Origin of the sequence: Niveispirillum irakense DSM 11586, assembly GCF_000429645.1 — a bacterium.
In the GTDB taxonomy this organism is placed as follows: Bacteria; Pseudomonadota; Alphaproteobacteria; order Azospirillales; family Azospirillaceae; genus Niveispirillum; species Niveispirillum irakense.
This window is the reverse complement of sequence record NZ_AUCG01000004.1, coordinates 1-97794: the sequence shown is the minus strand read 5'-3', so window position 1 is coordinate 97794 and position 97794 is coordinate 1. Positions and strand designations below refer to the sequence as shown.

At 64.0% G+C, this 97794-nt stretch carries 81 protein-coding genes and 6 pseudogenes; 33 read left to right on the top strand and 54 right to left on the bottom strand.

Annotation, left to right across the window (positions count from 1 at the left end):
* The 6 genes from tssI to G473_RS0102410 all read left to right on the top strand — a co-directional run.
* On the top strand, positions 1-1602 hold a 1602-nt coding region (gene tssI / locus G473_RS28895; RefSeq protein WP_154667225.1), incomplete at its 5' end, for a type VI secretion system tip protein TssI/VgrG.
* Positions 1599-3083 carry a hypothetical protein gene (locus tag G473_RS0102430; RefSeq protein WP_029011795.1) on the top strand — a complete coding sequence of 495 codons (1485 nt, stop codon included), beginning with the start codon at positions 1599-1601 and terminating at the stop codon, positions 3081-3083. The genes tssI and G473_RS0102430, both read left to right, overlap by 4 nt.
* A gap of 184 nt (positions 3084-3267) precedes the next feature.
* The gene (locus G473_RS0102425; protein WP_029011794.1) at positions 3268-3942 is read left to right on the top strand and encodes a hypothetical protein; all 675 of its coding nucleotides are present in this window, start codon (positions 3268-3270) and stop codon (positions 3940-3942) included.
* Between the two features lie 31 nt (positions 3943-3973).
* On the top strand, positions 3974-4423 hold the full coding sequence (locus G473_RS0102420) for a DcrB-related protein (RefSeq protein ID WP_029011793.1): 450 nt from the start codon (positions 3974-3976) through the stop codon (positions 4421-4423).
* 43 nt (positions 4424-4466) lie between these two features.
* The gene (locus G473_RS28890) at positions 4467-8810 is read left to right on the top strand and encodes an RHS repeat-associated core domain-containing protein (protein ID WP_029011792.1); all 4344 of its coding nucleotides are present in this window, start codon (positions 4467-4469) and stop codon (positions 8808-8810) included.
* A complete protein-coding gene (locus G473_RS0102410; protein WP_154667224.1) occupies positions 8811-9305 on the top strand; it encodes a hypothetical protein in 495 nt (164 codons plus the stop codon). It abuts the gene before it with no gap.
* Here the strand turns inward: G473_RS0102410 and G473_RS30160 are convergent.
* Positions 9286-9735, bottom strand: a complete 450-nt coding sequence (locus G473_RS30160) for a hypothetical protein (RefSeq protein ID WP_154667223.1) — start codon at positions 9733-9735, stop codon at positions 9286-9288. The genes G473_RS0102410 and G473_RS30160 overlap by 20 nt on opposite strands.
* 444 nt (positions 9736-10179) lie before the next feature.
* Between G473_RS30160 and G473_RS31075 the strand changes: the two genes are divergently transcribed.
* The 6 genes from G473_RS31075 (at position 10180) to G473_RS0102380 (ending at position 31312) form a co-directional block, all read left to right on the top strand.
* A complete protein-coding gene (locus G473_RS31075; RefSeq protein ID WP_029011790.1) occupies positions 10180-11571 on the top strand; it encodes a hypothetical protein in 1392 nt (463 codons plus the stop codon).
* A 64-nt stretch (positions 11572-11635) separates the two neighbouring features.
* The gene (locus G473_RS0102400) at positions 11636-13597 is read left to right on the top strand and encodes a lipase family protein (protein WP_029011789.1); all 1962 of its coding nucleotides are present in this window, start codon (positions 11636-11638) and stop codon (positions 13595-13597) included.
* A gap of 5 nt (positions 13598-13602) precedes the next feature.
* Entirely contained in the window at positions 13603-23319 is a 9717-nt protein-coding gene (locus G473_RS0102395) for a DUF6603 domain-containing protein (RefSeq protein ID WP_154667222.1), read from the top strand.
* A gap of 14 nt (positions 23320-23333) precedes the next feature.
* The gene (locus G473_RS30155; RefSeq protein ID WP_029011787.1) at positions 23334-24959 is read left to right on the top strand and encodes a hypothetical protein; all 1626 of its coding nucleotides are present in this window, start codon (positions 23334-23336) and stop codon (positions 24957-24959) included.
* A 5-nt stretch (positions 24960-24964) separates the two neighbouring features.
* On the top strand, positions 24965-25954 hold the full coding sequence (locus tag G473_RS0102385) for a hypothetical protein (protein WP_029011786.1): 990 nt from the start codon (positions 24965-24967) through the stop codon (positions 25952-25954).
* Positions 25955-25972: 18 nt separating this feature from the next.
* Complete coding sequence (locus G473_RS0102380) at positions 25973-31312, top strand: hypothetical protein (protein WP_029011785.1); 5340 nt, start codon at positions 25973-25975, stop codon at positions 31310-31312.
* A 179-nt stretch (positions 31313-31491) separates the two neighbouring features.
* On the opposite strand, the gene G473_RS28885 is transcribed toward G473_RS0102380, so the two are convergent.
* The 7 genes and pseudogenes from G473_RS28885 to G473_RS28880 form a co-directional block, all read right to left on the bottom strand.
* Positions 31492-32847 (bottom strand): sensor histidine kinase, encoded by a 1356-nt coding sequence (locus G473_RS28885; RefSeq protein WP_051329803.1) that lies wholly within the window; start codon positions 32845-32847, stop codon positions 31492-31494.
* Positions 32848-32884: 37 nt separating this feature from the next.
* Positions 32885-33622, bottom strand: coding sequence for a response regulator transcription factor (locus G473_RS24660; RefSeq protein WP_051329802.1), 738 nt, complete (start codon positions 33620-33622; stop codon positions 32885-32887).
* A 214-nt stretch (positions 33623-33836) separates the two neighbouring features.
* Positions 33837-34019: pseudogene (locus G473_RS24655) on the bottom strand (helix-turn-helix domain-containing protein); the annotation flags it as partial.
* Between the two features lie 1101 nt (positions 34020-35120).
* Positions 35121-35735, bottom strand: a complete 615-nt coding sequence (locus G473_RS30150) for a hypothetical protein (protein WP_154667221.1) — start codon at positions 35733-35735, stop codon at positions 35121-35123.
* A gap of 24 nt (positions 35736-35759) precedes the next feature.
* Positions 35760-37958, bottom strand: coding sequence for a peptidase domain-containing ABC transporter (locus G473_RS24650; protein ID WP_051329801.1), 2199 nt, complete (start codon positions 37956-37958; stop codon positions 35760-35762).
* A complete protein-coding gene (locus G473_RS0102350) occupies positions 37955-39214 on the bottom strand; it encodes an HlyD family secretion protein (RefSeq protein WP_029011783.1) in 1260 nt (419 codons plus the stop codon). Before G473_RS0102350 ends, G473_RS24650 begins: the two co-directional genes overlap by 4 nt.
* Before the next feature lie 2 nt (positions 39215-39216).
* Positions 39217-40398 carry a JmjC domain-containing protein gene (locus tag G473_RS28880; RefSeq protein ID WP_051329800.1) on the bottom strand — a complete coding sequence of 394 codons (1182 nt, stop codon included), beginning with the start codon at positions 40396-40398 and terminating at the stop codon, positions 39217-39219.
* Between the two features lie 401 nt (positions 40399-40799).
* Between G473_RS28880 and G473_RS31070 the strand changes: the two genes are divergently transcribed.
* The 12 genes from G473_RS31070 to G473_RS0102280 all read left to right on the top strand — a co-directional run bounded on the left by G473_RS31070 (position 40800) and on the right by G473_RS0102280 (position 55578).
* Complete coding sequence (locus G473_RS31070) at positions 40800-40931, top strand: hypothetical protein (protein ID WP_281169904.1); 132 nt, start codon at positions 40800-40802, stop codon at positions 40929-40931.
* Positions 40932-41074: 143 nt separating this feature from the next.
* A complete protein-coding gene (locus G473_RS31175) occupies positions 41075-41497 on the top strand; it encodes a transposase family protein (protein WP_210163208.1) in 423 nt (140 codons plus the stop codon).
* 501 nt (positions 41498-41998) lie between these two features.
* On the top strand, positions 41999-42967 hold the full coding sequence (locus G473_RS0102325) for a LysR family transcriptional regulator (protein WP_029011781.1): 969 nt from the start codon (positions 41999-42001) through the stop codon (positions 42965-42967).
* Positions 42968-43238: 271 nt separating this feature from the next.
* Positions 43239-45578, top strand: coding sequence for a TonB-dependent siderophore receptor (locus tag G473_RS0102320; RefSeq protein WP_029011780.1), 2340 nt, complete (start codon positions 43239-43241; stop codon positions 45576-45578).
* Positions 45579-45595: 17 nt separating this feature from the next.
* Entirely contained in the window at positions 45596-47398 is a 1803-nt protein-coding gene (locus G473_RS24640) for an ABC transporter ATP-binding protein/permease (RefSeq protein ID WP_210163207.1), read from the top strand.
* Positions 47395-48744, top strand: coding sequence for a TldD/PmbA family protein (locus tag G473_RS0102310; protein WP_029011779.1), 1350 nt, complete (start codon positions 47395-47397; stop codon positions 48742-48744). Before G473_RS24640 ends, G473_RS0102310 begins: the two co-directional genes overlap by 4 nt.
* The gene (locus tag G473_RS0102305) at positions 48741-50201 is read left to right on the top strand and encodes a metallopeptidase TldD-related protein (protein WP_029011778.1); all 1461 of its coding nucleotides are present in this window, start codon (positions 48741-48743) and stop codon (positions 50199-50201) included. The genes G473_RS0102310 and G473_RS0102305 overlap by 4 nt, the downstream gene beginning before the upstream one ends.
* 30 nt (positions 50202-50231) lie before the next feature.
* A complete protein-coding gene (trxA, locus tag G473_RS0102300; RefSeq protein WP_029011777.1) occupies positions 50232-50555 on the top strand; it encodes a thioredoxin in 324 nt (107 codons plus the stop codon).
* Positions 50552-51454 (top strand): hypothetical protein, encoded by a 903-nt coding sequence (locus G473_RS0102295; protein ID WP_029011776.1) that lies wholly within the window; start codon positions 50552-50554, stop codon positions 51452-51454. Before trxA ends, G473_RS0102295 begins: the two co-directional genes overlap by 4 nt.
* 1 nt (position 51455) lies before the next feature.
* Positions 51456-52451, top strand: a complete 996-nt coding sequence (gene trxB / locus G473_RS24635) for a thioredoxin-disulfide reductase (protein WP_051329799.1) — start codon at positions 51456-51458, stop codon at positions 52449-52451.
* Between the two features lie 12 nt (positions 52452-52463).
* Positions 52464-54500: a M3 family metallopeptidase gene (locus tag G473_RS0102285; RefSeq protein WP_029011775.1), complete on the top strand. Its 2037-nt coding sequence runs from the start codon at positions 52464-52466 to the stop codon at positions 54498-54500.
* Complete coding sequence (locus tag G473_RS0102280) at positions 54490-55578, top strand: PLP-dependent cysteine synthase family protein (protein ID WP_029011774.1); 1089 nt, start codon at positions 54490-54492, stop codon at positions 55576-55578. The genes G473_RS0102285 and G473_RS0102280 overlap by 11 nt, the downstream gene beginning before the upstream one ends.
* 89 nt (positions 55579-55667) lie before the next feature.
* On the opposite strand, the pseudogene tnpC (G473_RS29750) reads toward G473_RS0102280, so the two are convergent.
* Positions 55668-56238 (bottom strand): annotated as a pseudogene (gene tnpC / locus G473_RS29750) (IS66 family transposase); the annotation flags it as partial.
* Positions 56239-56401: 163 nt separating this feature from the next.
* Here tnpC (G473_RS29750) and G473_RS30145 point away from each other — a divergent pair.
* Positions 56402-56608 carry a hypothetical protein gene (locus tag G473_RS30145; protein ID WP_154667220.1) on the top strand — a complete coding sequence of 69 codons (207 nt, stop codon included), beginning with the start codon at positions 56402-56404 and terminating at the stop codon, positions 56606-56608.
* A 36-nt stretch (positions 56609-56644) separates the two neighbouring features.
* On the opposite strand, the gene G473_RS0102270 is transcribed toward G473_RS30145, so the two are convergent.
* The 6 genes from G473_RS0102270 to sufB form a co-directional block, all read right to left on the bottom strand.
* Entirely contained in the window at positions 56645-57013 is a 369-nt protein-coding gene (locus G473_RS0102270; protein ID WP_084437581.1) for an iron-sulfur cluster assembly protein, read from the bottom strand.
* Between the two features lie 9 nt (positions 57014-57022).
* Entirely contained in the window at positions 57023-57487 is a 465-nt protein-coding gene (sufU, locus tag G473_RS0102265) for a Fe-S cluster assembly sulfur transfer protein SufU (RefSeq protein WP_210163206.1), read from the bottom strand.
* 11 nt (positions 57488-57498) lie between these two features.
* Positions 57499-58752 (bottom strand): aminotransferase class V-fold PLP-dependent enzyme, encoded by a 1254-nt coding sequence (locus G473_RS0102260; RefSeq protein ID WP_029011771.1) that lies wholly within the window; start codon positions 58750-58752, stop codon positions 57499-57501.
* Positions 58749-60056 carry a Fe-S cluster assembly protein SufD gene (gene sufD / locus G473_RS24625; protein WP_161630931.1) on the bottom strand — a complete coding sequence of 436 codons (1308 nt, stop codon included), beginning with the start codon at positions 60054-60056 and terminating at the stop codon, positions 58749-58751. The genes G473_RS0102260 and sufD overlap by 4 nt, the downstream gene beginning before the upstream one ends.
* 11 nt (positions 60057-60067) lie before the next feature.
* Positions 60068-60817 carry a Fe-S cluster assembly ATPase SufC gene (gene sufC, locus G473_RS0102250; RefSeq protein ID WP_029011770.1) on the bottom strand — a complete coding sequence of 250 codons (750 nt, stop codon included), beginning with the start codon at positions 60815-60817 and terminating at the stop codon, positions 60068-60070.
* Positions 60818-60886: 69 nt separating this feature from the next.
* Positions 60887-62368 carry a Fe-S cluster assembly protein SufB gene (gene sufB / locus G473_RS0102245; RefSeq protein ID WP_051329796.1) on the bottom strand — a complete coding sequence of 494 codons (1482 nt, stop codon included), beginning with the start codon at positions 62366-62368 and terminating at the stop codon, positions 60887-60889.
* A gap of 255 nt (positions 62369-62623) precedes the next feature.
* Between sufB and G473_RS0102240 the strand changes: the two genes are divergently transcribed.
* Positions 62624-63028, top strand: a complete 405-nt coding sequence (locus G473_RS0102240) for a group II truncated hemoglobin (protein ID WP_154667219.1) — start codon at positions 62624-62626, stop codon at positions 63026-63028.
* 67 nt (positions 63029-63095) lie between these two features.
* On the opposite strand, the gene G473_RS0102235 is transcribed toward G473_RS0102240, so the two are convergent.
* The 14 genes from G473_RS0102235 to nifT all read right to left on the bottom strand — a co-directional run bounded on the left by G473_RS0102235 (position 63096) and on the right by nifT (position 70879).
* The gene (locus tag G473_RS0102235) at positions 63096-63305 is read right to left on the bottom strand and encodes a hypothetical protein (RefSeq protein ID WP_029011767.1); all 210 of its coding nucleotides are present in this window, start codon (positions 63303-63305) and stop codon (positions 63096-63098) included.
* A 27-nt stretch (positions 63306-63332) separates the two neighbouring features.
* On the bottom strand, positions 63333-63641 hold the full coding sequence (locus tag G473_RS0102230; RefSeq protein WP_029011766.1) for a 2Fe-2S iron-sulfur cluster-binding protein: 309 nt from the start codon (positions 63639-63641) through the stop codon (positions 63333-63335).
* Between the two features lie 23 nt (positions 63642-63664).
* Complete coding sequence (locus G473_RS0102225; protein WP_051329795.1) at positions 63665-64849, bottom strand: DegT/DnrJ/EryC1/StrS family aminotransferase; 1185 nt, start codon at positions 64847-64849, stop codon at positions 63665-63667.
* On the bottom strand, positions 64846-65112 hold the full coding sequence (locus G473_RS0102220; protein WP_029011764.1) for a hypothetical protein: 267 nt from the start codon (positions 65110-65112) through the stop codon (positions 64846-64848). Before G473_RS0102220 ends, G473_RS0102225 begins: the two co-directional genes overlap by 4 nt.
* 15 nt (positions 65113-65127) lie before the next feature.
* Positions 65128-65487 (bottom strand): DUF3024 domain-containing protein, encoded by a 360-nt coding sequence (locus G473_RS0102215; protein ID WP_029011763.1) that lies wholly within the window; start codon positions 65485-65487, stop codon positions 65128-65130.
* A gap of 22 nt (positions 65488-65509) precedes the next feature.
* Positions 65510-65749: a nitrogen fixation protein NifZ gene (locus tag G473_RS0102210; protein WP_029011762.1), complete on the bottom strand. Its 240-nt coding sequence runs from the start codon at positions 65747-65749 to the stop codon at positions 65510-65512.
* The gene (locus tag G473_RS0102205; RefSeq protein WP_029011761.1) at positions 65746-66084 is read right to left on the bottom strand and encodes a nitrogen fixation protein NifZ; all 339 of its coding nucleotides are present in this window, start codon (positions 66082-66084) and stop codon (positions 65746-65748) included. Before G473_RS0102205 ends, G473_RS0102210 begins: the two co-directional genes overlap by 4 nt.
* Positions 66081-66857 (bottom strand): 4Fe4S-binding leucine-rich repeat protein, encoded by a 777-nt coding sequence (locus G473_RS0102200; RefSeq protein WP_029011760.1) that lies wholly within the window; start codon positions 66855-66857, stop codon positions 66081-66083. The genes G473_RS0102205 and G473_RS0102200 overlap by 4 nt, the downstream gene beginning before the upstream one ends.
* A complete protein-coding gene (locus G473_RS0102195) occupies positions 66850-67380 on the bottom strand; it encodes a hypothetical protein (RefSeq protein ID WP_051329794.1) in 531 nt (176 codons plus the stop codon). Before G473_RS0102195 ends, G473_RS0102200 begins: the two co-directional genes overlap by 8 nt.
* Positions 67381-67396: 16 nt before the next feature.
* Positions 67397-67732, bottom strand: coding sequence for a HesB/IscA family protein (locus tag G473_RS0102190; protein WP_029011758.1), 336 nt, complete (start codon positions 67730-67732; stop codon positions 67397-67399).
* Between the two features lie 14 nt (positions 67733-67746).
* Positions 67747-67971: a 4Fe-4S dicluster domain-containing protein gene (locus G473_RS0102185; protein WP_029011757.1), complete on the bottom strand. Its 225-nt coding sequence runs from the start codon at positions 67969-67971 to the stop codon at positions 67747-67749.
* 47 nt (positions 67972-68018) lie between these two features.
* Positions 68019-69578 (bottom strand): nitrogenase cofactor biosynthesis protein NifB, encoded by a 1560-nt coding sequence (nifB, locus tag G473_RS0102180; RefSeq protein WP_029011756.1) that lies wholly within the window; start codon positions 69576-69578, stop codon positions 68019-68021.
* Between the two features lie 199 nt (positions 69579-69777).
* Positions 69778-70662: an SIR2 family NAD-dependent protein deacylase gene (locus tag G473_RS0102175; RefSeq protein WP_245579971.1), complete on the bottom strand. Its 885-nt coding sequence runs from the start codon at positions 70660-70662 to the stop codon at positions 69778-69780.
* A gap of 1 nt (position 70663) precedes the next feature.
* Positions 70664-70879 (bottom strand): putative nitrogen fixation protein NifT, encoded by a 216-nt coding sequence (gene nifT / locus G473_RS0102170; protein WP_029011754.1) that lies wholly within the window; start codon positions 70877-70879, stop codon positions 70664-70666.
* A gap of 377 nt (positions 70880-71256) precedes the next feature.
* Between nifT and G473_RS24620 the strand changes: the two genes are divergently transcribed.
* Complete coding sequence (locus tag G473_RS24620; protein ID WP_161630930.1) at positions 71257-71709, top strand: DUF2478 domain-containing protein; 453 nt, start codon at positions 71257-71259, stop codon at positions 71707-71709.
* Positions 71710-71927: 218 nt separating this feature from the next.
* Here the strand turns inward: G473_RS24620 and G473_RS0102160 are convergent, their stop codons facing one another.
* The 12 genes from G473_RS0102160 to G473_RS0102105 all read right to left on the bottom strand — a co-directional run bounded on the left by G473_RS0102160 (position 71928) and on the right by G473_RS0102105 (position 82198).
* Complete coding sequence (locus G473_RS0102160) at positions 71928-72137, bottom strand: TOBE domain-containing protein (protein WP_029011753.1); 210 nt, start codon at positions 72135-72137, stop codon at positions 71928-71930.
* 41 nt (positions 72138-72178) lie between these two features.
* Entirely contained in the window at positions 72179-73942 is a 1764-nt protein-coding gene (gene nifA / locus G473_RS0102155) for a nif-specific transcriptional activator NifA (RefSeq protein ID WP_084437580.1), read from the bottom strand.
* Positions 73943-74271: 329 nt separating this feature from the next.
* On the bottom strand, positions 74272-74592 hold the full coding sequence (locus tag G473_RS0102150; RefSeq protein WP_245579970.1) for a ferredoxin family protein: 321 nt from the start codon (positions 74590-74592) through the stop codon (positions 74272-74274).
* Positions 74583-75887 carry an FAD-dependent oxidoreductase gene (locus tag G473_RS0102145; protein ID WP_029011750.1) on the bottom strand — a complete coding sequence of 435 codons (1305 nt, stop codon included), beginning with the start codon at positions 75885-75887 and terminating at the stop codon, positions 74583-74585. Before G473_RS0102145 ends, G473_RS0102150 begins: the two co-directional genes overlap by 10 nt.
* A gap of 12 nt (positions 75888-75899) precedes the next feature.
* Positions 75900-77003, bottom strand: a complete 1104-nt coding sequence (locus G473_RS0102140; protein ID WP_029011749.1) for an electron transfer flavoprotein subunit alpha/FixB family protein — start codon at positions 77001-77003, stop codon at positions 75900-75902.
* 26 nt (positions 77004-77029) lie between these two features.
* The gene (locus G473_RS0102135; protein ID WP_029011748.1) at positions 77030-77884 is read right to left on the bottom strand and encodes an electron transfer flavoprotein subunit beta/FixA family protein; all 855 of its coding nucleotides are present in this window, start codon (positions 77882-77884) and stop codon (positions 77030-77032) included.
* 171 nt (positions 77885-78055) lie between these two features.
* Positions 78056-78406 carry a nitrogenase stabilizing/protective protein NifW gene (gene nifW, locus G473_RS0102130; protein WP_029011747.1) on the bottom strand — a complete coding sequence of 117 codons (351 nt, stop codon included), beginning with the start codon at positions 78404-78406 and terminating at the stop codon, positions 78056-78058.
* The gene (cysE, locus tag G473_RS24615; RefSeq protein ID WP_084437579.1) at positions 78393-79154 is read right to left on the bottom strand and encodes a serine O-acetyltransferase; all 762 of its coding nucleotides are present in this window, start codon (positions 79152-79154) and stop codon (positions 78393-78395) included. Before cysE ends, nifW begins: the two co-directional genes overlap by 14 nt.
* 17 nt (positions 79155-79171) lie before the next feature.
* On the bottom strand, positions 79172-80299 hold the full coding sequence (gene nifV, locus G473_RS24610; RefSeq protein ID WP_035705070.1) for a homocitrate synthase: 1128 nt from the start codon (positions 80297-80299) through the stop codon (positions 79172-79174).
* A 13-nt stretch (positions 80300-80312) separates the two neighbouring features.
* Positions 80313-81494, bottom strand: coding sequence for a cysteine desulfurase NifS (nifS, locus tag G473_RS0102115; protein WP_029011746.1), 1182 nt, complete (start codon positions 81492-81494; stop codon positions 80313-80315).
* Between the two features lie 48 nt (positions 81495-81542).
* Positions 81543-81845 (bottom strand): NifU family protein, encoded by a 303-nt coding sequence (locus G473_RS0102110; protein WP_029011745.1) that lies wholly within the window; start codon positions 81843-81845, stop codon positions 81543-81545.
* Positions 81846-81877: 32 nt separating this feature from the next.
* Entirely contained in the window at positions 81878-82198 is a 321-nt protein-coding gene (locus G473_RS0102105) for a HesB/IscA family protein (protein ID WP_029011744.1), read from the bottom strand.
* 294 nt (positions 82199-82492) lie between these two features.
* Between G473_RS0102105 and G473_RS0102100 the strand changes: the two genes are divergently transcribed.
* On the top strand, positions 82493-83083 hold the full coding sequence (locus G473_RS0102100; protein ID WP_029011743.1) for a hypothetical protein: 591 nt from the start codon (positions 82493-82495) through the stop codon (positions 83081-83083).
* A gap of 27 nt (positions 83084-83110) precedes the next feature.
* Here G473_RS0102100 and G473_RS0102095 read toward each other — a convergent pair whose 3' ends face one another.
* The 11 genes from G473_RS0102095 to nifH form a co-directional block, all read right to left on the bottom strand.
* A complete protein-coding gene (locus G473_RS0102095; protein WP_210163205.1) occupies positions 83111-83530 on the bottom strand; it encodes a Rieske (2Fe-2S) protein in 420 nt (139 codons plus the stop codon).
* Positions 83531-83560: 30 nt separating this feature from the next.
* Positions 83561-84181, bottom strand: coding sequence for a nitrogen fixation protein NifQ (locus G473_RS0102090; RefSeq protein ID WP_029011741.1), 621 nt, complete (start codon positions 84179-84181; stop codon positions 83561-83563).
* A 10-nt stretch (positions 84182-84191) separates the two neighbouring features.
* A complete protein-coding gene (gene fdxB / locus G473_RS0102085) occupies positions 84192-84485 on the bottom strand; it encodes a ferredoxin III, nif-specific (protein WP_029011740.1) in 294 nt (97 codons plus the stop codon).
* Between the two features lie 26 nt (positions 84486-84511).
* Entirely contained in the window at positions 84512-84712 is a 201-nt protein-coding gene (locus tag G473_RS0102080) for a CCE_0567 family metalloprotein (RefSeq protein ID WP_029011739.1), read from the bottom strand.
* A 21-nt stretch (positions 84713-84733) separates the two neighbouring features.
* Positions 84734-85204, bottom strand: a complete 471-nt coding sequence (locus G473_RS0102075; RefSeq protein ID WP_029011738.1) for a NifX-associated nitrogen fixation protein — start codon at positions 85202-85204, stop codon at positions 84734-84736.
* Positions 85205-85211: 7 nt separating this feature from the next.
* Positions 85212-85607, bottom strand: coding sequence for a nitrogen fixation protein NifX (gene nifX / locus G473_RS0102070; protein ID WP_029011737.1), 396 nt, complete (start codon positions 85605-85607; stop codon positions 85212-85214).
* Positions 85604-86998, bottom strand: a complete 1395-nt coding sequence (gene nifN, locus G473_RS0102065) for a nitrogenase iron-molybdenum cofactor biosynthesis protein NifN (protein WP_029011736.1) — start codon at positions 86996-86998, stop codon at positions 85604-85606. The genes nifX and nifN overlap by 4 nt, the downstream gene beginning before the upstream one ends.
* Before the next feature lie 5 nt (positions 86999-87003).
* Positions 87004-88449 carry a nitrogenase iron-molybdenum cofactor biosynthesis protein NifE gene (gene nifE / locus G473_RS24605; protein WP_035705085.1) on the bottom strand — a complete coding sequence of 482 codons (1446 nt, stop codon included), beginning with the start codon at positions 88447-88449 and terminating at the stop codon, positions 87004-87006.
* 77 nt (positions 88450-88526) lie between these two features.
* Positions 88527-90086: a nitrogenase molybdenum-iron protein subunit beta gene (gene nifK / locus G473_RS0102055; RefSeq protein ID WP_029011735.1), complete on the bottom strand. Its 1560-nt coding sequence runs from the start codon at positions 90084-90086 to the stop codon at positions 88527-88529.
* 79 nt (positions 90087-90165) lie between these two features.
* Entirely contained in the window at positions 90166-91671 is a 1506-nt protein-coding gene (nifD, locus tag G473_RS0102050) for a nitrogenase molybdenum-iron protein alpha chain (RefSeq protein WP_029011734.1), read from the bottom strand.
* Between the two features lie 71 nt (positions 91672-91742).
* Positions 91743-92627: a nitrogenase iron protein gene (gene nifH, locus G473_RS0102045; protein WP_029011733.1), complete on the bottom strand. Its 885-nt coding sequence runs from the start codon at positions 92625-92627 to the stop codon at positions 91743-91745.
* Positions 92628-93051: 424 nt separating this feature from the next.
* On the opposite strand from nifH, the gene G473_RS24600 reads away from it, so the two are divergent.
* The gene (locus G473_RS24600) at positions 93052-93522 is read left to right on the top strand and encodes a response regulator (RefSeq protein WP_051329793.1); all 471 of its coding nucleotides are present in this window, start codon (positions 93052-93054) and stop codon (positions 93520-93522) included.
* 315 nt (positions 93523-93837) lie between these two features.
* Here G473_RS24600 and G473_RS0102030 read toward each other — a convergent pair whose 3' ends face one another.
* Positions 93838-94158 carry an IS5/IS1182 family transposase gene (locus G473_RS0102030; protein ID WP_051329792.1) on the bottom strand — a complete coding sequence of 107 codons (321 nt, stop codon included), beginning with the start codon at positions 94156-94158 and terminating at the stop codon, positions 93838-93840.
* Between the two features lie 77 nt (positions 94159-94235).
* On the opposite strand from G473_RS0102030, the pseudogene G473_RS31170 reads away from it, so the two are divergent.
* The 3 pseudogenes from G473_RS31170 to G473_RS31160 form a co-directional block, all read left to right on the top strand.
* A pseudogene (locus G473_RS31170) lies at positions 94236-94502 on the top strand (transposase); the annotation flags it as partial.
* 20 nt (positions 94503-94522) lie between these two features.
* A pseudogene (locus tag G473_RS31165) lies at positions 94523-94738 on the top strand (hypothetical protein); the annotation flags it as partial.
* Positions 94653-95702, top strand: a pseudogene (locus tag G473_RS31160) (transposase). The pseudogenes G473_RS31165 and G473_RS31160, both read left to right, overlap by 86 nt.
* Before the next feature lie 306 nt (positions 95703-96008).
* Here G473_RS31160 and tnpC (G473_RS24590) read toward each other — a convergent pair.
* Positions 96009-97451: pseudogene (gene tnpC / locus G473_RS24590) on the bottom strand (IS66 family transposase); the annotation flags it as partial.
* A gap of 74 nt (positions 97452-97525) precedes the next feature.
* Here tnpC (G473_RS24590) and G473_RS0102015 point away from each other — a divergent pair.
* Positions 97526-97794 (top strand): transposase (locus tag G473_RS0102015; RefSeq protein ID WP_029011731.1); only part of this gene is annotated, 269 nt, incomplete at its 3' end.

Sequence of the window (97794 nt, the reverse complement as noted above, 5' to 3'; positions counted from 1 at the left end):
TATGTCGTGCTGTCGGTCACCCATTCCGCCCGAGACCAGAGCTATGAGACCGGCGGCGGCAATACAACGCAATACCAGAACAGCTTCACCTGCATCCCGGCATCGACACCCTTCGTGCCTAAACGCGTGACGCCGCGCCCCACCATCCCCGGCATGCAAACCGCCATCGTCGTCGGACCCAAGGGCCAGGACATCCATACCGACGCCTACGGTCGCGTGAAGGTGCAGTTCTACTGGGATCGCCGTGGCACCGCCGACGATCGCTCATCCTGCTGGATCCGCGCCTCCCAAAGCTGGGCCGGACGAGGCTTCGGCGCCCAGACCATCCCGCGTGTCGGCATGGAGGTCGTCGTCGGCTTCATGGAGGGCAATCCCGACCGCCCCGTCATCCTGGGAATGGTCCCAAATTCCGAAACATCCGCCCCCCTTTCCCTACCCGCCCAGAAAACACAGACCGCGTTTCGCACCGTCTCATCCCCAGGCGGAAACGGCTTCAACCTCTTCTCCATGGAAGATAAAGCAGGCGCCGAGGAACTCGCCTTCCATTCCCAAAAAGACCTCTCCATGGTTGTCCAGAACAACCAGTTCATCCAGATCGGCAACGCCGCCGTACAACGCGCCAAAAACCTCCTCGTCCTACAGGTCGGCGAAAGCGCAATTCAGATGACGCCGGATCAGATCATCCTGGTCTCCAACGGCTCCACCATCATCCTCGACAAGACAGGCATCAGCCTGGATGGCGAACTGATCTGGCTGAACACCAAGGACAAAACCCCGCCACCACCCGAGGAGGAGGTGACGGCTTCCGGCGGCGGGGGTGGCAACAGCGCCGATCCCGGTTCCGGCGTGGCCGGCGGCTCCTCCGGTGGCGGGGGTGGTGGCGGGGGTGGTGGTGGCTGGGGCGGTACCGCCACGGCCGAGGGTTCCGCCTGGGCCGCTGACAAGCAGAAAGGCGCCGTCAATGCCAAGGTCATGGGTGCGGAAGGATCGGTCACCGGTACCATCGGGCCGGACAAGGCGACGGTTGATGCCAAGGCTGAGATCGCAGGCGCCCGTATCTCGGCCACCGGCTCCAACAGTGTCGGATCGCTGACCGGCAACCTGGATGTCTATGCCGCCGAAGTCCAGGGCCATGCCGGCATCACCAAGGACGGCTTCGGTGCCGCCGGTGAAGGCAAGGCCGCCATGGCGAGGATGAGCGGCGAAGGCGTCCTGGGTGACCTGAAGACCGGCGGTCTCGGTGGCAAGGTCACGGGCGAAATATTCTCCGCCGATGCCAAGGGCCAGGTCCTATGGGGGGATGACGGCCGATATACCGGCATCGGCCTCGGCGGCAAGGCCGGTGCCCGCGCCGCGGAAGCCCAATTCGAACAGAATCTCACCATCCCCATCGGCAAATTGTGGGGTGTTCCGGACGACTGGACCCTCACCACCCGGACGCAGCAAGGGGTGTCCGCCGGCTCGATCGGTGGCGGCGCGGGGGCGGCCGCCTTCCATGATAGGATGACGGACAGATATCACATGAACCTGTTTGGCGAGGTGGAAACCTTGTTTGGGATAAAAACGGAACTCGATATGAGCGTGGGGCCAGCACCTAAATGACGGATCGCTTGGAGCTTTCGGGGAAGATGGCGCGGCTGGCCGCCCGCCTTCCCCGGCGTGGACGGATGATCCCCGCCTTCCTGCTGCTTATCCTGGCGCTTCTGGGTGTCAGCGGGCTGGGCTGGATGCTGGAGGCCCATGTCGGTGGCTTCATCACCCGGCTGCTGATCACGATCATGGCCTTCATCGGCTTCCTGATCTTCTGTCTGCTTGGTCTGATGCAATGGCGTCCCATCGGTGACAGGCTCGCCACATTGGAAAGGGTCCCCGAAGACCTTCCCGGCATCTGGCGGATGGCTCTTCTGCCTTATGGCCGCAATGATATAGAGACGATGCGGGCCAGGGGCAGGCTGACCGAATTGCTCATCCTGCCCTTCCTCATCATCGTGTTCATCGGCTTCGTTTACCTTGCCATTACCGTCCCACACAAAAGTCACGCGAAGGAAAGCACCATGACCGAGTTGCGCACCAGCATCCAGGCAACCCGGAGTGATATCGAGAAGGATTACATCCGGCAGAGCTTCCCCAGCCCCCACGCCCCGTTCGCCTTCAGCGTGCTGATACCGCGCGATTGGCTGTGGTTCGAGAAGGAGGGACGACCGACTGCGCCCAATGGCAAGCCGCAGCTCCTGATCGCCTATGGCGACAAGACGGATCAGAGCCTGATGGAAGTGCTCGGCTTCGAGGTGGAACGGGAAATGGCCCCGGATGACTGGGTGCGGGAATGGCTGAAGGTCAATAATTACGAGATCCTAGCCGCCCGCGTCGTCCCCGCCGCCAGCGGCCGCAACGCGGACATCAAGGCCCGCAAGATCGTCAACGGGCGCCCGGTGCTGTTCCGGATCCGCACCTTCAAGAACGGCCGGTATATCTACATTCTACACGGCTTCAGCGATGAGGCCCGCTATCCGGAGGTGGAGGAAGCCTTCCTTGTGGCAGCGGAAAGCTTCCAGTTGACCGCCGTGCCGCAGCAGAATTACGCGGAGCCGACGCAGGATCTGCCCCTGAACAAGGTGTTCCAGCTGGGTTTCAAGATGCCTATTTCCTGGATCGCGACCCCCGATACCGGCGTCGATGCTGATAGCCAGTCCTGGACCCTGACCAACAAGCTGGGCGACGCCACGATCGGGATCGTCAATGTCTTTACCGCTCCTCGGGGGCGCTTCAAGGATGAGAACGCCGTGGCCGCGATGTCCGCAAACTGGCTGCGCAATAATGGCGTCGATTTCCATGGCGCCAACCTGAAACCGGTCGATAGCGGCATGCCGGGCGTCTGGATCGCCGTGGAGGAACAGAAGGTGCAGGTCGGCGGCTCACCGGGTCTGGTCAAGCAGACGATTGTGCGCACCGACAAGGGCTGGGCCATATTCACACTGGCCACCAAGACCATCGAACCCGACCCGTATCTGATCACCGCCATCAACCGCCGCGGCTTCGATATCGCGTTCGGCAGCTTCCTGACGGCGATGATGCCCAAGTAATCCGCAGCCGGACGGGCTACCCCTCCCTCCCCTTCATCCTCAAGGAAACACCCCTTTATCACCAACAGCTTCACCGATTGATCGGTCCCGCGCGCCCGTACAGTTCGGGTAAAAATTCAATAGCGGGTAGCGCCCGCGACAGGATTATTGCCATCTATCCGCGCCCCCAACAGAGGCTCCGCGAATGTCGATCTTCGCCAATCTGTTCCAACCCGGTGCCATCGGTTCCAATCTAGGCATCCCTCCCTTCAAGCCGTTGGAGATGATGACGCCGGGCGGCCTAGCCCAGATGGCAGCGAAGGCTCTGCCCGGGCCAGCCGGACAATTGCTCAGCGCCGGTGCCAATCTGGCCCAGACATTGGGTGCCGGGGCCCAGGCACCCGCAGGTGCACTGACCGGCGCCATGGCCAATGCGGCCGGTGCCGCCGCCAGCGGCTTGATCCCCGGTGCTGGTGCCTTGCCGGGTACGTTGGCCAATGCTGCCGCATCCCTAGCGGGCGAGGGAGCGCCCGGTGCGGGGATGGTGTCCTCCCTCGCCCAGGGCCTGCCGGAGAATCTCTCCCAGAGTGCTTTCTCACAGGGCCTCTCCCAGGCTGGCAATGCGCTTGCCGGCGACGCGGCCGCCAAACCGTTGCGCGATGCGGCACAGCTTGCATCCGCCGCACAGAACATGCTGCCCGCTGTCAGCGGTGCCCTTCCCGGTGGCACCAACCCATCCGCTGCCGGTGCCATCGCACAACAGGTGCTGGCCGGTCAGATGCCGAAGGCCGACAGCCTGATCGCCGCCATGCCCGCCACCGGCAGCCAGCCGGTGGATAAGGCAGTCACCGTCGCAAAGGCGTTGAAGCAGCCGCTTTGATACCCATTTCCCACCCGTCAGGATGTCATAAATGCCCCAGACCTGCCGTACCCGCGACTTCTCCTTCCAGGTTCCGGACGATTGGACCGACCGGTCGATGATCGCCTGGGCGGCACCGGCGGATAATAGCGGGCCGGTGGCCCCCAACATCATGATCGCCTATGACCGACCGCACGCGGGCGAGGCGGTGGGCGCCTATGTGAACCGGCAGATGAAAGATCTGTCCGGCAGGGCTCAGGGTTTCCAGCTTGAGCTGCGCCGCGATGTCATGCTGGCCGGCCGGCCGGCCGTGGAGATAGTTTTCAGGTGGAATGCCGGGGCCGGCATCGTCAAGCAGCGCCAGCTTTACAGCCTTCTGGCCGATGGGCGCGTCATCTCCATTGTCAATACCGCCCCGGCCGACCGCTTCCCCGAGGCGGAGAAACAGTTCCTCATCATGCTGAACAGCTTCGCCTGGCCAACGCCTGAAGCGACCGCCTGAGCCCTTCCCCATGATCCCGCCGACAACCCGGAGACGCTGAGCTATGGACGGCGAATTCAACGCCGCCCGCGTGGGCGACCCGATTGAGCATACCAGCGCCATGGCCGGCTTCCTGGTCGGCGCCGCCATCGGGCTGGCCGCCGCCGTTGCCGTGGTCGCGGTGGTGGGCACCGGCGGTGCGGCGCTGGCCGTAGTCGGGGCTGTGGGCGGGGTGATGGCGGCGACCGGGAGTGGCGCCCTGCTGGGCAAGGCGCTGGGTAGCACCTTCACCCATGCGGCCGGTGAGATCGCCCCCGGTTGTTCCGACGACGTCATCATCAATGGCAAGGCAGCGGCACGCGCCATCATCGACAAGGGGAAATGCACCGACCACGGCCCCACACCCCAACGCATCGCCCAGGGCAGCCGCACCGTCATCATCAATGGCAACCCCGCCGCCCGCATCAAGGACAAGCTGGAATGCGATGGGGTAATCGCTGCCGGCTCTCCCGACGTGTTCATCGGGCGGGAGCCGGGCAATTACCTGCCCATCGACAGCGAAGTGCCGGAATGGATGGTGGGCGCGGCGGAATTCCTGATTGCCGCCGGATCGATCATGGGTCTGGGTGCCGGGGCGGGCGCAGCCTTTATCGCGCGGGGACTGTGCGGCCTTGTGCAATTCGGCGGTACCGTTGTGGGGGGTATGGCGGGCGGCATGGCCGGCGGCTATGTCGGCGGCAATGTCGGGGAAGCCGTCGGCGGGGAGCGCGGGCGCATCATCGGCGAGGCGCTGGGCGCCAGCGTCGGCGGCTTCGCCGGCGGCAAGTTCGGCTATCGCAAGACCGCGGGTCATCCCGTTGATGTTGCCACGGGTGAGTTGTTCACCGAGGCGATGGATTTCGAGGTGCAAGGCCCCCTGCCCCTCGGTTGGGCACGGATCTGGATGTCCAGTTCCACCCATAAGGGGGAGTTGGGATCGGGCTGGCACCATCCTTATGACATGGCGCTCTATCGCTGGACAGATGGCGGCGGCTGGGCCGCGCGGCTGGGCGACGGACGCTTGGCCTTCTTCGATGACCCGGCACCGGGCAAGCCCACGCTGAACAGCGTTGAACGGCTGCTGCTGCATACCGACGGGCACCGCTGGTGGCTGGCCGACTATTTCGGCAACAACCATGGCTTCAGCGCACATGATGGTGATAGCGGCCTGCACCATCTGGTGGCGGTGACCGACGCCAATGGTAATCAGATTCAGCTATCGCGCGGGCCCGGCGGACGGCTGCTGGCGATCCGTGACAGCGCTGGCCGTGATTATGCGGTGGAAACGGACGCTGCCGGCCGCATCACCGCCATCGACGCCCCGCATCCGGATGGGCCGGATGAAGAGGGCCGACCCCGGTCGATGCGGCTGGTCACCTACCACTATGACGAAGCCGGCGATCTGGTGAAAGCTGCCGATGCCCGCGGCAATGCCTGGTATTACCGCTACGACAATCACCTGCTGGTGGAAGAGGTGCGCCGCGGCGGGCTTTGCTTCCGGTTCGTCTGGGATGATATCGCCCGCGGACGGGCCTCACGCTGTGTGGAGACCTGGGGGGATAACGGTCTCTATTACGCCCGGCTGCGCTATGACACCGAGGCGAGGACCACCGACGTGGTCACGGGGCGCGGGGCGCGCAGCCTCTATCGCTGGAACCCGGTCGGCCTGATTGAGCAGGAGATCGATCCCCTGGGTGGGGTCACACGCTATGACTACGACCGTGCCGGCCACCTTCTGTCGGTAACGGGGCCGGATGGCACCACCTTGCGCATGACCTATGACGGCTGGGGCCGCCTGGTGGAGCGGGTGGATGCCAGCGGTGCCGCGCTGAAACTCACCTATGGCGTGAAGGTCGGAGACAATCCGGCCCGTCCGGACACTGGCAGCCCCGTCCAGGTGGTGGAGGGCGATGGCGCCACTCACCGCTTCACCTATGATACGCGTGGCAATCTGGCGCAGCATATCGCGCCCTCAGGCAATAGCAGGCAATATCTGCGCGACGGGCGCGGGCTGCCCCTGATCATCCGTGACGCGCTCGGCATCTTGCAGCGCTTTACCTGGTCGGGCAGCGGTGAGCTACTGGCCGAAGCGACGGAGAAAGGCCCTTACCGCCAGTACGAGCATGATGCGCTGGGCCGCGTCATCTCCGCCCAACGCGGTACCGATGCGCCGCTACGTCTCAGCCTGGATGCTAATGGCAACCCGGTCACCGTGCATCGGCCCGACGGTGGCACGGTGGAACTGGAATACGACGCAGAGGATCGTGTCACCCGCCACAGGGATCCGTTGGGGCGGGTAACGCGCTGGCGCTATGACGGGCTGCCTTATCCCCTTGAACGGATCGCCGCCGACGGTTCTGGCTTCCGCTATCATTACGATAGCGAACTGAACCTTACAGGCCTGACCAACGCAAAAGGTGAGCGCTACCGGCTGGACTACGATCCGGTCGGCCGATTGATGACGGAGACCGGCTTCGACGGTCGGCTGATCGAATATCGCCGAGATGCTGGCGGCTACGTGGTGGAGCGCACGGATCAGGGCAGGACCACCCGTTACAGCCGCGACAGGCTGGGCCGGCTGCTGGAGGCCAGTTTCGCCGATGGGCGTTTCCATCGTTACCGGTATGACCCGGTGGGCCGGCTGCTGGCGGCGGAGACGCCGGATCACACAACCCTGTTCGCCTATGACGCCGACGGGCAACTGATGGTGGAGCGCCAGGGGGCGCTGGCCATCCAGCATCAGCATGATGTGCGTGGGCGGCGGATTGCGACGCTGTTGCCGGACGGACGCCGGATCGATCTGACCTGGGGCGAGGATGGGCTGCCTGCCGCCGTCGGTCTGGATGGACGGGATCTGGCGCGTTTCCAGCGCGATGCCGCGGGCCGCGAGATCGGCCGGCAAGCCGGCAGTCTACTGCAACGCCAGGATTTTGACCCGCAGGGCCGCCTGATCCGGCAGGAAGGGGTGCGACGCGGCGGTGCCGTATTGTTCACCCGCGCCTATGGCTATGACGGCGCCGACAGTCTGGTGGCCGTCGAGGATGCCAGGCGTGGGGTTCGCCGCTACCGCTATGATGCCTGCGACCGGCTTCTGGCGGTGGAGGGCACCAACCCGGAAGGCTTTGTCCCCGATCCCGCCGGCAACATACTGGCCTCCGGCCCCGATGCGGCGTTCTGGGGCGGGGAGGCAAAGGGCGACCGGCTGCTGGTGCATGGCGATGCCAAGTTTCAATATGACGCCTGGGGCAACCGGGTGCGGGAATGGCGGGCGGCGGGCGGCGCGGTGGCACTGCGTTACGCCTATGACGCCAACAACAGGATGGTCGCGGCGGAGCGGTCGGATCGACGCGGACGGATATTGTCGCGCTATGGGTATGACGCTTTCGGGCGGCGGCTATGGAAGGAGAGCGCGCACCTGCCGCCGGCAGGCGCCAATGATGACAATGCCCCCTCCCCTGGCACCGGGGAAAAGCCGGCCTGGCGGCGCACAGATTTTCTCTGGGACGGCGATGTCCTGCTGGCCGAAAGCACTCCGCATGCGACGGATCAGCCGAGCGGAGATCCTCTGGCTGTGCTCTATCTGCACGAGCCAGGCAGCTTCCGGCCGCTGGCGCAGCTACGCCGCACGGAGCTCTTACAGCCAGCCCAAGCCTTTCACTACCATCTCGACCATCTGGGCACGCCGCAGGAACTGACCAATGACAATGGTGAACTGGTCTGGTCGGGGGAGTATCGGGCCTGGGGAACGGTGGCAAAATTACACGTGGCGCATGTTGAGAATCCCCTGCGCTTCCAGGGGCAGTACCACGATACCGAAACAGGACTGCACTATAACCGCCACCGGTACTACGCGCCCAATGAAGGCTGCTTCACCACACAAGACCCCATCCGGCTGGTCGGCGGCACCAACCTTGCCGCCTATGCGCCAAACCCGATAAGCTGGGTCGATCCGCTGGGTCTTAGTTGCGATGTGGATGGCAAAGGGGTCGATCCCTATGAGGTCGATACCTATAAGAACCTCCGCAATCGGTCGCTAACCGGCGACAAACTGGACCTTGACCATCAGCCCTCGCATGCATCCAATGTGGCCCGGACAGAAGCAGCATTGGGGCGCCCCTTGACACCTCAAGAGATTATCCAGGTCCGGGATGAGGGAACCGCCGTCGCCGTGCCGCAGGATTGGCATCGCCAGCAAAGCCCCACATTTGGTGGCAGAAATACCCCGGCCCAGATTCAGGGGGATGCGCTTAACCCACAAGGAGCCGCCGTTCGTGATTCCCAAGCGATGATCGATGGTGCAAGTATCGAAAACAAGGCCGCGGCGGAAGCAGCCGCCGCCAAGATCAGAGAACTCTCTGGGGGATTATAGATGTCAACGGATTTCAACTTTAATCGAATGCGAAATCTTCTGCGCAAGAATATAGGGGAACCGGAGATACAGGAACTGGTCCGAAACTCCGACAATGGCGCGACCCATTCGGCCCATGTCGGCTTTGTGCAGTTCCGGGAATATGGGGTTGCCATCATGTTCAAGGAAGCCCCCTGGATTGTGCAATCCTATCCTCCCGGAGGTGAAAATGATCTTTATGTCAATGCTATCCATTTCTATTCCAACGGCTATGAGGCCAATAGCCAGTATCAGGGTGAACTGCCTGAAGGCGTCCGTTTCGGCGATAGCGAGGATGAAGTTGTCAAGAAATTAGGCATGCCCCATGACAAAGGCGGGGGTGGATATATCAAGCTTTTGAAGAAAAATGCGCCTGCATGGATAAAGTATGAAATCGAAGAAGATATTCTGAACATTCAATTCAATGAAAGAAACCAAGTGGATCTCGTGACGGTTTTTACAAAGCCATTAAAATAGAAGTGGACCCAATAAGCTGAAAGTTACCCTCTTCATCACCTGACATGCATCCGATCGAAGTCCTCGTCTCTACAACCGCAGCGTCGGCGCGAAAGTACCGCCGAACCGCCGCTGCCCCTTCCCACCCTTTCGCCATCGCTCGCCAAGCGGTGGCTGGCACGAGGTGATCGACACTCTGCGTGCAGGTACAGCCAAATACTGGCAGAACCTGCCAGCCAAAACACGCCAGCGTTTCATCCGTCACCTGCGGCCCTGGTGGGATGTCCATCGCCATCGGCTGGCCGCCACCATTGCCGGGCGCGTTCAGGAAATGATGGATCAGCAACGCTTGTCCGTGGTGGCGGGACGGATACTTGACCTGGATAGTGACGGGACATCGCCGCTGCTGCGATACCGGCGGCGGGGTCACGCGAATAATGAAACTGCCCATTTCGCTCACGCCATCAACTGCGTCGGACCGGACGGTGATATTGCGCGCACAGGACTTGCTGCTGTGCCGTCTCCTCGATCAGGGGCTGTGTCTGCCCGATCCGTTGCGTCTTGGGCTTGAGACGGATGGTGCAGGCCGACTGCGGGCCGCGGACAGCACAACCTTTCATGGCCTCTACGGGGTCCACCCCATCATAAAGCGAACGTCCTGGCAAACACCGCCGTGCCCGACATTCGCCCGCAGGCAAAGTTACTGACCACAACCATCTCTGAAGAGATCTGCACGCGCTGATGAGCGGCTTTCAATGAGTGACCTGCGTCCCCGCCATCCGTCAGATTTCCATCAGAATCAGGTCAGATCGCCTCCATACAATCCCTCTTTGAAAACCCCTATACTCTCTTCGATTGCATATCTTAAAGACGCCATAAACAGCTGGGATGGATCATGAGCCTCAGCAACGCTTCTTCGGAGCCTGTTTCGCTTCTCGGCACAATGCTGCGTAGAATAGGCAATACACTGGATGACGTGGAAGGCCGGAGCTTCGGCCCACAGACGCATCAGGGGCCGATGGTCATCTCCGGCGACCCGATGGAGGACACGCTCGGCAGCCGGCGCGTTATTGTCAAATCTGTCCGGCATTTGAAGGAGCTGGCCGGAATCCCCGATGAGCATGTCCGCGCGATGAGCGCAGCCGGTGACACCATCCGTTACCCGGCGGCGGCCCCGATCGATGCCAACGCCGCAATCGACCGCGCCCGCGACAGCGGGCAGCCTCTGGGTGACCCAATCCATCCGACCGACCGGGACATGATCGACCTTGCCCTGCATGCCTATGTCATGGGGGACAGCGACAGGGTCAGGCTCCACGAACCGCTGATTGACGCGCTGCGCTTCCCGGCCGAGCTGGTCGTCGCCACCGCGCAGGACATCACCGTCACCGCGGAGAACCCGCTGATCATCGGGCCGAACAGCCCCTATGCGAAAAAGGACCCGACCTTGGGCGCGCTGGCGGCTTTCGGAACCGTGACGGTGAAGTCCGAAGGCGTGATCGAGATTTCCATCCCCATAACCATCACGGCCGACCGGTTCATTTTCGAAGGACCGAAGCCGGGCGTTATCAAGGTGGTTGGCATCGACGGCACCCCCGGCCAGGACGGCGGCCCCGGCCAGGACGGCGCCAAAGGCGCCGACGCGACCGGTGGGCAGAGCTTAAATTTTATGGGGATCCATGAATGTTTCCTTCATCCAACCGACTCCGTCCACGGCAGCGACGGCGGTTCCGGACAGCCCGGCACCTCCGGCGGCAACGGTGACTGCCGAGCGTCGCGGGTGACCGTCGTGGCCGGCGAGTTGAGCGGCAGGATCCTCGTTCAACTCGTCGGCGGAAATGGCGGAATGGGCGGAAAGGGTGGAATGGGCGGAATAGGTGGAATGGGCGGCGCCGGAGCCGTCGTCGATCCCTACTGCTCAGTCATCACAAACCCGGAAACCGGGACAGCTTTTGGCACGACCTTGTGGGCGGGCGCTCCCGGCCGGGGGGGGGGCGGTGGACCGGGCGGAAATGGCGGCAATGCCGCCACGCTGGGTCCGCAGATAACGGTCCTCTACACATCCCTGGCCCCCGACTCCGAATGGACCTTCGATGCAGGAAGATTCGGCTCTCGCGGCACGGGCGGCAGGGGCGGCATGGGCGGCACGAGTGGCGAGATCTACCATATCCACTATCAACCCTGGGTGGACAATTACCCCGGCCAGCAGGGGAGCGATGGCCGCGCCGGCACGGACATGTCCTACGCGCCGATCCTGGTCGTCAGGCCTGCTCCATCGTCCCTCTGATCATAACCGCGGCGGGACGTTGCCGGCCCGCCGCCAACCCCGACCGAACGGGAGCCCCCATATCATGGGCAGCGTTGTCGAACATGCGGCCGAGACCGCCAGGGTTCTCCTCGATCTCGTCGATCTCGCCGCCGGTGATCTCGTCGATGTCTTTCCGCCGTCCGGCCTCAACCTCGTCACCAGTTTTTCGACGGGAAAGGCGGCGGGCGGGGCGCAGGGCATGTTCCTGACCGGGACCATCGCCGGAATCGACACACCGGTGTGCGTGCTGGCGGTGGCGGCGCGATGGCCGCTGTTCCAGAGCTTCTTCGTCCAGGAGTATCTGACCGAAACCTGGAGCACGCCGGCTTCGATCGGGCTGGAAGGAAAAATCGCCGCCGGATACGCGCACATGTTCGACAGCCTGCGCCCCCTGGTGTGGAACGGACTCGCGACGGTGGCGAGGGTTCCCGGCTTCACGGCCTATTATCCGCTGCTGGTGGTTGGCATGGGACCGGGCGGCCCCCTCGCCCAGCTTCTGACGCTGGAGTTGCGGCCCGGTCGCGCCGGACCCGGCGGCGCCGCGCCCGCGACCAGCCCGGCCAGCGCCATCGGCGGCTACAGCTTCTCCACCCCGCCCTTCGGCGACGGCGCGTTCGCGGCCAGCGCCGCCAGGGCCCTGCCGCCCGCCACGGCCGCCCTGTTCCGGTGCAACGCCGAAGGGTTGGATTTCTATCCATCCAGCGCCGGAATGCCGGCGGGCTTCACCTATTCCGGCACCGCCAAACCATGCCAGGGGCGCATTCCGCCCATAGACACGCCTTGGCTAGATCGGACCCCCGCCTTTTACCAGACCGCCTATGGCCAACCGCTGCCAGCACTGCCGGAAAACGGCACCCTCGATGTCACGCCACCGGGGTTCAACCGCGATCTCGCCTACACCCTATCCTGCCTGTGCGCCGACGTCTATGCGCGCCGCCAGCACCCGGAGCTCGGCATCTCCCCCCCTCTGGGCTGCCGCCGGGTCGCCGATGTGCTCGTCGGCGGGGTGCTCTGGGCGACGCTGTACAAAGGGCCGTTCGGTGCCGCGGTCGCCATTCGCGGACCGGTCAGTTGGACGGAGAGCCTCAGCCTCTACGGCAACGGCACCCTGAAGGAATACCTTGGGGCGAGGGAAGCACTCGTGCTGACCGACCTTACCGCGTTTCATGTCAAGTTCCATAAGGCACTCTTGGACACGCTGTCCGACAACGCCACCGTCCTGACCGGCAAGGGCGACGGCAACCTGATCAGCGTTGTCGTCTCGATCCAGCTGGTGTTGGACCCCAAGCACCCCCTCCAGCGGGACGGTGTTTTCAATTTTACATTGACGGGAACCGTTACCCGCCAGGACGACGGAACGGTTGCCGGCGTGCTATCCACTCACTGTACCGGTTATAATATTTTCGAAGACTATGACTCTCACGACACCAACTATACCGTTACCGGCCTCGTCGTCTGCAACTTTACCGGAAAGATTAGCAAATACGGCACCATCGAACGCGATTCCCTAGGACGCGGCAGCGACGTCCAAGGCACTTTTACCGGCGACCTGCTCTATAGGGGCACCGTGCTCCGCACTTTCAACGCCAACGTCTACGGCTTTTTCGACGTTGCAACCTATGTTACCGGCCATGACTATGGCGGGGCCTTGGCGGCACTGTCGGCCGTTAGGCTGAAAGCCCCTGACGTGGAGCACTGCCCGCATTTAATGGCGCTCTACGGGTTCGGCACCGTGCGCTTCTGCGATGAAGCCTACGTCTCCAAGCATTATAACAAGATAGCCGAGTTCAGCTATCAGCTGATCCGCCGCAACGATGTGATCGCCGGCAACGGCGGCCCGCTGGCGATGGCGCCGCTGCCGTCCCTGATCCATCTGTCGGGCGGCATCCTGTCGCCGCTCAACAGCACCACCGGTCACGCGCTGGCGCTCTACGCCTCGCTCCTCAACCCGCAGCTCTCCGGCTCTCCGCAAGCCGTCGCGGAGCAGCCTCGTGACAGGGAGTGACGGCCTTGACGGATGAGAACCCGACTCTGCTGCATCCCGGAAGCATGGCGGCACGCGGCGGCGATATCCCCGGCGTGGAGCCGGACGCGGAAGCAAACGGGGGCCCGACCGATCACGCCAACCTGTTCGTGATCGATGGGGCGGGCATCGACGCGCCCGTGCTTCAGCTCGGCGTGGCGCTGGGGCTGCTGGAACCGGTCGGCTCCGGTGGCGGCTACCGGCTCAACCCAGGCTGGTTCAGCGATCCCGTCACCAAATCGGGTAAGGGGCTGGGCGACCATCCGGCGACGCTGGCTCTGGTGCTGGCGCAACTGATCGGACAGATGTCTGGCGGCTCGCTCGGCATTCCGGTGAAGGAGCCGGGTTCGCTCGGCACCTGGTACCCGATCAACCAGTCGGGAACCGACCGACCGAGCGGCCTCCATCTTGTGACGCGACCGGACCCGTCCGACGCCGGCGCCCCAGGCGAGCCGCCGACGGTCTTCGGCCTTGGCGTGGCGCACACCGCCAGCGTGGAGGCGGAGGCAGGGGAGAGCGGTGTCACGCTGCGGATCTGGGGGCTTATCCCCATCATCCGGCTCGGGAGCGGCGGTGTGTCCGTGGCAGCCGGGCAGGCCGCCCATCCCTTCACCATCGGCTTCGAGGTCACCGGGGAAAACGCCCCGCTGGTCGCGGTCGCTGGCTTCTCGTTCAAGGGGGTCCGGCTGTCGCTCGATCTGGCACCGGCGGCAGACCCGCCGGTGTCGGTGTCGCTGATGGTCGAGCGGATGACGCTGCCGGGCGATCCCGTCGCCAAGGATCGCACACTGGCCGACCTCCGGGCGGTCGGCGGGGCAGAGTTGCTGTCGACCACCGCGACGCTGGCAATCGCGGCGTTAGGCAAGGCGGTCGGCGACCAGCCTTCCCTATCCTGCCTTCTGCCGGCACTGGGACTCGGCACCCGCGTGCCGGGTGTCTCCGGCGTGACCCTGCCGCTGCTGCGTTGGGACCGTTTCGTCGCCCTGGCCGCCTCCGGCGGCGACCCCGCCGGCCCCTTCATCGACTGGTTCACCGCGCTGTCCACTGACGGCAACGTCCTGTCCGGCTGGATGCGGGCGGTTGCCGCTGCGATCGGTGGCCCCACCGGCCCCGCCGCCAACCTCTCCGGCAGCGGGACCCGCGACGCACCCTATGCGGTGGACCTGCTCGCCGTCGATGGTGTCGGCAGTTTGACCCTGACCGCCGGCACACAGGTCGATCCGCAGGGTGTCCGCCATTTCTACCCCGGCCTCGCCTTCGTTTCGACCGGCAAAGCGCTCGGAACGTCGGGCGTGGCCCTGAGCGGACGGGCCGCGCTGGAATTCCTGGATTTCGCGCTGGCCGGCGGGGGCAGTGATGGGGCCGCAGGGCTGTCCGCTGGTCATTTCAAGGCGGGGATCAGGTTGGCCAATGGCACGGAGGGCGAACCGCTGTTCTCCGGGACTGTCGCCGGTGGCGCCTACCGGTTCGGCGCGCTGAGTGGAGGCATGGAGGTGACGACCGGCGCTGGCGGGCCGCTGGTTCGACCGGCCTTCAGGCTGGAGGATGTACAGACCCCCAACGGCCATTACCCGTCGATCGACCTGACCCAGCCGGGCACGCTGGTGGACACTGTCGAGTCCGAGCTGAACAGCGCAATCGGCGGCGCGTTCGGCACGCTTTTCGGGCTGGGCACCGACAGTGCGGCCGGGCCGGCGCTGGCCGCACTCCTCGGCGTCGCCGCACCGACGGTCGACGGCGCGGCATGGCCGACAGCGCTGACGCCGCCCTTCAGCATGGCCGGCCTGATCCAAATGACCCAGGATCCGCTGGCGGCGCTGGGCGGCTACTGGGCAGCGCTGATCCGGGGTGACGTCCTGGTCGGCGGGAAGCCCGCCCTGGTTCACATGCTGCGGGCAATGGGCACAGTGCTGCGGCAGTCGGGCACCGAAACCGGCGACGACGGGAGCGATGGCCAAGTCGGCGGCAGCGGCAGCGCCGCCGACCCGTGGAGAGTGGCGCTCGGTCCGGTCGGCAGTCCGGCGACGCTACTGGCCTATGTGACGGAACCGTCCGCGACCGCTCCAGGCAGGGACTCGACCCGCCGCCTGATCTTGGGGATCGGCGTGGCCACCAGCCTGCCGGTCGGTGGCCATACGCTCGACCTCGCGCTACGGATCGAAGCGCTGGCGCTGGACGCCGGAACCGTGGCCGGTGCCGGGATCGTCGGTGCCCGGATCTTCCCCGGCGTCGGCGTCGTCGCCACCCTTCCCCAGGGAGCGTCCGGGCCGGCGGTGGCCGGTGCGTCGCTGCGCGTATCCGGTGGCGGCCTCTCCCTGTTCTGGAGCCCTTACGACGGATGGCGCTGGTCGATGTCGGCGACCGCCCCCACCCTATTGGTGGACGGCATCGCGCAGTCGGTCGGCACCGACATGACATACACCGATACAACCGGCCTCGCCGATCTGGTGACCCGGCAGGCGGAGACCTTCGGCGCGATCCTGGCCGGCGTGCTCGGCGTTGCCCTCTACCGAGCGGAGCGGCGTGGCGGCCTGGCGCTCGACGGCTGGCTCGGCCTGCTGCCCAATCTTGGCCCCTTCATGCCGGCGGGTATCGACTGGCCAGCCGGCATGCCGGCGCTGCGACCAACCGGCTTCTCAGACCCGATCGGCCAGTTGCGCCACCAGATCCGCAAGCTGCTGGCCGAGGACGCCGGAGCCTGCGCGGCGCTCGGCCTGCTCGGCTGGGCAATCGACGGAACGGCGGCGACGGCGGCCCCCATCGCCGGAACCGGCGGGCCGACCGACCCGTACCTCGTCCCGCTGGGCCTGCCCTGGCCGCTGATGGGCAGCCTCTGGCAGGACGAGAGCCGGACCCTGGTGGTTCCGGGCCTCGTCACCCGCCGCAGCGTCACTGCCGGACGGGTGCGGGCCGACACCACGGTCCAGCTGGAGCCGCTGGCCCTGGGTTGGACGGACGGACGGCCAACCGATGGCGCCGGTGGTCCACCACGGCTGCTGGTCAGGCTGGTGCTGTCGGGGGTCGACGGCCCCCTTGTGCCCTCGGGGCCGTACCCGGTGGCCAGCGTGACACTGGGCCTCACGCTGGCGCTCGACCCGTCCGGAAAGACACCGGCGGCGACGCTCAACCCGGTCCTGTCTGTCGCCAAGCTCCACGAGGCCGCCAACGGCCTTACCGCCGCGCACGTCCTGTCGACCACCACCCCGCTGTCCCAGGCACAGTCGACTCTTCTCCTGCTGATGGTCGATGCCGGCCTCACCGTCGTGGCGACGGCCTTCAAGCACAATGACAGCTTCCAGCTGATCTACCGCGTCCTGACCGACCTGGGGCTGGCGGTGCCGGCGACCCACGGCCTCTACGGCATTGACCCTGCCGGCTGGCAGGCGCTGATCGCCTCGCCGCAGACCTTCCTCGCCAAGCAGCTCAAGACCCTGCTCGCCGCCCCGGGGGCGCGGCAATCCCTTTTCCTGGCAGTCGGCAAAGCGCTCGGCTTCACGCTGCCGCTCATGCCAAGGCCCTTGCTGGCGCTGCTCGCCGGTCTCGGCCTCGTCACCGATGCCGCCCACGGATATGCCGCCGATCCACAGGCGATCGTCGCCGTCGCCCGCGACCCCGCCGGCCAGCTCCACGCACGGCTGGTCGCCCTGTTCGCCAACGCGGATGCCCGGTCGGCGGTGGTGGCGGAGATGGCCAAGGGGCTGGAAACCGTCGCCATCGGCCCGTTTACGCTTTCCATGGCCAACGGTCGCACGCTGACACTGACCCTGCCACGCGGCGGCCTGACGGTCGGGGCCTTCCTCGATCCGTCGCTGATGGCGCAGGTCGATCTCCAGACGGGAACCCTGACCGCAACCCTCGACCTCTACGTGCCGGATGCCGGATTCAGCGTCATGACGACGCTTTCCTGCAACGCCACCGGCACAGCCCCACCGCAGGTCGCCGTATCCCTGACGTGGGGTGACGGCAGCGTTCCGCAGCCGGCCCCCATTGACCTATGGCCGTTCGATTCCGACATCTTCCTCACCCGGCTCGCCGCTCTCGCGCCGGCTTATGCCTTGGGCACCTTCGTCACCGGAGTGGTGGACGAGGTGCTGCTCGCACGCCAGCCGCTGGCGCGCTGCCTGTTCCAGGCCTTCGGGTTGGCCGCCGCCGACCCCGACACCGGACGGTGGCGGATGGCGTCACCGCTCGGCCTGTTCGAGGATCCGGTGGGCTGGCTGCTGTCCGGCGCCGTGGTGGGCCGCGACGGCAGGCTGGATATTGAGCGGCTCCGTACGGTGCTGACCGGGCTACCGACCGGCACCGCCGCCGGCTTGACATTGGGACCAGCCACCGATGGCGTTGTCCTGTCCGGTCTTCCCTATGGCCTTCAGGTGACCGCCACCGCCGACCCGGCGAGCGGCCTGTTCACGCTGGCCCCGGCGCTTGCCCGACCTCAGGATTTGGCGGCTGGCGTCCGGTTGACCGGCATGGCCTTCGGCCTGACCGTGACCGCCGACCACCAGCCGAACCTCGATGGCCACGTCCGGCTGACCGCAGCGATTCCCGGCCTCGAAGCACCGCTGTTCCTGGAAGGCGGCGGCGGTTCCGGGTTCCACCTGACCATCGGTGAGGAAGGGAAGGGAAGACCGATCCTTGACCTCGTGCCCTTCGGCGGCTGGAAGAGCTTCCTGCCAGCGGTCGCCGCGCAGGTCGCGCAATCCCTGCTCACGACCCTGAGCGGGACGCTGTTGGACGGGCTGGAGGCGAAGGGCGACGCCGCGCTGGCCGGATTCGTGTCGGGCCTGCGCGCCGCCGCCACCGCGCTGGAGGTGGACACGTTGATCCAGGCGCTGATCGCGGCCCAGGAAACGGGGAGCGGACCCACGGGGGGGGCGCTGGAGACCGCAGCGCTCGACTGGCTGCGCGCCCGGCTGGCGCCGGCAAACGCCACGGCCACCGCGGCCGCGGTCAGCGGCCTGCTCCGCCCGGCACTGGACGGGGTGTCGAGCGCCGAGGGCTTGGTCACTTACGCACCGGCGCCGAACCGGCTCCCCCTAACCATTCTGGCGGGTGCGCGGAGCGGGGGAAGCGAAACCGACAGGCTGGTGGGCATCTGGGCGACCTTGTCGCTGACCACCGCCGGCAACGTCGTCGTCACCCTGACGCCGACCGGCCTGGGCATTCCGCTTGCCGGGGCGGCGACGCCGCGCTTTTCCTTCGGGCTGACCGCAAGGACGATGATCGCGCACGACCAGGGACCGGGGCTGACGGTCGGTTACGACAGCGGTCGCGGCGGTCTTGCTGTCTGGGTTGATCCGATGATGACCGGCGGCGCACCAAGCGCCGTGGCGGTCGAGCTGCTGCCGCGGGTTTTCGGCATCACCCCTGGCGACGGTGGTGGCGACCGGCTGGAGGAGGCGCTGGCCGGCTGGTTACTGGACGTGATGACCACCGTGCTGCCGCGCTACGTTTCGGAGATCGTGCTCAACACGCAGGCGGTCGGGCGCTGGCTCGACGCCCCGATCTCCGCCACATTGCCCTTCACGCCCGGCGGAGTGCTGACCAACGCCCGGCTGCTGACCGAGGAGAGCGGACGATACGGACTTGACACGCCGGACGCGCTGCGGGCGCTCGGCGTCTCCGGCTTCCTCGCCGGGTTCCTGTCCACGCTCGCCAAGACCCCGGTCCAGGTGCTGGGCTTCGATGACGGCGGCGGCATCTGGCTGGAACCCGGTCCCGGTCTTGGTGAATACGGGATCCGCTTCGCCGCCACCGGCCTGTCGCTCAAGCAGACCCCCAACCTTCTGTTCCATCTCGGCGCCATGGACACCGATTGGATCACGCTCGCCGGCGCCGACCCGGCGGAGGCCAAGCCGGGGATTGCCGTCTATGTGCCGGTCCGGGACGGAACCCCCGACTTCGGCGCCGTCACGCTGCGGCTCGTCAACATCGGCGTGGATTTTCAGGGCAAGGCCGGTCGACCGCTCGTCGATCTCGGTCGCTTCCAACTGGGTGCGATCAGGCCGCGCGGCCTGCTGGCCTTCGACTTCGCGCAGGACGCCCCGATCAGCCGCTATGGTGGCGGGGTGGACGCCGTGAACCTTGCCATCCCGCTCGCCCCGGACAGCGTGACCGGCGGCCCCCGCACCAATGCGGTGGCGCAGAATCTGCTGGGATCCGGCGGCAGCGGTACCCAGGCCAACCCGGTCGCCAATCCGGGCTTCTCCCTGCGGGCGGGATGGGTGTCCGGCTGCGGGCTGGGGGTCGATCTTCACGACGGCAACAGCAGCGGCGGAAGCCGCATCTGGATTCCGGTGCAGCGCAGCTTCGGCCCCCTGCATACCGACAGGATCGGCATGGGCTGGGACAACCCGACGCGCGTCGCCAGCGTCCTGTTCGACGGCAGCCTCAACCTGTCGAGCCTGTCGGTGGAGCTGATGGACCTGTCGGTCAGCGTCGACGTCACCCGGATCACCGACTACAGCCAGTACAGTCTTGATCTGTCCGGCCTGTCGGTCAAGTTTTCCAGCGGATCGGTGGAACTCTCCGGCGGCCTCTATAAGCAGAGCGACCCGCTGCGCTACGACGGCCAGATCATGGTCAAGACCGGCACCTTTACGCTCTGCGCGCTAGGCTCCTTCGCGCTGATGCCGGTCGATGCCTCCGACCCTTCACGCGGCGACGCGGTGTCCTTCTTCGTCTTCCTCAACCTCAACAGCCCGCTCGGTGGAACGCCGGCTTTTTTCGTCAACGGGTTGGCCGGCGGTTTCGCGATCAACCGCGACATCGTCGTACCGAGCGCAGCCGACGTCCTGTCCTTCCCGCTCGTCCAGGGCGCCCGGTCATCCGCCGTCTTCGGCGCCGACCCGACCCCGGCCTCGGCGCTGGGCCTGCTGTCCCAGGTGGTGCGCCCCGACGTCGGCACCTATTGGGGAGCGGCCGGCCTGCGGTTCTCCAGCTTCGAAATCTTCGACGTCTTCGCGCTCCTGTTGTTGAAGTTCGGTCGCGACACCGAGATCGACCTGATCGGCGTCGCCACCGCCACACTGCCCCCGCAGCTTCCGCCCTCAGAGGCTCTGGCATATGTAGAGCTGTCGCTGGTCGCGTCCTTCAAGCTGGCTGAAGGTGAGATCTCCGTCACCGCCCAGCTCAGCCCCTCGTCCTTCTTGCTGGCGCGGGACTGCAGGTTGACCGGCGGTTTCGCCCTCCGGTTCTGGTTTGGCGACAACCCGCATTCCGGCGACTTCGTCGTCACCCTTGGCGGCTACCACCCGGCGTTCCAGCCGCCGGCCCACTACCCGAAGGTGCCGCGCCTGGGGTTCCGCTGGCCGGTCCTGGACTCCTCAATCGCGTCTTTGGGGATCAACGGCGGCTCCTACTTCGCGCTGACCCCGTCCATGATCATGGCCGGCGCCTCGCTCAAGGCGATGTTCACCTGCGGCCCGCTCAAGGCCTGGTTCAACGCGGGGGCCGACTTCCTGATCGCCTGGCAGCCGTTCCATTTCATGGCGGACGTCCATGTCACGGTGGGCGTGTCCTTCGGTTTCGAAGTCCTCGGGATCAGCATCACGGTTTCCGCCGAGCTCGGCGCCGGGCTGGTGTTGTGGGGTCCGCCCTTCGCCGGGCGCGTGGATATCGACTGGTATGTCATCTCCTTCTCCATCCCGTTCGGCGCCACCGACCGGAAGGACTCCGCCACTCGACCGCTGAGCTGGGAGGAGTTCCAGCAGCGCATGCTGCCCCAACCGATCGCCGGCGTGACGGCCAACACCGTGGCGGGTGGAAACGATGCCGTACAGGCGGTGGTCACGCTCCAGGTCGCCGACGGCCTGCTTGACAATGGCAGCGAATTCGGGCCGGCAGTCCGCCCGACCCCCTTCACGCTGGGCGTCCGCTCGGCCATCCCGGCGTCAACCATCGGCATGGCCGGCATCGACTTCACCGCCACGAGTCCGGAATTCGGCATCCGCCCCATGAATCTGCCGGATGTCACCACCGCCATCCAGGTCACGCTGGAGGTTGAGGACGACCGTGGCGTCTGGTCCACGGTGCCGGTCGACCGCCCCGGCGTCACCGTGACGGCCGAGCGCGGCGGAGCGGCGGCGGCGATGTGGTCGCCGCAGAGCTTCGACCCCAAAGGAAAACCGTCAGCCGGCTTCATCGCCGACGCCGTGTTTGGTTTGTCCTTCGGTGCCAGCTCCGACCATCTGGTGAATGCGCTGAAGCCGATGGACCTGCTGGGCTCCTTCGGCCACGAGCAGGCCAGAGCCCTGCCGCTGCCCTTCGCCCGCACGCCGAGCCCCGTCGTTCCGGCGGCGCTGCCGCAAACCGGACGGTTTGCCACGCTGATGGCGACGGTGATGGCGGACGGCCCGGCCACGCTGCGCGCGGCCATCCTGCAGCAGCTCGAACACCATGCGGTGGCCGTGATCCGCGACCAGGATCTGGCGGTGCTGGCCCGCTTCGCCGACCGACTGTTCCGGGCGGCCCCAAGCTTGGCTGCGCTCGGTGGCGACCTCGCAACCTCCGCAAGGCCGGCACCCATCAGTCGGAGGGTGTCGGCGGTGGCGCTGCCACCGATCGCGGCAGCGCCGGTGCGGTCGCCGAGCCTGCTGGGGACCACCCAGGCCTATGCCCTGCCCGGCCCGGCGCCGGTGTTACGGGCGTCGGGCCGGTCCACCCCAAACGGCGGGGATGCCGAAAGCCGCTCCATTCTGCTGCCGCACCCGCGCGTTTCGGCCCGCTGGAGCGACAGCGGGCAGCGGATTACCAGCGGCGGTCCGTTGCCGACCGCCTTAGCAGCCGACGAGGATGGCGCGGTGTCGCTTCCCATGCGGCCGGGAGTGGTCGCAGTGCTCGACGCCGGCAGCGGACCCGGCACCCCCCGGCTGGAGATCGCCACTCCCAGCCCTGCGGGCACGAGGGTCCGGATCTACGCCTTCGACCGGATCGGTCGTCTTCTGTCAGCGGATGCAGAAGGCGGAACGCTGCCAGAGGCGACGCAACGGATCGCCCTGCTCGGACATGCGGCGCCGGTGGAGGATGACGGGCCCGCGTTCGGCGGCGGTGCCACCGGCTGGAACCTCCGGTCGATCCTGTTCCAGGTCGGTCCCTACACGCTGCTTGGCGGCGGATGCACGGTGCGGCCCCAGGCCCGGTCGCTGATGCGTCATCGCCAGGGCGAGGTGAAGCGCGGGCCGGTCGATGGCGCGACCCTGCTCAGCAGCAACAGGATTCAGAGCGGCGACGATGCCACCGCGCCAGGCTGGGTGGAGACGGTCTTCGAGGGGCCAGTGGGCACCGTCGCCGTGGTGCTTGCGGCCCTGGACGCTGAGCCCAGGGCCGCGGAAGCCGAAGTCCAACTGGCGGCCACCGGATCGCCCTGGACGGTCTGCTACGACGGGCTGGCGACGCCGACCCGCCGGCTCACCGCTGTGGACGGCACCATCCTGCTGTTCGACGCCGCCGCCCTGGCCCCGGCCGCCGCTGGTGAATGCCATGCGGTGCTGGTCCGCGGTGTCGAGGGTCTGGCAGGGGTCTACGGCTTTCCCACGGCGCCCAAAGCGGTGGCCGAGGGGTGGGCCGACCACCGCCTGCCAACGCTGGGCCGGGCGGTAACGCCGCTGCCGACGCGCGGTCGGCGGTCCGGGATACCCGTCGACCGGACACCGGCGGTCACCGTTCGGTTGTCGCGGCAATCAGAAGCGTCAGAACGGAGATAGGAGACCATCGGGACATGTCGAACGCGATTGCGCTGGCCGCCGACGGCGAGACGTTGCAACCAGGACAAATCCGGTTCTATCAAGCGTCCCTGCCGCCATTGCCGGCCGGCACTTACCGGCTGTCGGCAACCCAGACGGTGGGAGGCATCAAGGGGCGTGACACGGACCCAGCCTACCAGGCCGCGATGCCATTTCAGATCCGGGGAACGCGCTTTACCCTGGCACCCGACGATCTCCAGATGGTGACGCCGCCAGCTGATCAGGCCGGCGCCTGGGAAAACACGCTACCCAACGTGGTGCTACGCCGCCCCACCCTGCCATGGGAGCGCACGATAGATGGCAGCGTACCCGCGGCCGACAGGCCGTCGACGCCGTGGATCGGGCTTATCGGCCTGACCGCCGAGGAGCTTGGCCTAGAAGGCGGCGACAAGGGAGCCAGCGCGGCCAACATCCCACCGCCAGTGCGCACCGGCACGGTCGCCGAACTGGTGCGGCCTGGCGACCCGACGGTGCTGGGACCAGCCCTGACCGGCGTGTCTGCGGCGGACGGGGCGGAGCCGGTTCTGCTGCTGGACATTGACGTGGCGCTCTTCCAGGCGGTCGCGCCGGCCCTGGCGGATCTGCCCTGGCTCGCCCATGTCCGCGAGGTCAACACCGACCGGAAGGAAATCCTGGGCTTGACCGAAGACGGCATCTTTTCGGTCGTGGTCGGCAACCGGACGATCCGGGCGGGAACAGTTAATTACCTGTTCCTGGTGTCGCTGGAAGGGCACCAGGAACATCTGGCCGGCGCAACGATTCCTTCTCGCCACAAAACGATCCGGCTGGCCTCGCTGGCTTGGTGGAAGGTGCGGGCGGACGCCGCAAAAGGCGATTTCATAGAGATCATGCAGGCCCTTCCCGACAATGGCGGCATCGACCTTCTACGGTTGCCGCATGGCCCGATCGCCATCTCGCCCGGAGACCACAGCGACCCGGTCGCCGTTGCGGCGATGGGCCTCGACATGGGGTATGTCCCGCTCACCTACCGGATGCGGGTGGGTGAGCGAACCACCGCCTGGTATCGGGGGCCGGCGAGTGCCGTGCCGACCACGCCGGACGGACTCGGCCCTTTCGCCTTCAGCGATCAGGCGATCCGCTACGACCCGGCCACCGCCCTGTTCGACGTGTCGCAGGCCGCCGCCTGGCAGATCGGTCGACTGTTGGCCCTGTCCGACGCCACCTTCGCACGGCAGATGTTCGAGTGGCGCAAGTCCCATCACGCCGCAGTTGCTGCGAACGTCGACCTTGACGCGCTGATGAACGCCCTGCCGCCCGCCGCCCGCGCGGTCCGAAACCGTCCCGCAGGCACGGCGCGGGGCAGCGGGACGCTGGCGCTTTCGCGCCTCGCCGCGACGACCGCGCTAGCAGATGCGTTCGCCGGGCTGGCCGTCGATCCGCCATCGGTTCCCGCCACCGACAGGGCGCAGGTGCCGCCGGGCACCATCCCCCGCCGGATCCGGCGGGAGGACCGGCTACCGGACACTGCCAACGGCGCCAATGTCGGCGGTGCCATCACCCGCATCGCCACCATGGTCGGCCAGGACCCGCTGGAAACACTGCTCGACCACATCTTCGGCCTGGCCGACATCACGGAGTGACCGCCATGCATCGCGCAACCGCCGATCGGGCGGCCATCAACCGGACAGCCACCCTGCACACGCTGTTCGCCACCGCGACGGCGCTGGCGCTGGCACCGCCCTCCGGCGACCGGGGCACCGTCACGCCGGCCACCCCCATGGACGCCGCCGCCCTACCGGACGTGCCGGCGCCGGTGGTGACCTGGCTGTCGCGGCTGGCGCTGCTGTATGGGTTGCCGTTCGAGTACATCGTGCCCGACGCCCGGATGCTGCCTCGGGAATCGCTCCGCTTCTTCTATGTCGACACCAACTGGCTATCCCGGCTGATCGACGGTGCGGTCAGCGTCGGCCTCAGCAGCAGTGCCGATACGATCCAGACCCTTGCGGCATTCGAAGCGTTGGTGGAGGCGGCGATCCACCGGACGTCGGAGGTCCGTGCGTCGCTGCGCGACCGGGCCGAAACGGCGCCGGCTGAGACGGAGAGGGGTGGAATCGGCGGGCCGATCACCGGGCTGCTGCTGCGCTCTGCGGTGGTGTCCGGCTGGCCGGGGATGGAGGTCGCCGCCTATGCCGACGCGGAAGCGGCGAGGCCGCTGCCGCTCCTGCGGTTCGAACGCCTGTCGCCCGATGTGATGATCGCCCTGTTCGACGGACTGCCGCGGACGGTTCGGATGCTCCAGCCGCCCGAAGGGCTGCATTTCGGTCTCCGCCCGTCCGCCAGCAGCCCCACCGGCTGGATGAGCTTCCTGCGCGGCCTCGGCCATGGCGACCATGAGCCCGGTACTCAGATTCCGGACCAAGAGGCGCCGATTGCCCTACGCGGCGGAACCTCCAGACCGGGGGTGCTGGACGTCGCCGCATCGGCGGCGTCGCTGCATGACGCGATGCGGAGGCTGGGCGCGCTTGACCAGGCCGGAACCTTCACCGCAGCGGAGTTCGCGGTGCAGATGGTTCGCGCCGCCGGGATGCAGAGCTTCCAATGGAACGCGACCGACCCGGTCGGCGGTGCCGTCTGAGCCCTGGAGCGACTGGCCATGATCGTCTTGCAGAACCCCGCCGATGCGGCCGACCCGGCCGCCGTCACGCCACCCGCCGCGACCCCGGCCACCGAACCGCTGTGGCCCGGCCCCTGCCTTTTTGTGCCGATCCATGTGGAGTGCCTGCTGATCGGCACGCTGAACCAGACCGGAAGCTGGGCCGACCTCGCCATCGACTACCGCAATGTGCCGGACGGGATCGATCCGGAGCCGCAACCGTTTCAGCTGCGCACCGCCAGCAACAGGCCAGCGACCGGCGCTCATCTCCAGATCACACTGCCCCACGGCCTGCGCAGCGGTCGGCAGGAGGCCGACGGCTCGGTCACCTTCCCCGCACTGCCGAACCGCTGGCTGATCGTCCGCTCAGCCGTCGTGGCACCCGGCACTGCCCCGGTTCTCACCGCCTGGATACTGCAAAGCGATTTCCTCGGTGCCATCGGTGAGGGAGCAAACAGCTACCCGGATCCGGATCAGCCGGGCGGCACCCGGTGGATCGGCAAGGCATGGTCATTGGCCGACTGGACCGATCCTGACGGCCCGGCTACGCCGATCCTGCGATCCATGGGGCCGGGCAGCGTCGGCTGGATCGCAACCACCGACAACACGCGCAACGTGCTGTACTTCCACGACGGGCTCGCCGACTTGTCCTCGGCTACCATCAGCTACACCGCCCTTGGCTGGTACCGCCCCGCCGGCTTCGATCCGCTGCTTGGCGTCAACGTCGACGAACCGCGTGGATTCACCAGCGAGGAGGGCTGGGAGCGGATCATGACCGCCCTCGGGTTCGACGTGCATGGGCGGCCAGGGCTGGCGGAGGCCGAAGCGGCGTGGCAGGCATGGCAGGAGGACAACCCGATGACCGGCGGTCCGGCGATTGAGCCGGCACAGGCCCGGTTCGCCAGCCAATCGCTGTGCCACGGCATGCTGTTCGGACTGACATGGTCGGGGCCGGGCACCAGCTATCCGCGGGCGCCGATCCTTGACGGGCAAAATCCGCTGTCGGTGGCAGTCGGCTCGACCGCCGTCGAGGCGATCGCCGCCTGGATGGCGGCAACGCTGAAGCAGCCGGACCTGGAGGATCTGATCCTCGCGATGCAGCAGGACCGGCTGTTTGATTATCTCCAGGATCCATCGGCGTTCGCCGCCGGGCTTCTGGAAGCCCGCTTTGCCAAGTCCGCCGGCGGTGCCGTGTGGCTGGTAGCGTTGCCGGAGAACTCCACGACCGACCGTGGCCGGACCTTCCAGACGGTCGATCTCTCGGTGGAGCAAACGCAGGCATTGACCGCGCTGAACGCCAGCCAGTCAGCGCTCGACCAGACCGATCGGCTGATTGCCAGCAATGCCAACGAGTTGTTTGCGCTGGTCTACAAGCTGACCAAGGCCCTCCCCGGTCGGGCGGAATACCAGACCACCGAAGCGGCGATTGCCGCGACCAAGGCGGCGCTTCAAACATTGACCGCACAACGTGCGACGCAGGAGGCCGCGGTCGAAGCCGGGCGGGCGGCGCTCGAAGCCCTGCTCGGCATCTCCTTCGTTCTGTCCCGGAACGATCAACCACATTTCCACAGCGCCGGCACGCCAACGGTGATGATCGCTGGCGCCCAGACGGACACGCGGCTGGAGGCACCGGGAGCCGATGGCGGCCCCGACGAAACCCTGTTCTGCCGCTTCACCGGACAGACGGTCTCGGCCCTGACGGTGATCGAACCGGTTGGTGGCACCGCCCAGACCATCACCGCGACAGACATCGCCAGCCGGATCGCCCTGCCCACCGCCGGCTCCGGCGTGCCCAAGGAGATGACCGATTTCCTCGTCGAAGCTATGCTGTTCGACACCGCCAACGCCCGGCTCTTCGCCGCGATGGCCTTTGGGAAGGCCGGCGTCTCTCCCTCTCCGGCCCAGCTCAATGCGCTGGCGGCGACGATCGCCGCCCAGCAGACGGCGCCCTGGAATGCCACGCCGCAGACCGGCTACACCGAAGAGGCGATCGGCGCCGCCGTCGGGTTCCAGGGGGTGGTGCCGCTCAAGCGGTCGGTAATGCTCTGGTCTCCCCCCTGGACCCCCCTCTTCATCGACTGGCAGGCGACGTGGCATCCGACCGGCTCCACCGCCGCAACGATGCTGGACGGCTGGACGCTGGACGGGTTCGACTACGACTGGACCGGCAGCTCCATCGGCCAGCCGGTCGAAACCCTCTCCGGCCGGTCCGTGCTGGGTACCCGGATCGCCGCCGGGCTGGGTGAGAAGCTGAACGATCTCATCACGACCAACCCGGACACCGCCGAATTGCCGCAGTACCAGCAGGCCCTTCTGAAGGCGGCGGCGGCAGACATTGCCCGCTGCGACATCGTCACCAACGCGATGAGCGGCTTCGGCGCTCACATGCTGATGCGCCGGGAGCAGATGACCCGGCTCACCAGTGCCGATCCCGAGATACAGGACTGGATCGATCGGGCACCGGCAACGGTCTGCCTGCCGGGCAACGGTAGTCCGGGTAGCGCCCCCGGCTTCCACCCCTTGCGCGCAGGCCATCTCATCATCGACAGGCTGTGGGTTGTGGATGCCTTCGGACAGATCCTTCGCGCCTCCAACGAAGGCGAGAGCGTTCTGCCGATCCGCGCCAAGAGCGTGGTCACCCCCAACCGCGGCGATGCCGACAACCGTCGCTTGATTCAGCTGGCGCCACGCATCCAGCAGTCGGTGCGGCTGGACCTTCGCCTCCTCGACGCGGAGGATGATTCGACCCCCTCCAACGCTTCCGACCGCACCAACCCGGTGTGCGGCTGGCTGCTGCCCAATCATTTGGACAACAGTGTCAAGCTGTTCGACGCAGACGGCACGGCGCTGGGCGACATCCTGTCGGTAGAGACCGACGACGGTCGTGGCCTGCGCTGGGATCCGGCGCCGGGCCTGACCCTTCCCCTGGGGGCGCCGCCGCAGATCGACAATGCGCATCTGTTGGGGTTCGTCCAGGGACTGCTGGCGCAGGAGACGACATCCGGCGACGAAGCGTTGCAGGAGTTGCTGGACGTCATCGATGTGACGCTGTGGACCACGGCGGCAACGGCGCCGCTGGCGGGAAACGGTCTGGCCGTCCTGATCGGCCACCCGGTGGCGGTGGTTCGGGCCGACATTGGGTTGACGCTGTCAGGCGATCCGGCCTGGAACCAGTCTTGGGCCGACACCGGTAAGCGCAATGACGGCGGCATCACCGCCGTGCCGTTCACCACCCATGTCGGCGACATCGCGCTGTCCGGCAACGGGGTGCTCGGCTATTGCCTCGATGACGACTACGGCAGGCTCAACCCGCTACGCGGATTCAACAGCGCCTTCGGGACGGTGCGCCGGGCGGTGGCGTCATCCACCGGCGATCCGCGCGCTAATCTCGGCGAGGCGCTGGCCCGGCTGACGACCCTGCTGGCCCCCGATGCCCCGACTGCCGGATCAGGCTATCTCAATCCCGACCCGTCGGTGCCGCTAGTGCTGAATGGTCCGCGTCGCCGGCTGACAGTGCTGATGGACCCGCGCAATCTGCTGACCGCAATTGCCGGTATCACGCCGGTGGTCACACTGCCACTGCCCCCAGGATCGGTGTCGATGATGGACCGGCTCCGGGCCACCTTCCGCCTCGGCCCTGTGCTGCTCGATCCGCAGCGGGTGCGGATGCCACTACCCGCCGCCGTCTCCGGCAACTGGAGCTGGATCGCCCGCACCGGTGTCACCGTGTGGGAAACCGTCACCGACGTGAAAGGCAACCAGCCCGAGGCGCTGCTGCCGACCAGATCTCCGGAGATTCGCGAAGGTTGGCTCGGCCTCGTCCCCACCGCGCCGGACGACACGACGGATCCCACGGGCAGGCCTCCCATGGACCCGGTTCCGCCGCTCGCCCGCATGAATTTCCTCGAAAGGCCCATTGCCATGTCCCAGGCCATCATCCCCCCGGCGATCGAGCCCGCCACCAAAGCGCTCTACACCTATGCGTTCACCCCCGGCACGCTGATTGCGGGCGAAACCACTGCCCCGATCCTCTATGTCACAAATCCAGACCCAACCGATGCTCCAGCCTCGTTGGAAGCCGCCGACCAGACGATCTACATCTCCATTCCCGTCGGTCCGTCGGACGACTGCATCACCACGTCGCTGACCGGCCTCACCATTGAATCGACCGACCCGAGTTGGCGCGCAGTGCCCAACTTCAACACCACCCCGCCCATTGTGAAGCTGATTGGTCCAGCGCTGAAGGCCAAGGCCTCCATCGGCTTTGAGTTCCAGAATTTGACGGTCGGCAAGCAGACCGGCGTCGCGGTCTTCACCGTGACCGAGGAGTTCTCCGGCGGAACCGCCAACCCGACCATCGTCAAGACCGCTCCCCGATTGGCGATAAAAGCCTTCAGCGCCGATCCCCTCGTCGTGACGCAGAAGGAAACCACAACGCTGAGCTGGACCGTGACCGGCGGCAGTTACGTCGTCATCACGCCCTATGTGGGCAAGCGGCCCGTGACCGAAAGCGGCAGCGACCAAGTGACCGTGCAGGTGGACGAGCCCATGACCACCTACCTGCTGCAACTCTACACCGATGACCGCCAAAGTGTGGAAGCGTCTACGGTGGCCTATGTCGGGCAGGTCTCCGCCACGCTGAAAGCCGTTCCCAGCGGCCCTATCGACACGGATAGCCCGGTGACGCTGTCCTGGTCGAGCGATCATGCGGTCCCGCCGCTGCTTCTGGCATCCCCGAGCGGCTTCGTCAAAGTCGGCCCCACCGGCACCAGGAGCGTGATTCCCGGCAAAGAATTAACCGCTTACGACGAGACGGTGACCTATACGCTCCAGGCGGATGGCAGCAAGGGGCCGAAGGTTCATACCGCGACCCTTTCCTTCAACCCGGCTCGGATCCGCTGGTTCCGCTACACCGACGACACCAATAGCTCCGTCAGTTGGCGGGTCGCCAATGCCGCTCCCGGATGGCCGGTCGTCACGATGACCGAGGGTAAGTGGACGTTGACCCTCTGCGGTCCGGGGACCGGCGGCAAACCGCTGACGGCCCATCTCGGCCCGGATTCAGATCTTCAAGTCACGTTCCTGTCGGCAACACCGAAACGACCGGCGCCGGGGGAGACGGTCACCGTCACCTACCGGACGCGGAACGCCCAAGCCTTGACACTCGCGGTCGGGCTCGGCCAACCGGGAGCACCGATACCGTTCGACGCGGCCAAGCAGAGCGGAACCACCACCATCATCGCGCCGAGCACCCCGACAATCCTGGTCCTGACGGCCAGCGCCGCCGGCCAAAGCCCTGTCAGCAGCGAGTTTGATCTCGATGTTGTCACCCATCCATGAGTTTATTCCCAAACCGGCCTGAGCCACGCCTGTTTTCCCGGAAGCTCCAGCGGATCGAATCGCTTAAAATCTGACTTGATTTTAAGCGTGGATCCGATCAACGACCACAAAATGTTGTATCGGGCTGCCCGCCAATCCGGAGCGAGCTCATCACAAGTTTCCCATTCGAGGGTGGAAGGTTACGGCGTATTCGTATCCAACAATGGCAAAACAAGCGTGAAGCTGGTCCCGTCCCGAGGGCCACTTTCTACCCCGACGCTCCCGTCATGGACCGTAATGATGCGTTTGACGAGGTAGAGGCCAAGTCCGACACCCGGAGTCCGACCGACCCGACCGGAACGGAAGAACTTGTCGAACAGCCGGGCCTGCTCGTCCAAAGGGATAGGCACGCCGGGGTTGGCCACCTGGAGACGCACGGCACGGCCATCCCTCGTCAGGCGGACCGCCACCTCCGGCGGGCTGGCGTATTTGACCGCGTTGACGATCAGATTGGACAGGGCGATCGACAGAAGGGCGGCGTCCCCATGCACCCGCATCGGTCGGTCGGTCGGCGAGACGGCGATCCGCACATCGGGGCTCAGTGCTGCCTGATCCCGGCACACGGTCTCGACCAGCGCCTTGAGGTCAACGGGACGCCGGTTCGGCACCTGACTGGCGCTCTCCAGCCACTCCTCCGTCAGGCAATCGTCGATGAGCTTGCCGATCCTCCCGGTTGCGTTGCGGATCCGGGTGATCCGCTCTTCCGCTCCCGGCGGCAGCCGGCCTGCGGCGAGGAGCAACCCCTCCGCCGTCGCCTGGATGACTCCGAGCGGGTTGCGGAACTCGTGCGATAGCATGGCGAACAGGTCGCGCTGCTCCGCAATTGCGACACGCTGAACCTCCATGGCCGCCTCGCGATCCACCGCCATCCGTTCGGCGACCATCATCACCATTGACACGATCGTCATGAACAGGGAGGCGATGCTCCACAAATGGAAGACCTCGGCGACAAGGCCGGGATTGCCACCGGGGAGCAGCGCGGGGCTGATCGCGGCATGGACCGCGCGGAACGCCATCAGCCCGGCCTCCACCGACCAGACGACAGCGGCGATGCGGCGGCCCGCGGTCATGGCTCCTGGCGCGATGAACAGGATGTGAGCTGCCATGACGGCCAGGGCACTGAGACCGAAGCTGACGAGGACGATCCGGGCGTGAATGTCGTCGAACAGGAACTGGAGCGGCAGCGAGGCAGCAAGCACAAGCGCCGCCAGCAGACCAGTCCGCAGCGGAATCCCGAAGAACTGGCACAGCCCTGCCTGGATCAGGGCACGCCCCGCCAGCAACAGGGCATTCGCCAGTGTGATCGTCACCGTATCCGGCAGGATGCCGCGACCGAGCAAAGCGCCGCAGAATAGGACCGTCAACCCGACGCCCCACGCCCACAGATCGAGCCCGCGCATCATGCGGTAGTGCCGGCCGATCACCGCGATGAAAAGGGTCGCCAGGACCAGCAACATCAGCAGCGTGACAAACAACGTACCGGAATGCAGTCCCATCCTGTCGCCTGCCCCTTTTTTGCCACACTGTCGATCGTCACCCCGGATCGAGGCCGAGGGGCATGCTGAGGCTGTAGCCGACCCCGGAAACCGTGGCGATCCCGGCTGTGCCTCCGACCGCCTCCTCCAGGGTCCGGCGCAGCCGGCGTATCGCCGAATCGAGAACCTGCCGGTCGCCGATCTCGCCGTCATGGCCGATGGCGTCGAGAAGGTCGGACCGCTCTGCGGCACCGGGCGCGACCCTGGCGAGCGCGGCCAGCAGCCGGGCCTCCTGTAGGGTCAGATAGACTAACTGCCCGACCGGCCCCATCAGCAGCCGCGAATGGATCTTTAAGGTCCAGCCAGCCACCGATCGCGGCGATCGGGGGGCGCCGTCGTGCCGACCGCGACGCTTCACCGCCAGCGTCCGGATAGCAGCGACCAACTCACCCCCATCCACCGGCTTTACGAAATACAGATCGGCGCCGGCCTCGTAGCCCGTGATGCGGTCCCCGACCGCGCTTCGGGCGGTCAGGATGATGACGCCCACGGGATACGCCGCCGCGAAGCGCGCGACATCGAAACCGCTTTCATCTGGAAGGTTGCCATCGATCACGACAATGTCCGGCATCGACATGGCGAACCGCTTGTAGAATTCTCTTGCATTCACCGCCGACGCGACCGTCAGCCCCGAAAGGGACAGCAAATCCTCCAAGGCGACGCGGAAATCCACATCGTCCTCGACCAGCAGAACCTGGATCACCTTGCCATCGACTAAATCCGGGGGAGATTGCATACTTGTTCCGCCTAATCCTCGTCTATTGTTTGTCCCAATCTGCACGTCGATCATGTAAAAATGATATGCCAAACATAGTGATTTTTACAAACTAAACCTCCTAAACACAAGTCAAGGTTCTCGTCTGGATTGCGTTTCGCGTAGAGGAATGAAGCGCGCGGGGATTGTCGGCGGCGAAGTTTCGTGAGTTACGCCGCTATTTGCTGAGCCCTTACGGTGTCATGATAGCGTTGTTCGGCCTCGGCGGGCGGGGTGTGTAGGCGGGTGGCTCCAGCCCACGCTCTATATGCCGGCGCACGGTCTTGCGGTCGAAACCGGTACGTCGGGCGATGGCGGAAACGGATAGCCCTTGGCGGGCAAGGTCCAGGATCATGACAAGGTCGCCAAGCTTAATCACCGGCATCCTCCCCGCAGACAGCGGGAGACAGGATGGCGTAGAGATGGCCGCAAGGTCCAGGGGGCACGCCCCCGGGGCCTTGCCCTCTGCCAAAACTGGGGACTTTTCATTCGCCACTTCTGGAGAGTTTTATCCCGCCAGCGACAGCACCGCCGGGACCGGTTGGCGGTACCTTGTCCCGGCCCTCGACTAGGCATAGATTGTCGGGTGAGAGGAGCGGACAGCGATGGACCCGAAGGGTATCGACCACTTGGTGATGGTTACGGGGCGGGGAGACGGCTGGAGCGCACTTCACGCACAACCCAATACCCTCCTTCCCCACCCCTATGGAAAGCCGCGGTCAAGACGTCAGGCGTCCGTATGAGATTGAAGGCCAGGTCGCTTGGTCTGTTCAGAACCGTTTCTCCAAACGAATAGCCGTAGCGGGATCCCATAGACAGGGCCCGCATTTCATATCGGAGCCGGAATTGGCCTTCCGGCGTCATGGACAGGACCTCCCGGGCGGTACATGCACCCCGATCGAGCAACGAACCGAAGAACAGCGCCTCCTGGCTCCTTGGGGCATGGCTTTGATTGCTTTGGATTTAAAATGCCTTTTTCTTACAGAATATTCCCAAATGAAAGAAGCTCGAATAGTTAGTAGCTTGACCACAGAACAAACCGTGGCCAAGCTACTTTCTTCCTACGGCGTAAACCGCATTTTCCCCTCATTCCAAATAGCGACGACACGCGATTGGCCCGGAGCACCAGATTGGCCGGTTCCAGTAATCATTACATTGTCAATTTTGCCATGACATGTGATGAAAACTCCGTATACATTGCTGAGTGCCTCCATCTGCTTTGTCCATTTTTTCAATTCATCGACACTGGCTATTCCGGAGGCCCCGCTGTAAGATATTACTCTTACAGAATCCAGGCTCTCCTCGAGCTGAACAATAATTTGCCGATCTTCGCATAGTGCGGACACAGTCCGTGTGACACTCCGAGGAAGTGCGAGTTCTACGAAAGGGGGAGGCCCCTGTTCATCTCCCTTACCATCAATCGGCGTTGCAGCGGCGCTGGCAAGCACAAGCGCAGTCATGTAAGCCAACATAGGTCACCTCAGTTTTCAGGGCACGTTGCATTGGGTTGATAGCTGTCCGACTTCACCGAAAACTTCCATCGATTGTCGGGAGACCATTGAGTTTGATTGTTGTCATTATAATAATATTCATTCATTTGTCCGGCATGATAAATGTACTGCCTAAGATTGTTAGTATCAACTCCTGACTGAGATGCAATCCAATCCATGTATTGCCAATCATTTCCACTAGGCTTATCGTGATTCCAATCAGGTGTGATTTGAGCACCGCTACTATGTACAGTAGGGTGGCTATGGAGAATACCAACGACCTGTGTCCAACTACTGAACCCAAGGCTCTGGGGGGAGGAGTTGAAATCGGGAACGCCTGATGAATTTCCTATCAGCATTCTCGTTTGGCCCAATGTGCCGTCGGCATTCCGAAATATAACTGCACCGTATTCGATGTTTGCTGTATCCGGCGCGTTGGCTATCCGGTTTCCCAGGGCCTGTGCAAGCCCATCGGATCGCCGATCCTGGCATTCGTCGAACGGTATCAGGTCATCGGTATCCTCGCCCTCGCCGCCCGCGATCTGCTCGAGTTCGTCGCCCATGAGCAAGCGGATACCCTCGAACTCACCACTGAAATGCCTCATTTCATCTCTCCTTAAGTTTTCGCTCTAGTTTGTGGACGTCAACTCCGGCCCCGGACTGTCCGGGACCGCATGCTTGGACAGGCGCATGGAAGGTTCTGCCGCCTTCGCCTGCCCGGCATCGGGTACGAACTCCAGTCGACGCGCATGGCCGTCGACGATTTGGTAGACGATGTCGGCCGTCTCGATCGTCTGCGGCCTATGGGCGACAAGCAGGCGGGTTCCACCGAGCTGCTTGATCGCATCGACGACCCGCGCCTCGGTGCGGACATCCAGGTGCGCCGTGCCTTCGTCGAGCATCAGCATGTCGGGCCTCTGGTACAGTGCACGTGCCAGGAGGATGCGTTGCTTCTGGCCACCGGAAAGGTTCGATCCCATGTCCCCGACCGACGTCTCGTACTTCATCGGCATCTTCAGTATGTCGTCATGGATAGACGCCTGCCGGCAACACCCGACAACACGTTCGATGTCGTAGTCCGGATCGAAGAAGGCGATGTTCTCCGCCAGGGAGCCGCTGAAAAGGATGTCATCCTGGCTTACGACGCCCAGCCGGCTGCGATAGCGCCGCACTCCGTATTCCTGCAGGGGAATGCCGTCGACGAGCATCCTGCCGGAAGTCGGCTGGAGCAGACCGCAGAGGATCTTGAAGAGGGTTGTCTTGCCGGCGCCGGAGGGGCCGACAAGGACGGTGGTCCTTCCAGGATCGATCCGCATCGATACACCCTTCAGGATGAAGGGCTGGCCGAACCCGTAGGAGAAGCTGACGTTCTGGAGCTCTATCGTTCCCAACGGCGCGGCCGCGGCCATCTTCTCCGTGGGCTCCCCCGGTTCCAGGGCGATGTCGGATATGCGCTCGAGGTGAACGTCGAGCAGCCGGTAGCTCATGACCTGGTCGACCAGGCGGGTCGTCGCACCGATGAAGTGCTGCTTGTAGGCCTGGAAGGCGAAGACCATGCCCAGCGAGATGTCGCCGCTGAGCACCATGCCGATCGCGATGTAGATGAAGACGATGTTCTCGATTCCGACGACGAAGCCGTTGGTCGTCTCAAAACCTGCCGTCAGCCGGCCGAGGCGGAGATTGCCATTGACGAATTCCGCCTTCCGGTTCTGCCAATGGCGCTGCCGGTTGCCCTCCTGGCAGAACGTCTTGATCGCCGCGATGCCCCGCATATTCTCGATGAACGCCGATGTTTCCAGCGCCTGCGCGGTCAGCACGTTGGCGTTGGCGAACTTCATTGACTTGAAGAACACCGCCTTAACCGCCGCATAGACCAGGATGATGGCGACGGTCAGCGAGGCGAGAAGCGGCGAGTAGACCACCATGAGACAGAGGGTCGAAATCGCCAGGATCCCGTCCACAGCGGAACTCACCAGGCCTTTGCTTAGGAGGTCGGTTATCGGCTGCAGGGAGGAGAAGCGGGATGAAATGTCCCCCAGGTGGCGCTTCTCGAACCAGGCGGTAGGCAGGAACAGGGTGTGCCGGAAAAGGTTGACCGCCGTCTGGAAGCCGAGGCTGTTGCTGAGGCTGAGGACGAGCCGGCTTCGAACCCACAGGGCGGCGGCGTTCAAGAGCAGCAGTCCGGCGAAGCCGAGCGCGATGATGTTCAGCAGGTCGAAATCGGAGCCTGGCAGGGCGGTGTCGATCGCTATCTGCATGTAGAATGGTATCGCGAGCGCCACTGCCTGCATGATTGCCGACAGGACGAGGATACGTCCCAAGGCCGGCCCGAGACCGCGTATCTTCGACCATAGCTGGCCAAACCGCAGCCGGGCGCGACTGGTGTTGGGCGTGAAAGCGGCGCTCGGCGTCAACTCCAACACGATGCCGGTGAAATGCTCGGCGATTTCCCTTTCTGCAATGCTCCGCATACCCCTGGCTGGGTCCAGGATATAGTAGGTCGTGCCTTTCGCCCGGACCTGTATCCTGTCCAGCACGACGTAATGGTTGAGATCCCAATGCAGGACCGCCGGCAGCCCCAGTTTAGACAGCGACGGGATGTCGCTCTTCAACGCCCTGGTGTGGAAACCCATCTGATCGGCGATGGCGATCACGTCCTTCAGCGAACTTCCGCGCGCGGAGAGAGGATAGCGCCGTCGCAACGCCGACAGCCCGTCCTTGTCACCGTAGTGGCGCGAGATCATAGCGAGGCAGGCCAAGCCGCACTCTCCCGCCTCGGCCTGGCGGACGAACTTCTCCGGCGTGAACAGGTCGGTCATGCTTGTCATGTGCGTTTCCTGACCGCGTTGAGCGGCTGCAGCAGCCAGTCGAGGAACGACCTGCGCTCAAGAATTATGTTGCCCGTCAGGGTCATCCCCGATTGAAGCGGAAGGGACCGCCCGAAAGCGGTGGCGGTCTCGTTGGCGAGGCGCACCTTGATTGCGTACACCGGTTCGCCGACCTTGATCGGCGTGTCCAATTCGCCCGGCGCGTACGCGATGCCCGAAATGGACTCAATCTCGCCACTGAACGTTCCGAATTGCTTGTACGGGAACGCGTCATAGGAAACGCGTACCGGTTGCCCGACCTTGATGAAACCTACCGCCCTGGACGGAGCGTAGAGGTTGACATGGAAATCGGAGTCTTCCGGCAGTATCACCATGAGCGGAACGCCGGGCTCTATGCCTTTGCCAGGCGAAGCCTGGAGGGCGGTAACGCGACCCTCGATCGGCGCCACCACGGTATAGCCCACCTCGACTTTCGTTCGCGACTTCTGCTGGGAGATGGAACTGAGCTGCCCCTCAAGCTCCGCCAACTGCCGGCGTTCGTCCGCAGGCAGCCGCTCAAGTTGGGCCTCTAGGTCTTGGCGCCGGACGCCGAGCTGGACCAGCTGTTGGTTGAACTGCTCAAGCCGCTGCTGCTCGATAAGGAGCGACTGTTCGCGGCGGTCCAGTTCCAACCTGCTCAGGTATCCCTTCTCGACCGTCGGGCGGATACGCTCCAGTTCCTCGGTCTTCGACTTTACGATGGACGCCTGGATCTTCATCTGGACTCGGATGGATCGCTGCTCCATGGCGACCGCTTCGAGGGTCCGGCCAAGCTTGTCCCGTTCCGCGGCCATGACGCTCCGCGCGGCTGCGATCTGGACGCCGACGCTGTCTTTCTGGCTGTCCAGCGCAGTTAACGTGTCATTGGCCGCACCGCGATGGCCCTCATCCCGTATCTCCACCCCAATGAAGACAAGCGGCTGCCCTTGGTGAACCCTCTCGTTTTCCCGCACATGGACACGCTCCGCGACGCCTGCCCGAGGTGCCAGGACCTTCGCGGAGGGCTTGGTCGTTACGACGACCCCCGGCACCGTTTCCGTCCTGGGATACGTGGCGGTCATCGCCCAGATGATGAGGCCTACGCTTACGACGGCGATTACGGCAACGAACTTGGAGCTGATGCGGCTGTCCGTCAGCACGACCTCTCCGTAGAGGCGTTGCCGCCTCGCCTCGGCCACCTGCTCGCGGAACAGCACGCCTGCCTGGGAACCGGCCATGGTCAGGCAGTCCGCGACGACTTGCGTGTTTCCTCAGGAAACGTGATCTGAATGATGTCCGCCCGCGCCAAGTCCTTTACGATCGCACCCAGGGTCTCTACCGGAAACTCGGGCAACTGCCGCTGCAATTGCGCCATATTGACGCTTACGCCGGCGGATAGGGCGGCCGCGACAGCCCTGTGCGCCCCGCGCAATGGTATGGCGGTTCCATTGATATCGAACTGGGCCTGGTCCCTATCAACGTGACGGGAGTTCAGTATCAGCTTGGCAGACATCGGAAGCGGATCCTTAGCCTGGTCGAGCAATGTCGCGATGTTGAAGGGAGACACCACGCGGTCGCGCTGCTGGGAGCGTTCGCGAAACGCTTGGACGGTTTCCGGCCTCGTCAGCAACTCGCCGACGGCCGCAACCGCGTCTGCGACACGCTGGCTGTCATGCGCCTCCCCGACGAGAGAGTGCCGAACCTCAAGCAGGTCGGGCAGGACCGACGCGCATGCCCACACGAGATAGTCGAGCATGAGCGGTGCGTGGATCGCCACGGTCAGATGCAGCGTATCGCTCCCCTCCACCGGCTCGACGCGGTGCCACCACCCCCGCGGAACGTAAAGGGTGTCACCAGCCTCGAGTATCTCGTCCATCACCGGCTCTGCCGGAAGCTCATCCTTCCGATCGTTGCTCACCTGGTTGCTGACCGGCAGGAGATGCGTGGGTTCATAAATGCGCCAACGCTTCAGCCCTCCGATCTGGACGACGAAGACATCGTGCGTATCCCAATGGACGTTGGTTGCAGGCTCGCCACCAAGGCACGCGTATGCGTTGGATGTCGTTTGCGCACCGACGAGCCGGCCGATTTCAAGGCAAACGTCGCGCACCTGCGTCGATACCAGTTCGATGCGGTTAAGCACCACCGTGGCCCCCGATGCCAGCATCTGGTACAGGCGATCCTTGCGGACACGCCTGCGCCTGAGCCCGACATCCATGTATTCCTCGACGTAATGCGACGGCTCGACACGCCCTTTGTGAAGGACCTTCAGCAATTCGCGGGTTGGATCTTGAAAATCCAACGCCTGGTCGATCGTAGACCAACCGAATGGAGATGGATCGAAACACTTACGTTTCAGCCACGGCTTTTTTTCAAAGTACAATGAACGGAACTCAGCCCGACTTGTATCGAAATTGAACATTCTTTCCTCGCACTGCCGCGCATTAATATCTTTAATTCATCATTTTTCAGACCCAACCCAAGGTGAACATTTTATCTTTTTGTTCAATTTCATTAATTGCTATATAAACATCCAAATGGTTGTCAAATCCAATATTTTTGATTGGGAAATAAATAGAAGTTGACATGAGAAAATCTATTTAATGTCAAGTTATTATGTGAAAATAGAATCATTCTCCATTGATAGGTCAAAGCCATGGTCGATCCGAGGCACCTTCGGGATTATCATCAGATTTTTGCAATTACGCGCGTTGGCAGGAGGAGCGCGGAGAGCCCAAGGCCGTTCGGCATCCGCAAGCTTTCAATCCGGATACCACCTTCGCCTCGCTGAACGACAAGGGGGGCGAAGGGCAGCCTACGCAGATGCAGACGGCGCCGCTCGCCGCCCTGCTGAACGGCATTTCCGAGAAGCACCTCGACCGGCTGGCTGCAGCCATCATGGCGGAACGGGGCGTAGTGCTGGTCTCCTGGCCGTTGATTTCCACGCGGAACTGACCCGGGATTTCCATCGAGAAATGGCTCTGACTCATATTTGCTGCTGTTGCGGGCCACGCTTTTGCTGATTCACCGGAGGATCAGCAACGCAACATCGATTTCAGCGCACCGGCCTCACGCCGCCCGGGTTTGTAGCAGACGAAATGAAGGTTGCCGGGGATCGCGTCCAAGTTTGGCTTCGATCACGCTATCCCTCAGCAACTTGTCCAGGCTGCGGGCGGCCAAGCCGGAGGGTTCAAAGCAGATATATGCGGCGCCCCGCTGATCTGCCTCTTGGCGGTCGGCAAGTAGAGTTGACAATCGTGGCGCGTCGATTTCGGTGCGATGCTGTCCTGTGCGGGCGGCGCATCTTCTGCGAGCAGTTCGATGACAGCGTGCTGGCTCGTTACGGTGACCTGCACGACCGTTCAAGTCGCGCTCACGTTGTCCAGCAGCCGGGCGAACAGGTCCCTGGTGAGCCGTTCGAACTCTCGCTCTTCCAAGGGAGCTTCAATCGACCGCCGCGGTTAAGCTCGAGCCTCGCGGTATCCGCGTCCGCTGTCACGTTTCCTCCTCGTAGTCCCTGATGTCCGCAGGGTCCCAAACGGCGCCGCGCTGCCGTCGCAGCCCGCCGTCCCTGGATGGCGCCGCCTGTGCAAGCTCCGCCTCGACCCTTTCCGCCTTCTCCGATCCCGCGGCTCGTCCGCGGCGGCGGGGGAGCTCCGATACATGCCCAGGCTGCGCGGCGCTTTCTGCCTGGGCGCCAATGCACCCCCCTCCAATCGCGGAACCACCTGCGGTGCTCACCGGATGGATACAGGCAATCCAAGACCGCCAGACGCTCATAAACGAACCCATCAAATGGGACCATGCAGCGCGCCCGCTACATGACACTGGAAACAATCAACCCGCTCAGCGATGATCCCATCGTCATACTGCCGGATGTGGCTGCGTGACAATCCCGGCCAGATACGCCGGAGAGCGCGATGACCCCGCTGTTCCCACATCACCGCCAGGGACGTGATCCGGACAGCACATGCAATGTGATGGAATAACGAATATAAGGCGCCGTGAATGAGAGAGGCAGAATGGTAAAATTCGGGCCATCGAGAGCGGAAAGAACCGATATTCACGCCCCCATCCACCGCCTTAACCTGAACCTGCTCTACCCGCTTGACGCTATCCTTCATGCGCCGACTTTGACCGAAGCCGGACGGCGCGTGCGGCTGAGCCAATCGGCGATGAGCCACGCACTGCGACGATTGCGGGAGCATTTTGCCGACGATCTCATCACCTATTTGAATGGTGAAACGCAACTGACGCCGCTGGGCCTCGCACTTCGCGACGAGGCCCGCCGTGTCATGCGCGAGGTCAACGGAACCTTCAATTTTTCTCTGGTCTTCGACCCGCTGACCTCCTCGGGGACCATCACAGTGGCGGCACCGGATGCCATCGAGCAAATTCTGCTCGGCACTGTGCAGCGGTTGCTGGTCGACGCAGCACCGAAACTGACCGTAAGCGTCATCCCGCTCGACGCAAGCGATCCGCGCCGCGTGCTTGATCAGGGGGCCGACCTGCTCGTCCTGCCGATGGATGCCGCGCTTCCCGAACTGGAGCAAGTGCCGATCATCAAGGATTCTGTTTCCTGCATGATATGGACGGGACATTCCAGGCTTGGCGACCAGTACGAGATTGATGAGGATACGTACCGAGCTGCGCGACACGTGATCGCGCGTGACGAACGGCTATCGGTGTTTGCCAGCGATCCGCGGGCATCGGAATTGCTGAGAGCCCGTCAAATCGTGATGCGTACCACCTCGCAGGCGGCCTTGCCGGCGATCATCATCGGCAGCGATCTGGTTGCCACCGGAAGCGTGTGGCTCTTTCAATATTATGCATCGATCCTGCCGGTAAAAGTAGTCGGGGCACCCTTTGTCAGGCCCGCTACCTCCATCGTCGCGCAATGCGCGGCGCATAAACGCCGCGATCCGATGCTGGCCTGGTTCGTCAAGCAGATTAAGGAATATACCCGGTCAGCCCCCGGACAACGGTCATGATCGATGCCGCTCATGGGGGCATGAACACTTCTAATTTGCCTGTCACATGAGTGAAGCATAGCCTCTCCCTCGATAGGAAAGTCCGGCGGGCACGTTATTGCGCCAAGACACGGGACTACTATCAGCAGGGGTACGGCTGCGGTTGCACCGGTTGAGGATCGCCACCGCATTATCCGCCGTGAGGCGCTAACCGTTTGGCTACAGGGATTTCGTTCGGTCCGGGCGCGGCGATGCTGCGCGGGATGACGCGCGTCCTGGGAGAGGGGAGTACATGCTGTTTCTGACTGGTAAGAAGGGGTGTCGTCTGCTCGGGTTTTCCAGCCTGAGTGTCATCGCAGCCCTCGGAATGGGGGTGGCCCCCACCGCCACGGCCCAGATCGCGCAGACGGACGAGATCAACGTTCCCGAGATGCCGATGGACCGTGCGCTGGATGCCATCGGCAGGCAGTCTGGCGTTACGGTCAATTTCGACCCCGACGCGGTCAAGGCACTCAATTCGCAATCCGTTCGCGGCGCCCGGTCGGCATATGAAGCGATTGAAGCCGCAACCCGCGGCACAAGTCTCGTCGTCGTTCGAGACGCCAAGGCGGGCTTGGTCATCCTTAGCGAAATCATCGTGACAGCGCGGCGCGACGAAGCGGAAACCAGTGTGCTGGTGCGCCAGGCAAGCACCTCCGACCGCAACGGCCTGGGCCTGCGCAACCAACCGCGCAATACGCAGGTCATTACAGCGAAGACGATTGAGGAACAGCAGGCGCTTAACATTACGGACATCCTGCGCAACGCGGGTGGCGTGTCGGCCCAGCTCAACACCCCCAACAGCGGCGCCACCTATACGATACGCGGCTTTTCCGCGGGTGGGTTGGTCAACGGCTTGACCACCGCATCGCAATATGGGGTCCCTGCCGGTGCCGATCAGCCGGTCGCCAATATCGAGCGGGTCGAAGTCCTCAAGGGCCCCGATGCTCTGCTTGCCGGGTTCGGCAATATGGGCGGCAATATCAATGTAGTAACGAAGAAGCCCAGCGCCGAGGAACGGCTTGCCGTCAGCTTCGACACGGGCTCTTTCGGGTTGGCGCGGGGTGTGGTTGACGCCAACAGCGCGATCACCGAAGACGATACGCTGTCAGGGCGCTTGATCGCCAGCGGGCAGACCATGGACCACAATTACGGTGGCTATACCGGCGACGAGAACTGGCTGATCGCACCGTCGCTGCGATACAAGGATCGCCTGACCGACATCGTGATCGGCGCCAGCCTCAATGAGGCGACTGTCGGGATCGGTGCCTATACGCTGTTCGACAACAAGACGCGTCAGCTCATCGACCGCGATCCCTCGGTGCCGATCTATTCGTCCAAGCAGGGTATCCGGATCTCGACCCACCGCTTCTACTTCGATGCGACGCAACAGATCGTGCCGGGCATCGAGTTCGTGGCACGCGGGATGCGAGACGAAACCCTGCTGACGACCCGGGCCGCCAATGTTGGCTATAGCCGCGCGGGCGATCTGGTCGCCGATATCCAGGGTTCGCGGCAGAAAGGCACGGCCAATTCGGTTGACGGCTTCGTCCGGGTCAAGAGGACTATCGGCGACGTGTTGGAAGCCAATTTTAATGCGGGGTACAATTATAGCGACGGCGATAGCGCGCAGCGCAGCGGCCTGGTCTATACCCGGGTTTCCAATCTCACGCTGGGCGCCAATACCACCGTCCCGGTCGTCCCGTTTTCGCCATTTGGCGATGTACTAGTCCAAAACGGGGGCAAGCAGGAAGGGGTCTATGGCCAAGCCCTGATCGAATTCTGGAAGATCAAGGTTCTGGGTGGCGCTCGCAAGAACTGGTTCGAAAGCCAATCACAGACGTTCTTCGCCGGGCCGGGGCCGGTCGTGGTGCGGCGCAAGGACGGCCTGTCGCCCAGTGGCGGCATCATCTTTGATGCGACGAAAGACATCTCGATCTTTGCAAACTACGCCCGTGGTGAGCAGGCCAGCTTCGCCGTGTCAAAGGACGGCAGCATCCTGCCGAACATCATCACCACCAACAAGGAAGCAGGCGTCAAGATCGACCTCTTCAACAAGTATGCAACAATCAACGCGTCCTATTTCGAACTTCAGCAGGACAATATCATCGTGCGTGATCCCACCGATCCCACGAACCTCTTTCCGGGTCCGGGCCAGCGCGGGCGTGGCATCGACTTGAACATTGCGGGTGAGTTGCTGCCGGGATGGACGGTCCTGGCATCGCTCACGCGCACCAAATATAAGCTGCTGACGACCAACGCCTCTCAGACCGTCATCGCGCAGCAGCCCCGCGACACCTACAGCATCTATTCCACCTATCGTACGGAGCTGTCGGAAGACGTCAGCGGGGGCGTATCGGCGGGCCTGTACGGGCGATCGAGTTCCTTTGCCAACAATCTGGGCCAATATGTCGTGCCGTCGTCCCGACAGGTCGATGCCAACGCCTTCCTGAGTGTCAGCGACTTCGACATCAATGTCGGGATCCGCAACATCTTCGACCGGCGGAATTACGGGTCGGCGTCGACCTTCACCTATGTGCCGGTCGGTGAACCGCGGAACGTGCGTCTGAGCATCTCCAAACGCCTGTTCTGATTGGGTAGTTGCAACCAATGATACCGCCCCCAACCAATGTCGAGGAGACCCGCCAAGAAGCGGGTCTCCAGTCCACCCAGTCCACCCGCGAGCGTTGGGCGCATGCCTGGCGGTTGAGCACGCGCTATTTCGTTTCAGACGACTGGAAATGGGCTTGGTTTCTGGTCGTCTGCTACTGCGCGATTGAGATTGGCACGACCTATGCGTTCTTCTGGTCCAACCAATGGCAGCGTCAGTTCTACGACGCGATTGAGCAGCGGCAGGGCGCCAAGTTCCTGCCGCTGGTCGTGATGTTCCTGATGATTGCAGCGCTGGAAGTGGGGACCATGTTCGCCCACAACATCGTCAACTGGACGCTGTCGATCCGGTGGCGCAGATGGCTGAACGACTGGTATCTCGGTCGTTGGTTCGCGCGGGATCGCTTCTACGAAATCGAACGGCTGCGCATGATCGACAATCCCGATCAGCGTATTGCCGAGGATATCAGGTCGTTCACATCGATCGGTCTGCATTATGGCACGTCCCCGTTCGCTATCCTGATCGGCGTCATCTTCAGCACGGTTCGCGCGGTCGTGTTCGCCTCCATCCTTCTGCAAACCTCGTCGCCAATTTCAATTCCGCTGTTCGGTTACGAGATACCGCTACCGGGCGGTGATCTGGTCTGGTTCTCGATCGCTTACGTCATTTTTGGCACCGTGTTCATCACCTGGATCGGGAAGCCGTTCATCCGGCGCAAGATGCGCGAGCAGCATTATGAGGCCGATTACCGCAGTGCCTTGTTGCACATCCGGCGCAATGGCGAGCAGATCGCCTTTTCCGGCGCGCAGGCAACCGAGCGGGAGGGACTGCGGATCGCGTTCGATAATATCCGCCGGAACTGGTATCCGCTGATGCTGGCAAATGCCGGTTTGAGTGCGGGGCAGAATATCTATCAGCGGGTCATGACCGTCGTACCGCTGTTCCTGACCGTTCCCAAATATTTCGCTGGCGCGATCACTTTCGGCCAGGTGCAAAGCGCGCGCGATGCCTTTACGCAATTCTCATCGAGCCTGTCATACATCGTTGCCGCCTATCCTTCGATAGCCGCGCAGATCGCCAATATCAATCGTCTGAAGGCATTGGAGGATGCGATCAATTACGAGCGGCCGCGCGGGATCGGCTTCATCGCCGGTGGAACGCCGGATGGGGTGGCGATCAATGCCGTGGGTCTGCACCTGCGCCGTCCCAACGGTGAGCCATTGCTGCAGGTTGCCAACTGGACGATCCGCGACGGCGAACGCTGGGTGATCCAGGGGCCGTCTGGCACAGGCAAGACGACGCTGCTACGGGCGATCGCCGGGTTATGGCCGGATGGCGCGGGACAGGTGGCGATGACGCGGCGGGGCACCGCCATGCTGGTACCGCAGCGCCTGTATCTGCCGCTCGGCACGCTGAAGGGAGCGATCTGCTTTCCCGACCGGGCGGAGGATCATGACGACGCGACCATCGCGACGCTGCTGGAGAAGGTCCGGCTCGAAAAGCATGTCGATGCCATGCATGAGTTGCGCATGTGGCAGGATGAGCTGTCGCCCGGCGAGCAGCAGCGGGTCGCGCTGGCGCGCATCCTGCTCCAGCGTCCGACCTTGCTGGTGCTGGATGAGGCGACCAGCGCGCTCGATGCGGACAACGCCTCGCATTTCTATCAATCGGTGCTGGAGGCGCTGCCGGACGCGACCATCGTCAGCGTCGTGCACAATGAAAAGCTGGCAGCCTATCACACCCACCGCCTGCAACTGGATCACGGCCATGCAAACCCGGCCCGGATCGAGGTGAAGCCATGACCATGTTGCTGACCCAGACCGAAGCGGAGCTGCGCGATGCGGCACAGTTGGCGGTCGAACTGGCGGGCAAGCGCGGCGCGCGTGCCCGTGCCTCGGTTCATCACGAAGGCGTCGCCAAGATCGCCATGCGCAATGGTGAGATCGAGACGGCCGAGCGCAGCGGATCGCAGGGTCTGAGCCTGACCGTCTTTCACGATCAGCGGCGCGGATCAGCCTCGACCGCCAGGCTGGACCGCGCGGCGGTCGAGCGCTTGGTCGAAGAGGCGATGCTGATCGCCAGCCACGTCCAGCCCGATCCCGATGCCGACATGCCCCCGATGGAAAGCTTGGCTTTTGCGGGTCCCATGCCGCCGATTTACGCCGAAAGCCTGCGCAGCCCGGAAACATTGCTGGAGGCTGCTGCCACGCTGGATCACGTGGCAAACGGCATCGCCGCCTCGGACAGCCGGTTGCGCGCGGGTGAGTCGGTGGCGGTGGCAACCGAAGGGCTGTGGGCGCTGGCAACCAGCGACGGCTTCTGCCGCAGCGTGATGCGGTCTAACGACACGCGCTGGACGGTGATGCTTGCGCGGGACGAGGGCGGCAGCACGTCCGATTTTTGCCAATCTCAGGAACGCCGGGTCAATGCGCTGCTTCCCGCCGAACAGATGGCGATGATCGCCGCCGGGCGCGTGCACCGTTCGTTGGGCGCGAAGGGGGTGGGCAGCCGGCGATGCCCCGTTCTTTTCGAACCGCGTACCGCGGCGACCCTGGTCGGCGAACTGGCAGGCGCCCTGACCGGCGCGGCGCAATATCGCCGGATGAGCTTTCTCCCGGATCCGGTTGGACGCCGCGTGGCCGCGCTCCATCTGGACCTTTGGGAAGATCCGTTCGAGCCGCTGGGGCTTGCGAGTGGTGGTTTTGACAGCGAAGGCGTCGCCGGATCGTCGCGCCTGGTCCTGCGCCAAGGGATGGTTGAGGGGTTGTTCCTGTCGAGCTTTTCGGGGCGCAAACTGGGGTTGGCCTCGACCGGGAACGCAGACGGATTTTACAATCTCCGCCTGACCAGCACAGCCGATAGCGGGGACGGCGACGCGATGCTCCGCATGCTGGGTACCGGCCTGATTGTCACCCAACTCCAGGGCGGCAAGACCGATCCTGCCAGCGGCAACTGGACGCGGGCGGTACAGGGCCTATGGGTTGAGAGCGGAGAGGTGGTCCACGCGGTCACCGATGTGACCCTGGCAAGCACCCTGCCCGCGATGTTGAATAGTATCCGCGCAGTCGGCCGCGACACGGAGCGGCTGGGGGCGATCCGCACCGGCTCGATCCTGATAGATGATATGCAGGTAGGAGGCAGGGCATGAACGGCGGCGATACGGCGCTCGACCACGCACGAGCACGTCTGCTTGGCCCGGCGGGGTTGGACGATGCCACCATCAGTCGGGCGCTGGGTGTGCTGGCCGCTGGCGGGGCGGACATCGCCGAACTCTTCTTCGAGACGACCAGCATGCGCGGCTGGCAACTTGAAGGCAGCCGCGTCACCCAGGGCGGCTTTTCGATGCGGCAGGGCGTGGGTGCCCGGACGGCCCATCACGGGCAGGTGAGCTTTGCACATTCTGCCGACATCCGTGCGGGCGCGCTGCTCGACACGGTGCAGGCCGTTCGGACGCTGGAGCGGCGGGGCGCGGTGACGAACCATCCGCACGGTATCGCGTTGAACCGCCGGGGGGCGGACCACCATCTCTATCCGGTGATCGATCCGGTCGCGGTCGAGGATGCGACCACCTGGATCGCGATCCTGAAACGGATCGACGAACGCGCGCGCGCGCATGACCCGCATATCGTCAGCGTCAATGCCAATGTCCGTGCGACCGATACCACGGTTCTGGTTGCCGAAGCCGGCGGACTGCTGGTGGGCGATGTCCGCCCGATGACGATCCTGTCGGTTGTGGTGGTCGCCGAACGGAATGGCCAGCGCGCCCGCGGACAGGCCGGGCTCGGACGGCGTGCCGGGCTGGATGGCTTTCCGATTGACGCGGTCGATGGGATGGTGGCGACCGCCGTCACCATGGCGCTGAACAATCTCGATGCCATTCCCGCGCCGGTCGGTGAAATGCCGATCGTGCTGGGGCCGGGTTATCCGGGCGTGCTGTTCCATGAAGCGGTTGGCCATGGGCTGGAGGGTGATCATCACCGCAAACATCTGTCGGCCTTCGACGGCAAGATCGGCGAACGGATCGCCGCGCCCGGCGTGACCGTGATCGATGATGGCGGCATTCCGGGGCGGCTGGGATCGCTGGGCATCGACGATGAAGGCACTGCACCTGACCGGACGGTGCTGGTCGAGGACGGGGTGCTCATGGGGCTGATGCAGGACCGGCTGAACGCCGGTCTGATGAATGCCCGCCCGACCGGCAATGGCCGCCGCCAGTCCTATGCGCATCTGCCTATGCCGCGCATGACCAACACCTTCCTGGCGAACGGTACCGCTGATCCGGCCGATATCATTGCTTCAATCGATCGCGGCATCTATGCCACCGAGTTCGATGGCGGCCAGGTCGACATTGTTACCGGCCGTTTCAATTTCACCACCATTGCGGCTTGGCTGGTCGAAAAGGGCCGGCTGGTCGCCCCGCTTCGCGGCGCGACCCTGATCGGCGTCGGGCACGAGGCGCTACGCCATATCTCGATGATCGGCAACGACCAAGCGCTCGACACCGGCATGGCGACCTGCGGCAAGCAGGGTCAGTCGCTTCATGTCAGCGTCGGCCAGCCGACCCTGCGTATCGACCGGATGATGGTCGGTGGACAGGCCGGCTGAACCCACCTTTTCCCCAAAGGACGATTTATCATGCGTAATGCGACCGAACAGGATTTCGATGAGATCGTGATGAAAAACGACAAGCCCGTGCTGGTCGACTTCTGGGCCCCCTGGTGCGCGCCTTGCCGGGCGCTGGCCCCCACGCTCGAAGAGATGGCCAAGGAGTATGCCGAGGAGATGGAGATCGTGAAGGTCGATATCGAGGCCAACCCGAAGCTGGCAGAGCGGTTCGAGGTACGCGGTATTCCCTTGCTGATGGTGGTGAAGAACGGCGTGGAAACGGCCAGGACCTTCGGTACCGTGTCGCGCAGCCGCCTCGACGCATTTGTCGATACGCATATCGGGGCGGAATGATGGCGGACATCGCATTTCACGACGACCCGGCAATCAAGGCGCAGGCGCAGGCGCGGCTGCGGCATCACGTTGCGGCGGGCAGCTTCGTCTATTTTCCCGCATGGGAAAACGGACAGGCCAATGTCATCGGCGCTGTCGTCGAGGCCGACGACACGCCGGCTTATGCCGAGAGGCTGGGATACCCCATCGCCTTGGCCGAAGCCTTACCGGGATTGGTCAACGGCTTTCTCCAACGGGATGAAGCAGCCGCCTTCGCCGAAGCGTGGCTGGCGCGGACCCCAGTCGGCGTTGACCTTTCACGCATCGTCTCACAATTGGTGCTGTTTCTGCTCGATGATGCGGGGCTGGCCGCGATCACCGGCCGTCACCTTGAACTTGAGCAGTGCCGCCAGACTATCATGGCCCTGCACCGGCAAGCCATGGACGGCGACATGCCCGACCGGAAGGCTTGGAAATCCGTGCGCATGGCGGCGGTCGCAGCCACGGACAGGATTGGCGATGCGCCGCTTGATCGCCAGGCCGGCGGCGTCGTGGAAGCTGCGGCCTGGCCCGGTACGATGCGCACCGTCCTGCGCGATACGCTGACCGCGCGGGGTACACTCGACCTGACACGGTCATTGGCCGAAATCGACTGGACCGACGAAAAGGAAAGTCGGGTCTTCAAGCTTCGTGAGCAGGCCGAAAAGGATGGTTACAAAGCGGAGCTCTCTGGCCTGGAGCGCGTGTTCGCAATCCTTGATGGCGACCATCCGGCGCTTGCCCGTGGGTTCCGTCAGCGTCTGCAGCGACTGGAGGAATCGTCGGCGCAGTATCGCTCAATAGGCTGGCAGGCGATCGAGATGATGGAAAACGCGCCGATCATCGCAACGGCTTCCAAGCCTGCGAACAAGGAAGTCTGAAATGCAGGACGGACAGGCCGCAGACAGCCGGCACAGCAAGGTTCTGATCATCGGTTCCGGCCCGGCGGGCTATACCGCCGGTATCTATGCCGCCCGCGGCGCACTGTCCCCGATACTGATCGAAGGGCCGCAGCCCGGTGGCCAGTTGACCATCACGACCGAGGTTGAGAACTGGCCGGGCGATGAAAGCGTGCTCGGCCCCGAACTGATGGCACGGATGGGCGAGCAGGTCCGCAAGGCGGGTGTCGAGGTTGTCAGTGACCTGATCGTCGACGTTGATCTGACCCGCACGCCGTTCCTGGCGATTAGCGACGGTGGTACGCATTATACCGCCGACACAATTGTGGTGGCGACCGGCGCGTCGGCGCGTTGGCTGGGCCTGGAAAGCGAGGCGGCCTATCGTGGGCGCGGTGTATCAGCTTGCGCGACGTGCGACGGCTTCTTCTATCGCGGGCGGGTCTGCGCGGTTGTCGGCGGTGGCAACACAGCGGTCGAGGAGGCACTCTACCTCACCAATTTCGCCGAGAAGGTTTATTTGATCCATCGCCGCGATACCCTGCGTGCCGATCGGACCAATCAGAGGCGGCTCCGGGCCAACCCCAAAATCGAGATGATCTGGAATGCCGAAGTGGCTGAAGTGCTGGGCGATACGAGCAGTGTAAACGGCATTGTCCTGCGCAATACCCGTGACGGCACAACATCGCAGTTGTCGCTCCATGGCCTGTTCATTGCCATCGGGCACGACCCCGCCACCGCGCTGTTCAAGGGGCAACTCCATATGGATGAGGAGGGCTATATCCTCGTCGCCCCCGGCTCGACCGCAACCAGCGTACCGGGCGTGTTCGCGGCCGGAGATGTCCAGGACAAATTGTTCCGCCAGGCTGTCACATCGGCGGGCATGGGCTGTATGGCCGCACTGGAGGCCGAACGCTATCTGGCCGGGCACAACACCCATATGATCGCGACCGATGGCACCGATGCCAATTTGCAGATCTGAAGGGGAAACAGGATGACCAACCCCTTGCTGGATACGCTGGCCCTGCCACGCTTCGGCGACATCCGGCCTGATCATGTCGCTGTCGCGCTCGACAGGGCCATCGCCGATCATCAGGCGGTGGTCGCGACCATCGTGACGACCCGACCCACCAGCTTCGAAGCGGCGTGGTTGCCGCTGGAACGCGCCGATACCGCAATCGTCGCCGTCTGGTCGGTGGTGTCGCATCTCCACGCAGTGGCCGACACGGCTGAATTGCGGGCCGCCTTCGCCGTCGGGCAGAAGCGTCTGGTCGAGAACCATTTTCAGGTCATGCAAAACCGGGCCCTGTACGAGGTGCTGGTCGCCATGACTGCCACGCCGGATTTCGCCGGGCGGGCGCAAGCGGATCGCGTGGCGGTCGGGCATATGATCCGCGACTTCACGCTGTCGGGGGTCGCGCTGGAGACCGAGGACCGGGCGCGCTTCGCCAAGCTGTCGGTCGAGTTGACGCAACTGTCGACCGCGTTCGGCAATGCGGTACTCGATGCGACCGACGCCTGGTCCGAGGTGATCGAGGAAGAACGCCTGCTCACGGGCCTTTCAGAAGCGGACAAGGCGATGTTCGCCAACGCCGCCAGGGCCAAGGGACTGTCCGGCTGGCTGGTCACGCTCCAGATGCCCAGCGTTAATGCGGTCCTGACCTTTGCCCAGGATCGGGGTCTGCGCCAGCGTGTCTATACCGCATCGGGCACGCGCGCGTCAGATCAAGGCCCTCATGCGGGCCGGTTCGACAATTCAGGCCGGATCGCCGATATCCTGGAGCGGCGGCGTGAGGCCGCACGGCTGCTCGGTTTCCTTGATCCGGTTGAATGGTCGCTCGCCACCAAGATGGCCCCCGATGCGGGCGAAGTGCTGGTGTTTCTGCGCAATCTGGCTGCCCGGGCGAAACCGGCCGCCGAACAGGAATTGGCCACACTGGCCGATTATGCCGCCGCACATCTGGGGCTGGTGGAGATTCAGCCTTGGGATGTGGCCTATATTGCCGAGCAACTGCGTCAGGCGCGCTATGCCATCGACGAGCAGGAAGTGCGCGCATATTTCCCGGTCGAGCGCGTTGTCGCCGGGTGGCAGCGGCTTCTCGACCGGCTGTTCGGCATCCGGCTGATCGCGCGCGCAGATGTCGCAGTCTATCACCCCGACGCCTGCTATTATGACGTGGTGGACGAGGCGGGGTCAGTCTTCGCGGGTGTCTATGTCGACCTGCATGCGCGCGCCGGCAAGCGCGGCGGCGCCTGGATGGCGCAGGCGCGGCCGCGACTGAACGACGGCAATGTCCAGCGGGTGCCTGTCGCCTATCTCGTCTGCAATTTCGCGCCCAGGACAGAGGAGCATCCCTCGCTCCTTAGCCACAAGGAAGTCGTGACTTTCCTGCACGAGACCGGGCATTGCCTGCATCACCTGTTCACCCGGGTTGACCGCCCAAACATCGCGGGGACCAACGGTTTCGAGTGGGACGCGATCGAACTGCCCAGCCAATTGATGGAGGATTTCGCGTGGGACCGAACTGTCCTGCGCGACATGTCGGGCCATCATAACACCGGCGTGCCCCTGCCCGATGTGCTGTTCGACAAGCTGGTTGCGGCGCGGCATTTCCTGTCGGGCATGTCCATCGTCCGGCAGGTCGAATTCTCGCTGTTCGACCTTCTGCTCCACCTGGGAACGATGGGCAGCGACCCCATGGCGGTTGTCGAAGCGGTGCGCGATGAGATCGCCGTGGTTCATCCGCCCCCCTGGCACCGCTTCCCGCACGCCTTCACCCATATTTTCGCAGGCGGCTATGCCTCAGGCTATTACAGCTATCTCTGGGCCGAGGTGCTCGCCGCCGATGGCTTCCAGCGCTTTGCCGAAGCCGGACTGATTGATCGCCTCACGGCCATGAAGTTCCGTGAGGAAGTGCTGGCCCGGGGCGCCAGCCGGCCGACTGCCGACAGCTTCCGCGCGTTTCGCGGACGCGATGCCGATCCCGCTGCAATGCTCATTCGCCATGGATTGACCGCCAATGCCCACTGACCATGACACCGCCGCCGTCCGGACGTGGCGAAAAGAAGCGATCCGGCGGATCGAGGCAGACTATAACCGCTCGGCCGACACCCATCTCATCCGGCTGGATTTGCCGCGCTATCCCGGCATCACGCTCTATTTGAAGGACGAAAGCAGCCATCCGACCGGCAGCCTGAAGCATCGGTTGGCACGGTCGCTGTTTCTTTATGCGCTGTGCAACAGCTGGATCGGGCCGGACACCTGTATCATTGAGGCCTCATCAGGGTCGACGGCGGTCAGCGAGGCCTATTTTGCCAGGATGCTGGGGCTTCGGTTCCTCGCGGTCGTGCCTGCGACCACGGCCGCGCCCAAGCTCGATGCGATCCGTTTTCAGGGCGGCGAGATCCATGCTGTCGATGACCCGCGAACCGTGTACGACGTGGCACACCGACTCGCGGTGGAAACAGGCGGTCATTACCTTGACCAGTTCACCTATGCCGAGCGTGCGACCGACTGGCGCGGCAACAACAACATCGCCGAGAGCATCTTTACCCAGATGGCGGAGGAGGAGCATCCGATCCCAACCTGGATCGTCTGTGGCGCCGGGACGGGGGGCACGTCAGCGACGATCGGGCGCTATATCGCCTATCAGCGTCATGCGACGCGGCTCTGCGTTGCCGATCCGGTCCATTCGATATTCCATCGCCATTTCGACGACCCTTCGTTGACGTCGCTGCCAGATGGTTGTGCCAGCCGGATCGAAGGGATAGGGCGCCCGCGCGTCGAGCCGAGTTTCATCCCCTCCGTGATCGACCGGATGATCGCGGTGGAGGATGCCGACAGCATTGGTGCGATGCGTGCACTCTCTGCCAGGTTGGGACGCCGCGTGGGCGGATCGACCGGCACGAGCCTAATCGCCTGCGCCCAACTGATTGAGGAAATGCACGCCGCTGGCGAGCAGGGCTCGATTGTCACGATCCTGTGCGACGGGGGCGAGCGATATGATTGTACCTATTACGACGAACGATGGTTAGCGGAGCGTGATCTCAACTTTTGGGAGAAGGAAAAAGCCCTGAGCGCATTCATGTCGACAGTATCCATCCGGTGAGCCCCGCAGGTCGTTTCGCAATTGGCGGAGGTGCATTGGCGCCCAGGCGGCCGTTGCCTGTTCGGCCTTTCGCTTGGCCTTCCACTCCGTTCGTGCAGGCGCTTCTGCGGGATGTCGTTGATGCGGGCGAACACATCGGCGAGCCAGGCCTGGGGATCGATATCGTTCATCTTGGCGGTGACGATCATGCCGTACAGTATGGCGGCCCGTTCGCCGCCGCGGTCGGAGCCCGCGAACAACCAAGCCTTCCTCCCCAGGGCCACGCCGCACAAGGCGCGTTCGGCCGCGTTATTGGTCAGGCAGGCCCTTCCGTCATGCAGAAACGTGGTGAACTCCTCCCAGCGGGTCAACATATAGTCCGTCGCCTTGGCCACGGGTGCATGCCGGGACAGGGCGGCACGCTGCTGTCGCATCCAGGCTTCCAGTTCATCGACCAGCGGCTTGGCCTGCTCCTACCGGACTGCCAGGCGTTCGTCGGCCGATAGACCGTTGATCTCACGCTCCAGGTCGAACAGCACGTCGATGCGCTTCACGGCCTCCAGGGCGATGGGTGATATGTGGGGCGCTTTATCGCCACGACGCGCCGTTGGTGGCAATATCGGCCAGCTCAAAGAACTTGCGACAGCCATGGGCCCAGCACAGCGCGCTGGCCACAGGGGCTGACGCCGGACAATCGGAACCGTCACGCCTGCGGTGGATCGGTTCATAGCCACCGCGCTTAGCGAAGCAAATCCCCTCCTCTCTTCATATTCCCACCATCCGCCTGCACCAATTGATCCGGGCACGCAGAATTCTATCAATCAGGCTTACCGCAAGATGACCGATGGCTGACGCTTACAATACATTTCCAGGAAGCAGAGCAGGCCAGCGACGCCCATTTTCACTCTCTGTTGTTACCTATATGTTACCTGCGGGGTTTTGGTCGGCGCTTGGCGCGGACAGCAAAAACCCCGGCAAAATTCTGATATTGCAGGGGCTTTATTGGATGTGGAAAATCGGCTTGGCTGATGGCGCGACAACTTTACCGTAAATATATATACGAGCAACTCACCCTAAGATCGGCCACCTAAACCAATCCCAGTTCCAACCGGGCACTGTCCGACATGCGTGCCTGGGACCAGGGCGGCTCCCAGACAAGATCGACGACCACCAAGGTTACACCCGGCACCAGGGAGACTAGGTGCTGTACTTCCGCCGGCAGGGCGGAGGCGACGGGACAGGCGGGCGTCGTCAAGGTCATCTCAATATGGATCATGCCATTCTCACGCACCTGCACGTCATAGATCAGGCCCAGATCAACCAGATTGACGGGCAATTCCGGATCACGAATGGTGCAGATCGCTTCCATCACATCGGCCTTCAGCGCCGCCGTGTCGAAGGTGCGCTGGACGGGTATATCCTGGTCGATGTCGTGCGGCGGGCCGGCGATATCCATCGTCTCCTCCTATTCCGTCTTGACCGGCTGGGCAATGCCACCGCCCTTCACCGCCGCCTCCAGCGTGTGCCAGGCCAGCGTCGCGCATTTGACCCGCGCCGGATAGGACTTAACCCCGGTCAGCGGCAGCAGACGTTCCCCATCCTCGACAAGATCAGGCGGCAGATCGGCACCATCACCCTTGGTCACCGTGTCGTGGAAATGGCCGAACAGGGTCGATGCCTCCGCCAGGGTCTTCCCCAGAAGGATCTCCGTCATCAGCGAGGCCGAGGCGGTGGAGATGGCACAGCCCTTGCCATCGAAACTGATATCGGCGATCCGGTCATCCTCCAACCGCAGGAACACGGTGACCTTGTCGCCGCACAGCGGATTATGGCCATGGGCCAGATGGTTGGCATCGGTCAGCACGCGGAAGTTCCGGGGATGCCGCCCGTGATCCAGGACGATGTCCTGATAAAGATCGCGCAGATCCATCACCGCCCCCCCTAACAGCCGAACAGCTTCTGGGCGGCACGCACCGCCGCCGCCAGCGCATCGATATCCGCCCTGGTGCTGTAAACCCCGAAGGAGGCGCGCGTCGTCGCCGGCAGACCCAGCCGGTCCATCAGCGGCTGGGCGCAATGATGCCCGGCGCGCACAGCCACGTCATACTGGTCAAAGATGGTGGCCAGATCGTGGGGATGGATGCCATCGACCAGGAACGATACCGCCCCCAGCCGCTCAGGCCCCGCCCCCACCAGACTGACGCCGGGAATATCGCCCAGCATCGCCTCCGCATAGCGGGTCAAGTCCGCCTCATGCGCGCGGATGGCGTCACCGCCCAGCCCCGTCATGAAGTCCAGGGCCAGGGCCAGACCGATGGCACCGGAAATGTCGGGCGTGCCCGCTTCGAACCGCTGCGGCCCTTCCTGATAGGTCGTCTCCTCGAAGCAGACGGTGCGGATCATGTCCCCGCCGCCCTGCCAGGGCGGCATCGCATCCAGTAACCCGTTGCGGGCGTAAAGCGCCCCGATGCCCGTCGGGCCATAGCATTTATGGCCCGAGAAGACATAGAAGTCGCAGCCCAGCGCCCGCACATCCACCGGCAGGCGCGGCACCGCCTGGCATCCATCCAGCAGCACCCTGGCACCGGCCGCGTGGGACAGCCTGACAATCTCGGCCACCGGCACGACGCAGCCGCTGACATTGGCGACATGGGTAACGGCGACCAGCTTGGTGCGCGGCCCCAGCAGCCGGGCAAAGGCCGCCATGTCCAGCCCGCCCGTCCCATCAATGGGCGCCACCACCAGCTCGATCCCCAGGCGGTGGCGCAGCATCTGCCAGGGCACGATGTTGGAATGGTGCTCCAGTTCCGACACCAATATTTGATCACCCGGTTGCAGGAAGGCCGGCCCCCAGCTCTGCGCGACCAGATTGATCCCCTCCGTCGCACCCCGCACGAAGACAATCTCCGACGCGGTCGCGTTGAGGAACCGGGCCACCGTCTCCCGCGCCGCCTCGTACCGCTCGGTGGATCGTGCGCTCAACCGATAGACGCCGCGATGAACGTTGGCGTAGTCGCCGCGATAGAAGTCGGCCAGACCGTCAATGACGGCAGCCGGCTTCTGGGCACTGGCGGCCGTATCCAGGAAGACCAGACCCGGATTGCGCGCGAAGATGGGGAATTGCCGGCGCAGTTCCTCCGGATCAAACGCTGGTGCCGTCGCCGGCATGGTGCGTTCCTTCAGCAGCAGGTTCATGACAGCCCCCCTTCCCGGCCCAGCCAGCGGTCAAGGTGCCGGCGCAGCAGCGCATCCACCCCGTCCGTCAGCCGGGCCGCATCAATCACATCGGCGGCAAAGGCCGCCACCAGCATGGACCGGGCCGTCACCGGATCGATGCCGCGGGCCTGGAGATAGAACAAAGCCGCTTCGTCCAGGCTGCCCACGGTAGCGCCGTGGCTGCATTTGACGTCGTCGGCGAAAATTTCCAGCTCCGGCTTGGTATCGACGCGGGCGGACGGGCTCAGCAACAGGTTGCGGTTCAATTGGCGGGCATCGGTGCCGTCCGCCCCCGGCCGCACCGCGACCGTTCCCAGGAACACACCGTGCGCGGCCCCTTGCAGCACGCCTTTCACCACCTCTTCCGTCCGGCAATCGGGTGCCTTGTGGTCGGCCCGCACGGCAAGGGTTGTTTCCTGTCCACCATCCAGCAGATAGGCGCCGTGCAGGGTGAAGGCGGCGCCGGGGCCGGCAAGCGCCACCTGCATATCACGGTGGGACAGGCAGGCACCGGTGACCAGCGTGAAGGCCCGATAGCGGGCCTGACGCGCCAGTTCCGCCGTCAGCAGGCAGGTATGGACCGCTTCCGTCCCTTCGTTCTGCACATGCACATGGATCAGTTCCGCATCCGCGTCCAGTGTCACGTCGATGACGGCGTTGGTCCAGCCATTGCCATCGCCGGCGGCTGTTTCCACCAGCGTAGCGCCTGCCCCCTCCCCCAGCATGACCCGCAGCCGGGGATGGGCCGAGGCCTGGGCATCGCCCGTGGTGCTGTAATGGATAATCTCCACCGGCGTCTCCAGCACCGTTCCCGGTGCCAGCACCAGGACGGCGCCATCGGCGAACAGGGCGGCGTTCAGGGCTGACAAGGCATTGACATCGGCACCAAAGGCCGTGGCCGCCACATCGGGACGCCGTTGCACCGTCTCCGCCAGCGGGGCCAGCCAGACGCCGGCAGGCAGGCCGCCGATGGCGGACAGGGCCGGGTCGAAACGGCCATTGACCAGCACCAGCCGATGCGACGGACCGGCCAGACGCCAGGGCTCCAGACTATCGGCCGGCAGGCTGGGGGCATCGGTCAGGCTGGGCGGACGCGGCTCCGACGTCAGCAGGTCCAGGTCGGTGAAGCGCCAGGCCTCGTGCCGACGCGAGGGAAATCCCATCGCCGTGAAGCCTTCCATCCCCGCACGGCGCTGCGCGCGCAGCCAGTCCGGCTGGTCCGCTGCAGCCAACCGATGCCGGAAGGCCTCCTGGAAGGGTGCGCTGCCATCTGTGATCAGCATGGTCCCCTCCATCAGGCGGCATCACAGAGATGGGCATAGCCGGTCTGTTCCAGCTCCACCGCGAAATGCCTGTCGCCCGAGGCGACGATGCGGCCATCGGCCAGCACATGCACATGGTCGGGCACCACATAGTCCAGCAGCCGCTGATAATGGGTGACCATGATGATGGCCCGGCCGGGATCGCGCAGCCGGTTCACCCCGTCCGACACGACGCGCAGCGCATCGATATCCAGACCGCTGTCGGTTTCATCCAGCAGGGCCAGATTGGGTTCCAGCATGGCCATCTGGAAAATCTCGTTGCGCTTCTTCTCCCCACCGGAGAAGCCGACATTGACGGCGCGGCGCAACAGGTCGTCACCGATATCCAGCAGCTTCAGCTTCTCCCTGACGGCCTTCAGGAATTGCTGGGCATCCAGTTCCGGCTGTCCGCGCTGGCGGCGGCCGGCATTCAGGGCGGCGCGCAGGAAATACATGTTGTTCACGCCGGGGATTTCCACCGGATACTGGAAGGCCAGGAACAATCCTTCCCGCGCCCGCGCGTCCGGCGGCATGGAAAGCAGATCGACGCCCTTGTAAAACACCGATCCCGCCGTCACCTCATAGCCGGGCTTGCCGGCCAGCACGCTGGACAACGTGCTCTTGCCGGCACCGTTCGGGCCCATGATGGCATGCACCTCCCCTGGCGCCACGGTCAGGTCAATGCCCTTCAGCACCTCCCGCCCGCCCGTGATGCAGGCCCGCAGGCCGCGGATTTCCAGGATATTCGTCATAGGGACAATCCTTTCCGTTCAAAGGCGGGAAGCTGGGGGTTCATGTGTGCGGGTGGGCGATCAGCCCACGCTGCCTTCCAGGCTGACGGCCAGCAGCTTCTGCGCCTCCACCGCGAATTCCATCGGCAGTTCGTTCAGCACTTCCTTGCAGAAGCCATTGACGATCAGCGACAGGGCATCCTCGGCCGTCAGGCCGCGCTGCTGGCAGTAGAACATCTGCTCGTCGCTGATCTTCGAGGTGGTCGCCTCATGCTCCACCTTGGCACCAGGATGGCGCACGTCGATATAGGGCACGGTATGGGCACCGCAGGACTTGCCGATCAGCAGGCTGTCACATTGGGTATAGTTGCGGGCCCCATCGGCGGCGGACAGAACCTTGATCTGCCCGCGATAGGTGTTCTGGCCGCGCCCCGCCGATATGCCCTTGGAGATCACGGTCGAGCTGGTATTGCGCCCGATATGGATCATCTTGGTGCCGGTATCGGCCTGCTGCCGGTTGTTGGTGATGGCCACCGAATAGAAGGCGCCGACTGAATGGTCGCCTTCCAGCAGACAACTGGGATATTTCCAGGTGATGGCCGACCCCGTCTCCACCTGCGCCCAGGAGATCTTGGCGCGGTCGCCGCGGCAGGCGCCGCGCTTGGTAACGAAATTATAGATGCCGCCCTTGCCGTCCGCATCGCCCGGATACCAGTTCTGGACGGTGGCATATTTGATTTCGGCATCCTCCATGGCGACCAGTTCCACCACGGCGGCATGAAGCTGGTTCTCGTCGCGCTGCGGGGCGGTGCAGCCCTCCAGATAGCTGACATAGGCGCCCTTGTCGGCGATCAGCAATGTGCGTTCGAACTGGCCGGTCTTGGCCGCATTGATCCGGAAATATGTCGACAGTTCCATCGGGCAGCGCACGCCGGGCGGCACATAGACGAAGGAACCGTCGCTGAACACGGCCGAATTCAATGCGGCAAAGAAATTATCGGCCACCGGCACGACGGACCCCAGATAGCGGCGCACCAGGTCCGGATGCTCGCGCACCGCCTCCCCGAAGGAACAGAAGATGATGCCCAGTTCCCCCAGCTTGTCCTTGTAGGTGGTGGCAACCGACACGCTGTCGAATACGGCATCCACCGCCACACCGGCCAGGGCTGCGCGTTCACCCAGGGGAATGCCCAGCTTCTCGTAGGTCTTCAGCAGTTCGGGATCAACCTCGTCCAGGCTTTTGGGTGCGTCCTTCAGGGACTTGGGCGCGGAATAATAACTGGCCGCCTGATAGTCGATGGGGGCGATGTTCAGCTTGGCCCAGTCCGGTGGGTCCATCGTCTGCCAGCGTCGGAAGGCCTTCAGCCGCCAGTCCAGCAGCCAGCCGGGCTCCCCCTTCTTGGCCGAGATGAACCGGACGATATCCTCATTCAGGCCCGGCGGCGCTTCCTCCGCCTCGATCTCCGTGAAGAACCCGTATTTGTAGCCCTCCCCCTGGACGATGCTGTCCAGAATGTCTTCGGGTCCGGCGGCGGGGCGTTCGGCGATGGTGACATCGGACATGGCGATCGATATCCCGGTCGTGGCAATGCGAATGGCTCCCCATCCCTACAGCAACCCCCATGCCAGCGGCCGATCCGCCCGGTTTGTGCGGCTTTTCGATATTCAGGCCACGTCGGCAATCCGACTTTGTCGCAATCCCGACAGGGGGATTTGAGACGAAAACCCTGTCGGCAACGGCGGTTACCTGATCCGCCCTGCGGCATGTTTTATGCAACCTGCCTATTCGCAACCCGATGGGCAGACCCCGAGCGAGCCATGATGACGCAAACAACCCAACAAGCGGTGATCTATGAAGTGATCGGTGGCGCCCCCACCATCGCCCGGCTGGTGGACCGGTTCTATGATTTAATGGACAATCTTCCCGAGGCGCGGGAATTACGGGCGATCCATGCGCCCGACCTGACGGAGACCAAGCGGGTCCTGCGCCTCTATCTGGCGCAATGGATGGGCGGACCCGGCGATTATTCCGCCGAGCGCGGCCATCCGCGCCTGAAGTCGCGGCACATGGGCTTCCCGGTCGGTATCGCGGAGCGGGATTCCTGGCTGCACTGTATGCGTCTGGCCCTGGAGGATACGGTATCCAGCACCCCGGCGCGCGACGCCATCATGCAGGCCCTGACCCCCTTGGCGGACTGGATGCGCAACAGGCCGGAGGGGTGAACACCCTCCGGCCCTTGCGGTCATTTTGTCACCGTATTGATTATTCGGGAACCGGGGCGGCCTCTCGTCAGGCCGCCGTCTTCAGTTCCTGCACCAGTTCACGCGGCAGTCGGAACAGGCCGCGCCCACCGGCATAGACCTGATAACGGCCCAGCGCCTTGTCGCTCAGCAGGTTGAACCAGGCCTGCGCCGACAGGTTCGGCGGACGCTCGCCGATTTCCGTCACGCTGCCGTCCGGCGCGAAACGGACATGGATCATCAGATTTTCCTGTTCCATCGCCTTGTGCTCCTGTTCAGGGGTTGCTCAGAAACCGGACGCGAAGCCCAGCAGTTCCACCTTGATCGGCTCGGTTCCCAGTACCTTGGCCTGACAGGCCAGCCGCGACTTCGATCCGATGCCGACGATGCTGTCCAGCTTCTCATTCTCCTCCCGCGCGATGCGCGTCAGGCCCTTGCGCCCCTCCTGCACGAAGACGTGACAGGTGCCACAGGTGGCATTGCCGTTGCACTTGTGGGTCAGGCTCTCATCGGCGGCCAGGATCGCCGCCAGCAGGGTCATGCCCTCCGCGGCGTCGATGGTTTTGCCAGAGGGCATGATGGTGACGAGGGACATCGCAAACTCCTTCTCATGCTGGATCAGTAGATCGCCGCCCCAGCCCCGACATTGATGGAGGCATCCTTCATAGTGGTGACGATGAAGGCGATCTGGTCTTCGGTAAGGTGACTGTGAAACGGCAGTGCCACGGCCCTGTCCGCCACCTTTTCGGTGACGAAATAATCGCCGCGCCGATATCCAAGCTCGAAATAGCGGCGCTGCAGGTGCAAAGGCTGGCAATAGGCGGCGGCCTCCACATCGGCCTGCCGCAGATCCTCGACGATGGCGTCGCGGCTGGATCTTGAAAAGCGGGTGCCCAGATGCACGAGATAGAGGAACCAGTGAACCTCTGTGACGTCCGGCCCGATATAGGGGTCCTTGATGCCCTCGAACGACTGGATATGCCGGAAATAGAGATGCTGGACCTGCCGGCGCTTTTCCAGAATCTCCTCCAGCCGGCTCAACTGCGCCCAACCCAAGGCGGCGGCCAGATCACTCAGCGGCGCCTGATAGGGGGCGGTTGCCCCCACCACGACGGATGTGCGCTCGTCCGGCCGGCGCCGGCATTGCCGGCGCAGGGCCATGGCGATGTCGACATCATCCGTGACCACCATGCCGCCCTCCCCGCAGCTCAACGCCAGCGGCTGGGAGAAATCGAACAATGCCGTATCGCCGAAGCTGCCCACCAGCTTTCCCTGATAGCGGGAACCGATGGCCTCGCTGGAATCCTCAATCAGGATCAGGCCATGGGCGTCGGCCAGGGCACGCAGCCCGGCCCAGGCGGCGGGGTGGCCGTTGCTGTTGGCGGCGACGATGGCGCGGGTGGCCGGCGTGATACGCGCTGCCGCCTTCTCCGGCACCAGCGTGCCGGCCCAATAATCGATATCGGCGAAGACCGGCCGCGCGCCGGACAGCAGGATGGCGTGCTGTGTTTCGCGGAAGCCGTAGGGAGAGGCAATCACCTCGTCCCCCGGACCGATCCCGTGGGCCCGCAGCGCCATCAGCAGGCCCAGTGTGCCGCTGGCCACGGCCACTGCATATTTACGGCCCAGATAGCGGGCAAACGCATCTTCGAACGCCTCCGTCACCTCTCCCGACGCCAGGTGGGCTGAGCGCAGCACGCGCCCCACCGCCGCCATTTCAACGGGCGTGATATCCGGATCGCTGAGGGGGATCAGTTCCTCTTCCATCGCCGAGGGGACCAGGGACAGGGGGGATTCCGTCATGACACCCCTCCCCGCCGGGCCAGCAACACGCCGCTGGCCCTGTCCGGTTCCGGCGTCAGGCGCACGCAATGATCGCTGCCATCCAGCAGATGCAAGTCGAAGGGACCGATGGACCGGAACGGTTCCTCCAGCACATCGGCCGCGTCGCAACGTGTCCAGACCAGATGCGGCAGACACCGCCGCAGGGCGGGAAACGGATCAGCGCCCGCGGACATGCTCAGCATCCCTTCGATCATGTCCAGTTCACTGCTGGTCACAGCCATGGTCCGCTCCCTCCTTCATTGCCAGAACAGCCGGTCGACATCGACATTCAGCAGGTCCAGCAGGTCACCCAAGCGGGGATAATTGCCGTGGAAGGACCAGGTGCCGCCCGCATGATCCTTGCGGTACAAGCGCCAGTCACCTTCGCCGAACTGGATCAGTGCCACATCAACGACACCACCGGCCGGATCGACATTGCGCGAGCAGCAGGGGCTTTCCACGCGATAGCCACCGGCCACCGGCACCACGGTCGGCTCGACATAGAGGTAACGCTGGCGGCCCCTCAGCGCCTTTTCGATGCGCCGCCGGTCCAGTTCGTTGGGATGCGGGGCCTGTACCGGCACCGCCACATTGACCTGTACAGCCCGCTCACCCATTGCCGCCGGCCTCCCTGCCTTGTCAAAGCGCTGCGATCTCTTCCTCCCGGCAGCCGATGACGCGCCGGTCGGGGAATTCGACGAGATAGACGGGCAGGTTCGCCTCTACATGCATTCCGACCTGCACGATCTCCCCGATGGCGCCGGCAGGGGCCAGCAGCAGGTCGGGGGCGGCATCGGGGAAGGACCCGTCATTGATCAGGTCCGCCAGCGTGCGCACGCGCTGGCCCCACTGGAATTTCGGCTGTCTTGGTTCGATCATGCTGCCCGTCCTCCCGGCAGCGGCAATCCCGTGGGCAGGGGCAGATCGTCATCGTCGGCCGCCGCCTGAGCCGCTTCCAGCTCCTTGCGTTTCATGCCGACACGGTTGCCGCTGCCCAGGAATTCCACGCCATAGATGTAGAATTGCTGAAGAAAGGTGCCAATGCTGACCACGTACCCTTCCTCCCCCTTGCGGGCCAGGATGTCGCCGATCTCCTTGCCGGCATAGGTGCCGTCATTGCGGATGGTGCGGCGGGACCGGACCTTGTCCCCATAGGTGAAGAAGGGCGGGTCAACGATCTCCACCACCTCGCTGTCGCGGACAATTTTGCTCATGGGCTCGTCTCCAGAAGCAGGGATGGCCGCGCCGGGGTCGACAGGCGGGCCGCCACCATCTCCCGCACCAGAATATCCTCGTCCCGCGCCATGTCGGCGACACCGGGCAATGGCAGGCGGCTGGCCACTTCAAACCGGATACGCCAGTCCGGGTCATATTTCAGGACTGCCAGCAGATCTTCCCGAAGCCGTATGGCAGCCTCATAACGGACGTCAGCGTCGCCGTCGCGGGCCATGCCGACCAACCATTCCACCGGTGCCCGCCGCGCCACGGCCCGGCGGACTTCCGGTTCCGGATCAGCCACCAGACGGGCCAGCAGGCCCGGCCCCACCCGCCGCGCCAGCACCAGGCGGACATAATAGTCGGGGTCATGGATCATGGGGATCAGGTCCGCCTCCTCCAGCAGGGTGGCGACGCGGATACGGACCTCCCGATGCGGGTCCCGGCGCAGGCGCAGGGCATAGCGTTTCGGCAATCGCCGCACGGCGTTCCAGCGCACGGTCTCGTCCGGGTCGTCCAGCAGCGGCGGCAGCAAAAAGATGTCGGCGAACTTGGCGGCGATGGCCCGCACCTCGAAATGCGGATGCTTGAGATAGGCCGATGCCAATCCCTGGTTCCAGGCGAAGAAACGGTCGATGCGACGGGCATAGCGATCGCGGACACAGGCATGAAGCAGGCGGCATCCCCCTTCGGCCTGAAGCTTCTCGTGATCGCAGCCGGCACAGGAGACAGGGCGACCCTGCCAGTCGATGGCCTCGTCGACCTCAGTCATCGTCGACCTCCCCCCGGCGCTGGATGACGCCCAGCAGGACTCTGGCCCCGATCTTGTCGGCGGGGTCCAGTTCCAGCAGCTTGCGCACCGCCGCTTCCCCCTCCTCCAGATTGCCCAGCCGCATCTGGAGATAGGCATAGCCCTTCAGCACGAAGAGGAAGAAACGCGGCAGCAGCGCGTCATAATGGCCGAACGCGGCGTCGCCAGCGGCAACCTGCCGCCAGTCCGGCGGCAGACCATTATCCGCGGCGGCCTTGGTCAGGCAGAGCCGGGCGATCTGCAGCGCCTCCGGCAAGCGCCCCTTGTAGAAATAATAGCGGTAATAGGCGATCAACACCGCCGCGTGCCCCGGAGCCGCCGCCTGCGCCAGGGATAGATGTCGCTCCGCGATCGCATCCTGGTGGTACGAAGCACCTGCCGCGCAAAGATGGTGGTAGGCCGCAGAATGCAGGCCGCCGCCCAGCAAGGCGTCGGCCAAGTCTGGCGCTTCGGCCATCACGGAGGCTGCCTGGCGGCTCGACATCGTCCCTTCCCCGTCGCTATTGCAATTGAACCAGCTCGACCGGCGCCACGGTGCCGCAGGAAACGGTGCGCGCTTCACGGAAGACCAGTCCGGTCTGCGCGGCATTGTCCGCAAAGTCGATGGTGACACCGTCCAGCAGCAGCCGGCTCTGCGCCGGCAGGAACAGGCGGACACCATCGCGTTCGACAATGGCATCGCCCGGTTCCGGCTCGGCCTTGACGCTGATATCGGCCGACAGGCCGGAACAGCCGCCGGGGCTCAGCAGCAGGCGGAAGCCGCTGCTGGGACCGCCATCGCTGCGCAGCATCAGGCGGATGAAACGGCTGGCCGCCGGGGTCAGGGTGAAGTTCATCGCGGTCCCCCCCTTCAGCCCGCCGCCTGATAGCGCGGATAGGCATTATCGATGACGCAGGTATTGTCGACGGGGCAGACGGCCACGCATTGCGGCACGTCGAAATAGCCGATGCATTCGGTGCATTTCTTCGGATTGATGACAAAGGTGCCACCCTTTTCCGAGATCGCGACATTGGGACATTCCGCCTCGCAGGCGGAGCAGCTCGTGCATTGCGAGGCGACGATTTTGAAGGCCATGGTCGATTACTCCCGTTGAAACCGGGTGAAGCCCGGTGGCTGGAATGTCAGGCCGCGACGATCAGGGCGCCCTGGCGGATGGCGGCATCGCCGCGCGGGGTGTGGGTGACGGCACCCGAGGCCACCTTCGCCAGATAGTCCTTGAACCAGGCGATCGCCGATTTCTCGATGAACTCATGCGCGTACTGGTCCACCGGCTCGATCCCGGCCGCCGTCAGGTCGGCCTTGGGGCAACCGCCGATCTTGGCCACGAAGACCGCGTGGCAGTCATTGATGGCGCGGATCACCGTGGCCAGACTGTCCTCGTCGCCATAGCCGCCCTGGCAATAGAGATCGACACGGCGGTGACCGACGAACTTCGCCCCCTTGGCCGACAGTTCGTAGACCTGGAATTCCTTGGCATGGCCGAAATGCTCGTTGATCAGGCCGGACCCCTTGGTGGCAACGGCGACCAGCAGGGAGATATCGGCGTCAGCCCCCTCCAGCCCGGCCAGTTCCTCGGCCTTGGCCGCCACCTTGGCCATCCGTTCCTCCTCAACCAGGGCCTGATAGGCCTTGCGGCCCTCCAGGTCGTAGTTGACCTCCATCTCCATGATCTTCTCGGTGGTGAACTCGGCACTGCGATCCTCGCCCAGCAGGCCGACGGCGTCGGCCCGGCACTGCCGGCAATGGCGCATCATGTTCATCTCGCCTTCGCAGGCATCCTGCAGGGCCTTCAGTTCCTGTGCCGTCGGCCCGCGCTGTCCTGTCAGGCCGAAGACCGTGCCATGTTCGGGCGCGGAAATCAGGGGCATGATATTGTGCAGGAAGGCCCCGCGCGACTTCACGGCCCGGTTCACCTCGACCAGATGCTGGTCATTGACGCCGGGGATCATCACGGAGTTGACCTTGCACAGGATGCCGCGCTCGGTCAGCATCTCCAGCCCGCGCAACTGCCGTTCCGTCAGCAATTGCGCGGCCTCCACGCCCGTGTAGCGCTTATGCTGCCAGAAGACCCAGGGATAGATCTTCGCCCCGATCTCCGGGTCCACCATGTTGATGGTGATGGTGACATGGTCGATATTGTAGCGGGCGATCTCGTCGATATAATCGGGCAGCGCCAGCCCGTTGGTCGACAGGCACAGCTTGATGTCGGGTGCCGTCTGCGCGATCAGCTCGAACGTCTTGAAGGTCTTAGCCGGATTGGCCAACGGGTCGCCGGGGCCGGCGATGCCCAGCACCGTCATCTGCGGAATGGTGGAAGCGACGGCCAGCACCTTCCTGGCCGCCTGTTCCGGGCGCAGCCGCTCGCTGACCACACCGGGGCGGGATTCATTGGCGCAATCATATTTGCGATTGCAGTAATTGCACTGGATGTTGCAGGCGGGCGCCACGGCAACATGCATGCGGGCATAATGGTGATGCGCCTCCTCGCTGTAGCAGGGATGGTTCTTCACCTTCTCCCAGATTTCCGGCGGCAGGTCGTTCTGACCGGCTGACGATCCGCAACTGGCCTTGCCGCTGCCGCCTGTCGTGCCGCAGCCCTTATGTTCGGCCACCTGCTGCATCACGGCGTCGATATTCACCAGATGGCTGACACCGCCACCCTGTTGTTTCGATCCATGCATGTCCGCTCCTTGGCGTTGGGCCGCTGGCAGCATCTGCCAGCCGATTGGGGGGAAGCGCGTTGTCCGCGAAGGACGCCGGATGGTCTCTCAGCAAAGGGCGGGCCATCGGCACTGCAAAAAAATTATTATGTGATTACAATGTGTTGCCTGAATTTTTCATCGTGGGATTGACGACAGTCTCTGTGGTCTTTGCGACAGGTCATGTCGTGCCGCAGAGGATGTCGATAGCGCGCCGCAGGGGCAGGGCGATGGGGGTTATGCCTTGCTCGCCGAGAAACCGGACCTCGTTGCGGGTCAGGATGTCCGGGTCCACCAAGGCGAAATGCCGCTCGCCAGACCGTTTGGAAACCTGACGCGCATAGGTGCGCAAAAGCTGGTCGTGGAAGCGGCAGCCGATATAGAGGAAGCCGCGCGAGCGCCGCCGTTCCTTCACGGCGTCGGGGATGGGTGTCTGAATGTCGATCTCTGTCAGCACTTCGACATAATCGGCATCCGAGATCAGGAAATTGCGGGCCGGCGTCACAGCGCCATGGGGCTTGTAGAGCAAGGTCCCCCACGCGGTGGCCTGATCGCGCCCCACCTCCGCGCCATTGGCATCATAGAACCGGTACCAGCGATCTTCACCGATGCCAGCCCGGGTAATGCCTTGCACCTCCCCCCAATCGCCGGCAGGACGCCGAGCCGACAAGGCGGCACGCATCGCGCCATCGTACCAACTGTCAACAATCAGGGGAACTTGAAGGGTGGCTAGATGAAGATGCAGGTCCGTCGGTGCCACCGGCTGCGAGAACGCCTCCGCCATCAAGGCGGAAAGCGTCGCCCGGTGGCGGGTGCTTTCGATATGCTGGGCAGAGGCCCAGGCATTACCCTTGGCGCGACGGGGCAGCGCCACCTTGGTCGCGAAGAACGTGGCCAGTTCCTCCGGTGTCCCCGGAACGGGCGTCGTGCCCGTCTCCAGCAGACCCGGCCCCAGATAGGGCACCAGCGCGCCTTCAACCAATTGCCGGGCCAGATCGCTGACCAGCGCCTCTGCCTCCGCCGTTCGGCTTACCAGCCGCTCCGCAGACATTTCCAGCACGGCCATGTCAGTCCTCCTCCCCCCGCTTGCGGGCGTTGACCGTCACGGGCAGCCGCGTGTCGGCAGCCATTTCCGGCAGGTCCAGCACCCAACCATTGGCGATGCGGATCCAGCCGCCCCATAAGGTTTCGTGCTCCGTCTCTACCACCGGTTCCTCCAGGTCCTTCTTGGGGACATAGATGGACAGGCCGGTTTCCGGCGAACGGCGGATCATGACTTTCATAGGGGCGGTCCTTCCGCTGATGGTCCTGGACCGGCAGGGGAAGAGCAAAGGCCGTGCCAGGGCGGCACCCCACAGGAAACGGTCATTTTCAGCCTTAATGGCACCGTCGGTGCCGACCATGCGCGTCGGGAAGCTGACAAGCCTGTCGCATCCCCGACCTTGATGATGGCCGCTATAGCCGGGTGCGTTTAAACGGAAACGCACCCGGCTCTAAGTTCTTGTTCAGCGAGCGGCTTCACGCTCCAAAGCGATTCCGCTTTTCCGCGATCCGCTCTATCGGCACAGGGGCTGAAAAGCCCGGCTGGCATGATCGCTGCATCGACCAGCCGGCGCCGGCGCCTGTGCCGGTCCCCCCCCTTCAGCGACGGGAGAAGGATATGCCGGATGGTTTCACCTACACCGACAACCTGATGAATCTCGCAGCAATCATCTACCGACCGGAGGATGACCTTGACAGCCTGCTGGCCTCCTTCGCCATGGAGCTGCTGGATCAGGGGCGACGTGTCGGGGGCATCGTACAGAATAACCGCAAGGGCATCTGCGGACCCGTCAAGCTGATGGAGGTCATGGATCTGGGCACGGGCCGGATCATTCCCATCTGCCAGAATCTGGGGCCGGGGGCTGTGTCCTGTCGTCTTGACACGGGCGGCTTGGCCGACGCGTCCCTGGCTGTCCGAAATGCTGTCGCACAACAGGTGGAACTGGTCGTCATCAACAAATTCGGCAAGACCGAAGCCGAAGGGCGGGGTCTGCGCGGCGAATTGGCCATGGCGGTGGAAGCTGGACTGCCGGTGCTCACCGGCGTGCCCTGGCGCTTCTACAATGCATAGTGCGACTTCACCGGCGGGTATGGCACCACACTGCTCTGCGAGCGGGATGTGATCGCAAACTGGTGGGAAGAAACCAGCCGCCGCGCCACGCGGATGCGTACACGGCGTTGAGCGGCCGCGCGCGAATGCGCGCATAGGCCAAGCCGCCGGACAGCGGCGCCCAGGACATGTGAACCGCATTGATCAGGACTTATGGTCTTGGCCAATGCGGTTCGTCATCAATCCTTGCCGATGATCACGTCGGAGGATTTGACGATCGCGGAGACATCGTCACCGACCTTGATGTCCAGTTCCGCCACCGCCTCGTTGGTGATGGAGGATGTGATCAGGCCCCCGTTGCCGATCTCAATCTTCACATTGGCCATGGTCATACCCTTGGTGACGGCGACAACCCTGCCGGCGATGACGTTGCGCGCGCTCAATTTCATTGTGACCTCCCCTGCCGGGACGCATGGGTCCTGGACCGTCGTCAGAATTTCTTGACCTGGATATTATGCTTGGTCAGGGCATAACCGACCTGACGCGGGGTCAGGTTCAGCAGCCGGGCCGCCTTCGCTTGCACCCAGCCGGCCATTTCCATCGCCTGCAGAATGCGCTCCCGTTCCGACATCCGCTCGCCCTGCGCTGCCGAACAGGTGGCAGCTTGCGGACAGGCGCCTGGCAAGCCGGTGGCGTCGTCCGGCCCTTCATCAATGGGCGCGGGCTGCGGTGGCAGCGCAACAGGAACCGTCGGACGTGAAATGATCTTCAGGGCGTTCCCGGGGCCGATCGCCCCCTGCCACAGGGTCGCGGACAGGCATTCATCATGACGGCAGGCGAAATCGTCGGCATTGATGCCCGACGCCCGCGACAGGGTCGCCGTCCGCCGCACGCAATTCTCCAACTCACGGACATTGCCGGGGAAGAAGCAGCTTTCCAGCACGGCACGCGCTGACCCACTGAGCGTCTTGGCGGTACCATGCTCGTCATTGAACCGGCGCAGGAACTCCCCGGCGAGTGGCATGATGTCCTGACGCCGATCGCGCAGGGCCGGCAGGAAGATCGAAACGACATTGATCCGGTAATAAAGATCGGCCCTGAACCCCCCGCGGGCGACCGCTTCCTCCAGGTTGCGGTTGGTGGCGCAGACCAGCCGCACATCGACCTTCAGGGTCCGCGTCCCGCCCACCCGCTCGAACTCCCCCTCTTGCAGCACCCGCAGCAGCTTGGCCTGGAATGACGCAGAGATCTCCCCGATCTCGTCCAGGAACAGGGTGCCGCCATGGGCCAGTTCAAACCGCCCCTTGCGTTGCGCCAAGGCGCCGGTGAAGGCGCCCTTCTCATGCCCGAACAATTCTGATTCCAGCATGCTTTCCGGCAGGGCCGCACAGTTGAGCTTTATGAAAGGTCCCGAACGACGGGACGAGAGGTCATGGGTCGCCCGCGCGAAAAGCTCCTTGCCGGTGCCGGATTCCCCGCGCAGCAGCACGGTGGAGTTGCTGCGGGCGACAATCTTGATCTTGTCGATCACGGCCCGGATGGCTTGGCTGTCACCGACGATGCCGGCTGGTCCCGGATCGCGCTCCGGACGCACGGTTTGCGACAATTCCTTTTCCAGCATCCGCTGCGCGGTCATCAACCGCTCGCGGTCGCGGGCGATCAGGTCATGCAGCCGTACCGTCTGGCCCACCAGATTGGCGATCATCACCAGGAACCGCACATCCTCGTCCAGCCGGAAGGTCGCCTGCGCATCCCAGGTGCGGTCCAGGGTCAGGGTGCCGATAACCCGTTCACGGTCCTTTATGGGCACGCCGATAAAGGAAACACGCGACGTTTCCCCCCATTCAGGCGCCGACCAGTCGTCGAACAGCGGATGGTCCGCTACATTGCCCACCACCACCGGCATCTTGGTCGTGACGATCTGTCCGATCGCCCGTTCCGGCAACCGGTCAAAATATTGCTTGGCGTTCTTCTCTGTCCAGCCGAGCCCCACTACCATCTGTGGCGTCCCGTCCTCGCTTAACAGAGCGATGATGCCGTGATGCATCTCCAGGAAACTGGACAGCAATGCCAGCACATTGGACAGGGTCGTTTCCAGTCGGTTGGGAACCGCCAGGATCTTGGAAATCTCATACACCCCGTGCAGCGCGATATCGGCACGGGATGAATAACCGTTGGTACGTTGCCGCTCCATGCCAGGGGCTGACGGCGGGGACGTGGCATCATTCTGCGAAACGGAAGTGACCATAGGCATCGCACGAACCCTTTCGTGTCTCGAGGCCTACCGATAAGGATGCATAGCGAGGGCGGTGATGCTCATCAAACGATGCAACCAGCAGACAGGTTCGCAGGTGCAAAAGAAACTCGCAAGCGGATTCACCAGAGTGACGCAAATTAAATACAATATTCACCAGGCAAATTATTGCCGTGCAAATACATGAATCCGAACGATTTCTGAACCTGAACGCGGCCCCTCGGTGCCATGAGGCTGCTTGCGTCGACGGTGGTGACAAGCGACGCACCTTCGCGTGCGCGGCATGATCATGGGCGACGTTGCCACAGCAGCACCCCCCGCATATACGGTCAACCGAACTTGAACAGCACGCCGAAGCCGCCACGGGGATAGTTCCATTCCAACTCCCCGGTCTGGGCCGTGACGACGCGACAGGTACCGCATTCCACACAACCGTCCACCACGGCCTCCACCTGCCCACGGTCATTGACGCTGTAGCAGCCGGCCGGACAGAGTCGGGTCATGGCCAGCAGCGCCTTTGACGGCGTCTCGTGCGGACGGATGCGGATATGGGGGCGGCCCGCATCCACCATATAGCGGTTCTGGAACAGCCGTTCCTCGACCTTGACCGGGGCGCTGCCGCCCCCTTCCACCATGTTCATCATCGCCATGACCTCGCCAGTTTGAAGGCGTCGCCGATCAGGCCGGTGAGCTTCCGGCCGGCGCGGAACGACTGGAAAATCTGCTTTTCCTTGGTGCGCTTGTCGATGCCATCGACCCGGAACCAGGTCTGCGCGGCACCGCTCAGCAGCTTCGGATAAAGGTTGAAGAACTGCCTGTTGTGATGCAGAAGGCTCGGGATTTTCCGATACTTCTTCATGTCCTTCATCACAAAGGTCTCTTCCAGGCGCCGCTGATACTCGGCCAGATTGGCCTTGCTCAGTTCCTCGCGCCGGCGCTTCAGCCAAACCACCGTTTCCGCCGCAACGCGTCCGGTGGTCATGGCCAGGTTGGAGCCTTCGCGATGGACGGCATTCACGAACTGGCCGGCGTCGCCCACCACGATCCAGCCGTCGCCATAAAGCTGCGGCATGGCGTTGTAGCCCCCCTCCGGGATCAGGTGGGCGACATATTCCTTGCACTCCGATCCTTCCAGCAGCGGCTGCACGGACGGATGGCGCTTGAACGCCTCCAGCAGCCCGTAGGGGGTGCAGCTGCTCTCGGTGAAGTCGGACACGATGCAGCCAATGCCGATGGAGATGGATTCCTGGTTGGTGTAGATGAAGCCCGTTCCGGTCATCCCGTCGGTGATCGTGCCCATGGCCTCGATCACCACGCCTTCATTGCCCTTCAGGTTGAAGCGCGCCTCGATGGTTTCCCTTGGCAGGAAGTGCATTTCCTTCACGGCCAGCGCCACGGTGTCGGGCTTCAGTTCCGGGCGCAGGCCGGCGCGCTGGCCCACCAGACCATTCACCCCCTCGCCCAGGATCACGATATCGGCGAAGGCCGTGCCGCCGCCACGGTCGGTGCGCACGCCGATAACGCGACCCGCTGTGTCGCGCAGCAGTTCGGTCACCGTCGTCTCGCACAGCAGCACGGCCCCCGCCTCCCGTACCTTGCCGCTGAACCAGCGATCGAACTGGGCGCGGATGATCGTGTAGCGGTTGGGGCGTTCCTCGTTGAAATCGTCGGAACGGTAGTGCATGCCGACATGGGAACCATTATCCATGGTCCACAGCCGCTGTTCGATCACATGACGTTCCAGGGGCGCATCCTCCCGGAAATCCGGGATGATCTTCTCCAGCGCGTCGGCATAGAGGATGGCACCCTGCACATTCTTGGAACCGGGATATTCCCCCCGTTCCAGTTGCAGAACCCTCAGCCCCTCTTTGGCCATCGTATAGGCGGCGGCATTGCCCGACGGGCCGGCGCCGACGACGATGGCATCAAACCGTTCCTCGATCATGGAAAGCCTCCTTCAGCCGGCAAGGCGGTTGACCGACAGATGCGCCCTGAAGGCCCGGGTCAGGGCCGGCAGCAGCTCTATGGCATCCGCCACCACGCCCAGATGGGCGAATTCGAAAATGGGGGCCTTGGGGTCGGTATTGATGGCGACGATGGTATCCGCCCCTTCCACCCCCACCCGGTGCTGGATGGCGCCGGAGATACCGGCGGCGATATAAAGCTTGGGCCGGATGGTCTTTCCTGTCTGGCCGATCTGCCGGTCGGCACCGATCCAGCCCTTCTGCACCAGGGGGCGAGACCCGCCATATTCGGCCCCCAGCACTTCGGCCAGCGACCGCACCAGTTGGAAATTCTCCGCCGAGCGCAGGCCCAGCCCGCCGGCCACGACGATGTCGGCATAGGCCAGTTGCGCCTTGTCGCTCTCCCGGTCGGCCACAAAGCGCAGAACCTTGGTGATGATGTCCGCTTCGGTCAGGTTCAGGGGATGTTCAACAATGCGGCCCCAGCGACCAGGCTGGCGCTCCGGCAAGGACATCACGCGCGGCCGCACCGTCGCCATCTGCGGCCGGTAATTCAGCGTCATGATGGTGCAGAGAAGCGAACCGCCGAAGGTGGGCCGCGTGGCCGCCAGCGACCCTTCATCATCGATGGCCAGTTCGGTGCAATCCGCCGTCAGGCCGGTCAGCAGCGTCGTGGCCACCGACCCCGCCAGATCGCGCCCCAGATTGGTGGCGCCCAGCAGCAGGATTTCCGGCTTATAGCTATTGACCAGATCGGTCATGGCCCGCGTATAGGATTCGTTGCGGTAGTGGGCCAGGATCGGGTCGGTGATGACATAGGCCAGATCGGCGCCATGTTCGAAGGCCGCCGCTGAGACCTGTGCTGCGGTCAAAGGGTCCCCCGCCAGCACGACGCCGGCCAGTTCCACGCCGCGCTTGTCGGCCAGCTTGCGCCCCTCGCCCAGCAGTTCCAGCGACACCGGGTGGACGATACCGTGCTCACACTCGATCACCACCCAGACATGGCGGTAGGCCTTGAAATGCTCAGGCAGTTCACGCTTGGTGCCGGCCCGGCCGGCGGCGGTCTTCGGGGTATCGGTCTTCGGTGCGTCGCTCATGGTCTGGTTCCTCTCTGGCCGTAGGATCACTGCCCGGCGGCAAAGCGCAGCAGGTCACCCTCAAGCGCCGGCTGCTTCTGGAAGATCGCGGCCATGACATTGGCCGCAAGCGCATCGGTGGACAGGTCGCTGCTGGCGATATGCTGCACCTTCTCGGCCCGCGCCTGGGGGGCGAACACCTTCTTGACGATGGTGGGCGAGCCCTTCAGGCCGCATTTGGCCAGTTCGGTGATGCCGGCATCGGCCGCACTCCATTTCACGATCTGCGAGCGCGCCGCGCGATAGGCATCGTCCAAGGAGCCGCGGCGCATCTCATTGGTGCCTTCCAGCATGGTGATCAGGACGGGCATCCGTGTTTCCAGCACCTGCACCCCGCCTTCGGCCCGGCGTTCCACGCTGATCGTTCCCGCCTGGGGGTCCAGATCGCAGATGCGGGCGACATAGGTCAGTTGGTTCAGGCCCAGGCGCTTGGCGATGCCGGGGCCGACCTGGGCCGTGTCACCATCAATGGTCTGTTTGCCGGTGAAGACGATCGGGGGGCCCCCGAATTCCTGGCCGATCTTGGTCAGGGCCATGGACAGGGCATAGGAGGTGGCCAGCGTGTCGGACCCGGCGAAGGACCGGTCGGTCAGCAAGACGGCACGGTCGGCACCAAAGGTCAGCGCCTTGCGCAACGAGTCCTCGGCCATGAGCGGCCCCATGGTCAGCACCGTCACCTCTCCCCCCAACCGGTCGCGCAGGCGCAATGCCTCTTCCAGCGCGAACAGGTCATAGGGATTGATGATGGTGGGCACGCCCTGGCGCATAATCGTGTTGGTCACCGGGTGAACCCGGATCTGGGCGCTGTCGGGAACCTGTTTCAGGCAGACGACGATGTGCATGTTCAAATCTCCCGTCCCTCGCCGCTGTGATCCTGTACCCCTGATTGCAAGGGGCGCGCCAACCGGCTGATTGCACCTAACTGATTGATTTCACGCCCATCGCCACTTTCGCTGGCCTGACGGTCTTTGTCGCAGACCCGACAGACCTGTCGGGTCTGCACCGATGATGCGTCAGGGCACCTTCAACGCGCCCAACGCCGCCAGGGGTACGAAGGGTTTCGGCTCCGGGGCCTTGGGCGCCACGGCGTCGCGATGCACCTTGAACAGCCGTTCGGCAATGGGGCTGGAGGCGACGAAATCCTGATAGGCCTGTTCCAGATGCGCCCGACACAGGTCCCGCAGGCCGGCCTCGTCTGCTCCGGTCAGGTCGCCATCGACATCGGAACCGCGCAGATATTGGCCCATGCGCCGCATGATGTGCAGCCGGGCAACCCGCACCACGGCGGGATCGTAAGGCACGTTGAGATGCAGAAAGAAATCCTCCGCCGAGGAAAGGCGGGATAACTCATCAAGGATGCCCATGGCCGGTCCCCTGCTTGTGTTGGACGCGAAAATCGGTTCCGGTGGCCCCGACAGTTTCGCGGGAAGACAGGGACCGGCCCTGCATATGGGCCAGTCGCGCCTCCAGAAAGGTGATGCGGTCCAGCATCAGAACCAGTGCTTCGCCCACCGGGTCGGGGATCAGGTGGTGTTCCAGATCGATGCGGCCGGCCACGGCCTTGCGGCAGCGGGGATCACGCACGATGCGGCCGGGAATGCCCACGACCGTCATGTCGGGCGGCACATCTTCCACCACCACCGAATTGGCACCGATACGCGACCCGGCGCCGACCTGGATCGGCCCCAGAACCTTCGCCCCGGCACCGATCAGGACACCGTCCCCGATGGTGGGGTGCCGCTTGCCCGGCGACCAGCTTGTCCCGCCCAGCGTCACCCCGTGATAGAGCGTGACATCGTCACCGATCTCCGCCGTTTCCCCGATCACGACGCCGGCGCCATGATCGATGAAGAAGCGCCGCCCGATACACGCACCGGGATGGATATCGACATTGGTCACCAGCCGCGCGAACCAGGACAGAAACCGCGCCGGAAAGCGCAAGCCCCGATGCCAAAGCCGATGGGCCACCCGATGATGCATGATGGCGTGCAGACCCGGATAGGTCAGAACGATCTCAAAAAGGTGCCGGGCGGCGGGGTCGCGCGCCTTCACGCACCCGATATCCTCGCCGACCAGGGCCAACAGGCCGGGCAGGTGAGCCTTTCCAGCCATGTTGCCCTCCCCCCGGGTCAGTCGCCGACCGCCTCGTAGAAGCCCAGCAACTGCCCGTCGCTGACCGGGCGTTTCCAGACGATGGCGCTGTTACGCACCTGCTCCAGCACCCGCCTTGCCCGGCTCTCCTCCGGGGACACGCCCAGCGCGTTCAGCGCATTGATGATCGCGGCCATGCCGGAATGTTTGCCCAGCACGATGGAGCGCACCCGCCCGAACCAGGCGGGATTCAACGCCTCATAGGTTTCCGGGTCCCGCAGCAGGCCGGAAACATGAATGCCGGATTCATGGGCGAAGACGGAGGGGCCGACGATGGATTTCGCGGCCGGAATGGGGCGACCAGCTGCAGCGGCCACCAGTTCGGCCAGTTCCGTCAACTGTTTCAGGTCCACGCCGGACCGGCGGCCGGCGATGGGACCGAGGGCGGCCACAATCTCTTCCAGCGCTGCATTGCCGGCCCGCTCGCCCAGGCCCAGGACGCAGACGCTGGCATGGCTGGCCCCACCGCGCACGGCGGCCAGGGTATTGGCGGTGGCCAAACCCAGATCGTCATGCCCATGGAATTCCAGTTCCAGGTCCGTTTCGGCACAAAGCTGGCGGAAAATATCATGTGTGCGGAACGGGTCCAGGATGCCGACCGTATCGGCGAAACGGAACCGGTGGGCACCCGCCTCCTCCGCCGCAGCGATGACGCGCAGCAGGAAATCCACATCGGCGCGGCTGCTGTCCTCGCCGCCCACCGCCACCTCCAGCCCATGATCGCGGGCGTAGGAGACGACGCGGCGGATACGGGTGATGATATCCGGGCGCGTGGCGTTGAGCTTCACCCGGATCTGCAGGTCGGAGACAGGAACCGACAGGTTCACGCGCTTCAGGCCGGTTCGCAACGCCGCGTCGACATCGGCCTCCGTCATCCGGCACCAGGCGATGGCAGCCGACCGTGTCAAAGCAGCGCCCACCGCCGCCATGGCCTCAATTTCCTCATCCCCCATGGCGGGGATGCCGGCCTCAATCTCATCCACGCCGGCGGCTTCCAGCTTCAGGGCGATGGCCAGCTTCTCCTCCGCCGTGAAGGCCACGCCGGGCGCCTGCTCGCCATCGCGCAGCGTGCTGTCATTGATGATGATGGGGGGTGCGTTCAGCATCTTGTGCCTCTCCTTATGCGGGGACGGGCGCATGGTCCCGCCACAGGGGCGAGTTCGCGCGCAGACGGGCGACAATTGGGGGCAATTCCTCCAGCACCCGGTGGATATCCGGGGTCGTTGTGTCACGCGACAGTGAGAAACGGATGGCGCCGCGCGCCGCGTTGGCCGGAACACGCATGGCGCGCAGCACATGCGATGGCTCCATGGCTCCCGACGCGCAGGCCGCGCCGGAGGAAACGGCGATGCCAACCCGGTCCAGCAGCAGCAGCAGCGCGTCACCGTCCACATAGTCGAAAGCCATGGAACTGGTATTGGGCAGCCGGTGGTGGATATCGCCCAGCACGTGGGCCTGGCCGATGCGCTGCATCAACCCCTGCTCCAACTGGTCGCGCAGCGCGCCGACCCAGCCCTGTTCCACCTCCAGATACCGGGATGCCAGGGCCGCGGCGGCGCCGAACCCGACGATGCCGGGCACATTCTCCGTCCCCGCCCGGCGCCCGCGTTCCTGCCGTCCACCGCGCAGCAGCGGGCGCAGGGCGACGCCCTTGCGGACATAGAGGGCGCCAACACCCTTGGGCCCATGCAGCTTGTGGGAGGAAAGCGACAGCATGTCCACCGGCACCGAGGCCATGTTGATCGGCACCCTGCCGGCCGCCTGCACCGCATCGGTGTGGAACAGGGCACCGAAGGCATGGGCACGCTCGGTCAGGCGGGCGATGGGAAACAGGGTTCCCGTCTCGTTATTGGCCCACATGACCGACACCAGGGCCGTGCGCGATCCGACATAGTCGTCGAACTGATCAAGGTCCAGCCGGCCCTGACTGTCCACCTCCACCACCCGCAAGGTCACACCCCGCGTCTTGGCCAGATGGGTCGCCAGCGACAGGATGGCCGGATGTTCCACGGCGGTGACGACGATCTCGTCCCGGTCGGGCTGGGTCTCCAGCGCCGACAGCAGGGCCATGTTGTTGGCCTCCGTCCCGCCGGAGGTGAAGATGATCTCCTGCTCCTGCGCCGCGCCCAGCAGGGCCTGCACCTGCCGCCGCGCCTGCCGCACCCCGTCCGCCGCCGCCGATCCGAACCGGTGGCTGGAGGAGGCATTGCCGAAATGCACGTCGAAATAGGGCAGCATGGCGCTGACCACTTCCGGGTCCGTGCGTGTCGTGGCGTTATTGTCCAGATAGACATGCTGCATGGGACCACCCTTTCAGCCAGGGAGGGAGGGCGGGACCGGTCGCCGGCGTCAGTGCGCTCCGGTCGTCCGCCCCATCACCGGGACCAGCCGCACGAAGGCGCCCAGCCTCTCCACGACCCGCGCCTGGATACCGTCCAGCGTGGCGGTGGACAGCCGGCACATGACGCAGGCCCCCGACAGCCGGACCCGGACGGTATCGCCCTCCATGCCCAGCAATTCGCAATCGCCGCCATCCCGGCGCAGGCCGGGGCGTATCTCTTCAATGGCGGCACGAACCACCTGCAAACGGGGATCCTCCGTCTCTGTGCCGGATGGCGGGGCTTTGTCGAATGCAATGTCGGGGACGAGCATGGGAAGGCTCCTGTCGCAAGCGATGGCAGGCTTCAACCGAACGACTTGCCGCAGCCACAGCTGGACTTGGCGTTCGGGTTGTCGAAGGTGAAACCGGACCCTTCCAGGGCCACGACGAAATCGATGGTGGTGCCGTCCAGCAGCGCGTGGCTGTTGGTATCGACAAAGACCTTCACGCCATCCTGGTCGATGACCTTGTCTTCGGGCGCCGCCTCGCCCGCCAGACCCATCATGTATTTGTAGCCGGCGCAGCCGCCGGCATCGACAGCGATGCGCAGCCCGCCGGCCGGATTGGCGGCACCGGAAATGGCGCTGCGGACGGCGTTCAGGGCGCTGGGGGTCAAGGTGATCATGGGAATTACCCTCTGATGCCATTTTGCGGGACACCCCCAGCAAAGCAAAGTGCGTGCCACCACACAGTTCCTTGAAAAGCCTTGGGCTTTTCCTTCATCGCTGTCGTGTTTGTCGCGCTTCTGTCGCAAACCCGACAGGGCGGGAACCGACGCAACTGGCACGCGATCACAGATAAATCCAGGTGTTGGAAGCACCTGTCCTGCCCCGACCAAACCGGCAGAGGGATTGCAAGGGTGGGGCGACGCCCCTTTCCCGTGGGCTGTCCCTTGCCGTCAAACAGGAGCGTTGCGCCCATGACCACCATCGACAAGACCGCCCTTGCCCGCCTGGATCAGGAAGGGCGCCTGTTCAACGCCGTGCTGAAGGGCCCGACCAGCCATCCCGGCCGTTTCGGCTTCCGCGGCGATATCGCCCTGAAGTTCCAGCCGCAGATCGCCGACGAGAAGCGCCCGCCGGATTTCTCGATTGAACAGGTGCTGACGGCAGCACAGGAAGGTGAGACCACCCTGCCCGTGCTGGCCGGCTATATCCATTCCTTCGCCTATCTGGAAACGGTGGCCGAGGTGCTGGGCGGCCTGCTGCGGCCCGACGGCCGGTATTTCATCTTCTGCAATAATATCGATCTGCTGGCCAGCTACCGGGTGGTGATCGACAACATCACCTATCTGATCCTGCCCTGCGATGAATCCACCGTCTGGAAGGAGATGATGGACCTGATGGGCATCGACAAGAACGACATCAAAAAGCTGGATACGGGCGGTAAGCTGGACGTGGTTCTGGACGTGGCGGCCCGCTTTGATGCCACATATCCCTTCCTCAGCTTCGCTGACGGGGTGGCGCGCATGGAACCCGTGAAGAACCGCAACGCCAACCGGCCGGTTTGATGAAAACGGGAGGCGGAAGGGGTGCCCTCACACCCCTTCCGCCTCGCACATCAGCGCCGGCTCATCCTCTTCGGCCAGGGTCACGCCCGTCACACAGATATCGCCGTCCAGCACCGTCAGCGAAACGGGCGTCAAGGACTGGCCGCGGCAGGGACCATCGACACAGGCGCCGGTGCCCAGATCGAACAGGGCCCCATGCTTGCCGCACATCAGGCGCGTGCCGTCGGGGTCCAGGAACTGGTTGCGTTCCCAGTCCAGATGTACCCCGTCATGGGGGCAGCGATTGACATAGCCGACCACCTGCCGGCCCCAACGGACAACGATGATGGTCCAGGGCCGGGCCATCCCGTCCTCCTCCAGCCGCAGCAGATGGAAGCCCCGCGCCTTGCGGCTGGGAATGTCGTCAAGCCGGCACAGCGCATAGGCAATGTCGGAGGGCACATTCATGGCGGGACCTCCTTGGCGGATGATAGTTGGTCAAGCGGGGACACGCGGCCGGTCGGAACGGATATGGGCCAGCACCGCCTCCCCCTCCTCCGCGCCGAAGCAACTGTCGAAATCATCACATTCGGTGCAGACGGGGGCCGTGCACAGGCTGAACCCGTCTGCCCGGCAGATGGTGCGGTAAAGGTATTTCTTCCATTTCATGTCCTGGCTGTTGCGCATCGCCAGCAGGCCGAAATGCCTGCGCATCAGCTGTGATAGTTCCCCCCGGTTGCGCAGGCCCAGATCCTGCCAGAGATGGTTGGGCCGGGTGCAGCGCCGCGCGATCATCGCCGACAGGCAGCGCTGGAGCCCGGTGCCGCCATCAGCATACATCCACAGCAGGTCGCGCACCGCTCTCTCATCATCGCCCAGCGCTGCCGGCCCCGGCACCAGGGGCGCCAGGGCGGGAAAGGCATCGGGAAACAGCCGCACGATCAGACCCGCAGCCGCGTCACCGTCCAGCCCCAGCCCTTCCGGCAGGCTGGCGCCGTCGATCACGGCCTCATCCCAGGCCAGCGACAGGATGCAGGCAACGACATGCTGGTCAAACGCGTCGCAGGCCCCATCGCAGGTCCGCGCCATCAGCCAGGAATAGGCCTCGCCCGCACGCATCGCCCCCTCCTTATGCCGCCACGGGTGAATGAACCTGGCAATTGGCCGGGCAGACGCGGGCACAGGCCCGGCAGCCGATGCAGGCCCCGGCATCGGCCATTACCATCACTTTCTTCTCGATTTCCTCATCGTCGTCATCATCAAGCGCGACCAGTTCCCCTTCCTCATTCAGCCCCTTCAGTTCCATGACGCCCCGGCCGCAGACCTTGAAGCAGCGCCCGCAGCCGATGCAGCGCTTGGGATCGATGGCGATCAGGAAGTCCGGCTGCCAGGACCGGCCATCGCGGGTGAAGGGGGCAGACATCGGTGGTTCCTTTCAGGGGCTGCGGCTCAGGCGCTTTCCAAGGCTTTCAGGCGGGATCGTTTGGCTTCCAGTTCGGCAAACGCGCTATGGGTGCGCTGGGCCACGTCCAGGATGGAGGTCCAGTTGACGGGCAGTTCCTCCGACAGGTCATGCAGGTCCATCTTGGCCTGCATGGCCTTGGCCGACAGCTTCTTGATCTCGGTCTTCAAGGCATCCATGTCGCTCATGTCTTATCCTCCGGCACCGGGTCAGTAGCGGGCGACGTCGGGGAAACGCCCGATCATCTCCACGCCCTGCTGCACATATTTGGCCCCCTCCTCTGCCAGCTTGGCGAGGCTGTCGAAGCCGAAGCGGTGAACGTCGCGCAACTGCTTGTTCACCACGACCAGCCGCCCGCCGATCAGCACCATGCGGCCGAACCCTTCATGGCTCATCTTCAGCATGGGAGAGACCATCACACCGGTTCCCAGCTCGATCGACAAGGCGATGGCGTTGAAGAACAGTTCCAGCCGCCAGATCGTCTCCGGGTCGGGATCGCCCATGATTGGCAGCAGGCGGCGCTGGGCTTTGTCGATGATGTAGGGTTCCAGCAAATCCAGGTCGGATTTGCCGTCCCAGGTGCCGTGCGCATCCTGGGCACGCCAGATCTTCACCAATTGCCGGATGAAGGGCGATTGCGCGGCCGCCTGGTCGGGCGACAGTTCCATCAATTCCGTCATGGCGTCATCACTCCTCAAAATCCAGTGTCCGGGCGGTGCCCTTGCCCATGGCCTTGCGCAGCCAGGGCGGCGGCGTGCCGTTCAGCACGTCGCGCAGCTTCTCCAGCAGATCCTCTATCGGCTCTGGCTGGTTGACCTTCATCGGGTGGATATTGTTGGCCACGACGCGCGCCGCTCCCGACCCGCCGATGGCGGCGACATAGAGGATGGCGCAATCCTTGATCGCCTCGATCTTGGGCGCCAGCTTGTCCTCGTTGCCATCCTCCTGCAGGTCGCCAGCGAACTCCACCGCCTCCAGGAAGCGGTGACCCTCGGGCTGCAGGTCGTAGATGGCAATGTTGCGGGCCCAGCCGAAATGGGCATCAACCCGTTTCAGGTCCTGCGTGGCGAAGGCGATTTTCATGCGGCTTGCCCTTTCTGCTGGGCGCCATCGGCGGCGCCATCCTCTTCCGTCAGCCGCCAGCTTTCGGGCGTGGGCTGATGGTTCTGCTCGGCATCAGCGATGACGAGGTTGCTGATGGTGAAGATCAGGTCGCGGACCCCGCGATAGCCGACCGTCAACAGGTGCCCGGCCCCCAGCCGGTCGAACATGGGAATGCCGACACGGAAAAAGGGAATGCCCAGCCGCGCCGCCGCCTGGCGGCCATGGGAATGGGTAACCAGCAGGTCGCAGCCGCGTTCGCCGGCCAGCCGCTCCAGATCCTCCAGATCGCCGATCAGCACCTCCGCCGCATCGATCCCGGACAGGACAGGCGAATGGGTGGTGGTCACCGCCACGGTGATTTCGGCCCCCATCTCACGCAGCATGCCGGCGACATCGGCCAGCAGGTCGGGTTCGGCGGCAATGGCCAGCTTGCGCCCGCCGATGTGGAAATGCCCGTCCAGCATGGCGTCGACCAACTGGCCGCGCTGACGCCGGTATTTGGCCGGCACGGGCCGGCCGCTGGCCGCCGACAGGAACATGATGAATTCATCCATCGCTGCCAGCCCGCACAGGCGCGGGAACAGGCGGAACGGCACCCCTGCGCGTGTCCGCAGCGCCTCGGCCGCCGGGCGCATCTGCTCCCCGATGGCCACGGCCCAGGCGGCCTCGCCCAGCGTCGCCACCTCATCCACGCCGATGCCGCCAATGGTGGTGGGCGTGAAATCCTCCGGAATATGGCCGTCCAGCGATCTGGACAGGTCGGGCAGGAAGCTAGGCCGCAGGCCGAAATCCTCGATGATGGTCCGCAATTCCTCCAGATCGCCCGGCGTCAGGTGACAGCCCGGCAGCACGGCGATGCGGCCCGGGTCACGCACGGCACCGGGTGCCGGCACGCGCACCAGCACTTCCACCATGCGCGTCACCGCCTTGGTCCAGCCATCCTGGAACGCATCCTTGAAATCGGGCGTGGAGACATAGACCAGCGGCAGGCTAGCCAGCTCCGGGTGGCGCTCACGGAACAGCTGGATATAGCCTTCGACATCATCACCCTTGGTCTCAGTGACGCCGGTCGAACAGATGCCGATGATTTCCGGCTTGGTGCGCTTGTGGATATTGAGAATGGCCTGCTCGACATTCTCATAGCCGCCCAGCACCGTGGCCACCTCGCTCATAGCCGTGGTCTGCAGCGGGATCGCCTCCTTGAAATGGCGGACGAACAGGACCAGTCCGAAAGAGGTGCAGCCCTGCGAACCATGCAGCAGCGGCATGGCCCCGCGCAAGCCCATGAAGGCCAGTGCCGCCCCGATGGGCTGGCTCATCTTCAGCGGGTTGACCGTGCAGGCCTTTTTGACATGGGTAACCTTGGCCATGGCCCCTACTCCGCCGCCAATTGGGGGGCGACAACTTCCGCCAGGGCGCGGGCCTGCCAATTGTCTGCCGGGTCATCCCAGGGGGCGGGCCGGCGCACCTGTTCCCAGACAGGGTTGAACAGGGTCTTGGCGATCTCCCGCAGCAGATCGACCATGCCGACATACCCCATATAGGCGTGGTGGCGTTCCTGGTTGATGTCCAGCCAGGGCATGGCCGCCTTCAGCGCCACAAACTGCGACCGCCCGCCCGACAGCATGATGTCGGCCTTGGCGTCCTTCAACATGCGGTACATCTCGCGCGGGGTCATGTCCTCGATCATGTGGGCGTCTTCGCCCATCAGTTCCTTGATGCGTTCCTTGTCTTCCTTGGTGGATTTCTTGACACTGGTGCCGGCAATCTCCAGACCCGCCTCCTGCAGGGCCGCCACCACCGACCAGGATTTCACGCCCCCGGTGATCAGCAGCACCCGCTTGCCGGCAAACCGGGGCTTGAAGGGGGCAATGCTGGCCCAGGCCTTGGCCTCCTCCCGCGCGATCAGCGCCTCTGTGCGGTCCAGCAGTTCGGCCGGCGCCCCGCGCGATACCAGCAGCCGCGCGATCTCGCGCAGGCTGTCGCTGGTGTCGCCGATACCGTAGAAAGAACCCTCGAAGAAGGGGATGCCATAGCGTTCCTCCATCTTGCGGGCGACATTGATCATGGCCTTGGAACAGACCATCATTGCCGCCTTGGCCCGATGCGACTGCGCAACCTCCCTGTAGCGCCCGTCGCCGGAGATACAGGACAGGACGCGGATGCCCAGCGCATCCAACAGCGGCTTCACCTGCCACAGTTCGCCGGACAGGTTATATTCGCCGATGATGTTGATGTCGTAGGGCGTGGTGTAGTCCGGCTCCACCGTGCCGATCACATGGTCCAGCAGGGCTTCGCCGGCCAGCTTGTTGCCCAGGTTCTTCGGGCCGACAAAGCCGGGGGCGTTGATGGGAATGACGGGCTTGCCGAACTTCGCTGACGCGGCCTTGGCCACGGCATTGATGTCATCGCCGGTCATGGCCGGGATACAGGTCTGATAGACGAAGACGGCCGGCGGGTCGTATTTCTCGATGATCTCGCGGATGGCCTTGTAAAGCCGCTTTTCCCCGCCGAAGACGATATCCGTCTCGTTGATGTCGGTGGTAAAGCCCGTGCGCCACAGGCTGGGGCCCGACGATTTGGCCCCGCGATTGTCCCAGGAATTGCCCTCGCACGCGATCGGCCCATGGACAAGATGGGCAACATCGGTCAGGGGCTGCAGGGCGATCTTGGCCCCGTCAAAAGCACAGCCCCCCGCCGCCCCGCCAGGTTGAAGCTGCTTGGTGCAGCCCTTCTTGCGTTCCTTCTCCGACTTGGCCGCGTTCTTGCCGCAGGCCGGTTCGTTGAACACTTCCTGGATCGTGGCGGACAGGGTGGTCATGCCGGTTCTCCTGGCGGTCGCTTGGATGGTGAGCGGCGTCCCCTGAATGAGGACGCCGCAACGCGCGGGAGACGGGATCAGCGGATGATGTCGAAGCTGTAATCGCTCTTCGACGGGATGTTGGTGTTGGCATCGAACGTGTCGAAAATCTTGTCCAGGATGCGCACCAGCACGTTCAGGCCACCCTGATAGCCCCAGACGGGATAGCGGTGGTGGTGGTGCCGGTCGAAGATCGGGAAGCCGATGCGGATCAGCGGCGTGCCCGTGTCACGCTCCAGATATTTACCGTAGGTATTGCCGATCAGGTAATCCACCGGCTCGGTGAACAGCAGCGACCGCATGTGCCACAGGTCGCGGCCCGGATAGGCCTTGCAGTTCTTCCCAAACGGCGAGCTGTCGAACAGTTCCTGCATCTTCGCCGCCCAACCCTTGCTGCCATTGGTGGCCAGGACATGCGTCGGCTCCGCGCCCAGTTCCAGCAGGAATGCGGCCAACCCCAGGCAAAGGTCGGGATCGCCATACAGGGCGAACTTCTTGCCATGGATGTGGGAGCTGCTGTCCGCGATAGCATCGACCAGACGGCCGCGCTCGCGCGCCAGCGCATCGGGGATTTCGGTGCCGGTCAGACGGGCCACTTCCATCAGGAAACGGTCGGTGCCCGCCACACCGACCGGGTGATTGAAGGAAACCGTCTCATGGCCATGACCGGCGATGAAGGGCAGCGTCTTCTCGGTGCAATATTCCTGCATGGAGAGGGTTGCCTTGGCATGGACGGCGGCGGCCGCATCCTCCAGCGTCGTGCCGCCGTCATACATGCGGAACTCGCCATCCGTCGGCGTATCCCAGACATCGCTATTATCGCCCAGGATGGTGTATTCCACGCCCATCAGGTCGAAGATGCGCTTGATCTCGCGGATATTGCCGACAGTGTAGCCGTCAAAGCCGCCGATGAAGTTGATCTTGCCATTGGGCTGGCGTTCCACCTTGGGTGCCGTACCGGCCTTGCCATCCCAGAAATGTTCCAGAATGCCCTTCAACGCATTGTCATAGCCCGTGACATGGCTGCCGACAAAGGCCGGTGTATGGGCGAACGGCACGTCGAACGCCTCGGGTACGGAGCCCTTTTCCTTGGCCGTCTTGATAAAGGCGTTCAGGTCGTCGCCGATCACTTCTGCCATGCAGGTGGTGGAAACGGCGATCATCTTGGGCTTGTACATGGAATAGGTATTGGCCAGCCCGTCGATCATGTTGTTCAGGCCGCCGAACACCGCCGCATCCTCCGTCATGGAAGAGGAAACGCAGGAGGTCGGTTCCTTGAAATGACGGGAGAAATGGCTGCGGTAATAGGCAACGCAGCCCTGCGATCCATGGACAAAGGGCAGCGTGCCCTCGAACCCCACCGCGGCGAACACGGCACCCAGCGGCTGGCAGGCCTTGGCCGGATTGATGGTCAGCGCCTCGCGGGCGAAGTTCTTTTCCTGATATTCGGCCGTCTTGGCCCATTCCCGCACCCGCTCCACCTCGGCGGGATCGCGCCGGTTCTCGAACAGCTCGCGCTTGTTGGCCAGCATGCTCTGATATTCCGGACCACGGAACAGCTCGAAATGGTCGAGCACATTTTCTGCACTCTGCGTCATGATCTTGAACCCTTCCAAGGGATTATCCGGGACCGTCCCGTCGCCCTGCAAAGAGGCGCCGGGACGGGGCGGAGGCCGCTTACTCGGCGGCCATCAGGTGGGGTTTCGGCTTGGCCTTCCAGGGCGTCTCGGCCATCTTCCAGACCGGGGCATTGATGGCCATGTCCATGTCCCGGGCGAAGATGGCGAAGCCGTCATAGCCGTGATAGGGGCCGGAATAATCCCAGGAATGCATCTGGCGGAACGGCACGCCCATCTTCTGGAAGACGTACTTCTCCTTGATGCCGGACCCGACCAGATCGGGCTGGACCTTCTCAACGAACTTCTCGAACTCGTATCCGGTCACGTCGTCATAGATCAGCGTGCCGTCTTTCACATAATGCTGGGCTGTGCGCTGATAATCATCGTTATGGCCGAACTCATAGCCGGTACCGACCACCTCCATGCCCAGATCTTCATAGGCACCGATGACGTGGCGGGGGCGCAGGCCGCCCACGAACAGCATCACCGTCTTGCCTTCCAGGCGCGGCCGATACTTGGCGATGACATCGTCGACCAGGGCCTGGTACTTGGCGATGACGCGCTCGGCCCCTTCCTTGATCTTGTCGTCGAAATAGCTGGCAATCTTGCGCAGCGATTCCGCGATCTTGCTGGGGCCGAAGAAATTATATTCGCACCAGGGGATGCCGTACTTCTCCTCCATATGGCGGGAGATGTAGTTCATCGACCGGTAGCAGTGCAGCACGTTCAGCTTGGCCTTGGGCGTGGCCTCCAGCTCGGCCAGCGTGCCGTCGCCCGACCATTGCGCGATGACGCGCAGGCCCATTTCTTCCAGCAGGATACGCGACGACCAGGCATCGCCGCCGATATTATAGTCGCCGATGATGGCGACGTCATAGGGCGTGGCCTCGAACCCGGCCGGTGCGTCCTTGCCCTCGGCCTTGTCGAACACCCAGTCGCGGATGGCGTCGTTGGCGATATGGTGGCCCAGCGACTGCGACACGCCGCGGAAGCCCTCGCAGCGCACGGGCACGATGGTCTTGCCCTCATATTCCTTGGACTTCACCTTCGACACCGCCTCGATATCGTCGCCGATCAGGCCGATCGGGCATTCCGACTGGATGGAGATGCCGTTATTCAGCGGGAACAGGTCCTGGATTTCGTCGATGATCTTGGCCAGCTTCTTGTCGCCGCCGAAGACGATATCCTTTTCCTGGAAGTCGGAGGTGAACTGCATGGTCACAAACGTGTCGATGCCCGTCGTGCCGATATAATAGTTACGCCGCGCCGCCCAGGAATATTGGCCACAGCCGACGGGGCCATGGCTGATATGGATCATGTCCTTGATCGGCCCCCAGACCACCCCCTTGGACCCGGCATAGGCGCAGCCACGAATGGTCATGACGCCGGGAATGGATTTCAGGTTCGATTTGACCCCGCAATCGGACTTGCCGGCCTCATGCACATTCAGGTGTTTGGCGCGGCGCTTCGCGGTCTTCTCCGGGTAAACCTGCAAGACCTCGTTGATCAGCTCCTTGTTGCGGGCCTTGATCTCCGCAACATTCTGCGTTTCAGACATGCTCATGTGACTGCCCTCATGTTACCCGGGAAGGGAGGGTCCGGCGGGATAGCCCAGCCGGACCCGGGTTCCGCCGATCAGGCCAGTTCGAGCTGGGCCGCGGTCTTACCGACCTGGCTCTCGTCGATGGTCTTGATCACCCCATGCTCCATCAGCATGTCCTCAAGCTCGTCCATGGTGATGGGGGTGGGGATGACGCCATTGCCGGCATTGTTGTGGATGCGCCGGGCCAGTTCCCGGTAATGGTTGGCCTGATCGGATTCCGGCGCATATTCCAGCACCGTCATGCGACGCAGTTCGGCGTGCTGCACGATATTGTCGCGCGGCACGAAATAGATCAGTTGCGTGCCCAGCTTCTTGGCCAGGTTTTCCGCCAGCTCCAATTCCTTGTCGGTCTGGCGCTCGTTGCAGATCAGGCCACCCAGGCGCACACCGCCGGACATGGCATATTTCAAGATGCCCTTGGATATGTTGTTGGCCGCGTACATGGCCATCATCTCGCCGGACATGACGATATAGATCTCCTGCGCCTTGTTCTCGCGGATGGGCATGGCGAAGCCGCCGCACACCACATCGCCCAGCACGTCGTAGGAGACATAGTCGATATCCTCATAAGCGCCGTTCTCCTCCAGGAAGTTGATGGAGGTGATGACGCCGCGGCCGGCGCAGCCCACGCCCGGCTCCGGACCGCCGGATTCCACACAGCGTATGTCCTGGTAGCCGACCTTCATCACGTCCTCGATCTCCAGATCTTCGACGCTGCCGGCGGCGGCGGCGAGGGAGAGGATGGTGTCCTGGGCCTTGGCGTGCAGGATCAGGCGCGTGCTGTCCGCCTTGGGGTCGCAACCGACGATCAGGATGCGGTGCCCCATCTCGGCCAGGGCCGCCAGGGTGTTCTGGGAGGTGGTGGACTTGCCGATGCCACCCTTGCCGTAAAAAGCGATCTGTCGCAGAGCCGACATTGAGAGTTCTCCTTGAACCGATAGTTAAGCCGATTGCCAATGCCGCCCCGGCATCCGCCGGAACGATCCTCGTTCGCAGAAGTTGGCTCAGCGGATGTCGGGAAGGAGCACATCGCTCGACAGCGCGTAGGCGTGTACTCAGCCCTCACTAGCCGATGCGGAATGGAGCAACTGGCGTGCCAACTGGCCAAAAATTCTCAAAATATTGATTTTGTTCACTATATTAAGAATAAACCCCATCCGACAAAGATGTGTCGAACCCGACAGCCAATGTCAGCCTGTCGCAAACGGAACAAGCCGTCGCGTACCTCCGTCACGGCAAATCAAGGTTTCCCGTGTCCCACGCGCGCGGAACGGAATTTGCTTAAGTGTCAACGATATCAACCAATGTCCCATGACGGGAACGGGGTCGGAGGACAAGGCAATGCAAATTGGCGTGGAAACAACCAAAGCCGTGGATCAGCGACGGGTCTTTGTCGTGGACGCGGACGAGGTCACCCGAGCGGCCTTGCAGTTCATGCTGCATGACGAAATCGAGACTCATGAACTGTCCACACCGGAAGAAGCTTATGCCAAGGGGATCGATTGGTTGCGTCCCGATTTGGTGCTGCTGGGTGCATCCTTCATCGCGACACGTGGCGCGGGCTTGGTTGGGGAATTCCAGCAGGCCTTTCCCGGCGTCAGGTTGCTGATCACCTGTGCCCCATCGGAGGAAGCAGAAGTGGTCAAGGCGCTTGCCCCCGACATCCATGGAGTGCTGCTAAAGCCGCTGACGCTGGAGGCCGTCCGGCGCAAGGTCGACACGGTTCTCTGCCGGTGCGGGGCGGCGCCGCTGATCCCACTTGGCATGGTCAGCGCATTCCCCATCATGCGACCTGAAAGGACCGGTTCATAAATGATAGGCCCGTTTCAACGACCGTTCGTTCCCGCGAAAAGTAAGCGTCGGCATGTCAATCAGCATTGAATTTTGAGTCTGTATAGGCGTCAAAAGTTGACCCGTAGGGTGAGTTCATCGACTTGTCCCTCTAATCGGGTCGGATGTCATGCGGAGCGGCAGGACTTCAGCCCCAGCTGCCGCTAGGCTAGGCAGAAGCCGAACAGGCCAGTCCCCAACATAATCAACGCAACGATAATGTCCGCAATCATGGCTGCACCGGCCGGGATGAAACCGAGGATCAAGGCCAAAGCCAGCCCTAGGGTCCAGACTTAATCAGGTCCAGTACGCCACGATGGTTGCAATGGCGAGTGTGGATAAGAAATTTCTGGCGCGCTTGTCGTATCGGGTGGCGACGCGGCGGAAATCCTTGAGGCGGCAGAAGACGGCCTCGACCATCCATCGGAACTTGTACCGGACCTTGTCGAAGCGGATGGGCTTCTTGCGTGACTTTCTGCCGGGAATGACCGGCTTTGCGCCCTTTTCCCTGATTTTGGCCAGCAGTTTGTCGCTGTCATATCCCTTGTCAGCCAGGACGTAGCGGCAATCCTTGGTCTCGGCCTGGGTAATCCCGGATTTGTCACCGGCGGTCGGCATTTTTCCGGATTTATGTTTGATAACAAGTAATTACCATTATTTTGGAGCGGTTAATAATTTACAGGGTTTTTTTCGGGATGCGGTTTACGGATCATGGTCGGCGGGTGGTCATGGGGGCGTTTGACGGGGGAGAAATCACCTCGGATGCGGGCGGGCTGCTGTTGCGTGAGGCGGCCGGTCGGCTGAATTTGTTTGAGCGGATGGCGGCCTGCTTTGAGGACCGGCGCAACCGTAAGCAGGTGACGCATCCGCTGCCCGATCTGCTGGCTCCGCGGGTCATCGCCATGGCGCTGGGGTACGAGGACCTCAACGATCACGACCGGATGCGCAACGATCCGCTGTTGAAGGTAACAGCGGCGGCCAGGTGCCGGGTGGCGCGCCGCTGCCGGCGCTGGCCGGGAGTTCGACGCTGGGTCGGCTGGAGCGGCGTTTCGAGGAGGCCGACCGGCGTTATCACAAATTCACCGTTCAGCCGTCGCGTCCGCAGGATCTATATGTCGAGCTGTTCACCGGTAGTTATGCGACAACGCCGGAGCAGATCATCCTGGATATCGACGCGATGGATATTGAAACGCATGGGCATCAGCGGGGCAGCTTCTTCCACGGTTATTATGAGCATCGCTGCTTTTTGCCGCTTTTATATTTACTGTGGCCCGCATCTGCTGCTCTCCAAACTGCGCCCCGGCAATGTGGACGGTGCCGAAGGGGCCAAGGCAACCATCAAGCGGGTTGTGGGCAACATCCGCCGCCACTGGCCCCAGGTGAGCATCCTGGTGCGCGGGGATTCCGGGTTCGCGCGCGCGAACCTGATGAACTGGTGCGAGGCCAACGGTGTCGATTATATTTTCGGCCTGCCGCACAACGACTATCTCCTGCATAAGGCCCGCAAGATCCGCTCACGCGCGGCGATGGCATTCCTGGCCACGGGCGAAACGGCGGAACTCTTCGGGAATTTCCATCACCAGACCCGCTCGGGCAACTGGGCCCGGCCCCGCCACGTCATCGCCAAGGTGCTGCACCGGTCTGAGAAGGAACAAAGCTGCCGGTTTCTGGTCACCTCCCTGGACTGGAACGCGCTTGCCGTCATCGATTCCATGGCCCAAGCCCGCGACAGGGCGGAAAGCCAAGGGGACAAGCCGCCACGCGACCGGCTGGCCTAGACGATCTACACGGCGCTGTACTGCCCGCGCGGCGATATGGAGAACCGGATCAAGGACTGCCAGCTCGATCTTTTCGGATACCGGGCATCGGCCCATGCCTTCAAGACCAACCAGACCCGGCTGATCCTGGCCGGCTTCGCCTATGTGCTGATGACGCAATTGCGGCTGATGGCGTTGCAAGCCACCGACCTGGCCCAAGGCCGCCCCCCATACCATCCGGCAGAAGCTGCTGAAAATCGGTGCCCGGGTGGTCACCTCGGTACGGCGGATCCGGATTTCCATGCCCGACGCCTGCCCTGTCCAGCACATCTTCTTCACCGCCTGGCGCGCCCTGGCCTCACCCTGACTCCCTCTGCTTCCAGCGAGCGAAAACTGACCGCCTGATCGAAGGGCCCGATCGAAGGGAATGATGAGGCACGCCCGCTCGCAACAAGATTTACACCCTTTGGCTGCCATTCGGCGCGATTATGTCGAGGCTGGATTTCGTCCCGGTTCTGCGCGAAGCCCTGAGCCGAAAAATCGAACCCCCAACCCGGCGCCGGAGGCCAAATGCGACCGATCTCTCCGGCAAAAAAATTTCCGTGATGAATCCGGGTATATGGTAGCTAGGCGATGTTTTGGGGTGGGTTTTCCGGACAGCAAAAACCCCAGCAAGCTTTTGCTCTTGGTAAGCGTCCGGCGTAGGCCCATTCAGGCATTTGCCTTCCAGTTCCAGGGCAGGAGGTCGGCGATGGCCTTTGCGGGATGGTCGTGGATGCGGGCGAGGACGTCGGCGAGCCAGGCTTGAGGGTCGACGTCGTTGAGCTTTGCGGTCTCGATGAGGGTGTAGATGGCGGCGGCCCTGTCGCCGCCGGCATCGGAGCCGCAGAAGGTCCAATTCCGGCGTCCGACGGCGATGCCGCGCAGGGCGCGTTCGGCGGCATTGTTCGACATGCAGATGCGCCCATCCTCCAGGAACCGGGTCATGGCGCCCCAACGTTTCAAGGCATAGTCCATGGCCTTGGCAGGATCCGACTTGGGCGACAGGCGGGCACATGCGTGGCGCAGCCATTGCTTCAGATCGTCGATCAGGGGCCGGCTTTTCTCCCGGCGGGTTTCGGCACGTTCCGCGATGGCGAGGCCGTTGATGGTACGTTCGATGGCGAACAACGCGTCGATGCGCGTCACGGCCTCGGCTGCCAGGGGCGACTTGCCGTCCTTGGCCAGGTCAAAGAACCGGCGACGGACATGGCTCCAGCATCCGGCCTCCTGGAGGGGGCCGGGCTTGCGGGCAGGGTCGTAGAGGCCGGCATAGCCGCTGTAGGCGTCGGCCTGGAATATTCCGGCCCAGCCGGCCAGGTGGCGCTGCGGATGTTCGCCGGCACGGGTGCGGGCATAATGGTAGAGGGCGGCGGGAGGATCGCTGCCGCCGAACGGCCGATCATCCCGCACATACACCCATAGCCGGCCGGTGGCGGATTTCCCCTTGGCCAGGACCGGTACCGGGGTGTCATCGCCATGGAGGCGGCCAGCATCCAGAACATGGGACTGTATCGCCGCCACCAGCGGGGCCAGGGTTGCCGCCGCCGCTCCAACCCAGTCGGCCAGGGTGGAGACGTCCAGGTCGATCCCTTCACGGGCATAGGCGGCACTCTGCCGGTGCAGCGGCAGGTGCTGGGCATATTTCCCGGCCAGCACCATGGCCAGCAGGTTGGGGCCGGCCCGCCCACGCCGGATCGGATGGGAGGGGGCCGGCGTCTGGCTCACCGCCTCGCAGGACCGGCAGGCGAACTTCTCCCGGACATGCTGCACCACCTTCCAGCGGCGGGGTTCGCACTCCAGGCTCTCCAGCACATCCTCGCCGATCTTGCGCAAGGCGCTGCCGCCGCAGCGGTCGCAAACACAAGGCCCCGGATGCACGATCCGCTCCCGTGGCAGCGCCTCGGGCAGCGGCCGCCGGGCCGGCTTGCGCGGCGTGACGGCAAGGGCGGGAATGGGTGTGGCGAGTTCGCCGGCCACCTCGTTCTCGGTGCTGGTCTCCTCCAACTCCTCCAGTTGCAGTTCCAACTGCTCCACCAGCAGCCGGCCCCGCTCGGAGGATTGGCCGTAAAGCTCCCGCCGGGCCTTGGCCAGGGCCAAACGCAGCCGTTCAATCTCGATCGCCCGTTCACCGGCTGAACCGCGCCGGGATTGTCGGCGGCTCCAACTCCTGAGAGGATGGGGCTACGATGAGCAAGACAACGAACAAGTTTTCAGTTGAGGTGCGCGAGCGGGCTGTTCGGCTGGTGGTGGATCACGAGAAGGATCATCCGTCGCGATGGGCAGCGGTGTCGTCCGTGGCGTCCAAGATCGGCTGTTCGGCGCATACGCTGAATGAGTGGGTCAAGAAAGCGGAGGTGGAAAGCGGCAGCCGTGCCGGCGTTCCGCTGGATGTGCTGGAGAAACTGAAGGCGCAGGAACGGGAGATCCGGGAGTTGCGCCAGGCGAATGAAATCCT

Bases quoted from the DNA above. Each gene is read 5' to 3' on its own strand.
- G473_RS0102430 (WP_029011795.1), top strand. From the start codon at position 1,599: ATGACGGATCGCTTGGAGCTTTCGGGGAAGATGGCGCGGCTGGCCGCC.
- G473_RS0102425 (WP_029011794.1), top strand. From the start codon at position 3,268: ATGTCGATCTTCGCCAATCTGTTCCAACCCGGTGCCATCGGTTCCAAT.
- G473_RS0102420 (WP_029011793.1), top strand. From the start codon at position 3,974: ATGCCCCAGACCTGCCGTACCCGCGACTTCTCCTTCCAGGTTCCGGAC.
- G473_RS28890 (WP_029011792.1), top strand. From the start codon at position 4,467: ATGGACGGCGAATTCAACGCCGCCCGCGTGGGCGACCCGATTGAGCAT.
- G473_RS0102410 (WP_154667224.1), top strand. From the start codon at position 8,811: ATGTCAACGGATTTCAACTTTAATCGAATGCGAAATCTTCTGCGCAAG.
- G473_RS30160 (WP_154667223.1), bottom strand. From the start codon at position 9,735: ATGGGCAGTTTCATTATTCGCGTGACCCCGCCGCCGGTATCGCAGCAG.
- G473_RS31075 (WP_029011790.1), top strand. From the start codon at position 10,180: ATGAGCCTCAGCAACGCTTCTTCGGAGCCTGTTTCGCTTCTCGGCACA.
- G473_RS0102400 (WP_029011789.1), top strand. From the start codon at position 11,636: ATGGGCAGCGTTGTCGAACATGCGGCCGAGACCGCCAGGGTTCTCCTC.
- G473_RS30155 (WP_029011787.1), top strand. From the start codon at position 23,334: ATGTCGAACGCGATTGCGCTGGCCGCCGACGGCGAGACGTTGCAACCA.
- G473_RS0102385 (WP_029011786.1), top strand. From the start codon at position 24,965: ATGCATCGCGCAACCGCCGATCGGGCGGCCATCAACCGGACAGCCACC.
- G473_RS0102380 (WP_029011785.1), top strand. From the start codon at position 25,973: ATGATCGTCTTGCAGAACCCCGCCGATGCGGCCGACCCGGCCGCCGTC.
- G473_RS28885 (WP_051329803.1), bottom strand. From the start codon at position 32,847: ATGGGACTGCATTCCGGTACGTTGTTTGTCACGCTGCTGATGTTGCTG.
- G473_RS24660 (WP_051329802.1), bottom strand. From the start codon at position 33,622: ATGCAATCTCCCCCGGATTTAGTCGATGGCAAGGTGATCCAGGTTCTG.
- G473_RS30150 (WP_154667221.1), bottom strand. From the start codon at position 35,735: ATGAGGCATTTCAGTGGTGAGTTCGAGGGTATCCGCTTGCTCATGGGC.
- G473_RS24650 (WP_051329801.1), bottom strand. From the start codon at position 37,958: ATGACAAGCATGACCGACCTGTTCACGCCGGAGAAGTTCGTCCGCCAG.
- G473_RS0102350 (WP_029011783.1), bottom strand. From the start codon at position 39,214: ATGGCCGGTTCCCAGGCAGGCGTGCTGTTCCGCGAGCAGGTGGCCGAG.
- G473_RS28880 (WP_051329800.1), bottom strand. From the start codon at position 40,398: ATGTTCAATTTCGATACAAGTCGGGCTGAGTTCCGTTCATTGTACTTT.
- G473_RS31070 (WP_281169904.1), top strand. From the start codon at position 40,800: ATGCAGACGGCGCCGCTCGCCGCCCTGCTGAACGGCATTTCCGAGAAG.
- G473_RS31175 (WP_210163208.1), top strand. From the start codon at position 41,075: ATGAAGGTTGCCGGGGATCGCGTCCAAGTTTGGCTTCGATCACGCTAT.
- G473_RS0102325 (WP_029011781.1), top strand. From the start codon at position 41,999: ATGGTAAAATTCGGGCCATCGAGAGCGGAAAGAACCGATATTCACGCC.
- G473_RS0102320 (WP_029011780.1), top strand. From the start codon at position 43,239: ATGCTGTTTCTGACTGGTAAGAAGGGGTGTCGTCTGCTCGGGTTTTCC.
- G473_RS24640 (WP_210163207.1), top strand. From the start codon at position 45,596: ATGATACCGCCCCCAACCAATGTCGAGGAGACCCGCCAAGAAGCGGGT.
- G473_RS0102310 (WP_029011779.1), top strand. From the start codon at position 47,395: ATGACCATGTTGCTGACCCAGACCGAAGCGGAGCTGCGCGATGCGGCA.
- G473_RS0102305 (WP_029011778.1), top strand. From the start codon at position 48,741: ATGAACGGCGGCGATACGGCGCTCGACCACGCACGAGCACGTCTGCTT.
- trxA (WP_029011777.1), top strand. From the start codon at position 50,232: ATGCGTAATGCGACCGAACAGGATTTCGATGAGATCGTGATGAAAAAC.
- G473_RS0102295 (WP_029011776.1), top strand. From the start codon at position 50,552: ATGATGGCGGACATCGCATTTCACGACGACCCGGCAATCAAGGCGCAG.
- trxB (WP_051329799.1), top strand. From the start codon at position 51,456: ATGCAGGACGGACAGGCCGCAGACAGCCGGCACAGCAAGGTTCTGATC.
- G473_RS0102285 (WP_029011775.1), top strand. From the start codon at position 52,464: ATGACCAACCCCTTGCTGGATACGCTGGCCCTGCCACGCTTCGGCGAC.
- G473_RS0102280 (WP_029011774.1), top strand. From the start codon at position 54,490: ATGCCCACTGACCATGACACCGCCGCCGTCCGGACGTGGCGAAAAGAA.
- G473_RS30145 (WP_154667220.1), top strand. From the start codon at position 56,402: ATGGCTGACGCTTACAATACATTTCCAGGAAGCAGAGCAGGCCAGCGA.
- G473_RS0102270 (WP_084437581.1), bottom strand. From the start codon at position 57,013: ATGGATATCGCCGGCCCGCCGCACGACATCGACCAGGATATACCCGTC.
- sufU (WP_210163206.1), bottom strand. From the start codon at position 57,487: ATGGATCTGCGCGATCTTTATCAGGACATCGTCCTGGATCACGGGCGG.
- G473_RS0102260 (WP_029011771.1), bottom strand. From the start codon at position 58,752: ATGAACCTGCTGCTGAAGGAACGCACCATGCCGGCGACGGCACCAGCG.
- sufD (WP_161630931.1), bottom strand. From the start codon at position 60,056: ATGCTGATCACAGATGGCAGCGCACCCTTCCAGGAGGCCTTCCGGCAT.
- sufB (WP_051329796.1), bottom strand. From the start codon at position 62,368: ATGTCCGATGTCACCATCGCCGAACGCCCCGCCGCCGGACCCGAAGAC.
- G473_RS0102240 (WP_154667219.1), top strand. From the start codon at position 62,624: ATGATGACGCAAACAACCCAACAAGCGGTGATCTATGAAGTGATCGGT.
- G473_RS0102235 (WP_029011767.1), bottom strand. From the start codon at position 63,305: ATGGAACAGGAAAATCTGATGATCCATGTCCGTTTCGCGCCGGACGGC.
- G473_RS0102230 (WP_029011766.1), bottom strand. From the start codon at position 63,641: ATGTCCCTCGTCACCATCATGCCCTCTGGCAAAACCATCGACGCCGCG.
- G473_RS0102225 (WP_051329795.1), bottom strand. From the start codon at position 64,849: ATGACGGAATCCCCCCTGTCCCTGGTCCCCTCGGCGATGGAAGAGGAA.
- G473_RS0102220 (WP_029011764.1), bottom strand. From the start codon at position 65,112: ATGGCTGTGACCAGCAGTGAACTGGACATGATCGAAGGGATGCTGAGC.
- G473_RS0102215 (WP_029011763.1), bottom strand. From the start codon at position 65,487: ATGGGTGAGCGGGCTGTACAGGTCAATGTGGCGGTGCCGGTACAGGCC.
- G473_RS0102210 (WP_029011762.1), bottom strand. From the start codon at position 65,749: ATGATCGAACCAAGACAGCCGAAATTCCAGTGGGGCCAGCGCGTGCGC.
- G473_RS0102205 (WP_029011761.1), bottom strand. From the start codon at position 66,084: ATGAGCAAAATTGTCCGCGACAGCGAGGTGGTGGAGATCGTTGACCCG.
- G473_RS0102200 (WP_029011760.1), bottom strand. From the start codon at position 66,857: ATGACTGAGGTCGACGAGGCCATCGACTGGCAGGGTCGCCCTGTCTCC.
- G473_RS0102195 (WP_051329794.1), bottom strand. From the start codon at position 67,380: ATGTCGAGCCGCCAGGCAGCCTCCGTGATGGCCGAAGCGCCAGACTTG.
- G473_RS0102190 (WP_029011758.1), bottom strand. From the start codon at position 67,732: ATGAACTTCACCCTGACCCCGGCGGCCAGCCGTTTCATCCGCCTGATG.
- G473_RS0102185 (WP_029011757.1), bottom strand. From the start codon at position 67,971: ATGGCCTTCAAAATCGTCGCCTCGCAATGCACGAGCTGCTCCGCCTGC.
- nifB (WP_029011756.1), bottom strand. From the start codon at position 69,578: ATGCATGGATCGAAACAACAGGGTGGCGGTGTCAGCCATCTGGTGAAT.
- G473_RS0102175 (WP_245579971.1), bottom strand. From the start codon at position 70,662: ATGGCCGTGCTGGAAATGTCTGCGGAGCGGCTGGTAAGCCGAACGGCG.
- nifT (WP_029011754.1), bottom strand. From the start codon at position 70,879: ATGAAAGTCATGATCCGCCGTTCGCCGGAAACCGGCCTGTCCATCTAT.
- G473_RS24620 (WP_161630930.1), top strand. From the start codon at position 71,257: ATGCCGGATGGTTTCACCTACACCGACAACCTGATGAATCTCGCAGCA.
- G473_RS0102160 (WP_029011753.1), bottom strand. From the start codon at position 72,137: ATGAAATTGAGCGCGCGCAACGTCATCGCCGGCAGGGTTGTCGCCGTC.
- nifA (WP_084437580.1), bottom strand. From the start codon at position 73,942: ATGCCTATGGTCACTTCCGTTTCGCAGAATGATGCCACGTCCCCGCCG.
- G473_RS0102150 (WP_245579970.1), bottom strand. From the start codon at position 74,592: ATGGCGATGATGAACATGGTGGAAGGGGGCGGCAGCGCCCCGGTCAAG.
- G473_RS0102145 (WP_029011750.1), bottom strand. From the start codon at position 75,887: ATGATCGAGGAACGGTTTGATGCCATCGTCGTCGGCGCCGGCCCGTCG.
- G473_RS0102140 (WP_029011749.1), bottom strand. From the start codon at position 77,003: ATGAGCGACGCACCGAAGACCGATACCCCGAAGACCGCCGCCGGCCGG.
- G473_RS0102135 (WP_029011748.1), bottom strand. From the start codon at position 77,884: ATGCACATCGTCGTCTGCCTGAAACAGGTTCCCGACAGCGCCCAGATC.
- nifW (WP_029011747.1), bottom strand. From the start codon at position 78,406: ATGGGCATCCTTGATGAGTTATCCCGCCTTTCCTCGGCGGAGGATTTC.
- cysE (WP_084437579.1), bottom strand. From the start codon at position 79,154: ATGGCTGGAAAGGCTCACCTGCCCGGCCTGTTGGCCCTGGTCGGCGAG.
- nifV (WP_035705070.1), bottom strand. From the start codon at position 80,299: ATGCTGAACGCACCCCCCATCATCATCAATGACAGCACGCTGCGCGAT.
- nifS (WP_029011746.1), bottom strand. From the start codon at position 81,494: ATGCAGCATGTCTATCTGGACAATAACGCCACGACACGCACGGACCCG.
- G473_RS0102110 (WP_029011745.1), bottom strand. From the start codon at position 81,845: ATGCTCGTCCCCGACATTGCATTCGACAAAGCCCCGCCATCCGGCACA.
- G473_RS0102105 (WP_029011744.1), bottom strand. From the start codon at position 82,198: ATGATCACCTTGACCCCCAGCGCCCTGAACGCCGTCCGCAGCGCCATT.
- G473_RS0102100 (WP_029011743.1), top strand. From the start codon at position 82,493: ATGACCACCATCGACAAGACCGCCCTTGCCCGCCTGGATCAGGAAGGG.
- G473_RS0102095 (WP_210163205.1), bottom strand. From the start codon at position 83,530: ATGAATGTGCCCTCCGACATTGCCTATGCGCTGTGCCGGCTTGACGAC.
- G473_RS0102090 (WP_029011741.1), bottom strand. From the start codon at position 84,181: ATGCGTGCGGGCGAGGCCTATTCCTGGCTGATGGCGCGGACCTGCGAT.
- fdxB (WP_029011740.1), bottom strand. From the start codon at position 84,485: ATGTCTGCCCCCTTCACCCGCGATGGCCGGTCCTGGCAGCCGGACTTC.
- G473_RS0102080 (WP_029011739.1), bottom strand. From the start codon at position 84,712: ATGAGCGACATGGATGCCTTGAAGACCGAGATCAAGAAGCTGTCGGCC.
- G473_RS0102075 (WP_029011738.1), bottom strand. From the start codon at position 85,204: ATGACGGAATTGATGGAACTGTCGCCCGACCAGGCGGCCGCGCAATCG.
- nifX (WP_029011737.1), bottom strand. From the start codon at position 85,607: ATGAAAATCGCCTTCGCCACGCAGGACCTGAAACGGGTTGATGCCCAT.
- nifN (WP_029011736.1), bottom strand. From the start codon at position 86,998: ATGGCCAAGGTTACCCATGTCAAAAAGGCCTGCACGGTCAACCCGCTG.
- nifE (WP_035705085.1), bottom strand. From the start codon at position 88,449: ATGACCACCCTGTCCGCCACGATCCAGGAAGTGTTCAACGAACCGGCC.
- nifK (WP_029011735.1), bottom strand. From the start codon at position 90,086: ATGACGCAGAGTGCAGAAAATGTGCTCGACCATTTCGAGCTGTTCCGT.
- nifD (WP_029011734.1), bottom strand. From the start codon at position 91,671: ATGAGCATGTCTGAAACGCAGAATGTTGCGGAGATCAAGGCCCGCAAC.
- nifH (WP_029011733.1), bottom strand. From the start codon at position 92,627: ATGTCGGCTCTGCGACAGATCGCTTTTTACGGCAAGGGTGGCATCGGC.
- G473_RS24600 (WP_051329793.1), top strand. From the start codon at position 93,052: ATGCAAATTGGCGTGGAAACAACCAAAGCCGTGGATCAGCGACGGGTC.
- G473_RS0102030 (WP_051329792.1), bottom strand. From the start codon at position 94,158: ATGCCGACCGCCGGTGACAAATCCGGGATTACCCAGGCCGAGACCAAG.